We start from the raw sequence: 112,623 nt of genomic DNA on the forward strand, positions 1-112,623 counted from the left end.
ACAGCGAGCGTGATCGCAAAATCGCCGGAGATTACCCTCCAGCAGAAACACGTGCTGGTGGTGGAGGATTCCATCACTGCGCGCAGCCTGATCAAAGGCATCCTCGAACTGGCAGGCTACCGGGTCACGACCGCAGTGGACGGCGTGGACGGCTATACGCTGCTGCGCAACGGCGATTTCGACATCGTGGTGTCGGACGTGGAAATGCCGCGCATGGACGGATTCGATCTCACCGCGAAGATACGCGCTGACAAGAGGCTGACCGACCTGCCGGTGGTGCTGGTGACCGCGCTGGAATCGCGCGAAGACCGCGAGCGGGGCATCGATGTCGGTGCGGATGCCTATATCGTCAAACGCAGCTTCGAGCAGAGCAACCTGCTCGAAGTGATGGGACGGCTGGTTTAGGAGACATGACGATGCCCGGCCGACTCCACATACTCTACGGACAGGGGAAACGGCATGCCCGATAGCGCAAAAACAGCGTTGGCCCATCGTCCGCCCATACGCCTGCTGGTGGTCGAGGATTCGCCATCGGTGCGGGAATTCCTCGTTTATCTGTTCGCGTCGGATCAGGAAATCCAGGTCATCGCCACCGCCAGCAACGGCGAAGAGGCACTGGAGGCCGTCAAGACCAGAAAGCCGGACGTGATTACCATGGACCTGCACATGCCCAGGATGGACGGCTACGCGGCAACGCGCGCCATCATGGAAAACTATCCGACGCCTATCGTGGTGGTTACCGACAGCACGGCTTCGGATGACCGGTCCACTACCCTTTCCGCGCTGGAAGCGGGAGCGCTGGCAGTGATGAAACGGCCGACGGGCATCGGGCATCCCGACCATGCGGCAACGGCTCGCGAACTGATACAGACGGTGAAACTGATGTCCGAGATCAAGGTCGTCAAGCGCTGGGCGAAGCAAAAGACGCCTGCCGCACCGGCCCCGGATACGCTCCCGCCCGAACCGCCTCTCATGACGCCGGCTGCCCGCAAGCATTTCAGGCTCGTTGCCATCGGCTCCTCCACCGGCGGACCACTGGTTCTGCAGCAAATACTGTCGCACCTGCCCAAGGATTTCCCCATTCCCATCATCATCGTGCAACACATTGCGCAGGGATTCGCGGAGGGATTCGTGCAATGGCTGGCTGAATCCAGCAAGTTTGCGGTGGCGCTGGCCGTCAACGGCACCGTGATGATGCCGGCGCATGCCTATGTCGTGCCCAACGGATTCCAGGCCAATGTCGATACCTATGCCCGTGTCACGCTCAAAAAGGATGCGGCGGAAAACGGACACTGCCCCTCGGTTTCCACCCTGTTTCGCTCCGTGGCAAATGCCTACGGGGCCAGTGCCATCGGCATCCTGCTGACCGGCATGGGCAAGGATGGCGCGGCGGAACTTGGTTTGATGCGCGATCAGGGAGCGCTCACCATCGCCCAGGACAAGGAAAGCTCGGTGGTGCATGGCATGCCAGGCGCAGCCATTGCACTTGGGGCCGCCACGCAAGTGCTGGGGCCGGACAAGATCGTGTCGCTGCTGGCCGGCCTGGCGCAGCATTCATAGGGTTAGTCGAGGAGTATCCGATGCCGGAAAAACGCAAACAGACAACAACTCTCCAGGGCGCACGTATCCTGATCGCCGAAGATAGTCCGACGCAGGCGGAGCACCTCAAGTATCTCCTCGAGCGCAACAACTTCCAGGTAGCGGTGGCGTTCAATGGCAAACAGGCGCTTGAGCTGCTCGAAGCAATCGATCCGCAGCTCGTGATCAGCGACATTGTGATGCCGGAAATGAGCGGTTACGAACTCTGCCACGCCATCCGGCAGAACCCGCGCCACATCAATCTGCCCCTGATCCTGGTGACCTCGCTGGCCGATGTGCAGGACGTGCTGAAAGGTCTGGAATGCGGTGCCGACAATTTCATCCGCAAGCCCTATGACGAAAAATATCTGCTGGCGCGCATCGATTACCTGCTGATGAACCGCGCGATGCGCCAGAACCAGAAGATGCAGATGGGCATGGAGATTTACTTCTCGGGCCAGAAGCATTTCGTCAACGCCGAGCGGCAACAGATACTCGACCTCCTGATCTCGACCTTCGAGGAAGCCGTGCGTGTGAAGGAAGACCTGGAAGTGCGTCAGCAGGAGCTGATGCACGCGGCACTCTACGAACGCACCCACGGCGAAATATTGCGGCTATTCAATTCAACGCTGGACCGCGGCCGGATACTGAAAGGCATGCTCGAAATCCTCGGCAGCAATCATGGCTACCCGGTTTCCGCCGTGTATGGGTTCGACGAATGGCATGGCATCTACCGCCAGGAGGCGAGCCACAATACCAGCCCGGGCGCGCCGATGGAGCTCCGCTTCAGCGATGAAACGATACGCAGCGTGGCGCGCAACTCGCGGATTACCGTATTGCAGGACTACCGCGAGCACGCCGCTTTCACGGACGAGGACAGCGTCGCGCCGCACTTTACCCCCGCCTGCATCGCCCTGTGTCCCGCCATCCATCTCGACAAGTTGCTGGCCATCATCGTGGTTGTTTCCAACCATACGCTCGGCGACCGCGATCAGACCTTCCTCGAGCGTACCGCCGCCCAGCTCGGCGTGACCCTGCACAATGTGCAGCAGTACGACGATCTCAAGCTGCTTGCCGGGCAGTTGCGCTTGCGCAGCGAGGAAATCAGCAGACAAAACCTGCAACTGCTGGAAGCCAGCCGCATGAAATCGGAGTTTCTCGCCAATATGTCGCATGAACTGCGCACGCCTCTCAACGCCATCATCGGCTTCTCCGAGGTGATGCGCGACGGGCTGGTCGGCGACCTGACCGATCAGCAGAGGGAATACATCAACGACATCTTCGAAAGCGGCCAGCATTTGCTCTACCTGATCAACGATGTTCTCGATCTCTCCAAGATAGAGGCCGGGAAAATGGTGCTGGAGGGAGAGGAAACCAACGTTCAGCAACTGCTGCAGAATTGCCTTGCCATCATCCGCGAAAAGGCGATGGCGCATCGCATCCAGCTCACCACCGACGCGCCGGATACGCTGGGCACGGCCTGGCTGGACCCGCGCAAGGTCAAGCAGATCATCTACAACCTGCTGTCGAATGCCGTCAAATTCACCTCGGAAGGCGGCCGGGTTGCCCTATCGGCGCGCCGCCTATCGCGTGAGGATGTGCTTTCCCGCACCGAGTCGCGGCCGGAAATGCATACCGCCCTGGCAGGCGACGCGGCGGAATACCTGGAAATCTCCGTCACCGATACCGGCATCGGCATTTCCCATGCCGATATGTCGCGCCTGTTCCAGCCTTTCGTACAACTCGACAGCTCGCTCTCGCGCCGTTTCGACGGTACCGGGCTGGGGCTGGTCATGGTCAAGAAACTGGCCGATCTCCATGGCGGCTCGGTCTCGGTCGCCAGCGTGCAGGATCAGGGCAGCACCTTCACCGTCTGGCTCCCCTACCAGAGCGCCGCCGCCACGCAGCAGGCCGCCAGCGACGCGACAAGCATGAAGGCCGCAGGCAAGAGCAACGCCGCCCCGCTGGTGCTGATCGTGGAAGACGAATCCCGGGCGGCTGACCTGATCCGGCTGCAACTGGAAAAGGAAGGTTGCCGCACCGTGTGCGCGCCAACCGCCGAGATTGCGCTCGATAAGCTGCACGAAGGCTGCAACCCCGACCTCATTACCCTGGATATCCTGCTGCCCGGCATGGACGGCTGGGATTTTCTTGCCAAACTCAAGAGCGATCCCGCGCATGCGCATATTCCCGTCGTGATCATCTCAATCGTCGCGGACGGCAGCAAAGGGATGTCGCTCGGTGCGGCAACCATCATGCAGAAACCCATCACCGCGGACGAACTGGCATGCGCACTCACCGATCTGGGATTTGTCCAACCGGACGGTACGTCCACGGTGCTGGTCATCGACGACGACCCGAAATCGGTCGAAATCATTTCAACCTATCTGGAGAAGGCCGGCTATACGGTACTGCGTACCTATAGCGGAGCGGAAGGCTTGCAAGTGGCGCAATCGCATCAGCCCGACCTGATCATTCTGGATCTGATGATGCCGGAAATCGGCGGCTTTGACATTGTGGAGACCTTGAAATCCGCGCCTGAAACCGCCCGGATTCCCATCATCGTGCTGACCTCCAAATACCTTTCGGCGGAGGACCGCAAGATATTGAACGGGCACGTATTGCAGATCGTCAAGAAATCGCAGTTCAACCACGGAAACTTCATTGGCGAAGTGCACCGGGCACTTGGAAGAAAATGGCAAAAATCCTGATCATCGAGGACAACGTCCAGAACATGAAGCTCGCCGCTTTTCTGCTGAACAGCGCGGGGCATACGGTGATGCAGGCCAGTCATGCGCTGGGCGGCATTGCAATTGCGCAGCAACAGCACCCCGACCTGATCCTGATGGACATCCAGCTGCCGGACATGGACGGGCTGGCCGCGACCCGGATACTGAAAAGCGATCCGGCGACCCGCGACATCAAGATTTATGCGCTGACCGCCTTCGCGATGAAAGGCGACGAGGAAAAAATCTATGCAGCGGGCTGCGATGGCTATATCGCCAAGCCTATCCGTTACCAGTCCTTTCTGAGCACGGTGATATCCGCGATTTCGGGTAATCCTACAACCCAATAATTATATTTAGTGACCAAAATGAGCAATCTTGACGACATAGTTGCAACTGCCGAAAAGCTGGCAAGCGGCGATCTCCGGGCACGCACCGGGATCGAGGATGACGGCAGCGTCACCGGACGCCTGGCTGCCGCCATCGATAGCCTGGCGGACGGTTTCCTGGCTCATCGCCGCCACATCGAACAACTGACCCGGCAGCACCGGCGCAGCCTGCGCGCGCACCATATCCTGAGCGCAAGCAACCGCGCATTGCTGCGCTCGGCCGATGAGGCAAGCGAGTTGCAGGAGGTCACCCGGCTGATCGTGGAAGTCGGCAATTATCCATTCACCTGGATAGGCTACGCCGAGCACGATGAAAAACAGACCATACGGCCCATGGCGCACCACGGGATGCCGGGCAATCATTTATACGAGACAGAACTGACCTGGGCCGACAGGGACGGCGGCATGGGCGTTGCCGGTACCGCAATACGCAGCGGCAACCCGGTGCTCATCCGCGATGCGCCCAATGATCCTCGCATGGCGCCATGGCATGCCCATGCAAAAACATATGGACTGACCTCGGTGCTGGGGCTTCCGCTGTATTTCGGGAATCAGGTATCCGGCGTACTCGTGGTGTGGGCCGCGGAGCCCGACGCATTCGACAAAGAGGAAATCAAGCTTCTGATGGAAACGGTGGACGACCTGACCTTCTCCATCGAAACCATGCGTGCACGGGTGCATCAGCGCGAGGTTGAAGAAGCCTTCCGGCATGTCAGTCACCAGAAGGCACTGATACTGGAGTCGGCGGCCGAGGGCATCTACGTGGTCGATGCTCTTGGCGTCATCAATTTCGTCAACCCTGCCGCCAATACCATGCTGGGCTATGCGCCCAACGAGCTGCTCGGACGCAATGCCCACGACGCGGTGCATTATGCCTTGCCCAACGGCGATCCCTACCCGCGGGAGTCGTGCCCCATATCCGCTGCGACTGCCGTAGGGGCGACCGTGCAGCGCGTTCAGGACACATTCTGGCGCAAGGACGGCACAGCGGTGCAGGTCGAAGTCTCCAGCACGCCCATTTTCGAAGATGAAATACTCCACGGCGCGGTCATCATGGTGACCGACATCAGCGAGCGGGCTCGCTACATGGCGCAGCTCGAACGCAAGTCGAATTTCGACGACCTGACCGGGCTACCGAACCGTAACCTGCTGAACGACCGCCTGGCGCAAGCCATCGACCGCGCCCGTCAGGGAAAAAGCATGCTGGCGATTCTCGTCATCAATCTCAATCACTTCCGCAACATCATCGACAGCCTGGGCCACAGCACCGGCGACCTCGTGCTTCAGGCGGTCGGCAAAACCCTGCACGCGCTGGAAGGCGAAACGGACACCCTGGCAAGGACCGGCGGCGACGAATTCGTCTGGGTCATCGAAGTGGAACAGGAAGAGCAGGCCGCCGTGGCCGCTCGCGGTGCCCTCGAAGCATTGGCACAAGCGATGCTTATCGGCGAACGGGAAGTTTTTCTGACTGCCAGTATCGGCATCGGTATTTTCCCGCGTGATGGAGAAGACATCGACACGCTACTGAAAAATGCGACCACGGCCATGCATCGTGCAAAAAAAACGGAGGATCACCGCTTCAGCTTTTACGCGACCGAAATGAATGCCCGCTCGCTGGAACGCCTCGATCTCGAAAACGCATTGCGACGCGCATTGGAAAACGACGAGCTGATGCTCTACTACCAACCGCAACTCAGTCTGCACACCGGCGAAATCTATGGCGCTGAAGCCCTGTTGCGCTGGCAGCACCCCCAGCGCGGCATGGTATCGCCGGCCGAATTCATTCCCATCGCCGAAGCTTCCGGCATCATCGTGCCGCTCGGGGATTGGGTGCTGCGCACGGCATGCCGCCAGAACAAGGCATGGCAGAACGCCGGATTGCGCAACATTTGCGTCGCGGTCAACATGTCCGCGCGCCAACTCGACGCCCAGGATATTGCCGGCCTTGCCGCAAGCGTATTGCAGGAATCCGGACTGGACCCTGCCTATCTTGAGCTGGAGTTGACCGAAAGCATGATCATGTCCGATCCCGATGCTTTCATCGAGGCCACGCGCAAGCTGAAGGACATGGGCATATTCCTTTCCGTCGACGATTTCGGCACCGGGTATTCCTCGCTCAACTATCTCAAGCGCTTCTCCATCGACCGGCTGAAAATCGATCAGTCCTTCGTGCGCGACATCACCTACGACCCCAATGCCGCCGCAATCACGATGGCCATCATCGCGCTTGCCAAGAGCCTCAAGATGTTGACGATAGCCGAAGGCGTGGAAACCACCGCCCAGCTCAATTTCCTCAAAAACCGCGGATGCGACGAAATGCAGGGTTACTACTTCAGCCGCCCGATTCCCGCCAGGGAATTCGAATCGCTACTCGCCAAAGAGCACAAGCTGGTGTTTCCCGAGACTCACCATAAACCGCAGAACACAATATTGCTGGTAGATGACGAGCCTTCGATACTATCCGCACTCAAACGGCTGCTGCGGCGCGAAGGCTACACCATCCTCACCGCGGAAAGCGGCATGGAAGGCCTGAACCTGCTGGCTGGCAACGAAGTCGGCGTGGTCATTTCCGACGCGCGAATGACGCCGACCAACGGGCCGGATTTTCTCGCGAAAGTCCGCGAAATGTATCCCGATACGATACGCATCATTCTCTCTGGCTACACCGATCTTCAGGCGATCACCGAAGCCGTGAACAGGAGCGAAATCTATAAATTTCTCACCAAGCCCTGGGATGACGAACATCTTCTTCAAACAATACACACTGCATTTCGCCACCACGAAAACCAGCGGCAAAAAAGTAAGAACTGAGCACCAAGGGGATTGAGATGGAGAACTACATCGCCAGGATACTGATTGTTGACGACGATGCACGCAATGTCAGAGTGCTGGAGGCCATGCTGCACGCCGACGGACATGCCACACTCACCGCCGGCAACGGACTGCAGGCGTTGCAAATCGCAACCAGGGAAACTCCGGACATGATCTTGCTCGATGTGATGATGCCGGACATGAATGGCTTCGAAGTCGTGGAAAAACTCAAGGGGCACGCGGCTACTCGGAATATCCCCATCGTCATGATCACCGCGCTCGACGATCGCGAATCACGGCTGTATGCCCTTCAGGCCGGTGCGGACGAATTCATATCCAAACCTGTCGACCGCACCGAACTCTCGGCGCGGGTAAAAAGCATCCTTGCGCTGTATCAATACCATCGGCAAAAGGAAAGCGATACCGACAAGCAATAGGCCATCATTCATGTCTGAATTTGACGCGATCCAGGTCGCATTGCTTTTGAGTAATATCGCATCGGTCGTTCCCTACTGAAATAGGCTCTAAGCTATAATCCCGAGGGTCCGTTTCACAAGAATAGATAAGATGCGTTTGAACTCAACCGGGATAGCTGTTCTTGACTGCACATCCGTCTGCCGCAACAACCCACTTAAAACCTGCGCCACGCCTCGCCCGGTCGGGAAGTGCGCCGAATTTCCGGTAACTTAGCCATGCGCATCCTGCTTTCCAACGACGACGGTTACTTTGCTCCCGGCCTCGCCCTGCTGGCGAAAACCCTGGCGCCGCTCGCCGAAATCACCGTCGTGGCTCCAGAGCGCAACCGCAGCGGCGCCAGCAACTCCCTGACGCTGGACAGGCCGCTTTCCGTGCGCCGCGCCGCCAACGGTTTCTTTTTCGTCAACGGTACGCCCACCGACTGCGTGCACCTGGCCGTTACCGGCCTGCTCGACAACCTGCCTGACATGGTGATTTCCGGCATCAATGACGGCGCCAACATGGGCGACGACACCATTTACTCCGGCACCGTCGCTGCGGCAATGGAAGGCTACCTGCTCGGGCTCCCGTCGATTGCCGTATCGATGGCCAGGCACGCGCCGCAGCATTTCGACACTGCCGCGCGCGTGGTATTCGAGATGGTCAAGCGCTTCCAGGAAAACACCTTTCCACCGCCTGTATTGCTGAACATGAATGTTCCCGATATCCCATACGAGCAGCTCAAGGGCTTGAAAGTCGTGCGCCTGGGCAAGCGCCACAAGGCCGAGCCGGTGATCAAATGGGTCACCCCCCGCAACGAAACCGTCTACTGGGTCGGCGCCGCCGGTTCAGCGCAGGATGCCGGCGAAGGGACCGATTTCCATGCCGTCGAGCATGGCATGGTGGCCGTCACACCGCTGCAGATCGATCTCACGCAATACGCGCAACTCGATGCGCTCAATTCCTGGCTGGGCCTATGAGTTCCACCATGCACGGCATCGGCATGACCTCGCAGCGCACGCGCGACCGCATGGTCCAGCGCCTGCGGGAGCAAGGCATCAAGGACGAAGTGGTGCTGGGCGCGATGAACGCGATCCCGCGCCACATTTTTGTCGACGAGGCGCTGTCGATACGCGCCTATGAAGATGTTTCGCTGCCCATCGGCTACGGCCAGACTATTTCGCAACCCTACATCGTGGCGCGCATGACGGAAATCCTGCGCAGCGGAAACCCCTTGGGCCGCGTGCTGGAAATCGGCACCGGCTGCGGTTACCAGACCGCCGTGCTGTCTCGCGTGGCACAGGAAATCTATTCGGTCGAGCGCATCAGCCCGCTGCTGATGAAGGCCCGCAACAATCTGCGCGAACTGCGCACGCGCAACGTCAAGGTGAAGCACGCCGACGGCCATTACGGGCTGCCCGATCTGGCGCCGTTCGACGGCATCATGGTCACCGCAGGTGCGACGCACATTCCCAACGAGCTGTTGCAGCAGATGACCGTGGGCGGCCGCATGGTCATACCAGTCGGCACGCAAGAGCAAACGCTGGTGTTGGTCGAACGTCTGCCGGAGGAATTCCGCCAGACCAAGCTGGAAGCGGTCAAGTTCGTACCGCTCCTCGGAGGAACAAGTTGAAGCATTATTTCTGGATAGCTCTCCTGTTGCTGGCCGGCTGCGCAACAGACTATCAGGCTCCCGTGATCGAACGCGGCCCGACCGCTCCCAAGAAAACCGTCAAGCCTGCCCCGCCCGTCGCCAAGAAAACAGCTCCTGCCGAAAAGGACTGGCGTCCCGACAGCTACACCGTAAAAAAAGGCGATACACTCTATAGCATCGGGCTGGAATTTGGTTTCGACAACAAGGAAATCGCTCAGTGGAACAATATCCAGCCGCCTTACACGATTTATATCGGGCAACAGCTCCGGCTGAAGGATCCCAGGGCAACGGCAAGCGCACCCGCCGCGCCTGCCGATAGCGACGTTGCCGTTGCCACACCGCTCAAACTCGAACCTGCGCCTACCGCGAAGCCCCTCGACGGCAAACCCATTGATGTCGCACCGGTCCAGCCGGACGCGATTCCCCTGCTGACTGAACCCAAGGCGCTGAAAGAACCCTACAGCGCCAAGGCACTGACCGTCGAGCCCGCACAAAAACCCGCTGTAACCGCCATCAAGCCTGTTCCCCCAACGGACAAACCCGCAGCAACAGCCGAGAAACCCGCCGCGGCCGAAACGCCCAAACCGGCGGAACTAGCTACCGAGAAACCCGCCATGCCGGCCGACGATGAAGCGCTCGAATGGTCCTGGCCCGCCAAAGGCAAGATACTGGCCGGTTTTAATGACAGCGGCAGCTCGAAGGGCATGGACATCGCCGGGGATCAAGGTCAGCCTGTCCATGCCGCAGCACCGGGCAAGGTGGTATACAGCGGAACAGGCTTACGTGGTTATGGCAAACTGATCATCATCAAACACAACAAGACCTATCTCTCGGCCTATGCCCATAACAGCCAGTTGCTGGTCAAGGAAGGTCAATTGGTGACCAAGGGTCAGAAGATCGCCGAAATGGGCAATTCCGACACCGATCGCGTCAAGCTGCATTTCGAGATTCGCAAGCTGGGCAAGCCGGTAGATCCGGCAAAGTATCTACCGGAAAGTTCGGATTAATATCGTCACTCTGGAGGATGATCCAATGGCAAAACCGCTTCCTGGAAAGAAAGAAAAGGTCTCGACCGAAAAGCCGGAATCGCTGCTATCGGTCATCAAGGCCGGTGCGCAGTTTGTGTTGATGGTGTTCGGTATTGTCGGTCTCGCCATCCTCATCTTTTCGGGAGACGGCCTGCTGGCGACGATGGGCGGAAAACTGCTCGACCTGGACTCCAGGGCAATCGTAGGCATCGCACTGGCACTTGTGGCGTTTTACGTGGCGAAAATATGGTTCGAGAAAACGTTCGGCAAGAGTTCCGCGGCGGTTGCCGGAAGCCTTGCAATGTATTTGATGATGGCAGTCGGCGCTTTTTTCCTCTACAGGCTGCTCACCACCGGCTCCCTTACCGGCTGACGCCGGGAAAGGAGGGAGTGCGAAAGACGCACCCCCCGAACGCTCAGCCCTTTTGCTGACCGGCGTAGTATTCGTGCACAGTCGACATATCGTAATCGCGCGCCCACTTGATGATTTCCTCCAACGCCGGCGCACCCAGCTCGCCCACCTGCGCCAGCAGTCCCGCCTGTTCGCGCACGACCAGGATGCCGGGAATCTTTTCGACATTGAAGTATTCGGCGATTTCGTTGTCAGTTTCGGTATTCACCATGCCGAACACGATGTCCGGGTGATTTTCAGCCACTTGCTTGAACGTCTCGCTGAAGGTCAGGCAGGGGTCGCACCACGGCGCCCAGAAGTCGACGATGACGAGCTCGTTCTTTTCGATGGTTTCCTTGAAATTGGCTTTGGTGAGTTCGACGACGGCCATGATGCTAATCCCGGATATCAGTAGTTAAAAGAGCCATTCTATCAGATGATGGGCTTGTCCCATGCCCCTGCAAAAAACAGCTCGCCCAGCTCCCGACGCTTGCGCGGCGCAGTCTCGCGCTCACGCACTTCCGGGCTGAATGTGGCCGGATCGGCCGGGAAACCGACCGCGACCATCGCCATCGGAATGTAGCGCTCCGGCACGTTGAAAATGGCTCGCGCCTTGTCCGCATCGAACCCGCCCATCTGGTGCGCCATCATGCCCATGGCCTCGGCCTGTAGACAAAGATTCTCGGCCGCCGCGCCGGTGTCATGCTGCCCCCAGCGGTTCGGCTGGCCGTTGTGGTTGAACAAGGTATCGGCCGTGGTCAGCAGCAGCAGCGGCGCATCCTTGACCCAAACTTGATTGCCTGGCGCAAGACAATCGAAAGCTTGTTGCCATGCCGCCATATCCGTACTCTTGTTCCACACCAGAAAGCGCCACGGCTGATCCCCATAGCAGGAGGGTGCCCAGCGCGCAGCTTCGAGCAGCGTGATGACCTGGTCGTGATCCACCGGTTTGGCGGCATCGAAAGCGCGGCCGCTCCAGCGGGAGGCGAGCAGTTCGTGGATGGGCATGCGGGTGATGGCAGGTTTCTTCATGCAGATGTTTTCCTTTAGCAAATTCTTGTTGCATCGGTTTCGGTTTATTCTTGCGCCCCATCGTAGCGCAGGCGTCCCGCCTGCAACAACTCAAGCAGCATTACGGGCCGACCAAATCTTCCGGCCTATCGATATCGGTCAGGACTCCCCGATCCGTCGTGTCGATGCGATGCAGCAAACCGGCATCGCGTTTCAGCACGTCACGCGCGCCCGTATCGCCTTGCAGGGTGAGCAACGCATTCCGATAGCTCGCGGCAAAGCCCACCGGATGGCCACGCTGTTCATCGCAATACGGGGCAGCCAGAAGCGCACCCGATGCAACCGCATCGCGCACTGCAGCAATTGCGGTTGTCGGCATGCGGGGCATATCGGCAAGGCCAATCACCCAGCCATCGGCATCGCGATTATCCGCAACGCCGGCGGCAAGGCTGGCGGACATGCCGAGCCCCGAGTCCGGGCAAACGCGCCAATGAATGGCTGCGGCTTTTTCCAGCCCCAGCGCCTGCTCGACCTGCCGCCGAAGCTCGTCGCTGTCGGCACGGACAACCACCGTCAATTGCCGTGAAAACACGTCCAGCCAGGGCAACAGGCTGCGCGCAAGCAGCGGCATAACTCCATCCCCGGCCTTAATCGGGTGCAACAGCTTGTCCGACCCGAAGCGTCGCGAAGCACCCGCCGCAAGCACGATGCCCGCGATTGCCTTCACGCGTTTATGCCAGCGTCTCGGCGTCGAATGGCATCCGACGCAGCCGCTTGCCGGTCAATGCAAAAACCGCGTTGGCAACGGCTGGGGCAATCGGCGGCGTGCCCGGCTCGCCGATACCGGTCGGCGGTGCATCGCTCTGGACGATATGCACTTCCACTTGCGGCACTCGTGAGAGACGCAGGGCCGTGTAGTCGTGGAAATTTGACTGCACCACGCGCCCGTTTTCCAGCGTGATCGCGCCTTGCAGTGCTGCCGACAGCCCGTAAATCACGGCGCTTTCGACTTGCTGGCGCACGCCGTCCGGATTGACCACCATGCCGCAATCCACGGCGCAAGTAACCTTGTGTACGCGTATCTTGCCGTCTTCCAGCGATATCTCGGCTACTTCCGCGACATAGCTGTGGAAGGACTCGTGCACCGCCACGCCGAACGCATGCCCGGCAGGCAGTTTCCTGCCCCAGCCGGCCTTTTCCGCCGCCAGCTTGAGCACGCCGGCATGGCGCGGCGCTTTTTCCAGCAAGGCGAGACGGTATTGCACCGGATCCTGCGCTGCCATATGCGCCAGCTCATCCACCATCGTCTCTACCACGAATGCGGTATGCGAATGGCCTACCGAACGCCACCACTGCACCGGCACCGGATTTTTCGGGCTATGCAGATCGACCTGCAGATTCGGGATGGCGTATGGCAATGTGGCCGCGCCTTCGACAGAGGTCTGATCGATACCATCTTTCGTCATGAAATTCTCGAATGGCGTCCCTGCGACGATGGACTGCCCGACAATGGTATGTTGCCAGGCGACAGGCCTGCCGTCCTTGCCGATGCCGGCCTCGATGCGGTCTGCCCACATCGGGCGGTAATAGCCGCCGCGCATGTCGTCTTCACGCGTCCAGACGACCTTGATCGGCTTGCCGATCACCTTGGCGGTCTGCACCGCTTCGATCACGAAATCGGACATCGGGTTGGCGCGTCGGCCGAAGCCGCCGCCGAGATAGGTCGTATGGATTTCCACTTGCTCGGGCTTCAGTCCGGCGACTTTCGCGGCAGATGCATGATCCATCGTCTGCGACTGTGTGCCGGTCCAGATGCCGCAGTGATCAGGCTTGAGATCGACGACCACATTCAGCGGCTCCATCATTGCATGTGCCAGATAAGGCACTTCGTATTCGGCGCTGACGCTTTTGTGCACCTGTTTCAATGCCCCGGCAGGATCGCCGTCCTTGCGCGCGACAGCCCCGGGCTTTTTCGCCATTTCCAGATAGTCGGCGCGCATCTTGGGCGTGGAAAGCGCAGCGCCCGCCCCTTCATCCCATTCGATCTTGAGCAGCTCGCGCGCTGTTTTGGCCGGCCAGAAGCCGTTGGCCGCCACGGCAATGCCGGTGGGCACCTGGTACACACCCTCGACGCCCGGCACCTTGCGCGCTTCGTCGGCATTGAAACTCTTCACCTTGCCACCAAACACCGGACTGCGTGCAATCAGCACCATCAACATGCCTGGAATATAGACATCCAGCCCGAACTGCGCGCTGCCATTGACCTTTTCCGGCGTGTCGATGCGCTTCACCGGCTGGCCGATCAGCTTGAAATCCTTGGGGTCCTTTAGCGCAACGTTTTCCGGCAGCGGCAATTTTCCCGCAGCATCCGCCAGCTTGCCGTAGCTCAGCGATTTACCGCTCGCGGCATGAATCACCTGCCCGTTTTCAGCGCGGCACGCGCTTTCCGGCACGCCCCATTCCTGGGCTGCGGCGCGCACCAGCAGCACGCGGGCGCTGGCGCCGACGCGGCGCAACTGCTCCCAGGAAGACGACACGCTGGAACTGCCGCCGGTGATCTGCATGCCGAAACCGGTGTGATTGTATACCGCGCCTACCGGAGCCGATTCCACGCGGATGCGACTCCAGTCGGCTTCCAGCTCCTCTGCAATCAGCATTGGCAGCGAAGTGTAGACGCCCTGCCCCATTTCGGACTTGTTGACGACCACGGTAATGGTGTCATCCGGAGCAATGCGAATGAAGGCATTGGGCGGAAACACCTGTGCCGGGGCAGCATCGGCTGCAAAAGCGCGCCCGCCCTTTATCGGCAGATAAAAGCCGATCACCAGCCCGCCGACCAGCGCGGCAGAACCCTTGAGAAAATTGCGGCGATTGGGATTATGTTCGGCGACGGTTTTCATTTGGCTTCTCCCTGCAATTCGGCAGCCTTGTGGATCGCGGCGCGGATGCGGTTGTAGGTGCCGCAGCGGCACAGATTGCCTTCCATCGCGGCGGTAATCTGCGCGTCGTCGGGTTTGGGGTTCTGCTGCAGCAGCGCGGTTGCCGCCATGATCTGGCCGGACTGGCAGTAACCGCATTGCGGCACGTCCACTTCCTGCCAGGCTTGCTGTACCTTTTTCCCCAGCGCCTGTTCGGCCAGGCCTTCGATGGTGGTGACCTGCTTGCCGCTGGCCATCGAAACCGGCGTCACGCAGGAACGGATGGCCTGCCCGTCCAGATGCACGGTACAAGCGCCGCACTGGGCCATGCCGCAGCCGTATTTGGTGCCGGTGAGATGCAGATGGTCGCGCAGCACCCACAACAGTGGGGTACTGGGGTCGGCATCGACCTCCGCGGCTTTGCCGTTGATAGTGAGAGAAATCATGACAAGGTCTCCTGGGGTTGGGTCTGGCTGACGCAAATTGCGTCGGCCGGTTGCGGTTGATGGCGTACGGAAATCAGGTGCGCGAGGATCGCGACGGCGATCTCCGGCGGAGTACGGCTGCCGATGGCGAGGCCGACCGGCCCGTGCAGGCGGTCGATTTCATCCGGCGTCAGGTCAAAAAGTGCCAGCCGCTCGCGGCGCCGGGCATTACTGCTTTTGGAGCCAAGTGCGCCGACATAAAACGCCGGGGATTTCAGCGCTTCCAGCAATGCCATGTCGTCCAGCTTGGGGTCGTGGGTCAGCGCGATGATCGCGGTCCGGCTATCGGCCTGCAATGCAAGCACCGTATCGTCCGGCATATCGGATACCAGCGTGGTATCGGGAACGTCCCACACCTCGCGGAACTCCTCGCGCGGATCGCAGACGATGACCTGGTAATCCAGCGCCTGCGCCATGCGAGCGAGATAGGACGAGGTCTGCCCGGCGCCGATAATCAGCATGCGCCAGCGCGGGCCATGCACGGTCGTGAGCGTTTCGCCGTCGTAGGCCAGGGTATCGTCGCGCCCGGCATTATTCAGGGCGATATGCAGTGAAGCGAGATGCAGGGTGCGCGACACCAGCCGATGATTGCGAATGTGCGCCAGGATGTCGTTCACCCAGCCGGCCTCCAGCACCGGCTCGACCACCAGACGCATCGCTCCGCCGCAGGGCAGGCCGAAACGCCAGGCCTCTTCGCGCGTGACGCCGTAGACCACCATTTCCGCATGCCCGGCCGGCAATTGCCCGTTTTGCGCACGCAGGATGAGATCATCCTCGATGCAGCCGCCGGACACGGAGCCGACCGAAAGGCCGTCGCCGCGCACGGCCAGCATCGCACCGGGAGGGCGCGGGCTGGAGCCGAAGGTTTCCACCACCGTCACCAGCCACACTTTTTCGCCCGCCGCCTGCCATTCATGCAGGGCGTTCAGGACAGAAAGATCGACACTATCCAAGATGTCTCCCTTATTGAGGTTGTTTCGGAGCCTGGGAATGTTGCCGCAATGCGATCATTGCATTTCAGGCGATCGCCGGGTAATCGGTATAGCCCTTGTCCGTGCCGCCGTAGAACGTACTCGGGTCGGCCGGATTCAGCGGTGCATCGATGCGGAAGCGCTCCACCAGGTCCGGATTGGCAATGAAAGGCATGCCATAAGCGACGCAATCCGCGTGGCCCGAAGCAATGGCCGCATTGCCGCGTGCCTTGTCATAACCACCATTGGCGATGTAGTTGCCGCGATACGCGCGACGCAACTCGTCGAAATCGAACTCCTGCGGCGCTTCATCGGACAGGCCGACCTCGACCACGTGCAGATAAGCCAGCCCGAACGGGCCGAGCGCATCGGCCACATGATTGAATAGCGCCTGCGGATGGGAATCGCGGATGTCGTTGAACGGATTGATCGGCGAAATACGTACGCCGACGCGATCCGACCCCCACACCTTGCTCACCGCCGACACTACTTCCAGCAATAAACGCGTGCGGTTGGCAATGGAGCCGCCGTATTGATCAGTGCGCCTGTTGGTGCTGTCGCGCAGGAACTGGTCAAGCAAGTAGCCGTTTGCGCCGTGCACTTCAACACCGTCGAAACCTGCGGCCAGCGCATTCTCGGCAGCCTTGCGGAAATCGTCGATCAGTCCCGGAATTTCCTCGGTGGCCAAGGCGCGCGGCGTGACGAAATCCTGAAGTCCGGTATAGGTAAATGCCTGCCCTGCCGGCTTGATCGCGGATGGCGCAACCGGCAATGCGTTGCCCGGCAATAACGATGGATGCGAAATGCGCCCGACTTGCCACAGCTGCAGGAAAATCCTGCCGCCTTTGGCGTGCACGGCATCGACCACCTGTTTCCAGCCGCCCACCTGCGCATCGCTATGGATACCGGGTGTCGCCGGATAGCCGTGGCCCATTTCGGAAATCGGCGTTGCCTCGGTGATGATCAGCCCGGCCGAGGCGCGCTGCTCGTAGTACTTGACGTTAAGCGGTTGCGGCACATTGCCCTCGCCGGCGCGGTTGCGGGTCAGCGGGGCCATGACGATACGGTTGCGTAACTCGTTGCGGCCGAGCTTGATGGGGGTAAATAAATCGGTCATTTTCGAATCCTTTGATGAATTGGAATTACCAGGGTTTGTAATCAGGAGAATTCTTTACGCCTTCGATCAGCAGCGTGATTTCAATGTTGTCGCCGACAGGCGCGTTGGGCTTGAGCGGCCAGGTGAAGCCATAATCGGACGCCTGGATGGTGGTATGCGCTTCGATGCCGACACGGTTGCCGCCCCAGGGGTCCGGGCCAAAACCCAACACCCTGAACGGGAAGGAAATTTCCCTGGTCACACCATGCAGCGTGAACTGGCCGGTAAGCACGCCTTCGGTAAGGCTCCTGGCTTCGACCTTGGTGCTGACAAAGCGCATTTCCGAGAATTTCCCGGCGTCGAGATACTCTTCCTTCTTGATGTGATCGTCGCGCTTGGCGTGGTTGCTGCTCACGCTCAGCACGTTGATTTTGGCATCGACGCTGGATTTGGACAGATCGGCACGGTCGATGACGATCTTGCCCTTGATGTCGGTAAAAGTGCCCGAGGCTTTGGACACTACGTGGCGTATGCTCCAGTTGGCAAAACTGTGCGAATTGTCGATGCCGTACACCTCGGTGTCGGCCCAGGCAGCGGCCGTACCGAATGTAACGAATCCGACGGCCACGATCAGTTGTTTCAACAGTTTCTTATTCATTTCTTGTGGCTCCTTGGTTCCAATGAAACTTGGTTCAAAAATCAAGACTGGTTCAAAAACAAAATCGGGGTTGTCATTCAGAAATCGGCAGGCAAATCGAACAGCAGCACCTCGCCACCTCCCGATGCCGCAAGCAGCAATTCCTTTTCACCCAGCATGGCCGCGGCATCGCCGACGGAGAGCACTTCGCCGTTCATCGACACTTCACCGCGAACGACTTGCAGGTATTGCACCCGCTCCGGCTCGGGACGGAATTCGATGCGCTCGCCGTCGTCCAGGATCGCGGCATAGAGTGCGGCATCCTGATGTATCGTTAATGAATCGTCGCGCCCGTCGTGCGTGGCAATCGCTTTCCAGCGGCCGCGCTTTTCCTCGTCGGGAATGCGCTTCTGCTCATAGCCCGGCGTGATGCCGGCGCGTTCGGGCAATATCCAGATTTGCAGCAGATGCACCGGCTCGCTGCTCGAAGCATTGAATTCGCTGTGGCGTATGCCTGTACCCGCACTCATGCGCTGCACTTCGCCGGCGGTAATGACCGCGCCCGTACCGAGGCTGTCCTGGTGCTGCAAGGCTCCGCTCAGCACATAAGTGACGATTTCCATGTCGCGGTGCGGGTGCATGCCGAAACCGGAGCCAGGCGCGACGATGTCCTCGTTGATCACGCGCAGCACCGAAAAACCCATGTGCGCCGGATCGTAGTATTCGGCAAAAGAAAAGCTGTGCCAGGACTCCAGCCAGCCATGCTCGGCATGGCCGCGTTCCTCCGCCTTGCGTATCTGGATCATTGGAGCTCCTTGCGATGTGGCATCCGGCTCGATTTCCGGGCGGTTGCATGGCCCTGCCCTTCCGGCCAGAAAGCGTAGCTGTCCATGACCAGGATGTCGTATTCAATGCCGCTGTATACGACTTGCGGCGCAAATTGCTTTCCGCCTGCGCCCAAGGCCACGAAAAACGGCAGCAAGTGCTCTTCCGTCGGGTGTGCCTCGACCGCGCCGGGCGCTTTCGCGCGGTAATCCAGCAAGCTTTCAATATCGCCTGCCTCGATGCGCTGCCGCCACCATTGCTGGAACGCGGGCACGTAATCCAGCGAAACTGCGCCCCGCCTGGATCCCGCACCGAAATGCCCGAGGTTGTGCGTCAGATTGCCGGAAGCGACGATCAGCACGCCCGCATCGCGCAATGGCGCCAGGGATTGCCCCAACCGGTAATGATGCCGTGGGCCGAGACGGCTCTGCACGGACATCGCCACTACGGGAACCGAAGCGTCCGGGTACATCACGCGCAGCGGTATCCAGGCACCGTGATCCAGCCCGCGCTGCGGATCGAGCACGACGGAAAATCCGGCTTCCTCCAGCAAGGTGCGCGCTTCCATCGCCCAGCCCACCGCGCCGCACACCGGATAGCGGATCGTATACAGCTGTTGCGGAAATCCATAGAAATCATGAATGGTCTCGGGACGGCAGGCGGCGCTGAACGTAGGCAGTTCGGTATCCCAATGCGCGGAAATCACCAGCACCGCCTTGGGCCGCACAAGCTCACGCGCAAAACCGGCCAGCGCGGCCCCTGCCTCGCCGGGGTCCAGCGCAAAGGTCGGCGCGCCATGTGGCACGAACAGCGCAGGCAGCCGATTGCGATAATGATTTTCCGGATTCATGATCGGCAGTTTGACAATTTCTTAAACCGGGATAAATATGACATTCATAAATTATTTATCCCGACATTCGGGATAATTAGAATGTTAGGTGTGGCAATGGATAGACTACAGGCAATGCGCGTCTTCACAACCGTGGTTGAAACCGGCTCGTTCGCGCGCGCTGCCGAGCAACTGCATCTTTCGGCGACAGCGGCATCGCGCCATGTCGCGGAACTGGAGAAACATCTCGGTGCACAATTGCTGCAACGCTCGACGCGGCGGCTCAACCTGACCGAGATCGGCACCAATTATTACGACCGTTGCCGCTCCATCCTCGCCGACGTGGAAGAAGCAGAAGCCCAGGCCGCCACCTCCGAAAGCCAGCCGCGCGGCATGTTGCGCATCAGCCTGCCGACGAGCTTCGGCATCCAGTACATCGCGCCGGCCATTCCCGAATTCTGCAAACGCTATCCCGATCTGCACCTGGAACTGAGCTTTTCGGATCGCATCGTGGATCTGGTGGAAGAAGGCATCGACATGGCGGTGCGCATCACTGGCGACCTCAAGACCAACCTGGTCGCGCGCAAGCTGGCACCCGTACGCATGGTCTGTTGCGCTTCGCCCGCCTACCTCGAACGATACGGCACGCCTCGCCATCCGGACGACCTGCGCCAGCATAACTGCCTCACCTATAGCTATTCGCCCAATGTCTGGGAGTTCGCACGCGAGGGCCGCGAATACCATGTGCAGGTCAAGGGCCGCATCGGCACCAACAGCGGCGACATGAGCCGCCTCGCCGCTGTGAGCGGACTCGGCATCGACACCCTGCCCACCTTCCTGGTCTGCGACGAATTGCGCAACGGAAAACTGGTACCCATACTCGAGGAGTATCCCATTCCTCCGATCAACGTCTACGCCGTTTATCTGCCCGCCGCCCGGCGTGCGGCACGGATCAAGGCCATGGTGGAGCACTTGTGGGACATCCTGGGACAGGGGAATCCGCCGTGGGAAAATCAGGCAGTACCTGTGCTACAGAAGGTTGAAGGGCCGTGAGCGCATCGACACACGCCACCAAATCGCCCTGAAACCTGTTCCTCCTCCCCTTGCTGACTTACAATCGAACAACTTGATCAATACCGATAACCGCCATGTCACAAGAACATTTCCCGCAGGAACTCAACGTCATCAATCGCTTCACCGTCAAGGCCATGGTCTGGCTGAACGGCATCGCACACATCATCATCGGGCTGGCGCTGGCGATGTCGGTGCTGATGTTCACCTGGCTCTTCTGGCAGGACGTGCGGCAAGCGGCAAGCGCGCACAATCTGGTGCACGGCTTTCTGCATGCCTTGGGTACATTGATGCTGCTATGGATCATTTCGGCGCTGATCACCGCCGAAATCCGCTACCTGCGCGGCAGCAAACTGGAAGTGGAAACCTTTATCGAAGTCGCCATGGTCGTCATGGTGCGCAAGATCATCGTGCTGCCGGTGCAGGACGCCTCTCCGACGCTGGAGGATCTGCTGATGTGGGTGGGCGGCGCATTGATGCTGGCTATCACTTTCGGGATCGTCCGCTACTCCCAGAACATCGACAACGGGCGCGGCGATAGCCAATGATAATTCCGCCGCTCTTTCGCACCAGCGAGATACGCGCCATCGAGCAAGCGCATGGCACCGCCGGGCTGATGGAAAAAGCGGGCCTGGCCGTCGCTACGCTGGCGAAGGAGCTGCTGTCGGACGAGGCGTACTCCATCCTTATCATTGCCGGCCCCGGCAACAACGGCGGCGATGCACTCGTTGCGGCGCGTTATCTCAAATCGTGGTGGCTGCGCGTGGATGTGTTTTTTACCGGCGACCCGGAACGCATGCCGCCGGATGCCACTGCTGCCTACCGCGCCTGGCTCGATGCAGGCGGCGAGCTGCTTACCGCATTGCCTGAAAAAACCTACGACCTGGTGATTGACGGCCTGTTCGGCATTGGTCTTGCCAAAGTGCTGCATGGCCATTATGCCGAGCTCGTGCGCCAGATCAACGCCATGGATGCGCCTGTGCTCGCCATCGACGTGCCCAGCGGATTGTGCGCCAATACCGGGCGCGTGCTGGGCGAGGCGGTGATCGCCGATCATACGCTCACCTTCCTCGGGCTGAAGCCGGGTCTGTTCACGCTGGATGGGGTCGATTTTGCCGGAACCGTGCATTCCAGCGACCTCGGCGGCGATACCGGGGCGGTAGCGCATCCGCAGGGCTGGCTGTTGAACGAAATTCCTATCCTGCCGTCGCCGCGTCTGCGCAACAGCCACAAAGGCAACAATGGCAGCATCGGTGTGCTGGGCGGCGACACTACCATGGTCGGCGCGGCCTTGCTGGCCGCTCGCGCCGCACTGCTGATCGGCGCCGGGCGCGTGTATGCGGGCCTGCTGACAGAGGAAACTCCGGCCGTCGATCCGGTTCAGCCCGAACTGATGCTGCGCGACGGCAATTCCCTGCTCGATCTCAACCACCTGACGGCCCTCATCGCCGGGCCGGGCCTCGGCCGCTCGGCGCTTGCGGAAGGCGCATTGCACCGCGCATTGCGCTATCCCGCTCCTTTGGTTCTGGATGCCGATGCGCTCGTGCTGCTCGCGGCGAACGCCGAGTTGCGCCAGACGCTTGCCACGCGCGAGCATCCCACCCTGCTTACGCCGCACCCGGGCGAGGCTGCGGTTCTACTGGCATGCAGCGTAGCCGAAGTGCAAGCAGACCGCGTCGCGAGCGCACTCGATATCGCCGTAAAATACCGGGCGACAGTGTTGCTGAAAGGCGCAGGCACCGTCATTGCGATGCCTGACGGCCAGTGGTTTATCAACGCCAGCGGAAACCCCGGACTGGCTGCCGCCGGCATGGGCGACACGCTGGCCGGCATTATCGGCGGACTGGCGGCGCAAGGCATGGAGCTGGATCAGGCCGCCATGCTAGGCACCTATCTGCACGGAGCAGCGGCCGATACCCTGGTCGCCGAAGGCATAGGCCCGCTCGGCCTGACTGCAAGCGAAGTCGCCCTGGCAGCGCGCAAACTCATCAATCGCTGGATCACGCAAGAATACGAATGAACGACACCACGCAGCGCATCCTCACTGCCGCCAACCAGATCATTCTCGGCAAGGATCACCAGATTCGGCTGGCGCTGGCCTGCATCCTCGCGCGCGGCCATCTACTGATCGAGGATCTGCCCGGCATGGGCAAGACCACGCTGTCGCATGTGATGGCGCAAGTACTGGGGCTGGAATTCCGCCGCGTGCAATTTACCAGCGACCTGCTGCCGGCCGATATCCTCGGCGTATCGGTGTACGACCGCAATGAAGCCGCGTTCAAGTTTCACCCCGGCCCGGTCTTTACCAACGTGCTGCTGGCGGACGAGGTCAACCGCGCCACGCCCAAGACGCAAAGCGCGCTGCTCGAAGTGATGGAAGAACGCCAGGCCACCATCGATGGCGAAACCCGCACGCTGCCGGAACCATTTTTCGTGATTGCCACGCAGAATCCGGTGAATCACATCGGCACTTTTCCGCTACCCGAATCACAGCTCGACCGTTTCCTGATGCGCATCGAACTGGGCTATCCCGACATGCGCTCCGAGCGCAACCTCTTGATGAGCCGCGGCGGCCGCGAGCACTTCGGCGAGTTGCAATCCGTCATCGACGCTTCCATCCTGCTGAAATTGCAGGAGGCGGTGCACGGCATTCATGTCTCGGAGCCGCTGCTGGATTATCTGCAGGCGCTGCTCGATTACACCCGCAAATCTCCTCGTTATATCAACGGCCTCTCGCCGCGCGCCGGCCTGGCGCTCAAGCAGTGCGCCCAGGCCTGGGCCTTGATGGAGGGGCGCGATTATGCGATGCCGGAAGACATACAGGCTGTGCTTCCGGGCGTCGCCGGGCATCGGCTGCACTCCACCTCGCCCAACGATTCCAACAGAAACGCGGCTACGGATTTGTTGCAATCCGTTGCTGTTTCGTAAGCAAAAATTTCTTGACTTAAATAACCATATGACTAATTATTTAGTCATATGTTGCCCGATCGCATCCACACCATTCCCTACGAATGGAGCAGCACTTCCAAACTGTTCGTCGCGCTCGGCGATGAACAGCGGCAACGCCTTCTTCTGGCATTCGAGCCGAGAGAGCGCCTCAATATCACCCAGATCGTCTCAACCTCCGCGCTCAGCAGAACCGCCGTCAACCACCATCTCAAGGTACTGCGCGAGGCCGGCGTGCTCGATAGCGAAAAAGTCGGCAAGGAAGTCTACTTCTGGATCGCCAAGGACAATATCGTCGATGCGCTGCAACGTGTGCTCGCTTATGTAAAGGAAATGACTTGAAGGACTGAATCGCAAAATCAATCTCGTAGCGCAGGCGAGACGCCTACGCTACGGAAGGCTGCAAGAAATAAGAACGTTGACTGGTACTAAAAATCAAAAAGGGGTCACCATGCTTAAAAAGTCGCTGCGCTTGCTGTTTCGTTTGCTGTTCCGTGTCACCATCAATGGAGAAAACTACCCGCAAAAACCCGAGCGGTTGCTGGTCGTCGCCAATCACGAATCTTTTCTAGACGGATTGCTGCTCGGGCTCTTTCTGCCGTTCAAGGCAACCTTCGTCGTCCATACCGGCGTCCTGAAAACCTGGTATTTCCGTCTGATCCTCTCGCAAGTGCCGCATTTGGCAGTCGACCCCACCAGCCCGCTGGCAATGAAAAAGGTCATCAAGCTGCTGGAAGCCGGCGAGCCGGTAGTGATCTTCCCCGAAGGGCGCATCACGCTGACCGGCAGCCTGATGAAGGTCTACGACGGCCCCGGCTTCGTCGCCGCAAAAACCGGTGCCTGCATCCTGCCTGTCCGCCTCGACGGCCCCGCACGCTCCTATTTCAGCCGCCTTTCGGGCAACTACCCGCGCAGCCTGTTCCCCAAAGTCACGCTTTCCATCTTGCCGGTCACCGCGATTGCGATGCCGGATGCGCCCACCGCGAAACTGCGCCGCCGCATAGCGGGCGAAGCGATGCGCCGTCTGATGCAGGAAATGCTGTTCAAGTCGCAGCCGGTACAGACGCTGTTCAGCGCGCTGGTGGATGCGGTCAACATCCATGGCCGCAAAACGCGCCTGCTGGAAGACATGAAACAGGTGGAAGAAACCTACGGCGAACTGCTGACGCGCAGCCTGGCGCTGGGGCGCATGGTCGAGAAAATCTCCGCTCCCGGCGAGACCGTCGGGGTACTGATGCCCAATGTTTCCAATACGGTTTGCCTGGTTTTCGGCATGAGCGCAATGGGCCGCGTACCGGCGATGCTGAATTACACGGCCGGTACCGCCGGCATGCAGAACGCCTGCGTCGCCGCCAGGGTCAGCACCATCCTGACTTCGCGCCAGTTCCTGGAAGCGGCCAAACTCGGCCCGCAAGTCGCCGCGCTGCAAGGCGTGAAACTCATCTATCTGGAAGACCTGCGCGAACAATTCAGCCTGTGGGACAAACTCTGGCTGCTGGGCTATGCCCGTTGGTTCCCTACCCTGGTCGCCAGGCCCGCAACACCGGACGACCCCGCGGTGGTGCTATTCACCAGCGGCTCGGAAGGCAAGCCCAAGGGCGTGGTGCACAGCCATCGTGGCATACTTGCCAACATCGCGCAGATCCGCGCGGTCATCGATTTTAGCCCCTCCGACAAGTTCATGATCGCGTTACCGCTATTCCATGCCTTCGGCTTCACCTGCGGTGCCATCATGCCGCTGGTCACGGGGTCGAAAATGTTCCTCTATCCTTCGCCGCTGCACTACCGCATCATCCCGGAAATCATCTACGACCGCGGCTGTACCGTGCTGTTCGGCACCAGCACCTTCCTCAGCAACTACGCCCGCTTCGCCCACCCTTACGATTTCTACAAGCTGCGCTACGTCGTCGCCGGCGCGGAAAAGCTTAACGAAGAAGTGCGCAAGACCTGGATGGAGAAATTCGGCATCCGCATTCTCGAAGGCTACGGCGCGACCGAATGCGCCCCGGTACTGGCCGTCAACACACCCATGGCCTGCCGCAACGGCACCGTCGGCCCGCTGCTGCCCGGGCTGGAACCCAAACTGGAAGCCGTTCCCGGCATTGCCCAAGGCGGCCTGCTCAGCGTACGCGGCCCCAACGTCATGCTGGGGTATTACCTCTACGACAACCCCGGTGTACTCAAAGCGCCGGAAGGCGGCTGGTACAGCACCGGCGATATCGTCGACATCGACGCCGATGGCTTCGTGCGTATCCTCGGGCGGGTGAAACGTTTCGCCAAGGTGGCAGGCGAAATGGTGTCGCTCGAATCCGTCGAACAAATCGCCAACCGCGCCGCGCCCACCGGGCAGCATGCCGCCAGCACCCAGGCCGACTCGCAACGCGGCGAGAACATCCTGCTCTATACCACCGACGCCGCGCTGACCCGCGAAGCGCTGCAAACCGCCGCCCGTGATATTGGCAGCCCGGAGCTGGCCGTACCGCGCAAGATCGTGGTGGTGAAGGAACTGCCGCTGCTGGGTACGGGGAAGACGGATTATGTGAAGTTGAAACAGATGGCGGAAGAGGCCACATCATGAATCGCCGCCAATTCCTGAAAACCCTTCCCGTCCTCGGCATCGGTGCCGCTGGTGTAGCGGGCGCGAGCTACTGGCCGGAACAAGGCCTGATGAACCAATGCCTCAGTAACCTGCCGGAGTCCGCCACACGCCATCCGCTGATGCAAGCCGTTTGGAAGGGCATAGACCCGGCGCAGGTCTGGGATTGCCACACACATCTCGTCGGATCGGGCGATTCCGGCAGCGGCGCGTGGTTCAGCCCGGACATGGATAGCCTGTGGCATCCCCTATTGCGTCTTCAGAAGCTGTTCTACATGAACGCCGGTTGCGTGCATGAGGCGCCGGGCAAGATGGATGCCAGCTACATCGAGCGCCTGCATAACCTGCTCGACGGCATGCGTCCCGGCTGCAAGGCCATGCTGCTGGCATTCGACTGGCGGCACGATACCGACGGCAGGCCTGTTCCCGAGCATTCCATCTTTTATATCCCCAACGCCTACGCCGCCGAGATGGCGCGCCGCCATCCGACCTATTTCGAGTGGGTCGCGTCCATCCATCCTTACCGGCCGGATTGCGTGGAAGCGCTGGAGCAAGCCGTGAAAGACGGTGCCCGGGCCATCAAGTGGCTGCCTTCGGCGATGGGCATAGACCCGGCATCCAAGCGTTGCGACAGATTCTACGATGCGCTGGCCGCCAGCGGCCTGCCCATCATCAGCCATGCCGGCCGCGAACTGGCCGTGCAAGGCGGCGACCAGAACGACGGCAACCCGTTGAAACTGCGCCGTGCAATGGATCACGGCGTACGCGTAGTGATTGCACATTGCGCATCAGACGGCGACGATATTGATCTGGACCAAGGCAACAATGGCCCCCGGGTGAAAAGCTTCGAATTATTCGCACGCCTGATGGACGAGCCGCGCTATGCAAAACTGGCCTACGCCGATATCTCCGCGCTTACCCAATTCAATCGCGCCTGGGCGCTGAAAACCGTCTTGCGGCACGGTGAATGGCACAGCCGCTTGCTGAACGGTTCGGACTATCCGCTGCCCGGCGTCATGCCGCTGTTTTCGGCCGGTGACATGGCCGAGATGGGACTGCTCGATAAAACGGCCGTGCCATGGCTTAAGGAAATCCGGGCGCATAATCCGCTGTTGTTCGATTTTGCGCTCAAGCGCTTATTGAAGCTGGACGGACAGCCCTTTCCGGCCTCGGTGTTCGAAACCCGCAAATTCTTTGAAGTGGCAGAGCATGCAACTTGATCAGGGAGTAACAATGACCAATAACAATCTTCTCTCGCGCGGCATGATCGCCGTACTGATCGCGCAATTCCTTTCCGCGCTGGCGGACAATGCGCTGCTGTTCGCGGCCATCGCCATGTTGCATGTGCACGCCGCGCCCAGTTGGCAAACCCCGCTACTGCAAGCGGCATTCGTCATCGCATTCATCGCGATGGCGCCTTTCGTCGGGCCGGTTGCGGATTCGTTTTCCAAGGGGCGCGTCATGCTGGCTGCGAATGCGATGAAATTCGTTGGCGCCGGCGCAATGCTGCTGGGACTGCACCCGCTGATCGCCTACAACCTGGTCGGGCTCGGCGCGGCGGCCTATTCTCCGGCCAAGTACGGAATACTTTCCGAACTGGTCAGCCAGGACAAACTGGTCAAGGCCAACGGCATGATCGAAGGTTCCACCATCGTCGCCATCCTGCTGGGCGCCGTGCTGGGCGGCAAGCTTGCGGATACCTCGGTCACAACGGCACTGGCCGTGATATGCGCGTGCTACCTGCTGGCAGCCGGCGCCAACCTGCTGATCCCGCGCCTTCCGGCTGCGCATCCACTGAAACATTTTTCCCCGACTATCCTGATACGCGACTTCTGGAAGGCGGTGCGCATCCTGTTCCGCAACCGCGACGCACGCTTCTCGCTGCTCGGCACCAGCGTGTTCTGGGGTGCGGGTTCCACGTTGCGCCTGCTGCTGGTCGCCTGGGTGCCGGTGGCGCTCGGCATTGTCGATCTCAGCATGCCGGCCAACATGAGCGGAGCCGTGGCCATCGGCATCGCGTTCGGTGCAGCCGGCGCCGCGAGTTTCGTACGCCTGGGGAACGTCAATCGGGCCTTGCCGGCGGGAATACTGCTGGGGATGATCATTATTGCCTTCGCGCATGTCACCAGCCTGTACGCCGCCATCGTACTGCTCGTCCTGCTGGGTGCTTGCGGCGGCTTTTACGTGGTGCCGCTCAACGCGCTGCTGCAGGAGCGCGGGCATGAAACCGTCGGCGCCGGCCACGCCGTCGCGGTGCAGAATTTCGTTGAGAACCTCACAATGCTGGGGCTGGTGGGGCTGTATACCACAATGGACAAAGGCGGCATGCCGGTGGTGCAGTCCGCCAGCATTTTTGGCGGTGTGGTGCTGGCGGCCATCGGCGCCTTGGCAATCTATAGACTCAAAAGGAAATAAAACAGGCGCCTACATGCGAGTCGGATTACATAAGGATTTGTGATGGCATTCGTCACGTCACTGCTGACATCCGCCAACCCGCTGCCGCTGCTGGCGTGGACTACGGGTTATTTCCTGCTGATCTACTGTACGTTTGCCGGCCTGGCCTGGACATTGGCCAGGCTTGTCGGACGCCCATTGGAAACCAGGGCAGTCGATGATAGGCAGGTATGCACGGAAGTGCTTAACTCGTTGCGCTCTATCGTGCTGTTTGGTACCGGCATATTGGTGCCGTGGAGCATGATCCAGATCGGCCTGACCACCGTCGATGGCGAGGCAGGCATTGTCAGAATCATCGCGGAATGTCTTGTGCTGGTACTCTGGAACGACCTGCATTTTTATGCGATGCACCGGCTGCTGCACGAAAAGCTGAAAAAATCGCATGTGGCGCACCATCGATCCATCGCAGCCACGCCCTTCGCTTCATACAGCATGAGCGCGACGGAAGCCCTGCTGCTGGGAAGCGTGATGCCCCTCGCCATGCTGGTCCATGCGTTTTCGGTGGAGGCGCTGTTATTCCTGCCGGTGTGGTCTATCTTTATCAATACCTTGTCGCACTCCAACTGCGACTTGTTCCCCAGAGCGGACGAGCACTCCCTGCTCGGCTTCATCCGGCATCATCAGACGCACCATTCGCGCTATCACGGCAATTACGGTTTCTTTTTCGGCCGTCTCGACCGATGGCTTGGTACTTCGTCGCGCCCACAACACGAAAAAAGGATAATTCATGACTCCATTCAGTCGCGTGTATATCACCCATACAGCCGCGTTTCTGCCGGGTGATCCGGTCGATAACGATGGCATGGACCGGTTTATCGGCTCGATCAACAAAATGTCGGGCAGGATCAAGAACCGGATACTGGCGGAAAACGGCATCGTGTCGAGGCATTACGCCATCGATGAACAAGGGAAATCGCTCCATTCCGTGGCCTCGATGGGCGCACGAGTGGCAGAAGCACTGCTGGACAAAAGCAGTCATCCGGGTTTTCTGGCCGCGGCCACGACCGGCGGTGACGGCGCGGCACCTGGCCTGGCTAACCTGATTCAGGGCGAACTGCACCTGCCGCCGCTGGAAACCCTTTCGGTGTCCGGTATCTGCGCGGCTTCCATGGGAGCGCTCAACGCATCCGCGCAAGCGGTGGAGTCGGGATCGACCGCATCCGCCATTGCCCTCGCCAGCGAGTTTCCCTCGCGATTATTCAAAGCATCCCGGTTCCGGAATCGCGATGCCGACATCGATTTCGACGCACATTTCCTGCGTTGGATGCTTTCCGATGGCGCAGGCGGCGTTACCATCGAAAATCGCCCGGCCAAAACCGGCCTTTCCTTCAAGATCAAATGGATACACCAGAAATCGTTTTCCGGCGACATGCCCACCTGCATGCAGGTGGGACAATCCATCGGCAATGCCCTGCCGGGCTACCTGGACTATCCAACCCTGGCAGAAGCCGAAAAGGCCGGCGCATTCGACCTCCGGCAAAATATCCGCATGTTGCCCAACCTGTTCGACATGGGCCTGCATGAATATGCCCAACTGGTGAAGGATGGCCATATCGATCCGTCAAGCATAGCCTGGTTCCTGTGCCACTATTCCTCCGAACGCTTCAAGCCGCTGATGGCAAAACTGATGGAAGAGGCCGGCATCGCCATTCCTGCCGAAAGATGGTTCTCGAATCTGTCCAGCAAAGGCAACACCGGCTCTGCCTCCATTTTCATCATGCTGGATGAATTTTTCTGCACCAAGGCCCATTCCCTGAAAATCGGCGAGCAGATATTCGGCTTCGTGCCGGAATCCGGACGTTTCTCGGTAGCGTACTTCCTGCTGGAAGTGGTCGATGCCTCCGACTTACCTGCCGTTGCCAGTCCGACGATCCTGCCAGAACCGGAGAATCTGCCCGCCCCGCCCATCACGGACGAAGGCGAATCCGGCCAGATCGCCGACATGCTGCAAGGGCTGATGTCGGTATGGCACGAATACCGCTCCCAGATATTTCGTACGGACCTTGTCCGCGCCATCATGGCCGGCTCCGTCACAATGGAAGACTATCTCGCCTGGATGGAATGCTGGATTCCGCAGGTACGCGAAGGCAGTCTGTGGATGCGTCGCGCGGTTTCCAGCATGACTCCGCAATTCAGGGAATTGGCAACGCTGGTGCATACCCATGCGAGTGAGGAACAGCTGGATTGGCAGGTGCTATATCAAGATTACCTTAATGCCGGCGGAACACTTCCGGCAGAAAGACTGGGGCGCAATCCCGGCGGCGAAGCGCTCAATGCCTTCATGCACGCTTATGCCTCACGCCCCGACCCGGTCGGCCTGTTGGGCGGCATCTATATCATAGAAGGCTCGGGACAGCGCATCGTGCCCACCCTGCTGCCGAAACTGAAAGAGCATTTGGGCGTATCGTCTTCCGTGTTGAAATTCATCGAATACCACGGCGAGAACGACCAAGCTCATATGCTGCGCTGGCTCAACGCGGTAAAAATGGTGGCCGAGATCGAGCCGTCGGCCATCGCCGAAATTGTAAAGGTCGCTGAAACCGTCGCGGCGCTTTACCTGCAACAATGGAGATTCGCCATGCCGAATACCCGGAGCCATATCCCATGAAGCGTTTTTTTGTCAGCCTGATACTGCTTCTGTGTTCATGGCATTCGCTGGCTGCGCATACCGCGCCGGATACGCCTATGGATTTCGTGGAAGCCCAGATCAACGCCCACCCCGGGAAGAGCGGAGTTTATGCCTTGGAAACCGGCACCGAAGCGCTGATTGCCCGGGCCTGGCTGGCCGATCACGCCCAACACTCGATCGAAGTGCAGTATTTCATCTGGAGCACCGACAACATCGGCATCCTGGCTTCGGAAGCGCTGCTGCGCGCGGCGGATCGCGGCGTTCAGGTGCGCGTTATCGTGGACGACCTGCTGATCGACGCGCCTGACAAAACCCTGCTCGCGCTCGCCAAACACCCGAAGATCGATATTCGCATCTATAACCCCCAGCATTCCGTAGGCACGCCATTCCACAAGCGCCTGTTAAACGTCGCCACCGATTTTCGCGGCGTGAATCAGCGCATGCATGACAAGACATTCATCGTCGACGGCAAGATCGCCATCACCGGCGGTCGCAACATGGCCGCCGAATATTTCGACTACAACCATCGTTACAACTTCCGTGATCGCGATGCACTGCTGCTGGGTAACGTAGTCAAGAACATGCGCGCCAGTTTCGAGAATTTCTGGGGCAACCGCTTGAGCGCGCCTGTTGAGGAGTTATACGACGGCATCGGGTTAATGCAGCAGCATGTGAATGTCGATGACGCCGAAATCAAAATGATTTATCGCGAGCTGCACGATTATGCGAACTCGAAGGAAAATTTTGCGCCGGAGATCCACGCCGCCATCGAAACCACTCCCACCACTTTCGAGCGGCTGGCCCGGCAATTCGCCTGGGGCGAGGCGAGATTCATCAGCGACCTCCCAGGCAAGAACAATAATCGGCTGAAGTTGGGCGGCGGCGGGCAAACCACCTCGGCCCTGGCGCAACTGGTACAGAATGCTCGTCAGGACATCGTCATCCAGTCACCCTATCTGGTGATGTCCGACGGCGCCATCAGGCTTTTCCAACAAGCCATCGACCGCGGGGTACGCGTCCGCATCAATACCAACTCGCTGGCCTCCACGGACAACATCCAGGCGTTCAGCGGCTATCGCAACCAGCGCGACCGATTGCTCAACATGGGCCTGGAAATACACGAATACAAACCCGACCCCGCGATACGCAGCAAGCTGACGGAAGGCTCCCTGCTAAGAAAGGAAAAACCGCCGATATTCGCCATCCATGCCAAAACCATGGTGGTGGATTCGAGAACCGTTTTCATCGGCACCTTCAACTTTGATCCGCGCTCGGAAAACCTGAATACCGAAGTCGGCGTCATCGTCGAAAATGAGGCTTTGGCTCACGCCGTCGCATCGGCCATCGAGACCGACATGCTCCCCGCCAATAGCTGGAATGCGGCTGCGGACCCAGACCAACACGTTTCCTTGGCCAAACGAAGCAAAGTGCGGTTCTGGCAGATAATGCCGATCAAACCGTTGTTATGACATCGCCCTTCAAAAGGAACCGGCCTTTCATCATGGAAAACATCGACCCCAGAAAAGTCAGCCTCCCCCGCCCATGTGCTTTTCTTGAGGCTGCGCATGATCCGCAAGACCCCAACCCATGGCAGACCCTGTGGCTCGACCGCTCGGTGCCTATCCATCCCGACGTCAAGCAAGCCTGGCTGCGAGATTCCAACACAGCCTCGCGGCAATTTCTCCTGCCGTTCGTGCGCCCCTTGGCAAGGCTGACCATCGTATTGCTGCAACTCATCAAGACCATCATTCCGAACAGCCTCACCTCATCGCGCCTGCTGCACCGCCTGCTGGCATGGGCATTATCGGTATTCGCCACACCGGAAGCCAACTGGCTGATCCTTCGTCACTTCTGGATAGGCTCGGAAAACCTGGCCTTCCTCAATGCCAACATCAAGGGCGGCGGAGTTGAAATGAATCCGTTGAAACCGCAAGACCTGCCGGATCTGGTGGACGACCTGTTCATCAAGCATGACCTCAACCTCTTCAACTTCATTACTCGGCTCAATCTCAAGCTACGAGAACAAGGCATCGCCGATATCGCGCCCAATACCGAACTGGATTTCTCGATGATTTCCGACGACGGCCATTTCCCGATTGCGCCGCAGAATAATGGCTGGTTCAACAAGATCGACCTCCAGACCTGCATCGATATTTTCACCCCTGTCTATCAGTTGTTCCTGACAGACAGCGATTTCTGGCGATCTGTGCACTCCTTGCAGCTGGACGAAACCATCGGTTTGTACACGGCAAAAGTGCTGAAAAGATCCGAAGGTCTGATACTGATCAACAACAAACATCCGATGGTCGTTCCAGCCACATGGTCGGCTGGTTACAGACTGGTTCTGCATGGATTGTCGTCTGAGATGCTGCATGCGTTGCTGGTTGAAGAGAAACGGAAGAAAGTCTAAGCGATTGATTAGTCAGATATTCAATTAAAGAACCCTTGCTCGAACAAGCATAACCTCACCTTTGATAGGAAACGCTATCCTATAGAAAGCCCGCATTGCGCGGGCTTTTAAAACTTCAGGGAACGATTAGATTTCAGCCAGGGATGGTGAGCGATCGGTTCCACCAATTGGATGAGCTTTGTACTGTAACTGTACAGATGACCGTATCAGCATCTTCCTTTTGATCATCACTCATATCATTTTGTGAAACATCATCAATTTCATATTCGGAAACAACATCATTAGAACCGGACATATAGGGATCTCCTTAAGATTATGTAACCTTTGAGTTATAGCGAACGTAAACCTTCGCCAATGAGAACGGCCGTCGGTTAAGCACCGGTTTTCTTGGTATGGGCAGCGATGTAGCAGAAGACGTGCCAGAATAAAAAATATAATAAAAACAAACGGATGAGATTTATCCTACGGTGCCATCGGAAAGCAGATGTCCCCAATAAGAGACAGTGCGTTCGTGTTTGTTTGTATCTTGTTGATATTTTGTAGAAATGTTTGTCTCAAATTGGAGACAATAATTGCCGTAGCATTTTAGCAATGGCAAAAGGTCATGAACAACAGACGCAAAACCCGCTGGATTGAAACGGGTTTTGGACGAGACAAGTACATTGAAAATGTGGATGGAGTGTCGGACCAGCGCCGCGATGCCCTCCCGTACTTAGCTAACTTCCGCTGAGCTTAATCAACTCTTATTCAGCATGGCTGCAAGCTATCTAACCTACCGCCACTATGAGAATAGCAAGGATGGTCACGAGTGCCAGACTTATGACGAATCTGGTGTCATCGTTTTTCTGATGGTATTTCATTTTAAAGCCCCTCATAGAAAGAACGTCTACACAATTGGACATCCCTCTTTTCTGGGGTTCGACGACCATGCTCCAGATGAACATGAATTAGTCATGAGGAAATTCATGAGTTACCAACGCACGCCCGTCAATGGAAATGGAAATTCTTGGCGCTCAGTCAAAACGCACTACACATATTTGAATATGACATGAAAAAGGCCAGAAGCCCCGTTGTTACTGGAGTTTCCGGCCTTTATTGGACTACATTTTAGAGGTGGGGACTACCGAATAAATCCTTGCAAGCTAGTATTTACATGGATTTAAGAATTCTAGTTTTTTAATATACCCCCATAAATACCCCCAGCAGCTGGGCGCTGCCCCTCAATTTCTGCCGCCCTACTCCTAACTATGCATTTTCACCAACTTCAGATCGGACAGCGCCCCGAGGGTTGCACGTAACTCCAAACCGTTGTCATGCAATTGCCTTTCCACCTCGGCCACCATCTCATCAAACATACCGTCGGCAGACAACCTCACCTGGAACCTGTTCAGCGTACAGGCATCGGGTAATTTTCCGCCAGCGTCAAAACCGCAGAAAATCAAAAAGTCCAGCCGCACCCGCAAAGCACGCTCCAGCTTTGGATATGACAGTCCATGCCACCTGGAGAGCAGCAGCGCACGAAACATAGCGCGGTGATCGTAAGGCACGCGTCCACCCTTTCTAAAAAAATCACGCCAGTATTCAGCATGCATGGTGTTTTCTACCGATTGCCAGTCGACCAGTTCTGCAATCCGCAGGACTGGCTCAGGTGCCAACCTGGTCTTTGCGTTTTCAATAAACCGCTGCATAACTCCCCTTTCGACAAACTGAAATACTCATTTCACTATGCTATAGATCCACTACCTAGCCATGACGTGGGGCCGCGACTACCCTCAAGGGGAAACACCCCGGGAGGACCCGCCGGTTCACCTGGTTTGACATAGTGAAATGCCAAAAAAAGCGCAGATTTAATTCCTGCCCGCCCTACCCAACCGGCGCGATTGGCTGCGCCTTGGGATCAGTCCATTCAAAAAACAGTCGGGACAGGTCGGGACAGTCGGGACAGTCCGCCGCTATTGGCTTGCAGCCGTCCCGACTTTTTCGGGACGATTCGGGACAGTCGGGACAACTTGTTTCAAGCCGTCCTATGCCGTCCGATTGCCGTAAAGAAAACCGATGCATAACTTTGAGCGCATGGGACTGCATGAGACATGAGGGGCATACACTACAATCTGCCTAAGGGGCCTCTGTCTAAGCCCGGATGGTAGCGACAGCCTCCAGTGTTTCCGCATCTCGTTCAACGGTAACGTCCGCTACGCGGCAATGCAGTGACACAGCCTTAGCGTCCTGCTGCGCGCGCTCCTCTCGGGTTGCTGGCATTGATAGGTCCTCAACTTGGGTAGGGATAGGTGCACCTGCATGATCGTACTTAATGCTGCAGCCAAGTTGGCTTAGTCCATCCATCGCCCGCATTAACGCGTCAAATTCTGACGCAAAGTTTTTGTCGGAATTTACATCGGTAAGCCGGACAAACCTTGCCGCAGGACTCTCGTTAATGCGAGGATCGCCGGTGAACTCCACCCCCACTCGCTTCGCGATTTCAACGATGTCAGCCATGGTGCTCAGGGCATATTCATGCATCAGCTTGCGCTCAGGATGGGTCGCAATATTCTTGAGGAAATCCTCCATCGGTCCGACAAAGTCATCTGAGTTCATGGCTCTTTCGATGGTCTCTTGCACGTAGGTCAGGTACATGATTTGTTTACTCCTGTTCTGTAGTTTTAAAGTCGCGGCGTATCGCAAGGGATATTGCTAGCGCCACCCTTGACCCGGCCGCCAGCCCGTTGCCGTATCGAATAAGATACGTTCTGCCATTTTTATTACCCTTTCGCTGTCCCCAAGGCATTAACCATCTCCCTAGCGAACACGGCATTGAAGTCACGCTCGATCACGTTCGCGGCGATCTTTCGCAAGTTGATCGAATCGCGGTAGTTAGCATTCGAGACGAATATGAACACAGGGATGATTACCGACCTTCCGCTACGCTCAATCCTCCGCCATATGCCGGGAGAGAGATGGGCGCTCAGCCTATGTGTCTTGCCGGGGAGGACCACAAAATACCCCTGCAGTGACTGGCGCTTGCCGCGCCCAGATGCAACGCGCAGGCCAGTGCGGAGCGCGCCAAGTATTTCTTTGAGCTGGGCGCGGCTGGGGTTGCCAAATGCATCGAGCTTGAGTCCCGCGGCTGGAACCGCCTTCCAGCCAGCCGGCAGCACCCCCATTCCGCCGAGTAGCATTTCAAATGGTTTGCTGCCCCGTATGCCACCACCAAAATGTTCCTTGATGTACTGCGCTGGCGAAGCGCCACGGCTTGCCTGGTCGCGAATGCCGACGATAGTTTCGGGCTTGGCCTTCGTAGCCACAGTAGAAAATGGGCTGTTGGCGATGTACGGAGTAGGGCGCTCGAATACATCCCGAATATCAGATCCCAATTGGCTCTTTGCCTGCTTACCGATTACGGTCAGCGTTTTCGCCGCCGCGAATGGGATCTGCTTTTCTATAGCATTCAAGTGCTTCACCAACTTATCCAGGTTATGCGTGATCCTGATCATGGCTAACGCCGCCCACATCGAAGCGCTTCAACGGCGAGCACATTCATAACCTGTTTTGCGACGTCTCGATCCGCCTTGAATGGATAAGTACCCATGTTATTGGGGAAGGTAATATTGATCGGCTGCAGTGGCGCTCCTGGGCGAGCAGCCGTCAGGCTGGGGACGCTCATCCGGGAAACAATGCCGCCATTTGCGAAGCTGGGCAGACGCATGTTGTTGATGGCGTCGAGGAATCCAAGGCCGTACTTGCGCACTGATTTAGCCCGGATAACGTACTCCTGATTGGAGAGGCGTGCCAAGATGCTGTCCGAGGTGCCAGTGCCGGGACCGCGGATCAGACCACCGGCGGCGTATCTGCCTGTCGCACCACCCGAGTTCGGATCAAGATAGACCGCATTACCCTTGCTGTCGTATACACCTGTGAAGTTGGCAGCGTTGGCTGAATCCACCTTTTTAACGGTAACAGTAACCGTTTTGTCTTGGATCGCATCCATTGCCGCCTTGACCTCGGCCAGCGCCTGCTCGGCCTGATCGGTCGCCACGTTCACGGTGCGCGGCGCCTCCAGGCCTGTAAGCACGCTTTCTACGTCGGAGAGTGCCTTTACCTGGTCCTGTTGGCGTTGCTGCTCCGCTCCGGCAGCCTGCTCCAGGGCTTTGGCAAGGCTGAGTTTGGATTGCTTGGTTGCTTCGTCGGCACGCTGCGAAATCTCGGTCTTATATGCATCATTGTCGACGACATCGGTGAGCGTGCGGTATTGATCTGCCAACTGTTGCACAGCCTCGGCTTTGGCGCGGACGTCATCAACCGAACCACCCTCCGACGCCATCCGCTGCAAGCGCTGCCGCTCGATAGAGAGGTCACCTCTGAGGCTGATTTCCTTCTCTGCAATTTCCTGCTGCGAGGCTCCAGCCAGTGAATTCGGCGAGGCTCCGGCAAGCGACTGCGGACTTGATTGATTGACCCCAGAACGCAGCTTTTTTGCCTCGGCCAGGTAATTCTTTTCTGCCTGGATGCTGTCGTCCCATGCCTTGCGGATAGCGTCGCGCAGCTTCTCGTAGTCCTTGATGCGATCCTGGGTGAGTTTCTTTTGCTCGGCACCGTTAGCTGCGGACCGCTTCAATGCGTTGTCGATGATTTTCTGTGCGTCCTCGCCGCCCTTCAGGCTACTCGCGATTTCGAGCTCTCCGCTGTTCAGTCGCTTGGCATACTCCTGCAGCATTTCCTCGGCAGCCTTGGCATCGCTTTCAATTCCTTCGCGCAGGCCGGTAAAGGTGAAATTTGATATGGCCTCGATCACGCGCCCGACAGCACTTGCCATCTGTCCGAGACGAACGCCGGCCATTTGCGCCAGAAATACCATCGGCTTGAAAAAGTTCTCAATTAACGAAGTACCGGCCTGCGCCAGAGAAGCTACTGTCGGCGCAAGAACACCGCCAAGCGATTGCTTGAACTTGAGCGAAGCCTGCTCGGCTTGAGCCGTCTGTCCCTGAAACCCCGCCAGCGCCTTCTGCGAGTTGCCTAGCTGGGCCTGCGTTTCCTGCATGATGCCCTGATATTCGGCCTCAATCTTTTGTTGCTGAGTGAGGTTGCTTGCCGTAGTACCAAGGCTGGCCGCGTAGTCATCCCACATCTTGGCCACGTTCTTCGTAACGCCGGCATTGTCCACCAGCGTACTGTTTTCGTTCTTGAGGCCTTCTGTCGCAGACACAACCGCTTCGCCCAAGCCGAGATGCGCGGCGCGGTTGAATGAGGCACTGTCCTTCAAGCGCTCAAGAGTTGTAACCGCCTGGTCCAGGCTATAACCACGCGCCAGCAAATTCTGTAGGCCTTTGGCGGCTTCTGCAGTGGAGATCAGGCCATCAGCCGCAAGCTTCTCCGCCTCCTTCAGCGCATTGCCGATGCCGAAACCAGATGCATTCGCCACAGCCTCCAGCCCACGGAAGGCCGACTCGGCTTTGGCAAACTCCTGTACCGAAGATCGGGCGAAATTGATGATAGCCCCAGCGGTAACGAAAGCGGCCAGTTCGCGGCCAAGCTCGGAAATGACGCCCCGTGTTTGTGCAGCGCCATCGCGCATTTTCGAGGTGAAGTCAGGCAAGGGCTTTCCTGTCGCCTTCTGGGTTTTTTCGATATCGGTGCGTAGTTGGGTAACATCTTTCACCCCAAGTACTACAGCGGCAATTTTCAGTTTGGTTTCCATATCAAGCATGTCATGCTCCTTTAGCGTTCAGCGAATTGATTGCAGCCATGAACACGCCCCAGGGATAACCCCAGGCATTGGCATGGCCAGCATTGATCAAGCCGGCGACAGTACGTTCGAGATTGCGGCGGACATCTCCCGGCTGGCCAGGCCGATTTGCTCCAGACGCCGCCGAAACGCGAAAAAATCGGTGTTCACTTCCTGACAGGCTTTCCACACCTCGCGCAACTGTGCCGGAGTAAGCGTCCCAATCTGTTCGCGGGTAAGTGTGGTCAAGATTGACAGGTCAAGCATGGTCAGGTCATCGAATAGAAGCGTGCTCACAACATCCCACGCACCGGCCGGGACCTCCTTAACAAAGCCGAGCAGGATCGCCACCCGCCTGCCCAAGCCCGGGCGTTGCGGCCTAGGCTCGGTATATGCCTGCTCCAGGCGCACCAGCCAGAGGCGGATCTCCTCAACTGTCAACTCTCTGACTCCGTAGTTAATACCGGCTATTTCTCTCTCTAAATTCAGTCGTTCCATGATTGTTTCTCCGTTAAAAAAATTAAACCGCCGGCGGCCCATACTTTCGCTGGGAACCGTCGGCAAACTTCCCAACCCCTGTCTGAGAACTTCATCATTAGGCTGCTTCCCTGACAGGCTGGGGACTGTCGTGCAACTCTCCATCGCTCCACAGTTTTGGCGTGATGCGGAACACATGCATATGCCCCTCGCCGCCTGGCAGCCTTTCCTTGCGGGTGTACCCTTTGCCTTCGGTGCTCAGTGCCCCCAGGCGCACCAACAGCTTGCACACGGCGCGATAATCGAAGCCTTGGCACACCTCGCCCTTGAATGTTTCCGGGAAAACGAAATATTCCGTTTCCTTGGCCGTACGCTCCATGCCGTCCCTGTCCAGGCCATCCAGATAAATCTTGTTGCCGTTTTCGTCCTTGGCATCGCTATGCTTGCGGTAACCGGCCCGGTTGATTGTGCGGGGCGGGTGCTGACTGGTATCGCTGGCTGGACGCTCCCAATCGCTGAAACGCGCCTCCCCGTGCAGTTCGAAGAAGCGGCGTACCTGCGCCAGCATTTGCACCTCCTCAAGATTGCCCGCGCTGCCGCGTTGACCAAGCCAGGCCTTGAAGCAGATCGCAGCGGCGGCCATCGCCTCGCCCGGCTGCCAGCCGGTGATTTCCCATGAGGTAGCCAGCTCGCCGGAAGTACCCACCAGAGCGAAGCGCAGGGCGGCACGCTCCACCTGCCCGCCTGCTCCGTCTGGAACATGCTCCGTCTTGAATTCCCGCTGCCCCCGCTTGACCGCGTTGGCCGCCCAATCCGGCGGGCGTTGCACCAGTTTCTGCAGGAAGGCCAGCGCCGCCGTGCCGTGATACTTCGCCACAGCTTCCGTAATCGCCCGGGAAAACACCGCGCCGCCCGCGTACTGGTGCAGATCCTCGAACATGCCTAGCCCGGCGCCAGCATCGGCTGGAATATCCAGCAACCTTATTTCCATGCCGGCCTTGGTCTTGCGGTTGGCTTGCGCCATGTGCTCGGCCAGCCCGGCCTCGCCACTGGAAAGGAATAGCAGCCGCCAGCTCGCCGTATCGCGCATGGTGCCGGTACGGTTGGCCCTGGCCTTGCCGCTGCCGTTGGCCAACATATAGGCCACTTCGCCCGCCGCCTTGGGGTCAACCTGGCTTATTTCATCCAGCACCAGCAGGCAGTCGGAATGCTGGGCGGCCAATGCCTCCAAGCCGTTGTCGGTCGCTCGCCAGCGTTGCAGGTAGTCGAGTCCGCCCCACACTGAAGCCGCCACCCGCAGCGCCGTTGTCTTGCCGGTGGAACTGTCGCCGCGGTAGTGAAAGCCGCCTGATTCAAGGCCGGTGATTTCCAGCATGGGCGCCGCCAGAGCTGCCGACACTGCAAACACCAGCCGGGAGTTGCCGGCGCATGGCGTTGCAACATGCTGCTGCCAGTCTGCGAGCTTGCCTTTTTGCTTGAAGGTGCTGGGCGAACTGCTGGCGGACTGGAACAGGATTCTTTCGCCAGCCTCGCCGATGGTGCGCTCGGGCATCACGAACACGCCGCCATGCCAGCCGGTGCGTTCCACACAGCGAGCGCGTTGCTCAACCGGCGCGGTCTGAATGTATTGGGTGAGCAGATTGCGGGCCTTGGTCATGGTGGACATTTGCAGGCCCATGGACAGCAACACGCCGCGATATTCCGCGCCGTCGCCCTTGAGCAGCTCCATCGGCATGGCCCAGGCGTGGTGTGTTCCGTCCAGATCGTCGAACTCCAGCAGCCGCCCCCATGATTCGTTTTTCGCATCCCTGGTTACGGCGGTGATTTCCAGCTTCGAGCAGATCCACAGCGGCGGCGCTTCGGTACCACTTTCGTTCTTGCCGAAATACCACACGCCCGCATCGTTGCAATGAAAGCGCGTTTGCGGAGTTTCCGGCTCACTCGGCTGACCGACCGGCGAACTGCTGGCGCTGGCCGCCCGAGGAGTTGCCACTTGGGGATTTGTCAAAATACCGCCTTCGCCCTGCAGCAGCCGAATATGTTCGGCGGTCCAGCCATCGCTTACCGCATCGGCCGCATCCCACTTTTCTGGCGGTGGAGTGCCAGCGCTCAAGGTTGGCTGTCCAGCTTCGTCATATCCCGCTGTACGGGAAAAAACGGATAAATCCAACAGCCGCACCTGCTCCGCGCCAGCCTTTGCGAGCAGGTTGGCGACGGTCACCATGCACTCCAGGCCAGGCGAATCATTGTCAGGCCATAGCCAAACGATGCGGCCCGCCAGCGGCGCCCAATCGGTTTTAGCCGGGGCCTGCGCGCCATTTAGCATGGTGACGGCCGCAGCGTTAGGGAATAGCAGACCCGCAGCGTCGGTAGCCTTTTCGCCTTCGCATACAAGCACAATCGCGCCAGGCCGTGCCGCCAACTGGTCAAGGTGATACAGCGGGCGCGGTTCAGGTAGTCCCTGCCATCGCCATTCACGGCGGCGGCCGTCTGCAGTCTTGCACCAGGTCAGCGGGCAGAACTGCTTACGCTCGCCCTCGGTCTTCGGCTCGAATCGATACACCAGACAAAGCAGCCCGCCGTCCGCGTCCCGGTACTCCCAGCGCATGGAAGGCTTGCCGTGTGTTGGGTGTGCCTGGGGCGGTTGTGTTGCTGTCTTGGGTACGGGGCACAGCGCTTCCCACGTGGGTTTTTCAGACGTCTTGGATGCACTGGTATTGCCTAGCGCTTTTCGTGTGTTTGCAGCGCGTTCCTGAGGGTCAGATTTTTCAACTTTCAGCCCCAGGAAATCGGCCAGCAACGTGGCGGCCTCGCCTTGCTTCTTGCCCTCGATATAGGCCACCAGCGCGACCAGGTCGCCGCCCCTATCCTGAGCACCGCCGGCAAAGTCCGCCCATGCGCCGGTATTCAAGTTGATGGAAAATGAACCAGGCTTGCTATCGGATCGGGTCGGGTTCAGGGCAAGATACTCATGGCCTTGTCGCTTGCCACCCGGTAGCCAATGGCTAAGTATGCCTTCGATGTCAGCCAGCGCCGCAGCAGCGATTTGCTGAATGTTTTTCATCGTGCCGGCCGCCTTTTCGGAGTCGCACCAATTGGCGGAGTGCCGGCGCAGCGGCCACAAAAATAGCAAGCCTCCCGCTGGCGCATTCCGTTATGCAAATACAGCAGAACTCCGCTGGAAACTCGGGTACGCGCCTTGGTAAATCCTTTACCGCACATCGCGCAATGATTCTTCAATTCATAAGGGGATGTATGGAGTTTTCCCATATCAGCACCCCCCGAACAAATCGCCCTGGCTAGAGCTTTCACCCCGCCAGATATAAACCGCTACCCAATGCACGGCGCCGGTTTCATCGGCCTGGTATGTGCGCACGGTATCTACAGGCACTCCGCGTTTCCTGAGTTCGCACACCCGCATTCCCGGATGCATGATTCCCATTTGCCGGGCTTCGAGAGTGGTCAGCCTACCGTGATGTTTGAGGTACTCATGAATTCTCACCGCTTGCGGCAAGGAGTCTTTATCGGTATAGTTTTTGGACGTAGTTTTGCTATGGGCCGGGGCTTCCCCGGCCTTTTCTTTTGTCATGATCGCAGCCCCTCACGCCGCTTTGGGCGTATCGGAAACGCGGGGGCGATTGGCCAGATATTCGTCTAGCTCATGCTCATACCAGCCTGTCGAGTTTTCGCCCAGGCGCACACGCTTCGGGAAGCGACCCTCAGACTCAAGCCGGTAAATCGTAGATCGGGATAAAGAAGTTTTTGCTAGAACAGCAGGCAGTCGGAGAACTGTTTTTGATTGCATGATCGCTCCTATCAAATCCCGCCAAATAGCAGGCGGTACTGGGGAAGATCATGAATATTTGAAAATGAGATGTACGGAAATCACCGAATAGCTATCGGAAATTTCCGATAACTCTAGTCGTCATTTCCCGCCTTGGGGAGAAGTTGCACGCCTTCTTTCAACCACCCGCGTATGGTCTTATCAGTAACGCTAACGCTATTCTTTTCCATGGCTTTTACAATATCTGTCGGGGTGGTTGATCTTGCATCATCCGGTTGATATCCATAAACATCAACAGCCATACAGACAAGTGCCCGTAGAAGGTTATCAATCTTTCGAGGAGACTCCGTTTCCTGTGATTGCCCTGGATTGATGTCCTTCTCCAAGATAATCAAATCATCTTTGCTAACCTTCGGGCCACCACTCAATGCCCATGCGTGCCCTCGAAGTTCTGGATATTGATCCGCCCATGGCATTTTCATTTCTCGTGCAGGCAACAGAATCACATTCTCTAGGTGCTCGACTATCCCCGTAAGCAATTCGTATGCTTCAGAGTGATGCAGATACCATGGCTGAGAGGCATAAAAGCATTTTGATTGCACCTTGATACCATCCGCAGTATCGCAGCCATAAACATCGAAGCCATCATCGGCAATCTCCGTCGGGCCGCAACTAACCTTCCCGTGCCCAGTCGGCACCCAATGCGCCTTCCAGCCTTTGGCTAGAATTGCTGCTTTAAGATCACCTGCAATAATGGATTGCTCTACTACATCAACGCTAACTCCCATGTGTTCGGCAGCTTGCGATAACGTAAACCACTTTTGTTTCATCATGCACCCCTTCAAAGCGCTCACCTTCAAGAAGGTGCCACCCCAAGCGGTGAAGGTCTCCGCTTTTCGCCTGGACAGGCTAGGGGTAACATAATCATCAAACCGTTGCCGATGCTGCTTCCTTGCGCTGGCGGACTCTACGCTTTGCCGGCGCAGCGGGTTTTTCTTGCGACACCTCACGCATGCCAAGAATGCCACGCTCTACAAACGACAGCGTGCAGTGTCCGGCCACAATGAAATGATCTAGCACATTGACCTCCACCAGCGCCAAGGCCTCCTTGAGGGCGCAAGTCAGTAGCATATCCGCCCGGCTGGGTTCGGCCACGCCGCTTGGGTGGTTATGGGCAAATATCACGGCCGCGGCATTGTAGTGCAAAGCACGCTTTACCACTTCACGCGGATATACGCTGGTTTGGGTAAGGGTGCCGTGGAACGGGGTTTCCGCTTCTATCAGCCTGTTTTGAGCATCCAGATAAAGCACGGCGAACACCTCCCTTTCTTCATCCGCCAACAGCAAGCGCAGGTAATCCCGCACGGAAGACGTGCTGGCGAAGGCTTCTCCGTCCGGTTCGCGCAATCGGGTTTTAAGAATGGAGAGGGCACGATAGATCGCCCTATCCTCGCGGGTTTTGATGGGGGTGCTAGAATGCAAAGTAGCCATTGATGCAATACTCCTTTTCAGTGTTGCGTTGTGGTTAGGAGCGGGTTAGTGGTCTAAACACCTGCCCGCTCCGCTTTCCCCATGAACCGCATGAGGGACGGTCCTTAACCCTTCGCCGTAGCTTCCTTTCGCAAAACGTTCGGCTCCCACCCTTTTGCTTCTTTTACGGGAGCAATTCGGCCCCCTTCTACCGCTACCCTTGTCACAATTGGCCGGCTGCACGCATTAACAAAAAATGGCAAACCCATACGCCGGAGTTGCTCTGCTTGCAACTGGTAGCCGGATTTGCCGTTACGCCCCCGCTTGATCCCGGTCAAGATGCCAACTTCTTCCTCCGTCAGGAACATTTCGCGACGGTCCAATTTATGCTGCCATAGTTGGTGCACGCTGCACCTTGGGCTTGAAGGTCTTGCGGGCCTGCCACAGGTCATAAGAGGCCTGCTCCGCAAGCCATACATCCGCCCGCCCGCCATTCTCCACCCCCAGCCACTTCTCCAGGCGCAGCGCCATTTCCGGCGATACGGCTGCACGGCCATTCAGTACGCGAGAAAGCGCCGCACGGGTTACGCCCAGTTGCGCAGCCGCATCGGTAACCGTCAGCCCCAGGGCGGGCAACACATCTTCCCGCAAAGTCTCGCCGGGGTGCGGCGGATTATGCATTCTGCTCATATTCAAACTCCTTTCAGTGGTAGTCCTGATAATCCACCAGCACGGCATCGACGCCGTCAAAAGTGAAGGTCAATCGCCAATTGCCATTCACCCATACGGCGTAATTCCCGACCAGATCACCGCCCAATGGGTGCAGCTTCCAGCCCGGGATATTCATATCCGACGGATTGGCCGCCTCATCCAGGCGCCTTAATTGCCTGGCGAGCCTTGGAGCATGATGCGGCTGTATTCCCGCTTTGCTGCCGGTCTCGAAAAAGGCTTGCAGCCCCTTATGCTGGAATGTTTTTATCACGGCTCAATTGTATAGCGTTGCGTATCACTATTCAATAATTTCATTCATCCCCAGCAAGCCGGGAAGGTTGCGGCAGAAATAAAACGCGCGCGGCATTTTGCAAAGCCCATGCACGGCAGAATGCGGCTTGCAGCGGTATCGGATGCCGCAACAACAGCCGTCAATCACCCGCAAAGCCCCGCCAATCCTTGCACTGCGACATGCGATAGTTTTGCAGCGGTTTCCGGTTTTGCAATTGGACGGCATAGGACGGCTTGAAACAAGTTGTCCCGACTGTCCCGAATCGTCCCGAAAAAGTCGGGACGGCTGCAAGCCAATAACGGCGGGCTGTCCCGACTGTCCCGACCTGTCCCGACTGTTTTTTGAATGGACTGAGTGCAAACCGAGCCATTTACATCAGTCTGAAAAAGGCAGTGAACGTGGTGCACCACCTTAAAAAATAACCGGCGCGGGTCCTTCTGGAGTCTTGCCCTTGCGGGTAATCGCGACCCTGTTTGCTCTCCAGTTTCAAGGCCGCCCTAAGGGGGTTAAGTTGAAGAGCTATGCTCACTTTCAGGCGGCCTGCGTTTTGAGAGTCACCACTTCCGCCCCGGCCTTGAGCTTGTCCAGGTAATCAGCCCATAGCTGCATCATTTTCCGGCGTTCATCAAGGTGAGCGGTCCGGTTATAGGCGCGCCCATTTGGATCGCGTACTGCATGGGCCAGTTGGTGCTCGATAAAATCAGGCCTCACTCCCAACACCTCATCCAGGATGGTGCGAGCCATTGCTCGGAAGCCATGACCGGACATTTCATCCTTTCCGATATTCATCCTGCGCATGGCAGCCAGAATGGCGTTATCGCTCATGGGTCTGCCATTGGTGCGCGCCCCAGGAAACACATACCGGCCCGAACCTGTCAGGGCGTGAAGTTCGCGTAAAATTTCGACAGCCTGCCGGGATAGGGGTACAAGGTGCGGGGTTTGCGTTTTGGTCACGGTGTAGCGCCATTCGCCGGCATCAAGATCTATATCAGACCACGCCGCCTGCCGTAGCTCACCTGGTCGAACGAAAACCAATGGGGCAAGTCGCAAGGCGCACTTTGTGACGAATGAGCCGGTATAACTATCAAACGCTCGAAGCATAGGGGCGACCTTGGCAGGTTCGGTTACGGCGGCAAGGTGGGTTTCCCTTGCTGGCGGCAAAGCTCCTCGCAGATCGGCTGATATGTCTCTGGATGCTCTACCCGTTGCCACGGCATAGCGCAACACCTGCCCGCAGTTTTGCAAAGCCCGGTGTGCGGTTTCCAATGCGCCACGCGATTCAATCCGCCGGGCAGTTGCGAGAAGTTCAGGGGCAGTAAGATCGGCGATGGCTTTACTACCAATCCAAGGGAAAATATCACGCTCCAGGCGCCGAATGATTCTCGCGCCATGAGACTCCGTCCAGCTCGCCGCATTTTTTGCGTACCACTCGCGGGCGATTACTTCAAAACTATTAGCAGCCTTCTCAGCACCTGCAGCCTTCACTGCTTTCTTCGTTTCACCGGGGTCAACACCATTAGCCAGTAGTTTGCGGGCATCGTCGCGGCGCTGTCGGGCATCGGCTAGGGAAACGTCTGGATATACCCCCAGCGCAAGCAGCTTCTCTCTACCCCCAAAGCGATACTTTAACCGCCAATATTTCGAGCCATTGGAATGGACCAGCAGAAACAAGCCCTTTTCGTCAGCCAGCTTGCGAGGCTTGGTTTCGGGCTTGGCGTTTCTAACAGCGGTATCGGTCAAAGGCATTTGGGGGTATCTCCAAACGTACGCAGGTGATGTACCCCGCATTTATACCCCCACATACCCCCGGATGCAATAGGTTGCGGTTGGACTCCATGGGACAACAAACCAAACAAAAAGCCCGCATTGCGCGGGCTTTCTGGACTTCTTGAGACTTGGTGAAACAAGGTATTGGTGGAGGTGGGGGGAATTGAACCCCCGTCCGCAAGCCCTCTACAGACAGTTCTACATACTTAGCCTGGTTGTTTGATTTGACCTTGCAACCGCCAACCGGCAGGCTGAGGCAAGGCGAGTTACCTTGGATTTAATGATGTATCAAGTAACCCGATACAGCACGATCCTCTCTTAATGACGCTGCTGCAGGTTGCCCTGCCCGACCGAGAGGCCCTTCGGTGCAGCGTCCAGCCGGGATTAAGCGGCTAGAGCGTAAGTTTCGTCGTTTGCGACTATACTTTTTCCAGTTGTTTTACGAGGTGACTGGTCCTCGGTATGCCCTGCACTGCTTTGTAACCCACGTCGAAACCGGGTCACCCCCAGATTCGCTGTTAAAGACCGGAAGACGGTCAGATAAGTTCCACAGCAATCACAATTATACGCGCTATTTATTGGCCGCCCGCATAATCCTGCCTTTTTCGCGCTCCCAGTCACGCTCCTTTTCGGCCTCGCGCTTGTCGTATTGCTTCTTGCCCTTGGCCAGGCCGATCTCGACTTTTACCCGGCTACCGGTGTAATGCATATCGAGCGGCACCAGGGTATAACCGGCGCGCTCGACCTTGCCGATGAGTTTGGCGATTTCCTCGCTATGCAGCAACAGCTTGCGGGTACGTGTCGAATCGGGGCGGATATGCGTGGATGCAGCACCGAGCGGCGTGATGTGGCAGCCGATGAGATAAATCTCGCCGCGCTGGATAATGACGTAGGCCTCCTTGAGTTGCACGCGGCCGTCGCGGATGGCTTTGACTTCCCAGCCTTCGAGCACGATGCCGGCTTCATGTTTTTCTTCGATGAAGTAGTCGTGAAAGGCTTTTTTGTTCTGGGCGATGCTCATGGAATTTGTAATGGCTTAGAATCGCATCATTTTAACCTAATCGTTCCCTGCTCATGGCGCAAGTCGAAAAATCCGTACTGGTTCCACATTCAGCCACCCAGATGTATCAACTGGTCGACGCACCCGAACGCTACCCGGAGTTCCTTCCCTGGTGCGGCGGCGTGGATCTCAAACAGCGCGACGAGACCATCACGGTGGCGACCTTGCATATCGATTACCACGGCATCAAACAGAATTTCACTACGGAAAACACCAAGACCTTCCCAACCTTGATGGACATCAAGCTGGTGGACGGCCCTTTCCGCCACCTGGAAGGCGTCTGGCGCTTTATCCCCTTATCCGAGGACGCCTGCAAGATCGAATTCAAGCTACACTATGAATTCTCCAGCCACCTGCTGGAAAAGATCATCGCGCCGGTGTTCAGCCATATCGCCAATACCTTTGTCGATGCCTTTGTAGAACGTGCAGAAATCATTTACACATCCAAATGAATACCGAAATTCTTGTCGAAGTCGCTTACGCACTGCCAGAGCAGCAACTGATACTGGAGTTGATGGTGCCGGAAGGCACGACGGCGGAACAGGCCGTCCAACATAGCGGGATCACCGTAAAATTCCCCGAGATCGATCTCACCCAGAACAAACTGGGCATTTTCGGCAAACTGGTCAAGGGAGATACCGTGCTGCGTGAGCGTGATCGCGTCGAGATTTACCGTCCGTTGATCGCAGATCCGAAGGAGGTCCGTCGCCAACGTGCGGCGGAAGGCAAGGTCATGAAAAAAGGCGGAGGGGACGCCCCTTCCGCCGAGTAATCAACCGGACCGCGAGCATCTACTCGCAGTTTGCCGCGACGTCGCTCTTTGCGTTTTCAATCTCCGCGGCAATTTCCTTGTCGCCGTAGTATTCGCGTTCGCCTCGCTCATTGACGCGATAAATCCGGCCGCCCTGCTCGAATTGCGCCAATTTTGACCGAGCGGCCTTGCACGCCTGGTCCTTGGCTTTCATTTCGGCCTGCTGTTTTTCTTCCTGCTGCTTTTTGGCTTCCGCCTCCTTGGCAGCCTTTTCCTTCAGGTCTTCCGAAACCTTGTTCTTGGGGTCATTTGGATTGGCCGCTGCCGCCGGCTGCTTGCCGCCTTTTGCGGCTTCTTCAACCTTTTTTGGGTCCGTTCCCGCAGCCGGGGCCGGCTGCTCTGGCTGAGCGGATTTTTTGCCCGACAAGGTGGTATACGGAATATTGCTCAAAGGAGGAGTATCGGAATACTGCGTTTTACCGCTTTTATCTTTCCATTTATAGACTTCCGCAGAAACCGTCGCCGACATCAGCAAGGAGGTGCAAAAGAAGGCAATAAGCAGTTTTTTCATTTTAGTATTCCCCTTGAAGCGTAATGGCGAAACATTAACCTTTCGCTCAAAAGCTGACAACCCTGTACGGCAGATTTACCCATAAGCGCTCTACCTGTATAATCTCTTTTTGCCACAAGGGATAGTATATGCGTCTGCTTCAAAAAGCGCTTACTTTCGATGATGTGCTGCTGGTGCCCGCACACTCCAACATTCTGCCCCGCGAAGTAAGCCTCGCCACCCAGTTAACCCGTTCCATCCGCCTGAATATTCCGCTGGTTTCCGCTGCCATGGATACCGTGACCGAAGCGCCGCTGGCCATCGCGCTCGCGCAGGAAGGCGGAATCGGCATCATCCACAAGAACATGACAGCCGAAGCGCAAGCCGCGCAGGTCGCACGCGTGAAGCGTTTCGAATCCGGCGTGGTCAATGACCCGGTCACCATTCCGCCCACGATGACCGTGCGCGAAGTCATGGCCCTGACCCGCCAGTACCGGATTTCCGGCTTACCGGTTGTCGATGGCACCAAGGTGGTCGGCATCGTCACCAATCGCGATTTGCGCTTCGAAACCAATCTGGATCAGCCGGTCAGCAATATCATGACTCCGCGCGACCGCCTGGTTACCGTGCGCGAAGGTGCCCCCCGCGAAGAGGCCATGGCACTGCTGCACAAGCACCGCCTGGAGCGCGTGCTGGTCATCAATGACGCATGGGATCTCAAGGGCTTGATCACCGTCAAGGACATCCAGAAATCCAGCGAACACCCGCTGGCCTCAAAGGATGGCAAGGGCCGTCTGCGCGCAGGCGCGGCCGTGGGCGTGGGCGAAGGCACGGAAGAGCGCGTTGCATTGCTGGCCGAGGCTGGCGTGGATGTGGTGGTGGTGGATACCGCCCATGGCCACTCGCAAGGCGTGCTCGACCGCGTCAACTGGGTCAAGAAAAACTTCCCGCAAGTGCAGGTCATCGGCGGCAATATTGCTACCGCCGCAGCCGCCAAGGCACTGGTGGATTCCGGCGCAGATGCAGTCAAGGTCGGGATCGGCCCCGGCTCCATCTGTACCACCCGTATCGTGGCAGGGGTCGGCGTACCGCAGATCACCGCCATCAGCAATGTCGCCCAGGCACTTGAAGGCACTGGCGTGCCTTTTATCGCCGACGGCGGCATCCGCTACTCCGGCGACATCGCAAAATCCATTGCTGCGGGCGCCAACGTGGTCATGCTGGGCGGCCTGTTCGCCGGCACGGAAGAAGCGCCCGGTGAAATCGAACTGTTCCAGGGCCGTTCCTACAAGTCCTACCGCGGCATGGGTTCCGTCGGTGCGATGCAGAAGGGTTCCAGCGACCGTTACTTCCAGGATACCGAAGGCAATGCCGACAAACTGGTACCGGAAGGCATCGAAGGCCGCGTGCCCTACAAGGGCAGCGTCCTCGCCGTCATCCATCAGCTGATGGGCGGTTTGCGCGCTTCGATGGGTTATGTCGGTTGCGGCACCATCGACGACATGCGCAACAAGGCGGAATTCGTGGAAATCACCTCTGCCGGCATTCGTGAATCGCATGTACACGACGTGCAGATCACGAAAGAAGCGCCCAACTATCACATCGAGTAAAGCCAACCTCGGCAGGCGCAATCCGATTGTGCCTGCCGGCTGCATTCCACCTCTCACGGAACGAACCATGCATCAAAAAATCCTCATCCTCGACTTCGGCTCCCAATATACCCAACTGATCGCCCGGCGCGTGCGCGAGGCCAACGTTTATTGCGAACTGCACTCCTGGGACGTGGACGATGCATTTATCCGGGACTTCAATCCGGCCGGCATTATTCTTTCCGGCGGCCCGAACTCGGTGTATGAAACTGAAACGCCCAAGGCGCCGCAGGCCGTGTTCGAGCTGGGCGTCCCGGTTCTTGGCATCTGCTACGGCATGCAGACCATGGCGGCGCAACTGGGCGGCAAAGTAGAAAACGCCGCGCACCGCGAATTCGGTTATGCGGAAATCCGCGCGCGCGGCCATTCCGCGCTGTTCCGCGATATCGAAGATCGCAGCAACGATGAAGGCCACGGCCTGCTCGATGTGTGGATGAGCCATGGCGACAAGGTGACCGCGCTGCCGGAAGGCTTCAAGGTCATCGCCAGCAACGCCGCCACGCCTATCGCCGGCATGGCCGACGAAGAACGCAAGTTCTACGCAGTGCAATTCCACCCCGAAGTCACGCACACGCTGCAAGGCAAGGCTATCCTCAGCCGCTTTGTGCACGATATCTGCAATTGCGGCCATGACTGGAACATGCCGGATTACATCGAGGAAGCCATCGGCCGCATTCGCTCCGAAGTTGGCTCGGATCAGGTGATTCTCGGCCTCTCCGGCGGCGTGGATTCTTCCGTGGCTGCCGCGCTGATCCATCGTGCCATCGGCGACCAACTCACCTGCGTGTTCGTCGACAACGGCCTGTTGCGCCTGAACGAAGCCGAGCAGGTGATGGAAACCTTCGCCAGGAATCTAGGCGTCAAGGTGATCCATGTCGATGCCAGCGAGAAATTCCTTGGAGACCTGAAGGGTGTCACCGACCCCGAGGAAAAGCGCAAGATCATCGGCCGCGAATTCGTGCATGTGTTTCAGGAAGAGTCCGCCAAGCTACCGCAGGCCAAGTGGCTGGCGCAAGGCACCATCTATCCCGACGTAATCGAGTCTGCCAGCGCCAAGACCAAGAAAGCACACACGATCAAGAGCCACCACAACGTCGGCGGCCTGCCGGAAACCTTGCATCTGAAGCTGCTGGAGCCATTGCGCGAGCTGTTCAAGGACGAGGTGCGCGAACTGGGTGTGGCGCTCGGGCTGCCGCATGACATGGTCTATCGCCATCCCTTCCCCGGCCCTGGTCTGGGCGTACGCATCCTGGGCGAAGTGAAACGCGAGTTCGCCGAACTGCTGCGCCGCGCGGACCACATCTTCATCGAAGAGCTGCGCGCTTCGGGCTGGTATGAAAAAACCTCGCAGGCCTTCACCGTGTTCCTGCCGGTGAAATCGGTGGGCGTGATGGGCGATGGCCGCACCTATGAGTATGTCGTCGCGCTGCGCGCCGTGCAGACGCAGGACTTCATGACCGCGCATTGGGCAGAATTACCCTATACGCTGCTCGGCAAGGTCTCCAACCGCATCATCAATGAAGTGCGCGGCATCAATCGCGTGGTGTACGACATCTCCGGAAAGCCGCCCGCGACCATCGAGTGGGAATAATGTCTGCCGAAGAACTGGGCATCAGCGGGCTCAACCTGATCGGCGAAGGCAGTGGGTTCAAGGACACGCTGTTCGATATGCTGTCCGCGGCGCAGCTGCTCAACCGCTTCGAGGGACATGAAATCCGGCAACTGGCGGAATATGTTCATGCCTACGCAGTGGATGCCGGAGCGATGATTTTCCCGGAAGGCATGCAGGGCAACTGCATGGGCCTGCTGGTTGATGGGCGCATTGAGGTGCTGAAGAAAAACAGCGCGGGCGAGGCACAGCGTATCGCGATCATCACTGCCGGCAAGACTTTCGGCGAAATGTCGCTGATTGACGGGTTGCCGTATTCGGCCACCATTCGCGCCCTGGAGACCTGCACGGTAATTCTGCTCACACGCAACAATTTCACGCAGTGCATGCAACGTCATCCCGCGCTCGGCGTCAAACTACTGATGGAAATTGCTCGCCTGATCAGTCTGCGCCTGCGCCAGACCAGCGGGCAGTTGGTCGACGCATTGGGTGGCTGATGAAAATCCGGATACTCGGCTGTTCGGGCGGTGCATGCGCCGATCTGCGCACGACCGCCTTGCAAATAGATGACGATGTGCTGGTCGATTGCGGCACGGGTGTCGGCGACCTGACGCTGGAGGAAATGGCGGGAATTCGCGATGTTTTCCTGACGCACTCGCATCTGGACCATGTGCTTTTTCTGCCGCTGCTGTCCGATGCCGCGCTGGTCCTCAGAAACGGCCCGCTGACGGTACATGCCTTGCCGGAAACGATTGTCGCGCTGAAAACCCACATGCTCAATAATGTGCTGTGGCCGGATTATGGCAGCCTGCCCACGCCGGAAGATCCCTACATCCGCTTCCAGCCGATCATGCTGGGCGAGACGGTCGCAACCGGCAACCGGCGTATTACCGCCCTGCCCGCAAGCCATACCGTCCCGGCCGTGGGCTACCGGATCGACAGCGGCCGCGGAAGCTTTGTGTTCAGCGGCGACACGACTTTTTGCGAGGATTTCTGGGATGCGCTCAATGCCATCGGCAATCTGGAGTTCGTGATGATGGAAACTACGATGCGTGACATGGACCATGCCATCGCCGAGCGCTCGCGCCATACCACGCCCGCCTTGCTGGCGCAGGGGCTGGCATGCCTGCGACGCCCGGCAAAAGTATTGGTCACGCATATCGAGCCGGACAAGATCGATGCCGTGCGCTGTGAAATCCTTGATGTCGCCGGCCATCTGCAGCCGCATTTTCTCCAGCGCGGCGAGGTGTTCACGCTATGAACCGCGCCTTCGTCAAGGAAAACGACCTCGAATACGCCGATGTTCCAGAGCGTCCGCAGAGCGAGCACCCGAATTACGTGACGCCGACCGGCCTTGCCCAATTGCAGGATGAAGCGGCCCAGCTCGAAGAAGAACGCCTGCGCCTAAGCCCGCTGAAGGAAGATCCGATTGTCCGGCAGCAGATGGCAGTGATCGAGCGCGATCTGCGCTACGTCCAGGGCCGTCTGGAACGCGTAATACCGGTGAATCCGGCGGAGCAGCAACAGGATGTGATTTTGTTCGGCGCCATCGTCGAAGTCGAGGACGAAGAAGGTGCAACGCACGTATTCGAGATTGTCGGCGAAGACGAAGCCGACATTCACAACAACAAGGTGAGCTGGGTCTCGCCATTGGCGCGCGCATTGATTGGCCAGAAGGTTGGCGACAGCGTCATATGGAAGCGCCCCGCCGGCGACCTCGCGCTGGAAGTCACCGACATTCGCTATCACCATTCTTAAAGGGATTTTTACGCATGCAAGTCAAGGAAGCCATCGAGCAGCGGCGTGCCGTCAAGCATTACGACGCAACACACCGGATGCATGAGGGCGAAATCGAGCAATTGATGTCGCTCGCGCAGCTCTCACCGACCGCGTTCAATATCCAGAACTGGCGTTTCGTGCTGGTACGCGACCCACAATTGCGCCAGCAGATTCGCGCCGTGAGCTGGGATCAGGCGCAAGTGACAGACGCCTCACTGCTGGTCGTGCTGACTGCCGACCTCAGGTCATGGGAAAAGGAACCGGCGCGCTACTGGAAGAATGCGCCGCAACCGGTACAGGACTTTTTGGTACCGGTCATCGGTCAGTATTACGGCGGACGCGAGCAGGTGCAGCGCGACGAGGCGATGCGCTCCTGCGGCATGGCGGCAATGACGCTGATGCTGGCGGCGCAGGCCATGGGCTATGACTCCTGCCCGATGGACGGCTTCGATTTCGATGCCGTCGGCAAGCTGATCAATCTGCCGCAGGACCACGTCGTCGCGATGTTCGTCGCCATCGGCAAGGGCACCAAGGAAGCCTGGCCGCGCGGCGGCCAACTGGCGCCGGACGAAGTCGTCGTACAAGACCGTTTTTAATTACTGTTTAGGAATCTCCCCGTGCTCATCAGCAACAACATTACCATGCAGTTCGGCGCCAAGCCGTTGTTCGAGAACGTCTCGGTCAAGTTCGGCGACGGCAATCGCTACGGCCTCATCGGCGCCAACGGCTGCGGCAAATCCACCTACATGAAGATTCTGGCCGGCGTATTGGATCCTTCCGCCGGCAACGTCACACTGGACAACCACGAACGCATGGCCTTCCTGAAGCAGGACCAGTTCGCCTACGAAGACCAGCGCGTGCTGGACGTGGTGATGATGGGCCACGAGCAGATGTGGAACGCCAGCGTCGAAAAGAACGCGATCTACATGAATCCGGAGGCGACCGAGGACGACTACATGAAGGCCGCCGAACTGGAGTCGCTGTTTGCCGAGTACGACGGCTACACCGCCGAAGCACGCGCGGGCGAGTTGCTGTTGGGCGTGGGCATTCCCATCGAACAGCACAATGGCCCGATGAGCGCGGTGGCGCCGGGCTGGAAGCTGCGCGTGCTGCTGGCGCAGGCGCTGTTCGCCAACCCGGATATCCTGCTGCTGGACGAGCCGACCAACAACCTCGACATCAACACCATCCGCTGGCTGGAAGACGTGCTGAACAACCGCAACAGCACCATGATCATCATCTCGCATGACCGGCACTTTCTGAACCAGGTATGCACGCACACCTGCGACATGGACTACGGCAAGCTCACCGTGTACCCCGGCAATTACGACGACTACATGGAGGCTGCGCAGCAGGCGCGCGCGCAACAGGCCAAGGACAATGCCAAGGCCAAGCAACAGATCGCCGATTTGCAGGAGTTCGTGCGCCGCTTCTCGGCCAATGCTTCCAAGGCCAAGCAAGCCACCAGCCGCGCCAAGCAGATCGACAAGATCAAGATAGAGGAATTCAAGCCGTCGAGCCGCCAGTACCCCTTCATCCGCTTCGAATACGACGAAAAGGAAAAGCTGCACCGCCAGGCCGTGGAGATCGAAAAGCTGTCGCACGGCTATGACAAGCCTCTGTTCAACGACTTCAGCATGATCGTCGACGCCGGCGAGAAAATCGCCATCATCGGCGAAAACGGCATCGGCAAGACCACGCTGCTGCGCGCGATTGCAGGCGAACTGCAGCCCAATCACGGCAAGGTCAAATGGGCGGAAAAAGCCAGGATCGGCTATTTCGCGCAGGACCACGAATACGAATTCGAGAACGGCGACAACCTGTTCGAGTGGATGACCCAATACACCCAGGCCGGCGACGACGACCAGGCCGTGCGCAGCATGCTGGGCCGTTTACTGTTTTCGGGCGAGGACACCAGGAAATCGGTCAAGGTGCTCTCGGGCGGCGAGAAAGGCCGCATGCTCTACGGCAAGCTGATGCTGGGCCGCACCAACGTGCTGCTGATGGATGAGCCGACCAACCACATGGACATGGAATCTATCGAAGCGCTGAATACTGCGCTGGAAAAGTACAAGGGCACGCTGTTCTTCGTCAGCCATGACCGCGAATTCGTCAGCTCGCTGGCGACGCGCATTATTGAGATCAAGCCGGACGGCATCGTCGACTACACCGGCAACTACGAGGATTACCTCGCCAGCCAGGACGTGGATTAACACCCAAGCGTCATTGTTCAGGCATGACGGGCAATAGCAATTGCCCGTCATCTTCTGGCTCCGCTTTTGCCGATGACGAGGGGATATGGACGAACTGCCACTCCGAGTAATGGAGTTTATTCTCGAAGCCAATATCGGCCGTATCGAATCCGGTTCTTTTCAAAGGGGCCCGGGACGATAGGCTGTAAACACCCTGAATGCCACCCTCTTCCGACACTACCAACCCCCATTCGTCACTGCCCGTGACAGGATCGCGATACAGCTTTCGCAAGTGACGCTTGACGCCGGGGAAGCGGTTGTCCTGCAGCAAATCCTGCAGCCGCCGCGGATAGCGTTTGACCCCGTCGGGCATCTCCGCGTAATAACTTCCGATGGCCTGCCGTAGCTGCTTGCCGATAAACAGGAGTTCGCGTTCCTTTTCTCTCCGGATATTGGTTTCCCAGACTTGCGCTGCCAGGGCCATCGCGAGTCCCATGATCGCCACGACGAACAACAGCCCCAGATAAGTGAACCCTGCGCTTTCAGAGCGGCGGGCCAGGACTCGCTGGCTACCACTCGGCGTAATACGTGCCATCTTGCGCCTGACCTTCGGCACCGCTGTAAATATCGTAGATCATGCCTCGCTCCGGCTCCGGAGGTGGCGTGGCCATCCAGGTTTCCGGGCTTTCAGAAATCGGGTCTACCGGCACGGCATGCAGATAACGCTGGGTCACCAGGTCTTCCAGCAATTCGGGGTAGATTCCGCGGTCAGCGTGAAACTGCTCTATCGCATCGCGCATGGTTTTCAAATCCTGCCGCAACGCGGCTTCCTTCGCGCGTTCCAGGCCATCGAAATAGCGCGGCAGGGCGAAGGTCAGCAACAGCGCGATCATCGCCATGACGATCGCCAGCTCGATGAGGGTAAATCCCCGGCGCTTACCACTGATCGTAGGCAATGCCATTGAGGCCCTTCCGCTTGCTTGACGAGTACACATCGAATACGTCGCGGCCTTCCTTTGGGGCATCGGCGCTGCTTTCATAACTGCGCTTGCCCCATGTTTCGGCAGCGACTTCCGCCTGCCCGGCGAACATCGGATCTGGCGGCAAGCGTCGCAGGAAGTAGATCTTGCGCTTGCCGGGATCCCTGATGTCCTCCACTCCGGCCGACAATTCTTCCAGGCGCCTGGGATAGCCGCTTTCATCCGCCTGGCGAGCTATCCTGCCCTCATCCGCGGCTTTTTTGTAAGCATCGATCGCCTCGCGAATCTGGCGCAGCGAAAGGCGCAGCTCCTGCTCTTTTCCTCGCTGCAAAGAGAGCTCGATCATCGGCATCGCCGCCGCCGCGAGAACGCCGAGTATGGCTACGGTGATGACCAGCTCGATAAAAGTAAATCCGCGTTCCCGCTTCATGCGCTTATTGTCCGAGCGGATAGGTCAGGCTTTTCGGCAAGCCCACGCCGCCGTCGCTTTCATTGCTTTCTTTTTCCTGACCTGACGCGGCGGGCGCCGAATTCCCCGTCGGCGCGGCCGGTTGCGCCGGGGCTGCTGCGGGCGGACGGGTCAGGTAAGGCGCCAATATGGCGGGAATGGCCGCACCGCGTATCGAAGTCGGCACCCGTCCAAGGCTGCTTTCGGTGCCTATCACCACCTCGGCAGTGGCCGCGCTCTGCACTGGAAGATTGCGGATGACGTGGGGCGTAATCGACAGGATCACGTCGGTCTTGGTGCGATCCTTGGCCTTATTGGAAAACAGCCGCCCGAGCAATGGAATATCCCCCAGCCCCGGCAATTTGCTGATATCGCTGCGATCCTGGTCGTTGATCAGCCCGGCCAATATCTGGGTTTCGCCGTCATGCAGGCGCAATAGCGTACTGGCGTTGCGGGTGCCGATCTGGAAAACGCGCGAGCCGTTAATGGTGGTAAATGAAGGCCCGAGTGTTCCGACATCCAGGCCGATGCGTATCGCCACGTCGTCCTCGATATTCACGGAGGGCTCGACCTCCAGCTTCAGGCCGACATCCAAGTATTGCACGCTCTCGGAAATGGTGCCGGTGGAAGAGACGTTGGAGGTGATCACGGGAATGCGGTCGCCGATATGGATGCGCGCCTTCTCGCGGTTACGCACGCGTATGCTGGGATTGGCCAGCAGATTGGCGGCGCCGTTCGTATCCCTGAAATTAAGCGCGGGATTGGGCGTAACCCCGATCTCGCTGGATGAAAGGTTTTTGAGCGTATTCATCGTGAGCACTGCCTCATCGCCCGACAGCACCGAAAGCTGGTTCGGATATTTGATGCCCAGCTCCGTCGCCTTGTTGCGATTGATCTCCAGTATTTCCACGTCCAGCACCACTTCCGGATCGGCAATATCCTGCGCCAGCACCAGCTGCTCCGCCATGCGGATGACGTCCGGCGTATCGCGGATGACGACGAGATTGATTTTCTCGTCGGTGAAGATGTCCTTTACCTGCAGCATGGTCTTGAGCAGTACGGCGGTCTGCTTCACATCCGCATTCGCAAGGTAGAACGTGCGCATGACCAGCTCCTGATACTCCCGGGCCTTGAGCGGAGTATTGGGGTAGATCACCACCGTATCCTCGTTGATGACCTTCTTTTGCAGCTGGTTCGCCGACAGCAGCGAATCCAGGACATCCTGCAAAGGCGCGCTCTTGATGAAGACCGTGGTTTTCTGGTCGTTGCGAATGTCCTTGTCGAGGATAAAGTTGATGCCGGTGGTGCGCGAGAGCGCTTCGAATACCATCTTGAGATTGGCTTCGCGGAACTCCAGCGATATCGGCTTACTGCTCATGGTTTTCAGCACAGGCACCAGCGCCTTCTTGTCTTCGCGCTTTTTCAGGATGGCCGTGTAGATTTGCAGCGCATCGCGGTTTTTCGGGTTTTCCATCAGTACCTGACGCACGCGCTTCTCGGCGGCGAATTCGTCTCCCTTTTCGAGCAGCATGCGCGCCTCTTCCACCATCGCGGGATGCCGGCGAAAATTGGCGATACGATCAAGCTCGGTCAGCGCGCGCTTGTTCTGCGCATCCATACTCAGCACTTCATTCAGCAAGCGCTCGGCCTCGTCGAGATCGCCGGCAAGCGAAGCGCGCTCGGCGCTTTCCTGCAGTTCCTGCACCCTGGAAGCACGCTCCTTGAGATAAGCCATGCGGTCGGGTGTTTCCGGAGCTGCCTGCGGAATCGTGGAACCGGGCGGGACGCCTGCTTTGGGCGGCGGATTCTCCCAAGGCAAAGTGGTGCAACTTGCCAATCCCGCCAGCACCATAGCCATGGCCACCCTTTTATTCGTTATTCGCATTTTCGCCTTTCTCTTTCACCCTGAGCGTCGATTGCCTCACCATCTCTTGTATTGCCTGTACATTGATGGGCCCCGTTGCGGCTTTTGCCGTCTTGTTTTCCGCTGCCGCCTCGTCATCCCCATCAGAGTCAGCCACAGCGAGTTCCGGTGCGCTTTCGCCCAGCGGGACAATCTGCCGCGTATCCAGAGGCAAATAGATGATGCTCACGTTCTCGGGCGCGATATTCTCGACCCGGTATTGGCTTGCCAGCACATCCCCCACCTTGACCACGACAACTTTGTCGCCCTGATACAAAAAGGCATGCGGCACATCGCCCTCCATCATCTTGCCGAAATATTTATACGGCACGGGAGGCGCCTGCGGACGAGAAGGCCTGGCAGCTTGCGGCCTGGGCGGGACATACCAGGTCATCGTCTGGAAGGGATCGTTGGCAGCCTCCTCGTTCCAATGGCGCAAAGGCAGCGCGGATGGGGCCTGCGACTCCTCAACCGCTGCCACACTAGCCAGGGGAGCAGTCCGTACGGGGGCGCTTATCGCGAGATCATCCCCGGATTGACCCGAGCTTTCGAAAGTCAGGTATAGCGTCGCGAGCAGCGCTGCCCAGATCGCAATACGGCTGATCTGCGCGTTGTTCATCAGCGCTCCGAAAGAAAAAGCGTGAGCCGCAAATGCGCTTCGACGATATCGCTATCGACGTCGTCGCGTGTCAAACGGATATCCTCAAGCACGGCGAACGGCATGTCGTTCATCAGCCGCGCGGTAAATCGACGTACCGTGGCATAGTCGGCATACACGGGCAATTCGATCCGATACCGCCCATAAGGCTCATCGCGATTTCGGATATAGCGGTAATCCCCAACATCCAGAACCACATCGAGCTCCCTGGCCGTGGTGAACATCGCCGCGAGCCATTGAGGCAAGGTGCGATGCGAAGGAAGCGATGCGAATACGATGCCGTCGGCAGCGGGTTTTTTCGCTATCGCTGCCGGCTTGCGGGCGGCATGCGCCAGCATGGCATGCCGATTGAGCGCCATCGAGCGCTGCTCAAGCGCGGGAGAAATCGCAAGCGCATAATAAGCCGCGACAAACAGCAGCGCGGCTATTGGCGCAAGCCACCAGCCCGAAGCTTCCAGCAAGCGTGTCGCGTCCCACGCAATCCGTTTCATGGAGCCGCCTCCCACTGCAAGGTAATCGCAAACCTGACCGGCTTGCCCGGCGTATCCTCGGCAATCGTGTGATTGGTGAGATAGGCCTGCATGAATCCAGGCTGTGCCTTGAGCCGCTCGATATAATCCAGCACATCGGCATAACGTGCCGCCTCGCCCAGCAATAACGCCTCGCCGCGCGCCAGATTGGGCTGCATGGAAAGCAAAGCAACCTTGTCATCTGTAGCGATTTCCAGGCCATTCAGCAGCGTCTCCCACGGCGCGTTGAGCTGCTCCAGCATTTTGTTGCTGCCATCGCCCTTCATGGCGCTCAACACGACGGGGCTCACGCTTGAGATTGCGAGTACCGCCGAGTCCTGCTCCAGCCGTGCGGTATCGCGCACGATTTGCCGGTGATACATGATCGGCACGACGATGAGTATCACGGCCAAGACCAGCCAAGCACCATTCAGCCTGCGCCTTCCGGCCTGACTTTTATGGAAGTTCAATCGCAACGGGGATAAGGTGCGCGTCATGGCGAGACCTTCGAGGCAGCGTCTGTCAGTAGGCGAATCGTGAGTCCCGGCAATTCCTCATCACTGAAATGCACAAGTTCGGATGCGTGAAGGAAAACAGGCGCCGGGTTGGGATCGCCTTTTTTCGCCAGCTCGCGCGCAATAAAAGCGGCCAGGCTGCGTCGCCAGTCAGCCTCCAGCGGATGCGCAAGTATGCTGCGTATCACGCCATCCTGCGTATACCAGCAGGTACAGGTGCCTGCCTCTGCGACAAACAACCAGAAATCCCGGCCCAACATGCGTCCATGACGGTCGAACACATCCGCGCTGAAAGGCTCCACCGATAATAGCCGTCGCCCCTGCTTTTGCATCGCAGTTTCGATTCCGGCATACAGGCTCTCCTCCACCGCGGCGGCGATCATCGGCTGGCCGTAGCCTTGCCGGGAAAGCCTGATACGCCAGCCGCCTTGTTTTTCCCCAAAGATGGAAACACAGGTATGACGCGCATAAGCCTCCCATTCGGCAACGGTTTCGAGGGTCGCCTGGAAAGGAAGCAACAACACATGGGCGCATTGGCCCGACAGAGTCAGCCTTACGGGCGAGCGGGATGGGCCGAGGGTGCGGGCAAGCGTTTCCAGTCTTGCCTCTTCCGGAAGCTCAATCTCGGATGTTTCCTGCCCGCTGTTCCAGCCGCGACGGATGCGCGTATATCGCGCCAAATTCGGCGCGAGGTAAACATGGCAGGCTTCAAACGATGGCAGTAACACGATTGATTTCCTGCAATGTGGTTTCGCCGCGCCGTACCAGTTCCAGCGCGGATTCGCGCAGATAACGCGTACCCGCACGGCGTGCGGCTTCCTTGACGTGACGAATAGGCGCGCGCGACACGATCAATTCACGGATCTCGTCATCCAGCGTCAGTATTTCGCTCACTGCCTTGCGCCCCTTGTAGCCGGTGCCGCGGCAGGCGCCGCAACCGCGTCCCTGGGCAAATTGCATTCCAGCCACGTCTTCGAGAGAAAGATGCGATTCGGCCAGCAACTCCGCGGATGGCTCGTACGGCGCGGTGCACTGCGGGCAATTGAGGCGCACCAGCCGTTGCGCCAGCACCACGTTGAGCGCCGAGACGAAACTGTAGGGGTCGACCTCCATATTGAGAAAGCGGCCGATCACGTCGAACACGTTGTTGGCGTGCACCGTGGTGAATACCAGGTGCCCCGTCAGCGCCGATTGCACCGCAATCTGCGCGGTTTCAGGATCGCGGATTTCGCCCACCATGATCTTGTCCGGGTCGTGGCGCAGAATGGAACGCAGACCGCGCGCGAAGGTCAGGCCCTTCTTTTCATTAACGGGAATCTGCAGCACGCCGGATAACTGGTACTCGACCGGGTCTTCGATGGTGATGATCTTGTCCTGGCCGTTATTGACCTCGGAAATCGCGGCATACAGCGTCGTGGTCTTGCCGCTGCCAGTGGGGCCGGTGACCAGTATCATGCCGTAGGGCGCGTGAAATGCCTGCCGCATCTCGGCGATGGATTGCGCGTCAAAGCCAAGATAATCCAGCCGCAAGCCGCGCAGATGGTCGGTCAGTGCCTGCTTGTCCAATATGCGGATAACGGCATCCTCGCCGTGGATGCTTGGCATGATGGAAACGCGAAAATCAATGTCGCGCCCGCGCAGCCCAACCCGGAACCGGCCGTCCTGCGGCACGCGCCGCTCCGAGATATCCAGCTCCGACATGACCTTGATCCTGGAAATCATCTGGCTGGCCATGGCGGTTTCGCCGACACTGCCTATCTGCACCAGCACGCCGTCCAGACGGTACTTGATGGTCAGCCCTGCGGCAGTGGTTTCGAGATGAATATCGCTGGCTTCGGCCTTGAGGGCGTCATAAAGCGTCGAATGCACCAGTTTGACCACCGGGCTGGTGCTCTCGGTGATCGACACCAGCGAAAGCTCTTCGCCGCGCGCACCGCCGCCAATGGCTGCCCCCGACGGCAGCGCCGCATCGAGCGCCTTCAATCCTTCTTCGTAACGCGAGAGATAAACGGCAATATCGGCATGATGCGCAAGACACCATCGTGCAGCGCCCGGCGCCCGCCCCTGTGCCCAAATGGGCAGATTTTCCGAGAATGCATCCGCGAAAACGATGACGCAAGTCCCTTGCGCGTCGCGAAAGGCAAGGCATTCGCGCTGCGAGGCCTCGGAAAAACCGATGGTTTCGAAGTCGGGCACCAACTGGTAAAGCTCTTCCATCGTCAGCACGGGATAGCGCAGCGCGGCACCCAAAGCCGCCACGAACTCGTTTGCCGCCAGGCCGCTGACTTCTTCCAGCGCCTCAACCAGGCGATGGCCGTTCTGGCGCGAAAGATCGCGCGCTTGCGGCATCCTGGCCAGTACATCGATGACGCTGCTCATCCGACCGCTCCCGCCAGTTCGAAGATCGGCATATACATCAGCACCACCACCGCGCCGACCAACAAGCCGATCACCATCATCAGCGCCGGTTCGAACAGACGTGTAAACAAATCCACCGCACGCGCCAGTTCCTCTTCGTGAAAGGCCGCGGCGCTCTCCAGCATTTCGCTCATGCTGCCGGTTTGCTCCGCCACGCGCAGCAGTCGCATCGCCACCGGCGTCGTCAATCCATGTCGATGAAAAGCCTCGGAAAGCGGCAGGCCCTCCCGTATGGCATCCCGCGCGGCTTCCAGGCGGGAGCGCAAACCGGGTTCAAGCACGCCGGATGCCATCTCGAGCGCATGGACGGCGGGAATGCCCCCTCGCAACAACATGCCCAGCGTCCGGTACAGCCGCGCCAGAAAGAAAATCTGCAAAACCCGGCCGATCGCCGGAATCCTGCGCAAGCCAGCCAGCAGCCAGGCGCGGACACTCGCCTGACGCAGCCAGAACACCGCCGCGACCAAGCCGGCTCCGGCGTATGCGGCCATCTCGTAGCCATGCGTAGAAACGAAACGCCCCCATTGCAGCAGCATGCGGGAAGCAAACGACACCGCATCGCCGCGATCGGCGTAGATGGCGCTGAAGCGCGGCACAACGTAACCCAGCATGAAAAGCAGTACCAGGCCGCCAAATAGAATGATCATCGCCGGATAAACCGAAGCGCTGACGACCTTCTTGCGGATGGCATCGACTTGCCCCTGATACGCCAGATAACGTCCAAGCGCTTCGACGATTTCACCCGAGGTTTCGCTGGCGCGTACGGAAGCGGAAAACAGCGGGGGAAACGCTTCGGGAATGCGCTCCATGGCATCCGCCAAAGTACGGCCCTCGCGCAGAAGACCGGCCAGACGCTCCAGCACGACACCCATGCGGGATTTCTGCTCGCGCTCGGCCAGCGTATCCAGCGCATCGACCAGGGTAATACCCGCGGCCAGCAGCACCTTCAGTTCCTGACAGAACAACGAGAGCGGAAAGCTGGAACGGCCTTCGAATATTCTTGCGAAAAAATTGCGCTCGGTTTGAGCACTCAGCACCGAAAGCCCCTGCCCCGACGCGATCTGCCAGGCATCCTGAGCACTTGCCGCATCCAGCGTCAGCGCCAGCACGGCGCCATCCTTGTTCAGGGCTTTGACGTGATAGCGCATGGCTTATCCATTGCCGGCAGGCGCGGAATCGCGGGAGGAAATATCGGCGGCTTCGCCGGAACCTCCGGCCTTGCCGTCATTGCCGAAGGAGTAAAGATCGTACTCGGCGCCATTTGCGCCCGGGATACGATAAATATAGGCATTTCCCCAGGGATCTGGCGGAATGCCCTTGCTGAGATATGGTCCCGCCCAGCGCGTTTCGTTGGCGGGCTGCTCGTTCAAGGCCTTGAGGCCGAGTTCACTTGAAGGATAATGCCCGGTATCCAGCCGGTACATATCCAGCGCCTTTTCGAGCGCATTGATCTGCGCTCGCGCGGCCTTGATTTCGGATTTTCCTACCTGGGAAAAATAACGCGGCCCCACATAGCCCACCAGCAGGCCGATGATGACCATCACGACAAGCAACTCAAGAAGCGTAAACCCGGACTGACGATGCATATCGCAAACTCCAGACTTCGTTAGGGATGCCCTGACCGGTTCATTGTGGCAGAAAAAAGCCCCCGTGTTTAGCGGGGGCTTATATATTTTCTATAGCGTTAGCGAGCGCCAAAATCGGTCGGCCCGGAGTTATAGGCGCTGACCGTGGGGTCATTGACTCCGCATGCCGGCTGCTGAAACAAGGCCGCAGGGACGGCAACAAAGGCCAGGCCATCGTCATTCGGCTGATTGTTCAGTCCCAGCGCAATGCGCATGCGATAGGCGAATGCATGGTCACGGCAGGAAGTATCGCCGGAAGCACCGAGACCGCCGACCTTCACTCCGCTCGAACCATACAGAGGCACGCCGCCGCCGAACACGTTAACGCCGCCCAGCCGTTTGTTCCTCAAGAAATCGTCCGTCGTGCCATAGTTGGTCGGGCTACCGTCATAAGCCCTGGATGCATCGACTGGATTGCTGTGCTGCAGCCCATACAAGCTGCCGCCGGGATACACCGCCACCGAAATGGCCCCCGTGGAGATCGCCAGGCCATCGAGACTGAAGGCATTGGCCGTATTCGCCTTTTGCGCCGAAATCACGCGGCTTCCCAGCCACGCCTTGTTGCCGGAGGCCGCCCCGGTGTTGGCCGCGCCGCTATCGGTGGAATACACATGGCAGACCTTGCCCGTCTCATCCACCATCGTGGCCCACATCGGCAGTCCGAAACCGAAGCTATCGGTTTCAATCGCAGCGGTATTGGCCGCCGCCTCGAATTGTGCACGCGAAACATCACCGCAACCAGCCACCGCACCCTGTGAAAGCAGGGCAAGAACAGCAGCGCCTAAACCAATTGTCATTCTGTTCATGATCTTCCCCTTACTGAAAATTCGTTAGAATTCATCGACTACCCGCACCGCACGACACGCTGTGAAGCGAGTGGAAAATCTTAGAATATTCAATAAGGTAGCGCCATAACACAAAAAGACTAGTCTGATTGAGGTATATCGCCACTCCAAGAAAGGCTCATTTTTCTCATCAAGGTTGATTGGACTGCCGATAAAGCGCATCCCTGTCAAACAGCACCCCGCTTTTCGCCAGAACGATTGCCTCGGTTCTGGATGCCACATCGAGAATACGAAAAATGTCGGCCAGATGAATCCGTACGGTGTTTTCGCTAAGGGAAAGCGCCCTGCCGATTTCCTTGTTGGACTTGCCCAGGCAAAGTTGCGCCAATACTTCACGCTGACGGTGAGTCAGGTGTTTGGCCGACCTTTCCGGCTGCAAATCTTCCGGGTAAATAAAGCATTCGAGCCCGGCCAGGGCATTATTCAACCCCGCAAGCATTGCTTCGACAGCAGCCGATTTATGTATGAACCCACGCGCCCCTGAAAGGACGGCCTCACGTATCAACCCCAGGTCGTGCGAAGCGGAAATCAAAACAATTGCGGAGGAAGGAAAGGCCTGGCGTAACTTCAGCAAGCCTTGCAGGCCATCGGCATCGGAAATATAAAAATCCATCAGGAGCAGATGAATTCCATCCGGGTGGGTAACATAAGCAAGCGCGTCGCGAATGGTACGCGCCTGAAGAGTGACGAGAGGAAAGCCCAAGCGCTCAAGAAGAAGCGATAATCCCTCACGAAACAGGGCATGATCATCGATTAACAGGATGTTCACGGCTTCTACCAAGCATTGCGTTCACCTCTCCAATTCCGATTGTAATTATCGGATGGTAGAACTACAACGTTGGCGGAGAGGGAGGGATTCGAACCCTCGATAACGGAGACCGCTATACTGGATTTCGAGTCCAGCGCATTCGACCACTCTGCCACCTCTCCGCGGCGAGGGCGAATTCTAGCATAAGCCATCGCAATACGTCTCTGGACAAAGCCACCCAACTTCGGGAAACTTCGGCTATGCGTTCCTTGGCGATCTTATTCATTCTGTTTCTCCTGGGCGGCTGCCAGAAACCGCCAAAACCTCTGCCTTCGGTCAAGGAAAGTCGGGAACTGGTGGTAGTCACCCATAACGGCCCGGCGACTTATTACGTCAACGGCCAGAAGGAGTTCGCCGGTTTCGAATACGATCTGGCCAAACTGTTTGCACAGGATCTGAGCGCAGAACTAGGAGAGGAAGTCCGGCTGAAGATCGTGCTTGTCGAAAACGTGTCGCAGGTTATCCCCGCCCTGATCCAGGGCAAGGCGCATATCGCCGCGGCCAATCTCAGCATTACCCGTCCGCGCCAGCACCTAGTGCGATTCGGCCCGCCATATCAGATTGTGCAGCAGCAGGTGGTATACAACCGGGAGAAAGGCAGGACACCCCGCAAGATAAGTGATCTGTCCGGGGCCAATATTGCCATTCCTACCGGCACCAGCTATTCCGAGCGCCTGAATGAAGTGGCGGCCAATACACCGGCCCTGCATTGGGCCGAGGAGCAGCACGTGAATAGCGAGGAACTGCTTGAACGGGTCGCTGACGGCACGCTGGATTACACCATCGCCGATTCGCATCTGGTAGCGATGGTGCAGAATTATTATCCCAACCTGGGCGCCGGACTCAATTTCGGAAAAAAGGACGACCTGGCCTGGGCCTTCCGCAAAAGCGGGGACGAATGGCTTTATCAGCAAGCGCAAAAATTCTTTGCGCGCATCAAGAAGGACGGCACGCTGCGTATTCTTCTCGACCGTTATTACGGCCATTCCGAACGCGTCAACCCGATGGACGTGACCGGCTTTCTGATCAAGCTGCGCACGGTGCTGCCGAAGTATATCGATCTCTTCAAACAGGCCGAAGAGTTGACCGGGATCGACTGGCGATTGCTGGCGGCCATCAGCTATCAGGAGTCGCACTGGGACCCGTTTGCGACATCGCCGACCAATGTGCGCGGGATGATGATGCTTACCGAGGAAACGGCCGACCGCATGGGTGTTTCCAATCGGCTGGACCCAACGCAGAGCATCATGGCCGGCGCGCGCTACATGATCGTACTGAAGGAAACGATACCGGACCGTATCCCCGAACCTGATCGCACCTGGCTGGCGCTGGCCGCCTATAACATCGGCTATGCCCACCTTGAAGACGCGCGCGTTCTGGCGCAGCGCCTGAAATTAAACACCGACGCCTGGGCGGACGTGAAGAAAACCCTGCCGCTGCTCACCCGCGAAGAGTATTTCTCTACCGTGCAATACGGTTACGCACGCGGCGGAGCGCCGGTACATTTCGTCGAATCCATACGTACTTACTATCGCATCCTGGAAAAATACGCCCAGAAGCATGTCCCGATACTGCCCGGATTCGAGCTCATCAGCGCCACATCCTGGGGCGCCTCTCCCGTACACTAGAACTTGCAACCTATTTGATTGAGATTTTTTCATGCCACATGAAGTCAGCCTGATCACCACTATTGCCGCCGCCTTCGGCTTGGCCATGGCCATGGGATTCATCGCATCCAAACTCCGCATGCCCCCGCTGGTCGGCTATCTCGTGGCCGGCATCCTTATCGGCCCCGCCACGCCCGGTTTTGACGCAGACATGGAGCTTGCCAGCCAGTTGGCAGAAATCGGCGTGATGCTGCTGATGTTCGGCGTCGGTTTGCATTTTTCGCTGGACGACCTGCTTGCCGTCAAGCGCATCGCAGTTCCCGGCGCCATCGTACAAATCGCGGTGGCAACCGCACTGGGCATGGTGACGGCAACCTACTGGGGTTGGGATATCGGCGCGGCCCTGGTGTTCGGGTTATCGCTATCGGTTGCCAGCACGGTCGTCCTGCTGCGCGCATTGGAGGCGCGCGGCGTGCTGGATTCGATCAACGGCCGCATCGCCGTCGGGTGGTTGATCGTGGAAGACCTGGTCATGGTGCTGGTGCTGGTACTGCTGCCGGTGTTTGCGGGCTTTCTTGGAAGCTCTACGGAAGAACACGCATGGGATAACGAAGTCTGGGTAACCATCGGCATTACCCTGGTCAAGGTCACGACGTTTATCGCCCTGATGCTGATCGTCGGTCGCCGCCTTTTCCCGAAACTGTTGTGGCAAGTCGCGCGAACCGGATCGCGTGAGCTGTTTACGCTGTGCGTGATCGCCGCGGCGGTTGTCGTCGCTTACGGCTCGGCCTCGCTGTTCGGCGTTTCGTTTGCCCTCGGCGCTTTCTTTGCCGGCATGATGATGCGGGAGTCAGAGTTCAGCCACCGCGCCGCCGATGAGTCGCTGCCGCTGCGCGATGCATTCTCGGTATTGTTTTTCGTGTCGGTCGGCATGCTGTTCAACCCGCAGGTATTGCTCGACGACCCGATGAAGGTTCTGGTCGTGACTGCCATCATCATCTTCGGCAAAACGCTGGCGGCCATCGTGCTGGTGCTGGCGTTTCGATATCCGCTCAATACCGCGCTGACCGTCGGCGCCAGCCTCGCCCAGATCGGCGAATTCTCGTTCATCCTCGCCGGCATGGGCGTCAGTCTCGGATTGCTGGGAACCGAAGGTCAGACCCTGATCCTCGCCGGAGCATTGCTTTCGATCGCGCTCAACTCCCTTGCATTTGCTGCCATCGAACCGGCCCAGGTCTGGATACGCTCGCGCTCCGCGCTGGCGCGCCGCCTCGAACTAAGCGACGACCCGTTGGCGCAATTGCCGATGTCCACCGACCAGGCGCTGCTGACCGGACAGGTCGTACTCGTCGGTTATGGGCGCGTCGGAAAACGCATTGCGGAAAGCCTCAACGAGTGCGGCATACCGTATGTCGTCGCCGAGCAGAACCGGGGAATTGTCGAGGCTCTGCGCGCGCATGAAATCCCGGCCGTCTCGGGCGATGCGTCCGATCCCGCAGTGCTGATCCAGGCGCATATCGCGCGTGCTGGCATGCTAGTGATCGCCACGCCGGACACCTTTGCCGCTCGCAAAATGGTAGAAACCGCGAAGCTGCTGAACCCGAATGTCGAGGTAGTGGTTCGCACCCACAGCGACGAAGAGGCAGATCTTCTGACCAAAGAAAACATCGGCAAGGTATTCATGGGCGAACACGAACTGGCGCGCGGCATGACTGCCCATGTTCTCGGCCGCATGGGAATCGGAGAACCCCGAAAGAAACATTGATGCCCATCATGGAAGCGACCGGGGATGCAGCAACATAGAAGATCACACTAGCAACTGGCGGCATGGCAACAGGCCAAGTCCTATCGCGGCTCGGAGCATTTCGTGCGATGCGCTCCCGGAAAGCTCGATCAGATGAGTGAGCCTGATTCCCGGGAGGCACACGTCAGTGCATCAGGCGAGCTTTTCCAGCCCGCCCATATACGGCCGTAGAGCCGGCGGAACGGTCACGCTGCCATCCGCATTCTGGTAGTTCTCCAGCACCGCCACCAGTGTACGCCCGACCGCAAGACCGGAACCGTTCAGGGTATGCAGCAACTCCGGCTTGCCCTGGCCGCTGCGAAAGCGCGCCTGCATGCGACGCGCCTGGAAAGCCTCGCAATTCGAAATGGAAGAAATCTCGCGGTATGCGTTCTGCGCCGGCAGCCAGACTTCCAGATCATACGTTTTGGCCGCGCCGAAGCCCATGTCGCCGGTGCAGAGCGACACGACGCGATATGGCAGGCCCAGTCTCTGGAGGATGGTTTCCGCATGGCCGACCATTTCTTCCAAGGCTTCGTAGCTCTTTTCGGGGTGCACGATCTGCACCATTTCGACCTTGTCGAACTGATGCTGGCGGATCATGCCGCGCGTGTCGCGGCCGTAGGAACCGGCTTCGGAACGAAAGCACGGCGTGTGGCCGGTCAGTTTGATCGGCAAATCCTCAGCCGCCACGATTTCGTCACGTACAGTATTGGTAAGCGTGACTTCGGAGGTTGGGATCAGGTAAAGGGCCTCGCCCTCGCCTTCCTGCCCGCCTTTCTTCGCGGCAAACAGGTCGGCCTCGAACTTGGGCAGTTGGCCGGTGCCGCGCAGGGTCTCGGCATTGACGATGTAAGGCGTATAGCACTCGGTGTAGCCATGCTCGTTGGTCTGCACGTCCAGCATGAATTGCGCGAGGGCACGGTGCAGCTTCGCCATCGGGCCTTTCATGAAAGTAAAACGTGCACCGGTAAGCTTGGCGCCGGTGTCGAAATCCAGCCCCAGCGGGGCGCCGACATCGACGTGATCCTTGACCTCGAAATCGAAAACGCGCGGCGTGCCGACCTTGCGCACTTCGACGTTATCTTCTTCCGACCTGCCAACCGGCACGCTCTCGTGCGGCAGATTGGGCACGTTCTGCAGGAAATCCTGCATTTGCGCCTGGATCACGGCGAGCTTTTCCTCGGCGGCCTTCAGTTCATCGCCCAAGGTCGCGACTTCAGCGAGAATCGCCGAAGCGTCCTCGCCCTTGGACTTGGCGATGCCGATCTGCTTGGAAGTGGCATTGCGCTTGGCCTGCAGTTCCTGCGTGCGCGTCTGCACCGCCTTGCGCTCGGCTTCCAGCACGGTGAATGCGGCGATATCCAGGGAAAAACCGCGTGCGAGCAGACGAGCGGCGACGGATTCGAGATCGGTTCTGAGTAGTTGTATGTCGAGCAATTGAAACTCCGGGTTATTTTTTCGCTTTTCTGTCCAGCTCGCGCAGATGCGCCAACTTTTCGCCTATTTTACCTTCCAGCCCGCGCGGCGTGGGTTCGTAAAACTTCATCGCAGGCATATCGTCGGGAAAGTATTGCTCCCCGGCGGCATAGGCTTCGGGCTCGTCGTGCGCATAGCGGTATTCCTTGCCGTAATCCAGTTGCTTCATCAGCTTGGTCGGCGCGTTGCGCAAATGCAAAGGCACGCTGCGGGATTTATCCTGCGCCACAAAGGCCTTGGCCTTGTTGTAGGCCATGTAGGCCGCGTTGCTCTTGGGCGCAACGGCGAGATACAGCACCGCGTTCGAGAGCGCCAGTTCGCCCTCGGGAGTGCCGAGGCGTTCGTAGATTTCGCAGGCGGCCGAAGCAATTTCCGTCGCCCGCGGGTCGGCCAGACCGATATCTTCAACGGCCATGCGCACGATGCGCCGTCCGAGATAAAGCGGGTCCGCGCCGCCGTCCAGCATGCGCAAAAACCAGTACAGCGCGGCATCCGGGCTGGAACCGCGCACCGATTTGTGCAATGCGGAAATCTGGTCGTAGAACGCCTCGCCGCCTTTATCGAAACGGCGCAGCTTGGAAGAAAGCGTGCTGTTGAGGAATTCCTCGTCGATATCGTTGACGCTGCTGGCATGCGCTGCATTGAACAATTGCTCAAGAAAATTCAGCAAGCGCCGCGCATCGCCATCTGCATAAGCCAGCACTTGCTCGCGCACTTCCGGCATCACGGCGAGACCGCCGGATTCGATTTGCAGCGCGCGATCGAACAGCACGCCCAACTCCTGCTCGGAAAGCGCCTGCAGCACGAACACCTGCGCGCGGGAAAGCAGCGCACTGTTGACTTCGAACGACGGGTTTTCGGTGGTTGCGCCGATAAAAGTGAACAGGCCGCTTTCGACATAGGGCAAAAATGCGTCCTGTTGCGACTTGTTGAAGCGGTGCACTTCATCGACGAACAAAATGGTACGGCGACCGGATTGCTGCAGGATGTGCTGGGCGCGGTCCACCGCTTCGCGGATGTCCTTGACGCCGGACAGCACCGCCGAAAGCGGAATGAACTCGGCATCGGCGGTATTGGCGATCAGTCGCGCCAGCGTGGTCTTGCCGACACCCGGCGGCCCCCACAGTATCATCGACGGCAGCTTGCCGGAAGTGAACGCCAACCGCAGCGGCTTGCCTGCGCCGAGCAGATGGCTTTGCCCGACGACTTCGTCCAGCGACTTGGGCCGCAAGCGTTCCGCCAGCGGCGCTTGGGGTTCAGCGGGAGCGAACAGGTCGGTCATTACTCGCTCAGCACGTCTGCGCCTTGAGGCGGCACGAAACGGAAGCTTTTCTCGTTCAGCCGGGGATTGAGTTCCTGTTTGCTGAATTCGATCACGGTGATCTGACCGAAGCTGTCGCGCATTTCCATCTCTTGCAGCATATTGCCCTTGAAGCCCAGCATGACCTTGTCAAAGCCGCTTTCCTTTTCTTTCGGAATCGCCTCCACCCAGTTCAATTCGCCCTGCTTCCCGACACTTTTCAGTTCGAAAGTCTTGTCGATGTCCTTGCTGCCGGCGAGCAGTGCCGCCGGGCTGGAACCCAGCACCTTGTCCAGCGGGCGCACTGTCACCTGGTTGAGATCGGGGTCGAACAGCCACACTTTCTTGCCATCGCCGACGATCAGCTGCACATAAGGTTTGTCGTAATCCCAGCGGAACTTGCCCGGGCGCTGCAACTGCATGCTGCCAGTGACTTCCTGTACCTTGCGGCCGAGGTTATCGACTACGGTCTGCTGGAACCTGGCGCGCATGGAAGTGGCGTTCTGAAAGAAATTCTTCAGGGTTTGCACGTCGTCGGCATGCGCCAGCGCAGGGATAAGCAGGCAGAAAAACAAAACATTTTTCACCACGGAGAACACAGAGATCACGGAGAATTTCCTTAATACATAAAAGTAAACATGAGACAGCCACGGCGAACATTCGGCACGGAAACCCTCTCCGTGTTTTCCGTGGTAAAAGCCTTTAATCACCGGCAGGAGCAAGCACTTCGCGGTTACCGTTGGACTGCATCGCCGACACGATCCCGGCGCGTTCCATTTCCTCGATCAGCCGGGCGGCGCGGTTGTAGCCGATGCGCAGGTGGCGCTGCACCGCAGAAATTGATGCACGGCGCGACTTGAGCACGATGGCGACTGCCTGATCGTATAGAGGATCGGCCTCACCGCCTCCCTCGCCCGGCATGCCGCCTTCCATGCCTTCGCCCGTTTCGGATTCGCCGGTAAGGATGCCGTCGATGTAATCCGGTTCGCCCAGCGATTTGAGATATTCCACCACGCGATGCACTTCCTGGTCGCTGACGAAGGCGCCATGCACGCGCTGCGGATAGCCGGTGCCCGGCGGCTGGTACAGCATATCGCCCTGCCCCAGCAGCGCCTCGGCGCCCATCGCATCCAGAATCGTGCGCGAGTCGATCTTGCTGGAAACCTGGAACGCGACGCGCGTCGGGATATTGGCCTTGATCAGGCCGGTGATCACGTCTACCGACGGCCGCTGGGTCGCCAGTACCAGGTGGATACCGGAGGCGCGCGCTTTCTGTGCGAGACGCGCGATCAGCTCTTCGACTTTCTTGCCGACCACCATCATCATGTCGGCCAGTTCGTCGATCACTACCACGATCAGCGGCATTTCTTCCAGCGGTTCTGGATTGTCCGGGGTAATCGTAAACGGGTTGGTCAGCTTGTTGCCGGATTTCTCGGCATCGAGCACCTTCTGGTTGTAACCCGCGAGGTTGCGCACGCCGAGCGTGGACATCAGGCGGTAACGTTTTTCCATTTCAGCCACACACCAGTTAAGCGCGCTGGCGGCTTGACGCATATCGGTCACGACAGGCGCCAGCAGGTGTGGAATGCCTTCGTAAACTGACAATTCCAGCATCTTGGGGTCAACCAAAATTAGTCGCACCTTGCTCGCATCGGCCTTGTAGACCAGGCTCAGGATCATCGCATTGATCGCGACCGACTTGCCCGAGCCGGTGGTACCCGCGACCAGCACGTGCGGCATCTTGGCAAGATCGGCGACCACCGGCTTGCCGGAAATATCCTTGCCCATGGCGATGGCGAGCGGCGAAGCCATGTCCGCATATACCTGCGACCCGAGAATTTCCGTCAGGCACACCACCTGCCGCTTGGGGTTGGGGATTTCAATGGCCATGCAGCTCTTGCCGGGAATGGTTTCCACGACGCGGATGCTGACAACGGACAAAGCGCGCGCCAGGTCCTTGGCGAGGTTGGTGATCTGGCTGCCCTTTACGCCGGCGGCCGGTTCGAATTCATAGCGCGTGATCACCGGGCCGGGCAACGCGGAAGTCACCTTGACCTCGATATTGAAATCCATCAGCTTGCGCTCGATCAGGCGTGAGGTGAATTCAAGCGTCTCGGCGCTTTGCACTTCCACGGTACCTTTAGGCTCGTCCAGCAGATGGAGCGGCGGCAGCGGCGAATCAGGCATGGTCTGGAACAACGGCGTCTGGCGTTCCTTTTCCACGCGATCGCTCTTGGGGATTTCCAGTTGCGGAACTTCGATCTGCACCGGCGGGCGATCCTCAACGCGCTTGCGCTCGCTTTCGACATATTCTTCGCGCAATTGCTCGGCCACCTTGCCGGCTTTTTTATCCTGCCAATCCTGCCAGCTCTGGCGCAGGAAGTGATAGGTTCTTTCAAGCAGCCAACCGAATTTCTCGGTGATCTTGAGCCACGACCAGCCGGTAAAAAGACTGAAACCGGTTGCAAACGCGAGCAGCAGCACCATCGTCGAGCCCGCAAAACCAAGCACATGGCGCAGCAATCCGTCGAGCACGCTACCCAACATGCCACCTTGCGCCAGCGGCAGCATCAGGTGCATTTCAAGAAAGTGACCGGCCTCGAGCGCACTGGAAGCCAGCAGCATCAATACAAAACCGATGACATTGAACAGCAGGTAAGGCCGCTCGGCTTCAGCAATTTCGAGGCGTTTGTAGACCCACCACATCGCATAAAACGCCAGCACCGCCAGCCACCATGCGGAAAAACCGAACAGGTAGAGCAGGATATCGGCGAGCCATGCCCCCAACGAACCGCCTGCATTATGAATCGCGGCATCCTCGCTGGCGCTGTGCGACCAGCCCGGATCGTCGCGATGATAGGTAAACAGTATAGTGGCGAGGTAACTGCCCGCCACGACCAGCACCAGCCACCAGGCCTCGCGGATCAGGCCGGCGGTTTTCTCTGGAACCTCGCGCCGGGAAATGGCAGATGACGGTTTTTTTTGGAAAAACATGCTGTCTGGTGAACTCGATATCCGCGTAAAATTGGATTTTACCGGACTTTAACCTCAACGAAACCACCCAGATGACATTAACGGAATTACGCTACATCGTCGCCGTGGCAAGGGAACGGCACTTCGGCCGCGCCGCTCAGGCCTGCTTCGTCAGCCAACCCACATTGAGCGTCGGTATCAAGAAAATCGAAGAGGAGCTGGGTGTGATGATTTTCGAGCGCGGCTCGAACGAAATCACCCTGACGCACGTAGGCGAGGAAATCGTCGCACAAGCCGCGCGCACACTGGAAAACGCCGCCGCGATCAAGACCATCGCCCAGCAAAGCGGCGACCCGCTTTCGCATCCGTTGCGGCTGGGCGCAATCTATACCATCGGCCCCTATCTATTGCCGTCGATTTTGCCGATGCTACGCGAACGCGCGCCCAACATGCAACTGCTGATCCAGGAAAGCTACACCGCCAGCCTGCGCGAACAGCTCAAGCAAGGGAAGCTCGACGTGGCGATTCTGTCGCTGCCGTTCGAAGAGCCCGGCATGGTCATTCGCCCGCTATACGACGAGCCGTTTCAAGTCGCAGTTCCCTTGGATCATCACTGGCGCGACCGCGCGGCCATTCCGCCGGAAGAACTGGGTAACGAATCGGTACTGCTGCTCGGAGCCGGTAACTGCTTCCGCGACCAGGTGCTGCAGGTGTGCCCGGCACTGGCGCGCGGAACCTCGGCCAGCGGCATGCAACAAACGCTGGAAGGAAGTTCGCTGGAAACGATACGCTACATGGTCGCCTCTGGCGTGGGCATGACCATCCTGCCATGCACCGCGGCCAGCGTCAGCCGGGAAGACAACTCGATGTTGCGCTTTATTCCTTTTACGCAGCCCACCCCCAAGCGTCGCGTTGCGCTAGTATGGCGCAAAAGCTTCACCCGCCCGCAAGCGGTGGAAGTGCTGATCGAAGCCATCCGGCAAGCGAAAAACCCATGCTCGGAATGGATAGACAATTCATAGCATTTGACTATCAAAATAATTTAAACAATCAATTTGCACTATAAGATAGTGCGAGCTAAATTATTACCCAACGTCATCAATATTAAAAAGTGAGGTCACCATGAATCAGGAAATCGATATCGGTATTTCTCCCGAAGACCGCAAGGATATTGCCGACGGGCTTTCGCGCCTGCTGGCCGACACTTACACCGTCTATCTGCGCACGCACAATTTCCACTGGAACGTCACCGGGCCGATGTTCCAGACCTTGCACTTGATGTTCATGACCCAATATAACGAATTGTGGACGGCGACCGACCTGATTGCGGAACGCATACGCGCGCTCGGATTTCCGGCACCCGGCACGTATTCCGCATTCGGCAAGCTGACATCGATCAAGGAGGTCGATGGCGTGCCCAAGGCGCATGACATGATCCGCCTGCTGGTCGAAGGCAACGAAGCCGTTGCCCGCACCGCCCGCGCGATTTTCCCCATCGTGGAAAAAGCCAACGACCAGCCGACCGCCGACCTGCTGACGCAGCGCATGCAGGTGCATGAAAAGACTGCCTGGATGCTGCGCAGCCTGCTCGAAACTTAAGCTGGTAAAATTCGGTTATTCACCGCCGCAGCGTGAATATATCCGCTGCGGCGTCACTATTTTTGTAGATCATTCGTTTAGGAGTCGTTGAAGTCATGTCCACCAAGCACGCCCGCCTGCTCATTCTCGGCTCAGGCCCCGCCGGTTACTCCGCCGCGGTCTATGCCGCTCGCGCCAACCTGAAACCGGTTCTCGTCACTGGTATCGCCCAGGGCGGCCAACTCATGACGACCACCGAAGTCGACAACTGGCCGGCAGATGCCGACGGCGTGCAGGGCCCGGAATTGATGGAGCGCTTCCTGAAACATGCGGAACGCTTCAACACTGAAATGATTTTCGACCACATCCACACCGCCAAGCTGACCGAAAAACCGATCCGCCTGATCGGCGACAGCAGCGAATACACCTGCGACGCGCTGATCATCGCGACCGGCGCCTCCGCGCAATACCTGGGCCTGCCTTCGGAAGAAGCCTTCTCCGGCAAGGGCGTGTCCGCCTGCGCGACCTGCGACGGCTTTTTCTATCGCAATCAGGAAGTCGCGGTCATCGGTGGCGGCAACACTGCGGTTGAAGAAGCGCTGTACCTGGCCAATATCGCCAGCAAGGTGACGCTGGTGCACCGCCGCGACAAATTCAAGGCCGAGGCGATCCTGGTCGACAAGCTGATGGAGCGCGTCAAGGAAGGCAAGATCGAGCTGCAACTGCATCATGTACTGGATGAGGTGCTGGGCGACGACAGCGGCGTCACCGGCATGCGGATCAAGAACACCCAGACCAATGAGACCAAGGAAATCGCGCTGAAGGGGGTGTTCATCGCCATCGGCCACAAACCGAACACCGATATCTTCGCCGATCAGCTTGAAATGGAAGGCGGTTACATCGTGACCAAGGGTGGCCGTGAAGGCAACGCCACCGCCACCAGCGTTCCCGGCGTGTTCGCTGCCGGCGACGTGCAGGATCACATCTACCGCCAGGCTGTCACCAGTGCCGGCACCGGCTGCATGGCCGCGCTGGATGCGGAACGCTATCTGGACGGCCTGAACTAAGTCTTTCATCGCGCTACACAGAGCGCACCGGGAAATGCGAAAATAGCCGCATCTCCCTGTGCGCTTTTTTATCCCTACCGTGGCGAACGAACCTGAAGACGAAGATGATATCGAGCTTTTCCGCGAGGCGATCAAGGATGCACGCCCGCTGAAACAGCCGCCGCGCGTCCAGCATCCGACCAAAAAACCGCGCCCCGTTCCCCAGCAATTCATCCGCGACGAATACCAGGCACTTGCCGACTCGCTCTCCGATCACTACATCCCCGCCCACGAACTCGAAAGCGGCGAAGAACTGCTCTACCTGCGCGAGGGCCACTCCCCCGACCTCCTGCGCAAACTGCGCCGCGGTCATTGGGTGATCCAGGAACAACTCGACCTGCACGGCATGCGCGCCGATGAAGCGCGGCTTTATGTCGTGCAGTTTCTCGCAGAATGCCGGAAACGCGGGGCGCGCTGCGTGCGTATCATTCACGGCAAAGGGCTGGGTTCGAAGAACCGTGAACCGGTGCTGAAAAACAAATTGCGTAGCTGGTTGATGCAGCGGGATGAAGTGCTGGCCTATTGTCAGGCGCGAGACGTGGATGGGGGCGCAGGAGCGTTGGTGGTTTTGTTGAAGTCTGGCTAAACCCTTCCGGACATGAATAATCGCTCAGCGCGTCAAGTCTTCTCAAGCGGCTTCAATCGTCACCTGTAGCCTTCAGAGCAATCAATTACAAAGAAATCCATCGATGAATAACCTGGAAACATGGCGGCCCCGCTTGATGCAGCTTGCTGCCGCCAGCAACGCCGATGACGGCGCACACGATCTCAATCACCTCAATCGTGTCTGGCAGAACGCGCAGACCCTGCTTGAGGATCACCCGGAAGCCGATGCGCTGGTGGTAATGGCTGCCTGCTATCTGCATGACCTGGTGAACTTGCCCAAGAACGACCCGGAACGTCACCTCGCCTCGCGCCAGGCTGCCCAACTGGCTTGGCGCGAATTGGAAAAACTGGACTTTCCAGTGGAAAAACTGCCATCCCTTGCTCATGCCATCGAAGCACACAGCTTTTCGGCGGGGATCGCCCCTGAAACGATAGAAGCCCGGATAGTGCAGGATGCCGACCGGCTGGACGCCTTGGGCGCTGTGGGGCTCGCCCGGCTGTATTACACGGCAGGCCGCATGGGAAGTGCGCTGGCGCATCCGACCGACCCTTTGGCGGGCCATCGGACGATGGATGACAAGAAGTTCGCGCTCGACCATATTGAAGTAAAACTGGCAACGCTGCCCGCCACCATGACCACAAAAGCTGGCCAGAAAATGGGAGAAATTCGATTGGAATGGTTGCGATCATTCCGCGATACGTTTATTGCAGAATGGGGCAGTCCTGATGGATGCTAAGCTCCCAGTGCTACACCAAAAATAGTCGCAAAAGCGCTGCTCTCATAATTCCGAGGCCACCCGAACCGACATTTCTTTGAGAACACTACGTGGTTGCCCTGATTGAGCCAAGGGTAGGAATTTTCCTATAGTGAAAATCCGAGCCCGATAAAACAAAAACTCACGCTTCCAAATTTCAAAGAATAAATAATGATGGATGCCAATATCACTTTAATGCTTCGTGAGGCCACCACGGCAGAAGGGCAACTGCATTCTCCTCATTACCTCAAGACCGTCACGGAGCTCGGCGATGGCTCCAAGGTATATGCAATTCGCGACATCTGTTCCACCAAGGGGGTCAAACTCCTGCCTTCGGGCGCACAGGTCAACAGTTCCATCTATCAACGCCTCCTACATCACAAATTAGCACCCAAGCTGGATGACTGCCTGGAAACGGAAGAGGGTGTGAACAACCATACCCTGGTGGAAGAGGCAAACTCGCTTATTGATTCCGATGACAGCCTGTTACGCATGCGCAACGAAATGGCGGATGAAAACATGCTCTTCGACATTTTGACCAAGATTCCGCTCAAACCCGGCCTGGCCTTCAAACTGACCGTCATGCGCGCGAAGCGCGAGGAGCTGTTCAAGCGCAGTCTTTACGTCACGCTGGTTGCCATTTATATCGGCGTTCAGTCGCGCCTGAACGAACAGCAACTGGTAAAGCTGGCAACAGCGGCATTGCTGCATGACATCGGGCTGCTCCACGTCGAGCCCAAAATGCTGGAGCTTTCATACCGCATGACGAAGGAGGAGCGGCAGCATTTATACGCCCACCCCATTACTGCCTGGATGATATTGCAAGAAGAGCCTGAATACGCCAACGAAGTCGCCGAAGCAGTGCTGCACCATCACGAGCGACTCGATGGCAGCGGTTACCCTCAGGGCCTGGCGGGAGAGGTCATTAGTCAGTACGGACAGATCATTGCAATGGCCGAAGTTGTCGCCAGCCATTTCGGAAAAGATGACACGCATCATCAGCTGATGCGGCTGGAAACCATACTCAAACTTAATTCCAGACGATATGGGCGCAATCTTATCGGGCATCTCAAGGTGTTTTATGCCGGCAATGTCACGCATCCGCAGATCACCGAAGAAGATAAGCAACTGGTCAGGCAGAGCCTGAATGTGTTTGCCGACGTGCTGAAATCCTGGGAGTCCATGCGCGAGCGCTTTGCAGCAAACAATCTTGGCACCTTCATCAACGAGCGCATGCAGGCATTGAAAATCGAAGCTCTTGACGCCGGCTTGAACCCTTACGCACTCGAGAACAATTTGCAGAATGCGACAGATTCAGAGGCCTCCGCCGAGTTGAATATTCTTCTGGATGAAATCATCTGGCAAATCAAGGGTATTTTTCAGGAGAGCCGCCGCAGATGGCCCAAAATCGACCAAGGAACTTCATCTCTTGCTGCCGAAGATGTTCCGGCCTGGATATCCACCGTTGAAAATCGCATGAGCCAGGCTTACTAACGAAGCGCTCTCCCCCGAAATCTCTGTCACACTGCAAAAATTGAAGAGTAACGTTGCAGGGCACGCAATTTTTGCGCAATTGCCGCAGCCGTCGATTTTATGAAATCTTCGGCTAAGAGCCGGCTATCCACTTAAATCAATTAAGAAAATCTCCCCCGATTACCGCGCAAGGGCTCCTTTTATCCTCCTGGCGTGCGAATTGCTGTGCTTATGTTCCAGGCGATTAATAAGCGCCCCCATAAGAGCTTCAATAATTCATGACAAGATTTTTCTCCGCACAAAATCGCAGCATTGTTCTGACGGCGTTGTTCATTATGCTGACTGGCAACCTGTCGCTATTTCAGAGACTGCTCGAGCTTTATCCTCTCAGCCTGGGAAATGTACCCTTTCTCCTCTCGCTGACCGCCTTCTTCACGATCACAACCGTGATCTTTTTCCTGTTTATATGCCATGGCAGAGCGACGCGCTGGATTCTTGCCTTTTATCTGCTGGCCGCATCTCAAGCCGCTTATTACATGGATCAGTACGGAGTCATTATCGATACCGTAATGATCGACAATATCCTTCAGACCAACCTCCAGGAATTTGCGGGGTTGATAAGCGCCAGCCTTGTGCTCAGAACACTATTACTTGGGGTATTGCCCGCATGGCTCGTACTCAAATACAAGCCTGCGCTCCAGGATATTCGAACTGAATTGAAGTCCAAGGCCGCCTTGTTATTGCTATTGCTGGTTTCCCTCGTTGTCGTGATCGCTCCTTTTACTGCCGGCTACGCATCTTTCATCCGCGAACACAAAATGACGCGGTCATACGCCAATCCGGTTTATTTCACCTATTCCATTATTCAGTATGTGAATCAGATTCTTAAGCCCGAAGAAGCCATGACCTTGAAGAAAGTTGCCACGGATGCCGTCGAGGTCGGCTCAAGGAAAAAAAAGGAACTCATTATTCTGGTCGTCGGAGAAACAGCGAGAGCCGACCGCTTTTCGCTGAACGGATATGCCAGGGAAACCAACCCCGCACTCGAAAAACAGGGGGTCGTGAGCCTCACCCATGTATCTTCCTGCGGCACATCCACCGGAGAGTCTGTGCCCTGCATGTTTTCCATGATGAAACGGCATAACTTCGACCGGGAAAAAGCGCTCCATATCGAAAACGCGCTGGACGTGCTTTTTGAGCATGGCGTACAGGTGCTCTGGCGCGACAACAACTCCGACTCAAAGGGCGTTGCGGTGCGGATGCAATATGAAAACTTCAAGAATCCGACGCTGAATCCCATCTGCGACGAAGAATGCAGGGATATCGGGATGCTGAGTGGCCTGGATCAATACATCGCGTCCAGAAAGAACCGGGACATGCTGATCGTCCTGCACCAGATGGGCAACCACGGCCCGGAATATTACCGGCGATATCCCAAGGAGTTCGAACGGTTCAAGCCGGTGTGCATGACGGGTGAACTGAAGGATTGCACCAAGGAGGAAATCGATAATGCCTATGATAATGCCATCCTGTATACGGATTACTTTCTGTCCCAGGTGATCGATTTCCTCAAGAAATACGACGGGCAATACGAAACGGCAATGTTATACATGAGCGACCATGGTGAATCACTGGGCGAGCATGGAATCTATCTGCATGCCGCCCCCTACCTGCTGGCCCCCAAAGAGCAAACCCATATTCCTGCCATCGTGTGGATGGGCAAGCATTTCGATTTCAATCTAGATCAACTCAAACCCTATCGTGACTACTCGTTCAGTCACGACGATCTGTTCTGCACGCTACTTGTCGGATTCGAGATCGAATCGAAAATATGCGAGGGCAGGAAAAATGTCCTGTTTGAGAATCGCGATTTGAAAGCGGCAAGAAACGGTTGAAGATCAGTGGGCGATTTTGTGCTTCGGGTATTGCCCGATCACTTCATATCCGTTCGATCAAACAAACCGCTTCGGCAGCGATCCCCTCGCCGCGTCCGGTAAAACCCAGGCGTTCGGAGGTCGTTGCCTTGACGTTGACGCAATCGGCGTCAATAGCCAGATCTAACGCGATATTCGCGCACATGGCCGCGATATGCTTTGCCAGCCTGGGCGCTTCCGCGATCACGGTCGCATCGACATTGACCACGCGGTAGCCCTTCTCCTTGATCAAGGCCGCGACATGCCGCAATAACTCGCGCGAGTCGATGCCCTTGAAACGCGTGTCGGTATCGGGAAAATGCTTGCCGATGTCGCCCAGTGCCGCCGCGCCCAGCAGCGCGTCGCAGACGGCATGCAGCAATACGTCGGCATCTGAGTGACCTTTCAGGCCTTTTTCATGCGGGATATCGACCCCGCCGATAATGCATTTGCGCCCTTCCACCAGTTGGTGAACATCGAAGCCGTGGCCGATTCTGATCATGTGCTTGTTTCCGTGTTGTTCAGGAGGAGTTCGGCGATCACCAGATCCTCGGGGTAAGTGACCTTGAGATTGTGTCCGTCGCCCATCACCAGCCGAGGGGCGTGACCCAAAAATTCCACCGCCTGCGCTTCGTCGGTCGGTGTGTCGGTACCGATGGCTTGCAGTGCGTCGCGCAGCAAGCCGTAGCGGAACATCTGCGGCGTCTGCGCCCGCCACAACCCGGCACGAGGCTCGGTGTGATCGACACGGCCGTTCTTGCCTTCTCGCTTGAGCGTGTCCGCCACGGGAACAGCGAGCAAGCCGCCCACCGGATCGTCCAACAATTCGGCAAAAAGATTGTCCAACATTTCCTGCGAAAGGCAGGGGCGAGCCGCATCATGCACCAGCACCCAGTCTGCGGATTGCGACTGTCCGGCGATTGCGTTCAATCCATTCAGCACGGTTTCAGCACGGGTTGCGCCACCGCAGCGCAGGACTTCGACTTTATCGCCCAGGGCAGAGTAATCGTACTGAGCCCAACCGGTGTCGTCCGGACTCAGCACGACGAACACTCGAGTGACCGCAGGATGTACGCAGAATACGGAAAGTGTATGATGAATCATGGGCTTGCCGAGCAGTGGCAAATACTGTTTTGGCAGTTCCGCTCCCATGCGGCTGCCGCTGCCGGCTGCGGGAATCAGGGCATAGTTCTTGTGATTGGACATCGCAAAATCATAGCATGCCGGGTCTTGATTTCTGCCGGGTCACCACCATTTATTAGCCAGTTCTAATAAAGGAGCCATGCATGTCAGCTGTCCGTCCTGCCGCCGTGGCAGGCATGTTCTATCCCGACAACGCCAAAACGCTGGCGCAAGATCTTGACGGCCTGTTGGCCGATGCCAGGCCGCGCGTGTTCGGGCTGGTGCCCAAGGCGCTGATCGTGCCGCATGCCGGCTATATCTATTCCGGCCCGATTGCCGCTTCCGCTTATGCGCTGCTCGAGCCGCTGGCCGCGACCGTACGCCGGGTGATACTGCTCGGGCCTACACACCGCGTGGCCGTGCGCGGCTTGGCCTTGCCCGGCACCGATGCCTTTGCTTCGCCGCTGGGAATCGTGAACATCGATCAGGATGCGGTTCGCCAGATTGCACAATTGCCGCAGGTGACCATCAGCCCGCAAGCCCATGCGCTGGAGCACTCGCTCGAAGTGCATTTGCCGTTTCTGCAAACGGTGCTGTCCGATTTCACGCTGCTGCCGCTGGCAGTGGGGATGGCCAGCGCCGAAGAGGTCGCGGAAGTGCTGGAAGCCGTGTGGGGCGGACCGGAAACATTGATCGTGATCAGTTCCGACCTTTCGCATTACCTGCCTTACGATGCTGCTACGGTGACGGACAGCGCAACCGCGCAAACCATCCTGCGCCTGGAAGAAACCGTTACGCACCAGCAAGCCTGCGGCGGCACGCCGGTCAACGGCCTGATCGTGGCGGCGCGCCGCCATGGCATGACGCCGCACCTGCTCGATTTGCGCAATTCGGGCGATACCGCGGGGGATAAAAGCCGCGTGGTGGGCTACGGCGCGTTTGCATTTACCGAGGCCGGCCATGACTGAAACCGAACGCGGCTCCACCCTGCTCATGCTGGCGCGCGAGGCGATTGCCGGGCGTCTCGGGCTGACATCTGCGCCCCCAATGGAACATGAGCGCTGGCTACAGGAGGTAGGCGCGACATTCGTCACCCTGACCCAACGGCAACAATTGCGCGGCTGCATCGGCAGTTTGCTGGCGCATCGCCCGCTGCATGAGGATGTACGGGCCAATGCCGTGGCTGCCGGCTTCCGTGATCCGCGCTTTACGCCGCTGACCATCGCGGAATTCGAATCGACGCAGGTAGAAGTTTCCCTGCTTTCCCCGCAGGAGCCGATGGTATTTTCCGATGAGTTGGATGCGCTTTTGCAACTGCGCCCCGGCATAGACGGCATCGTGCTGGAATACGGCGCGTTGCGCGGCACCTTTCTGCCGCAGGTGTGGGAACAATTGCCGCTGGCGGAAGAGTTCATGGCCCACCTCAAGGTCAAGGCCGGGCTGCCGTCCACTTTCTGGGAAGAAGGCATCCGGCTGTCGCGTTACACCGTCACAAAATGGAAGGAATCCGATTTTACGGACATCGCTCAATGAACGACGCCATCGACATTCTCGAACGCACTCCCGCCCGCTACTGGCACTTGCTGGACGACGGCCGCATCCAGTGCGACCTGTGTCCGCGCGACTGCAAGCTGCATGAAGGCCAGCGCGGCGCATGCTTTGTGCGGGCACGCAGCGGCGATGAGATGGTGCTGACCACTTACGGCCGCTCCTCGGGCTTCTGTGTCGACCCGGTCGAAAAGAAACCGCTGAATCATTTCTATCCCGGCTCCAGCATCCTGTCGTTCGGCACCGCCGGCTGCAACCTCGCATGCAAGTTCTGCCAGAACTGGGATATCTCCAAATCGCGCGACTTCGACCGCCTGGCCGACCAGGCCACACCGGAAGCCATCGCCCGCGCGGCGCGAGAAAAAGGCTGCAAGAGCGTAGCTTTCACCTATAACGACCCGGTGATTTTCGCCGAATACGCGATGGACGTTGCCGATGCCTGCCATGATGCCGGCATACAGGCAGTAGCCGTCACGGCTGGTTATATGCACGATCAGCCGCGGCGCGATTTCTACGCCAAAATGGATGCGGCCAATGTGGATCTGAAAGCTTTCACCGAAGCGTTCTACTACAAGCTCACCGGCGCGCACTTGCAGCCGGTGCTGGACACATTGCGTTATCTCAAGCACGAAACCAGCGTGTGGTTCGAGATCACGACATTGCTGATTCCCGGCTGCAACGATTCCGACGCCGAGATCGGCGCGATGTGCGACTGGATTGCGAAAGAGCTCGGCACCGATGTGCCGCTGCACTTCACCGCCTTCCACCCGGATTACAAAATGACCGACCTGCCGCCGACACCGCCGGCAACCTTGACTCGTGCCCGCAACATCGGTCTGTCCGCAGGCTTGCAGTACGTCTACACCGGCAACGTACATGACACCGAGGGCGGCACGACCTTCTGCCCACATTGCCAAAGCCCGCTGATCGTGCGCGACTGGCATGATATCCGGCATTACGACCTGACCGAAGCCGGCGCTTGCTCGCACTGTGGCACGCCTGTCGCCGGGCGTTTCGCAAAATTCGAAAATCAGTTCGGCCGCCGCCGCATTCCGCTGAAAATCGCAAATTTCTGAATCATTGTGATATCAATTTAGAGCATACCCAATATGCTCCATGGGTAGGATATAGAAATTCAGAAGACCAATTAAGAAAAATGAGGATGGACTCGCAGACCGACATTACCGAGCGTCGCACGAAAGACGAAATGCTTAATTTGTCGCGCGTCGTCTTCGAGTCAGCGGAGGAAGGCATCATGGTGACCGACGCCGAACGCCGGATCGTCATGGTGAACCCGGCATTCACGTCGATTACCGGATACCTGCCCGACGAAGTCATCGGACGCGATTCGAACATGATGTCGTCCGGTCATCACGACCAGCTCTTTTATCAATCGCTTTGGGATGAAGTACGCCAACACGGAAGCTGGCACGGCGAAATCGCGAATCGCCACAAAAGCGGCCGGCATTATCTGGAATGGCTGTCGATACGCGCGGTTATCGACCCGCAAGGCCGAACGACCCATTATGTCGGCATTTTCAGCGATATTACCGAGCGCAAGGAGGGCGAGGAACGCATGCGCTACCTCGCCCATTACGACGCGCTCACCGGCCTGCCCAACCGCACCCTGCTGATGGATCGCCTGCAACAAGGCATGGCGCAAACGCGGCGCGACAATGGCCGGATGGCGGTGATGTTCCTCGATCTTGATCGCTTCAAGCCCGTGAATGACCAGCTCGGGCACGAAACCGGCGACCGCCTGCTGTGCGAAGTCGCCATGCGCCTGCAGAACTGCATGCGCGAAAGCGACACCGTGGGACGTATTGGTGGGGACGAATTCGTCATTCTGCTGCACGGCATCGAGCATTCCGATGCTGCCATCCTGGTTGCCCGCAAGATCATCAAGGCACTGGAACAGCCATTCGATCTCGGCAATCAAGCCATTAGCATCTCGGCCAGTATCGGCATTGCGCTATACCCCGACCACGACGGCGACGAATCCATGCTGATCAAGATGGCCGACATCGCGATGTATGAGGCCAAGAGCGAAAAGAGCGGGCACTTCCGGGTTTTCGACCTTGCCATGCTCGTCAGTCAGGCGCTTTAAATCCACAGACAGCCGGCTCTGTTTTTACATCGGGCTCAGTGCCTGCCGGTCAGCGGTACGAACCTGACCGGCAATACTTCCTGGCGTTGCACCTCACCGGCAGCATCCTTCTTGATCAGCAACAGCTCCTGCGCAGCGTAGCTCTCGCCTAACGGAATCACCATGCGTCCGCCCGGTTTCAGCTGGTCCAGCAGCGGCTGCGGCACATGGCTGGCCCCGGCGGCGACGATGATGCCGTCATATGGCGCATGTTCCGGCCAGCCGTGATATCCATCCCCCGGACGTACGTGCACCCGGTCATAACCTAAATTATGCAAGGTCTGTTCAGCCTGGATGGCGAGCGGCTCAACGATTTCGATGGAATATATTTCCGCGCCCATTTCGGCAAGCACTGCCGTCTGGTAGCCGCAACCGGCGCCAATTTCGAGCACGCGACTACCCGGTTTAAGTTTAAGCAACTCGGTCATGAAAGCGACGACATACGGCTGGGAGATCGTCTGGCCGTAGCCGATAGGCAAAGGGCGATTCTGGTAGGCAAAATCGCGCTCGATGTCGGGCACAAAGAGATGGCGCGGAACCCGCCCCAGCGCGTCGAGCACAGGCTGCGACAATCCCGGCATATCGGGGACCGGGTTGAGTTCTTCGGACATGGCCGCCACCGCGGCAACCATGTCGCGGCGAAGCCCGGAATAGTCGGACTCCGGAGTGTCGTCAGAACTCGTCCGCATCATGCAGGCTATTGAAAACCGGGCCTGCGGCGTGCCGGGATCAACGCCAGCGCAGCCAGTTGTTCATGCAGTTCGTGCATGGAGAACTTACTGTAATCCTTGGCGACCTCCTTGATCTCGAATCCGTTATTGCGGTGTAATTCGTCACGCAACATACCGAGCATGCGATTGTCGGCGGTCACCACTACTCGGGCAGCACCTTCGTTGCGTGCCAGTGCTGCGGTTTCGCCAGCCACGGACTGCACGAATCGTCGCTCGTACTCGGCCCGATGCTGATTGCGGTGATCGTCATAACGGTGCACGCCCCCTCCGGCCGCACCGCGATTGCTGCCGCTCCTGCTGTCGGACCACAGTTCCTTGCTGCTGGCCGTCTGCTCGGGATTCGTCAATGTTCCATGCTCCACCATGCGCGGGCTGGATTCGAATTCGGGTGTCTCGGCAGGACGCAAACTGAAGAAGCGTGCAAGAGAGCCATTGGCGACGACGATGATGATATTCAACATGGAAGTTCCTCCGCGAGGGGTTAGTGGATGAGTTGTTGGATGTCTGGATAGCTACTTTCCGTGGGGGTATTTGTATGGAGATATACGGGTAAAAAACGTTCCCGCATGTTTTAATGATAGGCCTCTTGCGTAATAATTCAAGATCAAAACGACCTTGGCCTGAACAATAAAATCCCTTTTTCAATCAAACATTAAAGAGGAGAAGCCATGATCTACACAGGAAGTTGCCACTGCGGAAAAATCGCCATTGAAGCCGAGGGGGATCTTGAGCAGGCGGTGCAATGCAATTGCTCCATCTGCAGCAAGAAAGGCTATCTCCTGTGGTTCGTGCCGCGCGCCAACTTGCGCCTGCTGACGCCGGAAAGCGACATCGCCACGTATACCTTCAACAAGCACAATATCCAGCATCATTTCTGCCCGACCTGCGGCTGCGCGCCTTTCAGCGAAGGCACCGGGCCGACGGGCGAGCCCATGGCCGCCATCAACGTGCGCTGCCTGGACGACCATGTCGATCTGTCCACGCTGAAAATCATTCCTTATGACGGACGGAGCAAATGAAATGAACGCTCACTCGCTGCTGCAACACACTTTTCTCCGCCTGCCGGATGGCGCGGCCCAGGATCTGAGCCAGTATGCCGACAAGGTCGTGCTGGTGGTCAACACCGCCAGCTATTGCGGACTGACGCCGCAATATGCCGGTTTGCAGAAGCTATACAGCGAACACAAGGATCGCGGGTTCGTCGTGCTCGGGTTTCCGTCCAACGAATTCGGCGCGCAGGAACCGGGCAGCGAGCAGCAGATCGCCGAATTCTGCAGCAGTTTTTATCATGTCGATTTTCCGATGTTCGGCAAGACGACCGTCACCGAAGGCCAGGCCAATCCTTTTCACAAAATGCTGGGAGAAGCGACCGGCGACTGGCCGAAATGGAATTTTCACAAATACCTGATAAACCGCAGCGGCAACGAGGTTGTGAGCTTTTCAAGCATGGTGGCGCCGGACGATCCGGCGTTGCTGGCAGCCATCGACCGCATGCTGGGATAGGCTTATCCCGGATTCCCGTCGAGGCGCGGCCTCACGTAGATGGGAAGATTGCGATAAGCCCAGATGCCGAAGCAGGCCAGCCAGACGACGGCAGCACAGAGATACAAATGACTGCGCGCGACGAATGCCATGTCCGGAACATCGGCAATCACGCGCAACACCAGCACCGACTGGAATGCCAGGAAAATCCCCCACGTCAGCCGGTCGGCCACCAGCGGACGACCCGAATGCCCCAGCGTCACCCGGCTGATCATCCCCAATACCATGGACGAGAAATAGCCGATGACCAGCGCGTGCAACGGCGCCTTGGCGAAAATGACATGGCCTGCCAGCAACGCCAGGCTTTGCACGCCGTAAAACAGCAGCGCCACGCCCAGCCAGGCGAAACCGATATGCAGCATCGCGAGCAAAGGCTGTGCAAAACTGGCACGCAAGCGCCATGCCCAGCTCATGTAAAGCGCGGCTACCGCTATGGCCAAGTCGGGCAGCCATAGCCAGGCGGCCAGCCCGGCAACTTCGAATATCATGTGCAGCAACGCGGCCGCGGGCATCAGCGTCAATGCCCAGCCGGGGCGCACAATGCGGTAATCCGGAATTACATTCGCGGAAAAAAATGGAATCATGCGATGGCTGATCGCAAAGAAGATCGGGAGCAGAAATAGCCACACGCCGCCGCTTTTCGTCAGCGCGACCGGCAAGGCAAACCCGCCGAGCTGGCCGGCAAACCAGCCCGCCGCCAGCAGCCAGCCGATTGCCAGCATGGTGCTGGTGATGCGCGGGTGGCGCTTGTCGGGGTGCTGCGCACGGAAATAGACGCGCAGCAAGCCCGCCAGCGAGACGCCCCATCCGGCCAGGAACAGCAACGCGGAGAATGCCAGCAGCCCTCCCCACACCAGTCCGGCATAAAACGCCAGCACGCCGGCAAACATCAGCAGGAATCCGGGAACGTAATAGCGCCGCCCCACCTCCTCGCCATTCAACCAGCGCGGATAGGTGGTCATCAGGAATCCGAAAATCAGGAAAGGGAAGAAACCATACAGCATCAGGAAAGCATGCGCGTCCGGTGGGGCCACGCTCCAGGCAATGGGAGGATAGAACCCGCCGTAACGTCCGGCGAGGTCGGCCAACCACCATGCCATTACCAGCACCGATTGCAGCACGCCCCCGAAAAAGAACATGCGGTGCGGCGCAGCGCTGAATGTCACCCAAGTTTTCTGCTTCATTGCGGCTTTCCTCCCGTAGGTACGGCTGCCTGCCGTTGCTGCGCATGCTCGACGGCGAATTCGTAAATATCGACCAGATCCTCGCGGCTGACATCGATCACGCCGTCCATCTTGCCGAGCGCCCAGCCGAAGTCGTCTTCCTTCAACTCCGGGTAAGGCCCGTGCGTGGTCTGAATGAACTGCTGGTGATGAGGGTGATGCGTGTGGCGCAAGGGATAACGCCGTCCAGGGATCAGGTTGTTGATCAGCAACGCCAGCATCAGGATGGTACCTGCATTGATTGCGACCACATAGCAGAACTGCCAGCCCAGTGCGTGGACGGCCGGCCCGCCGAGCGTGGCGAGCATCGCGGTACCGGCACTGGGCGGATGCACGCAGCGCAGCACATACATGCCGCTGATCGCCAGTGCGACGGCAAACGCCACGGCTACCGACGGCTCGGATATCCACTGCGCGCAAGCCACGCCGACAAGCGCCGCGAGCATGTGCCCGCCGAACATCGGCCAGGGCTGTGCCATCGGACTATGCGGCACGACAAAAACGAGACAGGTGGTGGCCCCCATCGATGCCACCACCAGGATGGTCAGCGAGGTGCTTGCCGAGACGAAATGTATTTCCGTTGTCAGCATGAACACGGCGACGAAGGCGCCCAGTACCGAAAATATTTTTTCGCGCGTCAGGGTCGATACGCCCCGCTCTCTTTGGAGCAAAAGGAGGATTTCTTTGAATTTCATGGGGGAAGGAGTTTTGCAGGGCAGCCATAAATTCCTTTTGGATTTTCATGGTCACCAATTAAGATGTAAAATTTATACATCTAAGATAACATAGTGACCCGGCCGGATCAAATCGAGCCATTATAATAAAGTTCATTCGACGAGGAAGCGCGCGTGGGCCAGCTCAACATCATCCAGTTATTGCCTAGATTCCATCTTTTCAGCGCGCTCGATAGCGAGCAGTTGACCTATGTAGCAAACGAGACCCAGCATCTCACCGTGCCTCGCGGCGGCATCGTCTTCAATCGCGGGGACACAGCACACAGCCTGTTCATGCTGATCTCGGGCCAGGTCAAGCTGGCCGTCAACTCGCCACAAGGCACCGAGAAAGTCATCGGCATCATCGGCCCCGGCGAAAGCTTCGGCGAAGCGATCATTTTTCTCGATCAGGCGTCTTTTCCGATCTACGCCCAGGCGACCACGGATTCGCAGTTGCTGCTGATCCCCAAGCAGGTCATTTTCAATTTGCTGGAACGCGACATGACGGTCTCGCGCAAAATGCTGGCCGGGCTTTCGGTACGCAACCGGCAGCTGGTGCAGGATATCGAATCGGTCGCGCTGCTGACCTCGACCCAGCGGCTGATCGGCTACCTGTTGCAGATCAGCGCGGGCTCCAACGTCACCAGTCGCGTTACCCTGCCCGCCAGCAAAACGATGATCGCATCGCTGCTGAACCTCACGCCGGAAACGCTTTCGCGCACCATGCTGAAACTGCAGCAGCAAGGGATGATCGAAGTGAACGGCAAGGAAATCACCATCATCGACCTTCCCGCACTGCGGGAATACGGCACCCTGGGTTGAGCACAAAGGGTTGATCGCAAAAAATCGGCGCGTCTTGACCTGCATCAAAGAAATAATCCTCGCCCGGCGGTAACTTTCGTCCTTACATTGCCGAAAGAGGCCGGAGGCCGCTCCGGGCAGGATGCCATGAAAATCGCACATAAAATCACCCCGCAGACCAACCTGGGGGAACTGATCGACCTTATCGAAGAAACGCATCACACGTTCACCCGTTCCGAACTCACTCGCATCAGCGGGCTGATGGAAGATCCGGAACTGGCGTCGTTGTCTCAACTCGATGCCCTGCGGCAATGCTTCCACGCACTGAAGGCCGACCTCGAATCGCATCTTCGCAAAGAAGAAGAAATCCTTTTCCCCTATATCGCATCACTGGATTCCGGGCTTGCCAACCTGCCGGCCTCCTGTTTCGGCAGTGTTGCCAACCCGATCCGCATGATGCGGATTGAACATATCACCATGATCAGCCTGCTGGAAACCCTGCGCGAGTTGACAAGTCAATACACACCGCTGGCGGACAGCGTCCCGCCAACCTTTCTGCTCTATGCCTCGCTCGCAGGAATCGACGCCGACCTCGTGGAACATATGTACTGGGAGGACCACGTGCTGTTTCCGCGGGCGTTGCAAGTGGAGAGCCGGATCACCCGTGAAAAGGATGCCGGCTAGCTCGCGCTAGCGCGTCATCTGCGCATACAGCAACGGCAATTCCCTGGGTAACTCCTCGGGCTCGCGGATCACCGCATAGCCGCCGACGCCGAACAGGTGCGGCAGATAGTCGTTGGCTTCGCGGTCTATGGTCACGCAGAACGGGCGCAGCCCCTGCTTGCGCGCTTCCACCAGCGCCATGCGCGTATCCTCGATGCCATGGCGCCCTTCGTAATGATCCAGATCGTTCGGCTTGCCGTCGGTCAATAACAACAACAGGCGCTGCTGGTTCTTCTGCCTGGCCATCAGGCTGCTTGCGTGACGGATCGCCGCGCCCATGCGGGTGTAATAGCCCGGCTTGATCGCCGCGATGCGGCCGCGCACCTCGCCGTTGTAGCGTTCGTCAAAACCCTTGAGATGATGGAAACGGATATGCCCGCGCCGCAGCGAAGAGAAGCCGTGCAATGCGAAACGGTCACCGGTCGCGGACAGCGCCTCTGAAAACAGGAAGAGGCTGTCGCGTATCACATCGATCACACGGGCCTGATCCGAGGCATAGGCATCGGTGGAAAGCGACAGGTCGGCCAACAGCAGGCAGGCCAGATCGCGCTGGCGGTTGACTTGGGCACGGTACAGGCCGCGCTGCACGACAGCACCGCCGGTGACGCGATCCGCCTCCTGCTGCACCCATTGGTCGAGGTCGATCTCGTCGCCGTCCTGTTGTGCACGCAGCCAGCTGCGTACCGGCATCAGCGCCTGGAACTGGCTGCGCAGACGGCGCGCGGTGCTGCGAAGGTGTTCGGGCAGTTCAACCGGCTCGGCCTGCCGTGCAACCATTTCCTGCAGACGGCAGTAGTCCGGCAGCAGTATCTGCTTCCTGTAATCCCATTCCGGCAGCGGGATACCCTCTCCCAGCATAATGTCGTCCTCGCCCGCCGAAGGCAAATCCAGATCGAAGCGCAGTTTCGCAGCGCTGGTCTTGCCGTCGCGCGCGACGGTCAGTTTGTCCATGTCCTCGGCGGCAAGCTTGGCGCTCTCGCTATCCTCATCGTCGTCCTGCGGGCGATTGACCTTGACGAATTCGCTCCACGAAAACAGGCTTTCGGCGCGGAACATCATCATGAATCCGTCCTTGCCGTCGGGCATGTCGGTGCGCTCGGCGAGGTGCTTGCGACGGCTGTTCGCGTCTTCCGTTTTTTCGGCAGACTCGTGCTCGGGCGCGCCGTCGCCGGCATCATTTTTAGCGGGCGCGCTGATTGGCGGTGCGGGGTGCGGCCACAGCGGCACCGGCTGGAACGGGCGGCGCGCCGTCGGCAGGGCTGCGACACTGCCGGGGTGCTGCAACGCCTGGCGAATGGCATGCTCCTGCGCAGCCTCGTCCGCCGGCAATTGCCCAGGCGCGAAACGGAGTGGCAGCAAGGCATCAACCAGCCGCTGATACCGTGCTTGCAGGCCGGGAAAGCGCTCCAGCGTTTCCAGCGTCGCCTGCTGATTGCGCACGATCCACGGCAGATCGTCATCGTTGCCCGCAGCGGACAAGGCCACCAGCCATAAATACAAATCGCGGTTGAGGCTGCGCTCGGGGAAAAGATCGATTTGCTCCGGCAGGCGCAGGGTTTCCCGGTCACGCCAGGCCAGTTCGATGCGTTCGCCGCTGCCGGCGATGCGCTCCATCCAGCGTCGGCGCGCGCCATGCCGTACTGCGGGCGCGGCAGACAGATTAAGTCCGGGATCGCCGCCCAATGCGCGGAACAGGATGCCGGCGCTCTTGCGGATTTCGTCCAACCGCACCGCCGCTTCCGCGTGCCGCTGGCTGGCGGCGCGGGTGACCAGTTTGTGCCATAGTCCACCGACGACTTCTTCCATCTCAGGCCTCCATCAGGGGAATGATGCGACGAGCCGGCGCATTTCGGCGCACCTGCTCGCGATCCGATTTATCGAGTGCCGGAATGCCGCTTTGCCATTGCAGCGGCACGCCGTGCGGTCCGTCCGCCTGCGCATCGCGGCAAGCGCTGATGCAGCTCGCGCACTGCGTGCAGGAAAACATGTGGCGCTTGATCGTGCGCGGCTTGAGGCGCATCGGGCAGGCGTTGTCGCAGGCACTGGTGCAATCCTGACAGGCGCTGGAAAGATTGCGGTCGAAACTCACGACCAGCGCCTTGCGGTTGGCCATCCAGGCCAGGCTCTGGAACAACCCTGCCGCACAGCCGAAGCGACAGAAGAGATGCCGCGCCAGGGTGAATTCGATGAGGAACAGGCCTGTGCCGACGCCAATGAAAAGCGCCTGGTTGCGCGTCAGCGTGCCGTGCCACAGATTATTGTAGATTTCCATGGGCGGCAGCAGGTAGGTCAGCAGCACGGTCGCCCAGATAAACGCAAACGCCAATGCCAGCGGAAGCAGCACGACCCACCAGCCCGGATGGCGCGGGATAGCCTCGGCGCCCTTGTCCTGCATGGGCAGGACGTCCTTGTCCCACACGCTGTGTTTGCCGATGGCGCGACGCGTCAGCCGGTTCAGGGTTTCCACCACGGAAAAATGCGGGCATAGCCAGCCGCAGTACAGACGTCCGTATTTGAATGAAACCCAAATGACGCCGCCGACAATGCCGGCAATCGGCAAAAAGCCGCGCAGCACGATATTGCCACCCGCCTCCAGCGGCATGATCTCGCCGGCAATCAGCGCGTCGAGCCCCAGCGTCCAGTCCATGCCGAAGAAGATGAAATGGCCGAGGTCAAGATCGAGCCGGAACAGATCGAATACCGGCGCCAGCACGAACAACACGAAGAAGCCGCCCTGCACGAGGCGACGCCGCACTTGCAGCGTGCCGCCTGCCAGGACAAACTCATCTGCCGAAGGTGGCATCGATCACTTCCTGCAACGCGATGGCGGTGTCTGCGTCGTCGGTCAGCGTTTCCACCAATGCGGCGCGGCAGGCCACCAGCGGGTCGCAACCGTCGCGTATCAGCGTGGCGGCATAGACCAGCAGGCGCGTGCTGGCGACTTCTTCCAGATCGTGGTCGCGCAGCGCGCGGAAAGCGTTGGCAATGGAAACCAGCCGTTTCGCCACCATCATATCCACGCCGCTTTCGCCGACCAGAATGGCTTCTTCCTGGGCCGCATCGGGAAAACCGAACGTCAGCGACACAAAACGCTGCCGCGTCGAGGGCTTCATGCCCTTGAGAAAATTCTGGTAGCCCGGGTTATACGACACCACCAGCATGAAGCCGGGGGCCGCCTGTATCGTTTCGCCGGTGCGGTCGATGGGCAGGATGCGCCGGTCGTCCGCCAGCGGGTGCAGCACCACGGTGGTGTCCTTGCGCGCCTCGACCACTTCATCCAGATAGCAGATGCCGCCCTCGCGCACCGCGCGGGTCAACGGGCCATCGGTCCAGAGGGTCCGTCCGTCGCCGATCAGATGGCGTCCGACAAGGTCGGCCGCAGTGAGATCGTCATGGCAGGCCACGGTATAGAGCGGCAAGCCGAGCCGGGCGGCCATGTGCGTGACGAAACGCGTCTTGCCGCAACCGGTCGGGCCCTTGATCAGAAGCGGCAGGCGATTGCGCCAGGCACGCTCGAACAGGTCGACCTCACTGCCCTGCTGCTTGTAGAACGGGATCGCGTCCGCCAGCTGCTTGACCTCTTTCAGTGCACTCAATGCGTTCATTGTTTTCTCCCGAATCACGCCCAACGGTAGGCCAACGCGATCAGGCCGCCGACGAGCAGAAAATAAGCCAGTATCACGGCGCGCCAACCGAAGGCGACGTGCCGCAGGCCCATGAAATAGTTGGCCACGATCTGGCCCTTGACCAGCGCGATCAGCAGCAGTCCCAGCATCGCGCCGCTGCCTGCCATGCCGGCCTCGCCAATGGCGAAAGTAGTCAGCGTCAACACCATCAGGAGCAGCCAGATGACGGAGGAAAACCGGTTGGAAGATGCGTAAGTATTCATATGAGCCTCAGCGAATCACGTAAACCAGCGGAAAAAGGATGATCCAGAGCAGATCGACCATGTGCCAGAACGATGCGCCGGTTTCGACGCCGACATGGTCCTGGCGGCTATAGCCGCCGCGCCAGGCCTTGGCGATCACGAAAGCCAGGATGATCATGCCCATCAGCACATGCATGAAATGAAAAAACGTCAGCGCCAGGTAGAACATGTAAAAACTGTTGGTGCTGAGCGTGATGCCGGCGGCAAACTTGTCGTGGAACTCCATGGCCTTGATGCCGACGAACACACCTCCAAGCATGAGAGCGGCACCCAGCCACCAGGCGCAGTCCTTCGAAAGGCCATGCTTGATCGCGGTAACTGCGCGCATGACGAAATAGCTGCTGGTGATCAGCACCAGCGTGTTGATGGCTCCGGCCGTGCGATTCAGCGTCTCCTGCGACGCGTTGAAAAGCTCGACATCGCCGGCGCGCGTAAAGGCGTAAGCGACGAACAGCACGCCGAACGCCAGCATTTCAGCCAGGATGAAGATCCAGATCGCGAAGTCGCCGGGCAACCCTTCTTCGCGCGGAGCGCGGGCCTCTCGGGCCAGGCCTGCGGCAGGATCGATAACGAGTACTTGCGTGTTCATGTGGATCACCCTCCAGCCGATGAAAAATTCGGTATTGCCTTATTGCCATCTGGACAGCGAATGCCGCCCTGATCTGTGAAAAAAAAGGGAGAGGTATGGCTGTGCCTCTCCCCCAGGGGACTACTGTTAAGCGGCGGCCTTGGCCCCGCCCTTGACGAAGAAGCTGCTGATGTAGATCACGAGACCGATCAGGAACACGACCCCGGTGCCTTCACGCAGCCAGTAGAAGATGGAAACCTGGTCCTGCACCGCCATGAAGCCCATCGGCGTCGGGGAGATGCGTTGCAGCCAGATCTGCACGATGCCCGCGCCCGTCAGCAGCAGCGTGATCACCAGCATCGAGATGCTCATCAGCCAGAACGCGAGTTTTTCCATGTTCTGCGCCTTTTCCGAATTGGCGGCACGGCCGCGCAGGATAGGCATCGCATAGGAGATCATCGTCAGCACTACCGCCACGTAGGCACCGTAGAACGCCAGGTGTCCGTGCGCCGCGGTGAGTTGCGTGCCATGGGTGTAGTAGTTGACCGGAGCCAGCGTGTGCAGGAAACCCCAGACGCCCGCGCCGAGGAAGGCCAGCACGCCAGTGCCCAGTGCCCACAGCACCGCAGCCTTGTTGGGATGCTCGCGGCGACGGCGGCTCACCATGTTGAAGGCGAATACGGTCATCATGAAGAACGGAATCGGCTCCAGCGCGGAGAAGATCGAACCCCACCATTGCCAGTATTCCGGCGCGCCGATCCAGTAGTAGTGGTGGCCGGTACCGATGATGCCGGTGATCAGCGTCATGGTGATGATCACGTACAGCCATTTCTCGATCACTTCGCGGTCCACGCCGGTGACCTTGATCAGCACGAAAGCCAGGATCGCACCGAGGATCAGTTCCCACACGCCTTCCACCCAGAGGTGAACCACCCACCACCAGTAATACTTGTCCTTCACCAGGTTGACCGGGTTATAGAACGAGAACAGGAAGAACACCGCGAGCCCCAGCAGGCCGAGCGTCAGCACCAGGCTGATGGAAGTCTTGCGGCCCTTGAGCAATGTCATGGTGATGTTGAACAGGAAGGATAGCGCCACGATCACGATGCCGATCTTGGTGATCAGCGGCTGCTCGAGGAACTCGCGTCCCATGGTCGCCAGGATATTGTTGCCTGTCATTTCGGCGAGCGTGGAGTACGGCACCAGCAGGTAGCCGAGTACCGTCAGCGCACCGGCGACGAGGAACACCCAGAAGGTGATGATCGCCAACTTGGGGCTGAACAGCTCGGTTTCGGTTTCCTCCGGCACCAGAAAGTACGAGGCGCCCATGAAGCCGAACAGCAGCCACACGATCAAGAGGTTGGTGTGCACCATGCGTGCCACGTTGAAAGGAATGGCCGGGAACAGAAAGTCCCCGATCACGTATTGCAGACCCATGATCAGCCCGAACAGAATCTGCCCGACGAAGAGTCCGATGGCGGCGATGAAATAAGGCTTCGCCACTGCCTGGGATTGGTATTGCATGTTGTTGATCTCCTGAATTTTAGGGGCGGATCAGCCTTCGATATTGGGCGGCCACTTGGCGGTATTGATTTCCGAGGTGTACTTCAGGAAATTGACCAGGTCGTCCAATTCTTCGTCTGTCAGGTGAAAGTTCGGCATCTGGCGGCGTCCCGGCGCTCCGGTCGGCTGCGATTTGATCCAGATCTTGATGAACTCGGGTCCGCGACGCTTGTACACATTGCCGAGTTCGGGAGCGAAATACGCGCCCTCGCCCAGCAGCGTATGGCAGCCGATGCAGTTATTGGTCTCCCAGAGCTTCTTGCCGCGTTCGACCGACGGCGTGATGTTCTGGCTGTTGTCCCGCTTCGGCAGCGTGTGGGTGGTATCCACCGTCAGCGCGACGAACAACAGAAAGAAAAAAACCGACCCTCCATAAAAGATATTGCGCGCCATCGATTTGGTGAATGTCGTACTCATTACTTCCTCCCAGTTGTGTTGTTGACTTCTGTGGCGAAGTCTAGGGTTTAGCGGTCCGGCTAACCTTGACGCACATCAACCCGGGGTCGGTTTTCTGCTGTCGGGGTGCCCAAAAAGCACCGGGGCCTGCCGTGCATTTAAAGGTACATATTAAATGCACCTTTAATTTATCACAGCGTTTGCGGATAATCAATATAAAAAATACATCTTTTAAAAGACCGCTGGAAAAAGGCGAGCAGGAAGGGGGTGGGATGAGGATGAGGTAGAGCTGGAAGGTCGGCTAGTGGCTGGTGCCGGACGAACGGTTGATCTTGTTGTAGACGTTGTATTTGCCGGAAGGCTTGTTCATGGGCAGGCGCTTGACCTCGCGCAGCGTGGCAGCGTCGTACACCACCAGCGCGCCGTCGTTTTCCCACACGCTCACCAGCGCATGGCGGCCATCGCGGGTAAATTCGACGTGCGCCGCGGTCTTGCCCGGCGCAGGCGTCAGCGTCGCGGCAATTTCCAGCGTGTTTTTATCGATCAATTGCAGCGTATCGTTGGCCGCGCCATTAAATACGTCGGTCCAGGCGTAAGGCGTGTTTTCGTGGCTGCGCATGAAAAAACCGGGGCCGGGGGTGCGGATTTCCTTCACCACGCGCCAATCCTGCATGTCGATCACCGTCACCAGCCCATCCTTGAGGTTGGGCGTCGCGAGCACATCCCTGCCCTGCCATTGCCAGGTGATGCCGGAGCCTAAGTGCGGCATGCCCGGCAGCGGCAAATCGGCCGTCTTGCGGCGCGCGTCAAGATTGATCACCTGCCCCTTGCCTTCGCGCGAGGCGCCGATCAGGTAGGTGTAGCCCTGGTCGAAGAAGAAATCGTCGAGCACCGTGTCCAGCGGCGTGCGGCGCGGATTGAGCTTGCCGGGGATGGCGATGGCTTCACCCATCCTGAAGTCGTGGACCAGCCCGGGATGGATGGGCGGCGCGGCATCGTTGTAGCTCACCTCCCATAACTCCGGCACGTCCTTCAACGCCACAATGAAGCTCTTGCGCGGCGCGGCATCGTACACCGCCGATACCCGGGAGCCGCGGCCGGCCATATCGGTGACCGGAATGGTCTTGACCAGAGTCAGATCGGCCGCATTCAGCACCACCACGGTATTGGGCAGGTAATTCGCCGCCATCACGTAGCGTCCGTCGCTGGAGACCGCGATATTGCGGGTATTGATGCCGACGCGCACCTCGGCGGTGTATTCCAGGTTCCAGATATCGAAACGCGATACCCAGCCGTCGCGCGAAGCAAAATAGACATAGCGCCCATCCGGCGAAAACTTCGGCCCGCCGTGCAATGCAAAGCGCGTCGCAAAACGCTTGATCGGCTCGAAAGTGTCGCCGTTGAGCAAGGTGGCGTGGTGGTCGCCGGTCTCGACGACAATGAAAAGATTGAGCAGATCCGCGTCAAATGCGGGCTTGTCCGGCAGTGTTCCCGGTGCATGGTATTCGTTGCGCGAAGCGCGAATGTCCGTGTCGTTCCAGCTCGGCGACTGCGCCAGCGGCGTATAGAGATAATCCACCAACGCCTTCAGCTCGTCCGGGGCGATCAACTCGCCAAACGCCGGCATGCGTGTCGCGATACGGCCCTGGGCAACGGTTGCGATGGCGTCGGTTTTTTTCAGCCGCGCGAGACTCTCCGGCAACAGGGCTGGCCCGCTGCCGCCCAATCGGTCGGCACCGTGACAGGACGCGCAGTGTTGCTGAAAAAGCTGCGGCGCATCGGCCGCCGCGACCGTGGCCCATGACAGCAATACCAGAACAAAAAACAGAAGTCGCATCATGCCGAGTGCAGCTTGACGTAAGGGGTGAGCTTGACGCGCTCGGCAGGTGATTCGAAGCCGATCTCGGTGTCGCTCAGATAGCATGCAGGGTCTTCCTGCCACGGGTCGCCGGTGAGTTGCAATGCACGTACACGGGTGTTGCCGCCGCAGATGTCGAAGTAGGCGCAGCCACCGCAGCGGCCCTTGATCCGGCGCGGCTGTGCCTTGAGCCCGGCCATCAGCGGGTCGGAGGTATCCTGCCAGATTTCGGAAAACGGCCGATTGCGCACATTGCCGAGCGGGTAATGCCACCAGAAAGTGTCCGGATGCACTTCGCCGAGGTTGTCGATGTTTGCGACGTTGACGCCGCTGCTGTTGCCGCCCCAGTTGGCGAGCTTCGCGTGGATGTGGTCTTCGAGATGCGGGAAATGCCGGCGCACCCAGAACAGCAGGTAAACGCCGTCCGCATCGTTGTTGCCGGTGACGAATTCCCGGCCTTGCCCATCCATGACGGATTGCCAAGCGGCGGCGAACAGCAGGTCCATCGCGCGGCGCGTGGTTTCCTGCATGGCGTCATGGGCGCGGTTTTTGTTGCCGCGCCCGGCGTAATTCAGGTGCGACAGGTAAAACTTGTCTATGCCTTCATCGGCAGTCAGTTGCAGCAGTTCCGGCAGATCGTGCGCGTTGTCCTGCGTCAGCGTGAAACGCACGCCGGCCTTGATGCCTGCTTCGCGGCACAGGCGTATGCCATGCAGCGATTCGCGGAACGCGCCGGCCTTGCGTCGGAAAGTGTCGTGCGTGGCCTCGATGCCGTCCAGGCTGACGCCGACGTAGTCGAAGCCGACGTCTGCAAGCTGGCCGATATTGTCCTCGGTGATCAGCGTGCCGTTGGACGACAGCCCGACATAGAAGCCCATCTGCTTGGCGCGGCGGCCGATGTCGAAGATATCCGGCCGCATCAGCGGCTCGCCGCCGGAGAGGATCAGCACCGGCACGCGAAAGGCCTTGAGATCGTCCATGACCTTGAACACTTCCGACGTGGAGAGCTCCCCGGCGAAATCCTTGTCCGCCGAGATCGAGTAGCAGTGCTTGCAGGTGAGATTGCAGCGCCGCACCAGGTTCCAGATCACCACCGGTCCGGGTGGACTGCGCCTCGGGCCCGGCGGCGTCGGGCGGGCGATTTCCTGCATGAACTGGGAGATACGGAACATGACGGCCTGCTTTCTTTTTCTCTATCGGGCTAGATTCTCAATCCGGTCTTTTTCAGGATGCGCGTGCTGTAAAGAATGGTGTGCGCGCGGCAGTAGGGATGCAGCATCTCGGCTATTCGCGCAGCCTTGGCCTCCACTTCGGTGCGGTCGTGACCGTGCACCATCGCGAACAGGTTGTAGCGCCAGTCCGGCAGACGGCGCGGGCGGCGATAGCAGTGCGTGACGAAATCCAGCGTGCCTATCATCGCGCCCAGTTCGTCGGCGCGGTCGTTAAGCACGTCCCACACCGTCATGCCGTTGGCCTGATAGCCCAGCGCGTAATGGTTGGGTACCGCGCCGATGCGGCGGATGATGCCGCGTTTCTGCATCGCCTGGAGCCGATGGATGACGACCTCCGGCGGCACGCCGATGCGCTCGGCGACCGCGTGATAAGGCTGCGGCACCAGCGGCAGGCCACCCTGGGTAGCTTCGACGATGGCGCGGTCTATCACGTCGATATTGAAGACGCTCATGCCACAAACCTCGCGCCCACGAAATACTCGCGTTCTTTCGGCACATTGATGACGCGATTGCCGGTTGCCGCCTCGATTTTTGCAATGGCCGAGGCAATCCCGTCCGGCGTCTCGGTTGCCAGCACGAACCACATGTTGAGCGAATGCTGGCGCTGGTAGTTGTGGGCGACCTCCGGCATCGCATTGACGATAGCCGCAACGCGCTCGAAATCGGCCTCCGGCACGCGCATCGCCGCCAGGCTGAAGGCTCCGCCCATGCGCTCGATCTGGTACATCGGGCCGAAGCGGGTCAGGATCTTGTCGTCCAGCAGATGCTTCAGCCGAGCGAGCAGTTCATCCTCGCCGATGCCGAGCTGCTCCGCCGCCGCCTGATAGGGGCGTTCGCAGATCGGGAATCCGCCCTGCAGGCTGTTGATGATGGCACGATCAGTGGCGTCCATGGCTTTCCCGGGTGACGTAATGCGCGCCGTACTGCTTGAAGCGGCGGCCGTTGAACAGGATGCGCGAGGGGAAATCCTCCAACCCGCTGTTGCGGGCAAGCGTTGCCACCTGGGCTTCCACCACGTCGCGCCGCGTGCCGTGCACCATACAATAAAAGTTGTACGGCCATTCCGGCAGCTGGCGCGCGCGGCGATAACACAGCGTCACGCCGGGCTGCTGCGCGGCGATTTTGCCGATCGCGCTCGCCGCGTCGTCCGGCACGTCCCACACCGCCATCGCATTCTCGCGATAGCCCAGTTCGTGATGCCGCACCACCACGCCGAATCGTTTGATGACTCCCTGCTCGCGCCAGCGGGCAAGTTGCTCGAGCACCATGTCCTCCTTCATGCGAACGCGCGCGCCCACTTCGGCAAACGGCTCCGGCCGCAAGGGGATGCCGGACTGCAGCGCGGCGACGATGGCTGTCTGCGCCCCGGTCAAATGCACGCGGGTGCTGCTGCCTTGCGTGCAATACCGCCGTTTCTCGCCTGTCAGGTCGAACCCGAGATCGATATGAAAACGTTCAAGCAAGGGCAGCGTCAGCATCGGACAGGCGGCGCGCCCGGCAATGTCGGACAGAACGGCGTCTAGCCGCCCGGCATCGGGCGCCGTCACGACGAACCACAAGTTGTATTGATGCTCTCGCTGGTAATTGTGATTGATCTCCGGCAGCAGGCTGATCCATTGCGCCAGCGTTTCCAGGCGCGCCTCCGGTACAGCCAGGGCCGCCAACGTGCTGACGCCGATGCAGCCGGGGCTGAACACCGGCCCGACACGGCTCACCGCGCCTTCAGCGCTGAGGTGTGCAAGACGCGCGATGACCTCGTCCTCGGTAATGCGCAAATGTTCACCGATCTTGCGAAACGGCCGATGCACCAGCGGGAAGCGGTGCTGGAAATCATTCAGCAGCCGCATTTCGATGTCGCTATAACTGTTCATCAGAATCCTGTCCTGCCGGCGCGATGGGTAAAGAAAATGCCGCTCGGCGCCGCCGCAGGCAATTCGGCCAGTTTTTCCAGGCGCGCGGTGTCGTACACCGTGACCTTGCCGTCGTCGCGCGACGATACCCAGACGGCTTCGCCACGCGGCGTGAATTCGAGATGCAGCACTGCCTGCCCCGGCTCCAGCGTGCGCACGAGCCGGCCGGATTCGGTATCGATCACCTGCACGTGCTGGTTGTCGGGAAAGGCAAAACTGACCCACACCTGTCGCCCATCGGGGCGGGCGATGGCGAATACCGGCTGGCCTGCGACGGGAATGCGGGCCGTTTCCTGCCAGCTTTGCGTATCAACCACCAATATCTCGTGACGGCCGATGGCCGGCAGATAGGCCCGAGTACCTGCCACCGCCCAGCCGCGCAAGTGCGGCATCTTGTACAGCGGCAGTTTCTGTTCGCCGCGGCCGTAACCATCGAGTATGCGCCGCACGCCTTTTTCCGGGTGCCACAGGTCTAGCAGCGCCAAGCCGTCTTCGCCGAACAGCCCGGCGATATAGTGGCGGCCATCCGGCGTAATCAGGCCGTCATAGGGTTGCTTGCCGGCAGGGAATTTTGTGATGGCCAGGTGTGCGGGATCTGCCAGATCGGCTACCCAGATTTCGCCGGCATCAAACAGGCTGAACACAAAACGGTTGCCCGGCGCATCCGCCAGGCCGACCACCTTGGATAACCGGCCATCGCCGTAAACTGCCGGGATATCGGCGACCGGTGCCAGCGTGACGGCATCGAACACCTTGACGCCGCCCGGCGCGTAATTCTGTGCCGCGACGAAGCGCCCGTCCTGCGAGATCGCGCCGCCTATGCTGTTACCGGCCTGCATCACGCGCCGGTCGATGCGGCGCAGCAGCAGATCGACCTTGGTCAGTCCACCGTCGCGCCCGAACACATAGGCATAGCGGCCGTCGCGCGCAAACACTACCGAGGCATGCGAGAGGTCACCCAGCCCATTCACGCGGCCCAGGCTGGCGCGTGCCGTGGTATCCACCACCTGCACCCGGCCGGCATCGCGCTCGATCACGACGCCGAGATCGCCGGTACCGCGCGGCGGCACTGTGCTACAGCCTGCAATCAACAGGCTCGCCAGTAACAGCAGTCCGCTAGCGCGCATTCGGGAATCCCTTCACCAATTGTTCGACGATCCAGTCCGCCTCTTCCGCGCTAAGAAAATCCGACCACGGCGGCATGGCACCCCCTGCCCGGCCATGCAATATGGTTTCGCGTAGGCCTTCCGGCGCCTTGTCGCGCAGGCTATCGGGACTGAGCGCAGGGCCGAGGCCGCCTTTCAGCCTGCCGCCGTGGCAGGAACCGCAATCGTTGCGTACCAGCCGTACCAGTTCCATCCTGCGTTCCGGAGACATGCCTTCTCCCGCCCAGCCGACCGCGCTGCTCACGAGCGCGCCCAGGCCGAGCAGCAAGGCGGGGGCTTTGCCCCGCACCATGCCTTTTGCATTCGTCGTGTCTGCAATATTCATCGGATAAGAAAAAAAGGGCCGCCGCCCAGCTTCGCGACGATGTGGACTCCGTCGCAAAGAGGGTGCGGGCGGCGACCTACAGGGAGAGGATCCACTTCACGACCGTCTTGAACTCGTCGTCGGAGAGCTTGCCCGCATTGGGCGGCATCGGCATCGCTCCCCAGGCGCCGCTGCCGCCGTCCTTGACTTTCTTGACCAGCGCGGCTTCCATGTCCTTGCCCTTGTACTTGGCGGAAACGTCCTTGAACGACGGGCCGAGGATCTTCTTGTCCGTGCTGTGGCAGGCGACACATCCGGCCTTTTGCAGCAGCGGGGCGGCATCCGCCGCATGCACTGCGGGTGCGGCCAGGAAGAAAGTGCCGGACAGTAGCGTGGCGAGTAGTGTTTTCATGCGGGTATCTCCTTTAGTAAACATCGTGCTGGGTGTTGTAAACGTTGAACTTGCCGGTCGGGGTGATCAGGCGAGGATCCTTGATCACGGCCTTGAGCTTGCGGGTCTTGTCATCCACGACCACGATTGCGGATTCCTTGTCCTTGGCGCTCCACACCGAGAACCACACTTCGTCGCCGGCCTTGTTGTACTCCGGCTGCACGATGCGCTTGGCGCCTTCGCCGAGGCCTGCCCATTCGCCGATCGGCAGCATCTCGAAGCCCTTGTCGAGGTTGTTGATGTCGTACACCGCAATCGACTGGCTCACCTTGGCGTCCGGGTTCAGCGGGGTATCGACCCACAGGTTTTTCGATTTGGGGTGCGTCTTGATGAATAGCGAGCCGCCGCCCTGCCCCTTCAGCGTACGGACAACCTTCCATGCCTTGTCATTGTGCTTGGCCGGGTCAGTGCCGATCAGCGAGATGCTGTCGTCACCGAGATGGCCCGTGGCCCATACCTGACCGTTTTGCGGATCGACGAAGTTGGCGCCGCGTCCGGGGTGCGGCGTCTTGCCCACATCCACCATGCCGGCGAGCTTGCCTTCCTTGGTATCGACTACCGCCACCTTGTCCGAGGCATTCGCCGCCACCAGGAAATAGCGCCCGGTGGAGTCGAAACCGCCGTCATGCAGGAAGCGTGCGGCGTCGATGGTGGAGGTCTTGAGATTCTTCAGGTCGCTATAGTTGACCAGCATGATCTTGCCGGTTTCCTTCGCGTTCACCAGGAACTCCGGGTGGTAATGCGAACCTACAATGGAGGCGACGCGCGGTTCTGGGTGATATTCTTCCGGCGCCACCGTCATGCCGCGGGTGGAGACGATTTTCTGCGGCTTCAGCGTGTCGCCGTCCATGATCACGAACTGCGGCGGCCAGTAGGTACCAGCGATGGCGTACTTGTCTTCGTAACCCTTGAACTTGGAGGTTTCAACCGAGCGCGCTTCCAAGCCGACCTTGATCTCGGCGACGGTGTCTGGCTTGGCCATCCACAGATCCACGAGATTGATGCGGGCGTCGCGGCCGATCACGTACAGATAGCGGCCCGAAGCCGACATGCGTGAAATATGCACCGCGTAACCGGTCTTGAGTACGCTGACGATCTTCTTGCTGTCGCCGTCGATCAGCGCTATCTCGCCTGCGTCGCGCAATGTCACCGAGAACAGGTTTTCGAGGTTGAGGTTGTTTTCCTTCTTTGTCGGCCGTTGCTCCGGCGGCACGATCACCTTCCAGTTGGCCTCCATTTCCTTGATGCCGTATTCGGGCGGGGTCGGCGGCTCCTGCTGGATATAACGTGCCATCAGATCGACCTGCTCGTCGGTCAACTCGCCGGAAGTGCCCCAGTTGGGCATGCCCGCAGGCGAGCCGTACTTGATGAATACCTTCAGATAATCGGTGCCGTTTGCCAGCGTCTTGTCCGGCGTCAACGGCTTGCCGGTCGCGCCCTTGCGCAATACGCCATGGCAGCCCGCGCAGCGCTGGAAGTAGATGTCCTTGCCCAGCTGGAATTCCCTGGCCGTCATCGGCGGCGCTTTCGGGTTGATATTCTGGTGCATTTCCTCGCCGGCCAGCGGCGATCCGCCCGCCTGATACTTCACATCGGTGTCGTCGTGCTTCCTGTCGTCCGCGTAAGCGGCGCCGACTGCCAGCACCAGCGCCGATATCGCCAGCCTGCCCGGCCATTTCCTGTTGCGCATCTTCATCCTTTCTCCCCTCGTTTCTTGTTGATCGAGTGCTGCTCTTGAATGCAGGATCAGGATGGATGAATTCAAATGCGGATTCCTTGACGCACATCAAGTTTCCCTTATTCCGCATCGGGTAAATTGCGTTCATGCGCATTCAGCCCCCATTCATCGGCAACAGCAGGCACCCAGGCCATTCCAGAGGAGAAGTCTTTCTTGCTGGTGCGGGGCCGGGCGACCCCGATTTGCTGACGTTGCGGGCATTGCGCCTGATGCAGGAGGCCGACGTCGTGGTTTACGACGCACTGGTGTCGGAAGCGATCATGGCGCTGGTGCATCGCAATGCGGAGCGCATCTACGTCGGAAAAAAACAGGGGAATCATGCACTGCCGCAGGAGGCCATCAATGCGCTGCTGATCGACCTCGCGCGGCAAGGCAGGAAGGTTTTACGGCTGAAAGGCGGTGACCCCTTCATTTTCGGGCGGGGCGGCGAAGAAATCGAAGCGCTGGCCGCCCATGGCATTCCTTTTCAGGTCATTCCGGGCATTTCCGCCGCCAACGGCGTTTCCTGTTATGCCGGCATTCCGCTCACCCATCGCAACCATGCACAGTCGGTGCTGTATGCCACCGGGCATTTATGCGATGGATCGCTGGACCTGGACTGGATAGCGCTGACGCGCCCGCACCAGACTGTAGTGATTTACATGGGATTGAGCGCTTTACCGCTCATTTGCGAAAAACTGGTCGAACACGGCCTGCCGCCCGCGCACCCCATCGCTGTGGTGCAGCAGGGAACGACGCCGTATCACCGGGTCGTCAGCGGCGTCTTGTCAAATATTACCGAGCAGGCAGCAGCAGCGGCATTGCGCTCGCCCAGCCTGATCATCATTGGCGAGGTCGTGCAACTGCACCATGATCTGGCCTGGTTCCGCCATGAATCCCCTGCCGACATGGCGATTACAGCAGTCGGATAACGAACACCTGCGTGTCTTCCGCATGATCCAGCAATAGCGTACTCACCCGCTGCTGCCAAAGCTGGCGGAACTCCACCGTTTCCGCAGCGCTGGCATTGCCGTTGCGGCATTTGGGCAATAACTCCCAGATGCGCGGCGCAGCCGGAACCGGCTGCATGTTGACGGCCGCTGCAACGGCCTGGCCGGTATCGAGGCGGGTGAAACGGATTTCGGGGGCGATGTCGGCGGCAAAAAACAGTTTGTCGCGCCGGTCGAAAGCGCCGCCGATGCCTTTGAAACCGCCGTCGGCCGCCGCGCCGGTCAAGAGGCCGACCACGTTGGCGATCACGCCTGTGACGCCATCGTCGGCCTCCTTGCTGAATTCCACGCGGATATTGCCGCGCTCCGGCAGGCTTTCCGGATAAAGCGCCCGCAATGCACGGTGCGTCATCCAGTAGGCCGAAGCAACCGTCGGGCAGGAATGTCCGGCGAGTTTCACCGCATCAAGATAGCGATATTCGAGAATGCCATCTTCGACGGCGCCGAGAAATTCGGCCAGCGGGTCATAAAGCCGGATGGCGGCAACATCGTCGAAAAAGGCGGGATAGCGCATGGCGCTCAGGCTGCCGCCGGCGTGCGCGGATACAGCAAGATTTGCGATAGTGGCTGCTCGCGCTGCAGGAGGTCGGCCAGGGTATATTTTTCAAGTACGGCAAACAACGCGGTTTGCGCTTCCCGCAGGATGCTGATGAGGCTGCAAGCCGACTGGATACAGCAGGAGCCCTGCCCTTCAAGGCACGCCAGCAGGCTGGTATCGCCCTCTGTCATGCGGATGAGTTCACCCAGGTTGATTTCATGCGGCTCGCGCGCCAGACGCATGCCGCCGCCCTTGCCGCGCACTGTTTCAATGAAACCGCGTTGCGCCAGCTGGTGCACCACCTTCATCAGATGGTTCTCTGAGATGCCGTACGCTTTCGCAATGTCGGAAATCGTTACCAGTCCATCGCGCCGCAAGCCCAGATAAATCAGGACGCGCATGGTGTAGTCGGAGAATGTGGTCAGATGCA

Annotated in this window: 116 protein-coding genes, 1 tRNA gene, 1 other RNA gene and 1 pseudogene (2 of these 119 running past the window's edge); 49 read left to right on the top strand and 70 right to left on the bottom strand. The window is 58.7% G+C overall.

Features of this window, described 5'->3' with window-relative positions; all coding sequences use genetic code 11:
* From A7976_RS02675 to A7976_RS02720, 10 genes are all read left to right on the top strand, one after another.
* Positions 1-405, top strand: the end of a protein-coding gene (locus A7976_RS02675) for a response regulator (protein WP_067106452.1). The gene continues 1,794 nt to the left of window position 1, outside the view; the window shows 405 of its 2,199 coding nt (coding positions 1,795-2,199); its start codon lies beyond the left edge, outside the window; the stop codon is at positions 403-405.
* Positions 406-459: 54 nt separating this feature from the next.
* The gene (gene cheB / locus A7976_RS02680; RefSeq protein WP_067106454.1) at positions 460-1,560 is read left to right on the top strand and encodes a chemotaxis-specific protein-glutamate methyltransferase CheB; all 1,101 of its coding nucleotides are present in this window, start codon (positions 460-462) and stop codon (positions 1,558-1,560) included.
* Positions 1,561-1,580: 20 nt separating this feature from the next.
* Complete coding sequence (locus tag A7976_RS02685) at positions 1,581-4,289, top strand: response regulator (protein ID WP_067106456.1); 2,709 nt, start codon at positions 1,581-1,583, stop codon at positions 4,287-4,289.
* Positions 4,274-4,654 carry a response regulator gene (locus A7976_RS02690; RefSeq protein ID WP_067106457.1) on the top strand — a complete coding sequence of 127 codons (381 nt, stop codon included), beginning with the start codon at positions 4,274-4,276 and terminating at the stop codon, positions 4,652-4,654. Before A7976_RS02685 ends, A7976_RS02690 begins: the two co-directional genes overlap by 16 nt.
* 18 nt (positions 4,655-4,672) lie before the next feature.
* A complete protein-coding gene (locus tag A7976_RS02695; protein ID WP_067106462.1) occupies positions 4,673-7,504 on the top strand; it encodes an EAL domain-containing protein in 2,832 nt (943 codons plus the stop codon).
* 17 nt (positions 7,505-7,521) lie between these two features.
* Entirely contained in the window at positions 7,522-7,941 is a 420-nt protein-coding gene (locus tag A7976_RS02700) for a response regulator (protein ID WP_067106477.1), read from the top strand.
* A gap of 255 nt (positions 7,942-8,196) precedes the next feature.
* On the top strand, positions 8,197-8,940 hold the full coding sequence (gene surE / locus A7976_RS02705) for a 5'/3'-nucleotidase SurE (RefSeq protein ID WP_067106479.1): 744 nt from the start codon (positions 8,197-8,199) through the stop codon (positions 8,938-8,940).
* Positions 8,937-9,593 (top strand): protein-L-isoaspartate(D-aspartate) O-methyltransferase, encoded by a 657-nt coding sequence (locus A7976_RS02710; protein ID WP_067106481.1) that lies wholly within the window; start codon positions 8,937-8,939, stop codon positions 9,591-9,593. The genes surE and A7976_RS02710 overlap by 4 nt, the downstream gene beginning before the upstream one ends.
* Positions 9,590-10,621, top strand: a complete 1,032-nt coding sequence (locus A7976_RS02715; protein ID WP_067106483.1) for a peptidoglycan DD-metalloendopeptidase family protein — start codon at positions 9,590-9,592, stop codon at positions 10,619-10,621. Before A7976_RS02710 ends, A7976_RS02715 begins: the two co-directional genes overlap by 4 nt.
* A 25-nt stretch (positions 10,622-10,646) precedes the next feature.
* Positions 10,647-11,015, top strand: coding sequence for a hypothetical protein (locus tag A7976_RS02720; RefSeq protein WP_067106485.1), 369 nt, complete (start codon positions 10,647-10,649; stop codon positions 11,013-11,015).
* 43 nt (positions 11,016-11,058) lie between these two features.
* Here the strand turns inward: A7976_RS02720 and A7976_RS02725 are convergent, their stop codons facing one another.
* The 10 genes from A7976_RS02725 to A7976_RS02770 form a co-directional block, all read right to left on the bottom strand.
* A complete protein-coding gene (locus A7976_RS02725; protein ID WP_067106487.1) occupies positions 11,059-11,424 on the bottom strand; it encodes a co-chaperone YbbN in 366 nt (121 codons plus the stop codon).
* A 41-nt stretch (positions 11,425-11,465) separates the two neighbouring features.
* Positions 11,466-12,065 carry a nitroreductase family protein gene (locus A7976_RS02730; protein ID WP_067106489.1) on the bottom strand — a complete coding sequence of 200 codons (600 nt, stop codon included), beginning with the start codon at positions 12,063-12,065 and terminating at the stop codon, positions 11,466-11,468.
* A 100-nt stretch (positions 12,066-12,165) separates the two neighbouring features.
* A complete protein-coding gene (locus A7976_RS02735) occupies positions 12,166-12,771 on the bottom strand; it encodes an NTP transferase domain-containing protein (RefSeq protein ID WP_067106495.1) in 606 nt (201 codons plus the stop codon).
* A gap of 4 nt (positions 12,772-12,775) precedes the next feature.
* A complete protein-coding gene (locus tag A7976_RS02740) occupies positions 12,776-14,944 on the bottom strand; it encodes a xanthine dehydrogenase family protein molybdopterin-binding subunit (RefSeq protein ID WP_067106499.1) in 2,169 nt (722 codons plus the stop codon).
* Positions 14,941-15,408, bottom strand: a complete 468-nt coding sequence (locus A7976_RS02745) for a (2Fe-2S)-binding protein (RefSeq protein ID WP_067106500.1) — start codon at positions 15,406-15,408, stop codon at positions 14,941-14,943. Before A7976_RS02745 ends, A7976_RS02740 begins: the two co-directional genes overlap by 4 nt.
* Positions 15,405-16,400: an XdhC family protein gene (locus tag A7976_RS02750; RefSeq protein WP_067106501.1), complete on the bottom strand. Its 996-nt coding sequence runs from the start codon at positions 16,398-16,400 to the stop codon at positions 15,405-15,407. Before A7976_RS02750 ends, A7976_RS02745 begins: the two co-directional genes overlap by 4 nt.
* A gap of 64 nt (positions 16,401-16,464) precedes the next feature.
* Complete coding sequence (locus tag A7976_RS02755) at positions 16,465-17,535, bottom strand: alkene reductase (protein WP_067106502.1); 1,071 nt, start codon at positions 17,533-17,535, stop codon at positions 16,465-16,467.
* Positions 17,536-17,560: 25 nt separating this feature from the next.
* On the bottom strand, positions 17,561-18,172 hold the full coding sequence (locus tag A7976_RS02760; protein WP_082877942.1) for a YceI family protein: 612 nt from the start codon (positions 18,170-18,172) through the stop codon (positions 17,561-17,563).
* Between the two features lie 77 nt (positions 18,173-18,249).
* Entirely contained in the window at positions 18,250-18,957 is a 708-nt protein-coding gene (locus A7976_RS02765) for a pirin family protein (RefSeq protein ID WP_067106504.1), read from the bottom strand.
* Complete coding sequence (locus A7976_RS02770) at positions 18,954-19,826, bottom strand: class III extradiol ring-cleavage dioxygenase (RefSeq protein WP_067106506.1); 873 nt, start codon at positions 19,824-19,826, stop codon at positions 18,954-18,956. The genes A7976_RS02765 and A7976_RS02770 overlap by 4 nt, the downstream gene beginning before the upstream one ends.
* A 96-nt stretch (positions 19,827-19,922) precedes the next feature.
* Between A7976_RS02770 and A7976_RS15045 the strand changes: the two genes are divergently transcribed.
* From A7976_RS15045 to A7976_RS02830, 12 genes are all read left to right on the top strand, one after another.
* Positions 19,923-20,858, top strand: coding sequence for a LysR family transcriptional regulator (locus A7976_RS15045; protein WP_067106507.1), 936 nt, complete (start codon positions 19,923-19,925; stop codon positions 20,856-20,858).
* Positions 20,859-20,953: 95 nt separating this feature from the next.
* Positions 20,954-21,424, top strand: a complete 471-nt coding sequence (locus tag A7976_RS02780) for a phosphate-starvation-inducible PsiE family protein (RefSeq protein ID WP_067106509.1) — start codon at positions 20,954-20,956, stop codon at positions 21,422-21,424.
* Positions 21,421-22,896 (top strand): bifunctional ADP-dependent NAD(P)H-hydrate dehydratase/NAD(P)H-hydrate epimerase, encoded by a 1,476-nt coding sequence (locus A7976_RS02785; RefSeq protein WP_067106510.1) that lies wholly within the window; start codon positions 21,421-21,423, stop codon positions 22,894-22,896. Before A7976_RS02780 ends, A7976_RS02785 begins: the two co-directional genes overlap by 4 nt.
* Complete coding sequence (locus tag A7976_RS02790) at positions 22,893-23,804, top strand: MoxR family ATPase (RefSeq protein ID WP_067106511.1); 912 nt, start codon at positions 22,893-22,895, stop codon at positions 23,802-23,804. Before A7976_RS02785 ends, A7976_RS02790 begins: the two co-directional genes overlap by 4 nt.
* Before the next feature lie 48 nt (positions 23,805-23,852).
* Positions 23,853-24,164, top strand: a complete 312-nt coding sequence (locus A7976_RS02795) for a helix-turn-helix transcriptional regulator (protein ID WP_067106513.1) — start codon at positions 23,853-23,855, stop codon at positions 24,162-24,164.
* 109 nt (positions 24,165-24,273) lie between these two features.
* Positions 24,274-26,400: a bifunctional acyl-ACP--phospholipid O-acyltransferase/long-chain-fatty-acid--ACP ligase gene (aas, locus tag A7976_RS02800; RefSeq protein WP_067106515.1), complete on the top strand. Its 2,127-nt coding sequence runs from the start codon at positions 24,274-24,276 to the stop codon at positions 26,398-26,400.
* Positions 26,397-27,638, top strand: a complete 1,242-nt coding sequence (locus A7976_RS02805; RefSeq protein WP_067106516.1) for an amidohydrolase family protein — start codon at positions 26,397-26,399, stop codon at positions 27,636-27,638. Before aas ends, A7976_RS02805 begins: the two co-directional genes overlap by 4 nt.
* A 13-nt stretch (positions 27,639-27,651) precedes the next feature.
* Positions 27,652-28,833, top strand: a complete 1,182-nt coding sequence (gene lplT, locus A7976_RS02810; protein WP_082877943.1) for a lysophospholipid transporter LplT — start codon at positions 27,652-27,654, stop codon at positions 28,831-28,833.
* Between the two features lie 42 nt (positions 28,834-28,875).
* Positions 28,876-29,655 carry a sterol desaturase family protein gene (locus tag A7976_RS02815; RefSeq protein ID WP_067106521.1) on the top strand — a complete coding sequence of 260 codons (780 nt, stop codon included), beginning with the start codon at positions 28,876-28,878 and terminating at the stop codon, positions 29,653-29,655.
* Positions 29,600-31,480, top strand: coding sequence for a StlD/DarB family beta-ketosynthase (locus tag A7976_RS02820; RefSeq protein ID WP_067106524.1), 1,881 nt, complete (start codon positions 29,600-29,602; stop codon positions 31,478-31,480). The genes A7976_RS02815 and A7976_RS02820 overlap by 56 nt, the downstream gene beginning before the upstream one ends.
* Positions 31,477-32,970 (top strand): phosphatidylserine/phosphatidylglycerophosphate/cardiolipin synthase family protein, encoded by a 1,494-nt coding sequence (locus tag A7976_RS02825; RefSeq protein ID WP_067106526.1) that lies wholly within the window; start codon positions 31,477-31,479, stop codon positions 32,968-32,970. Before A7976_RS02820 ends, A7976_RS02825 begins: the two co-directional genes overlap by 4 nt.
* A gap of 32 nt (positions 32,971-33,002) precedes the next feature.
* Entirely contained in the window at positions 33,003-33,911 is a 909-nt protein-coding gene (locus A7976_RS02830) for a hypothetical protein (protein WP_067106528.1), read from the top strand.
* Between the two features lie 133 nt (positions 33,912-34,044).
* On the opposite strand, the gene A7976_RS15130 is transcribed toward A7976_RS02830, so the two are convergent.
* The 17 genes and pseudogenes from A7976_RS15130 to smpB all read right to left on the bottom strand — a co-directional run bounded on the left by A7976_RS15130 (position 34,045) and on the right by smpB (position 49,152).
* Positions 34,045-34,206: a hypothetical protein gene (locus A7976_RS15130; RefSeq protein ID WP_165601712.1), complete on the bottom strand. Its 162-nt coding sequence runs from the start codon at positions 34,204-34,206 to the stop codon at positions 34,045-34,047.
* Positions 34,207-35,152: 946 nt separating this feature from the next.
* Entirely contained in the window at positions 35,153-35,599 is a 447-nt protein-coding gene (locus tag A7976_RS02835; RefSeq protein WP_067106532.1) for a transposase, read from the bottom strand.
* A 442-nt stretch (positions 35,600-36,041) separates the two neighbouring features.
* Complete coding sequence (locus A7976_RS02840; RefSeq protein WP_067106535.1) at positions 36,042-36,545, bottom strand: hypothetical protein; 504 nt, start codon at positions 36,543-36,545, stop codon at positions 36,042-36,044.
* A 125-nt stretch (positions 36,546-36,670) separates the two neighbouring features.
* Positions 36,671-37,402, bottom strand: coding sequence for a hypothetical protein (locus A7976_RS02845; RefSeq protein WP_131800988.1), 732 nt, complete (start codon positions 37,400-37,402; stop codon positions 36,671-36,673).
* Positions 37,403-37,404: 2 nt separating this feature from the next.
* On the bottom strand, positions 37,405-39,612 hold the full coding sequence (locus A7976_RS02850; RefSeq protein ID WP_067106541.1) for a hypothetical protein: 2,208 nt from the start codon (positions 39,610-39,612) through the stop codon (positions 37,405-37,407).
* A gap of 87 nt (positions 39,613-39,699) precedes the next feature.
* A complete protein-coding gene (locus tag A7976_RS02855; protein ID WP_067106543.1) occupies positions 39,700-40,128 on the bottom strand; it encodes a hypothetical protein in 429 nt (142 codons plus the stop codon).
* A gap of 97 nt (positions 40,129-40,225) precedes the next feature.
* Positions 40,226-43,171: a DUF927 domain-containing protein gene (locus A7976_RS02860; RefSeq protein ID WP_067107361.1), complete on the bottom strand. Its 2,946-nt coding sequence runs from the start codon at positions 43,169-43,171 to the stop codon at positions 40,226-40,228.
* A 207-nt stretch (positions 43,172-43,378) separates the two neighbouring features.
* Entirely contained in the window at positions 43,379-43,696 is a 318-nt protein-coding gene (locus A7976_RS02865) for a helix-turn-helix domain-containing protein (protein ID WP_067106546.1), read from the bottom strand.
* 12 nt (positions 43,697-43,708) lie between these two features.
* Positions 43,709-43,912, bottom strand: a complete 204-nt coding sequence (locus A7976_RS14690) for an AlpA family transcriptional regulator (RefSeq protein ID WP_082877944.1) — start codon at positions 43,910-43,912, stop codon at positions 43,709-43,711.
* A gap of 113 nt (positions 43,913-44,025) precedes the next feature.
* Positions 44,026-44,724, bottom strand: coding sequence for a hypothetical protein (locus A7976_RS02870; RefSeq protein WP_067106549.1), 699 nt, complete (start codon positions 44,722-44,724; stop codon positions 44,026-44,028).
* Between the two features lie 184 nt (positions 44,725-44,908).
* A pseudogene (locus A7976_RS15325) lies at positions 44,909-45,262 on the bottom strand (JAB domain-containing protein); the annotation flags it as partial.
* Positions 45,263-45,486: 224 nt separating this feature from the next.
* On the bottom strand, positions 45,487-45,855 hold the full coding sequence (locus tag A7976_RS15465; RefSeq protein ID WP_371440598.1) for a DUF4224 domain-containing protein: 369 nt from the start codon (positions 45,853-45,855) through the stop codon (positions 45,487-45,489).
* Entirely contained in the window at positions 45,746-46,051 is a 306-nt protein-coding gene (locus tag A7976_RS02885) for a HigA family addiction module antitoxin (protein WP_067106551.1), read from the bottom strand. Before A7976_RS02885 ends, A7976_RS15465 begins: the two co-directional genes overlap by 110 nt.
* Positions 46,052-46,064: 13 nt before the next feature.
* Entirely contained in the window at positions 46,065-46,343 is a 279-nt protein-coding gene (locus A7976_RS02890; RefSeq protein WP_067106554.1) for a type II toxin-antitoxin system RelE/ParE family toxin, read from the bottom strand.
* A 552-nt stretch (positions 46,344-46,895) separates the two neighbouring features.
* Entirely contained in the window at positions 46,896-48,110 is a 1,215-nt protein-coding gene (locus tag A7976_RS02895; protein ID WP_067106557.1) for an integrase arm-type DNA-binding domain-containing protein, read from the bottom strand.
* A gap of 166 nt (positions 48,111-48,276) precedes the next feature.
* Positions 48,277-48,639: a transfer-messenger RNA gene (gene ssrA, locus A7976_RS02900) on the bottom strand.
* Positions 48,640-48,702: 63 nt separating this feature from the next.
* Positions 48,703-49,152: an SsrA-binding protein SmpB gene (smpB, locus tag A7976_RS02905; RefSeq protein WP_067106573.1), complete on the bottom strand. Its 450-nt coding sequence runs from the start codon at positions 49,150-49,152 to the stop codon at positions 48,703-48,705.
* Between the two features lie 53 nt (positions 49,153-49,205).
* Between smpB and A7976_RS02910 the strand changes: the two genes are divergently transcribed.
* Together A7976_RS02910 and A7976_RS02915 are read left to right on the top strand one after the other, a co-directional pair.
* A complete protein-coding gene (locus A7976_RS02910) occupies positions 49,206-49,643 on the top strand; it encodes a type II toxin-antitoxin system RatA family toxin (RefSeq protein ID WP_067106575.1) in 438 nt (145 codons plus the stop codon).
* On the top strand, positions 49,640-49,963 hold the full coding sequence (locus tag A7976_RS02915) for an RnfH family protein (RefSeq protein WP_067106578.1): 324 nt from the start codon (positions 49,640-49,642) through the stop codon (positions 49,961-49,963). The genes A7976_RS02910 and A7976_RS02915 overlap by 4 nt, the downstream gene beginning before the upstream one ends.
* A gap of 19 nt (positions 49,964-49,982) precedes the next feature.
* On the opposite strand, the gene A7976_RS02920 is transcribed toward A7976_RS02915, so the two are convergent.
* On the bottom strand, positions 49,983-50,513 hold the full coding sequence (locus tag A7976_RS02920) for a DUF4124 domain-containing protein (RefSeq protein ID WP_067106581.1): 531 nt from the start codon (positions 50,511-50,513) through the stop codon (positions 49,983-49,985).
* Between the two features lie 128 nt (positions 50,514-50,641).
* Here A7976_RS02920 and guaB point away from each other — a divergent pair, with 128 nt between their 5' ends.
* The 7 genes from guaB to A7976_RS02955 all read left to right on the top strand — a co-directional run bounded on the left by guaB (position 50,642) and on the right by A7976_RS02955 (position 57,742).
* Positions 50,642-52,102 carry an IMP dehydrogenase gene (guaB, locus tag A7976_RS02925; RefSeq protein WP_067106583.1) on the top strand — a complete coding sequence of 487 codons (1,461 nt, stop codon included), beginning with the start codon at positions 50,642-50,644 and terminating at the stop codon, positions 52,100-52,102.
* 67 nt (positions 52,103-52,169) lie between these two features.
* Positions 52,170-53,732 carry a glutamine-hydrolyzing GMP synthase gene (gene guaA / locus A7976_RS02930; RefSeq protein WP_067106585.1) on the top strand — a complete coding sequence of 521 codons (1,563 nt, stop codon included), beginning with the start codon at positions 52,170-52,172 and terminating at the stop codon, positions 53,730-53,732.
* Positions 53,732-54,247, top strand: a complete 516-nt coding sequence (locus A7976_RS02935) for a cyclic nucleotide-binding domain-containing protein (RefSeq protein ID WP_067106586.1) — start codon at positions 53,732-53,734, stop codon at positions 54,245-54,247. The genes guaA and A7976_RS02935 overlap by 1 nt, the downstream gene beginning before the upstream one ends.
* A complete protein-coding gene (locus A7976_RS02940) occupies positions 54,247-55,011 on the top strand; it encodes a 3',5'-cyclic-nucleotide phosphodiesterase (RefSeq protein WP_067106588.1) in 765 nt (254 codons plus the stop codon). Before A7976_RS02935 ends, A7976_RS02940 begins: the two co-directional genes overlap by 1 nt.
* A complete protein-coding gene (locus A7976_RS02945) occupies positions 55,008-55,508 on the top strand; it encodes a GreA/GreB family elongation factor (protein WP_067106590.1) in 501 nt (166 codons plus the stop codon). Before A7976_RS02940 ends, A7976_RS02945 begins: the two co-directional genes overlap by 4 nt.
* Before the next feature lie 14 nt (positions 55,509-55,522).
* On the top strand, positions 55,523-56,125 hold the full coding sequence (locus tag A7976_RS02950) for a nitroreductase family protein (protein WP_067106592.1): 603 nt from the start codon (positions 55,523-55,525) through the stop codon (positions 56,123-56,125).
* A 21-nt stretch (positions 56,126-56,146) separates the two neighbouring features.
* Positions 56,147-57,742, top strand: coding sequence for an ABC-F family ATPase (locus tag A7976_RS02955; RefSeq protein ID WP_067106594.1), 1,596 nt, complete (start codon positions 56,147-56,149; stop codon positions 57,740-57,742).
* A gap of 10 nt (positions 57,743-57,752) precedes the next feature.
* Here the strand turns inward: A7976_RS02955 and A7976_RS02960 are convergent, their stop codons facing one another.
* From A7976_RS02960 to A7976_RS03025, 14 genes are all read right to left on the bottom strand, one after another.
* On the bottom strand, positions 57,753-58,316 hold the full coding sequence (locus tag A7976_RS02960; protein WP_067106608.1) for a type II secretion system protein: 564 nt from the start codon (positions 58,314-58,316) through the stop codon (positions 57,753-57,755).
* Positions 58,291-58,683 carry a type II secretion system protein gene (locus A7976_RS02965; RefSeq protein ID WP_067106610.1) on the bottom strand — a complete coding sequence of 131 codons (393 nt, stop codon included), beginning with the start codon at positions 58,681-58,683 and terminating at the stop codon, positions 58,291-58,293. The genes A7976_RS02960 and A7976_RS02965 overlap by 26 nt, the downstream gene beginning before the upstream one ends.
* Complete coding sequence (locus A7976_RS02970) at positions 58,658-59,131, bottom strand: type II secretion system protein (RefSeq protein ID WP_067106612.1); 474 nt, start codon at positions 59,129-59,131, stop codon at positions 58,658-58,660. Before A7976_RS02970 ends, A7976_RS02965 begins: the two co-directional genes overlap by 26 nt.
* A gap of 4 nt (positions 59,132-59,135) precedes the next feature.
* Positions 59,136-61,007 (bottom strand): secretin and TonB N-terminal domain-containing protein, encoded by a 1,872-nt coding sequence (locus tag A7976_RS02975; RefSeq protein WP_067106614.1) that lies wholly within the window; start codon positions 61,005-61,007, stop codon positions 59,136-59,138.
* Between the two features lie 10 nt (positions 61,008-61,017).
* On the bottom strand, positions 61,018-61,671 hold the full coding sequence (locus A7976_RS02980) for a hypothetical protein (RefSeq protein WP_067106616.1): 654 nt from the start codon (positions 61,669-61,671) through the stop codon (positions 61,018-61,020).
* Positions 61,671-62,201 carry a hypothetical protein gene (locus tag A7976_RS02985; protein ID WP_067106625.1) on the bottom strand — a complete coding sequence of 177 codons (531 nt, stop codon included), beginning with the start codon at positions 62,199-62,201 and terminating at the stop codon, positions 61,671-61,673. Before A7976_RS02985 ends, A7976_RS02980 begins: the two co-directional genes overlap by 1 nt.
* Positions 62,198-62,716 (bottom strand): PilN domain-containing protein, encoded by a 519-nt coding sequence (locus A7976_RS02990; RefSeq protein WP_131800989.1) that lies wholly within the window; start codon positions 62,714-62,716, stop codon positions 62,198-62,200. Before A7976_RS02990 ends, A7976_RS02985 begins: the two co-directional genes overlap by 4 nt.
* A complete protein-coding gene (locus tag A7976_RS02995; protein ID WP_067106629.1) occupies positions 62,713-63,462 on the bottom strand; it encodes a hypothetical protein in 750 nt (249 codons plus the stop codon). The genes A7976_RS02990 and A7976_RS02995 overlap by 4 nt, the downstream gene beginning before the upstream one ends.
* Positions 63,443-65,113, bottom strand: a complete 1,671-nt coding sequence (locus tag A7976_RS03000) for a GspE/PulE family protein (protein WP_067106630.1) — start codon at positions 65,111-65,113, stop codon at positions 63,443-63,445. The genes A7976_RS02995 and A7976_RS03000 overlap by 20 nt, the downstream gene beginning before the upstream one ends.
* Entirely contained in the window at positions 65,110-66,300 is a 1,191-nt protein-coding gene (locus A7976_RS03005) for a type II secretion system F family protein (RefSeq protein ID WP_067106632.1), read from the bottom strand. Before A7976_RS03005 ends, A7976_RS03000 begins: the two co-directional genes overlap by 4 nt.
* Before the next feature lie 3 nt (positions 66,301-66,303).
* Complete coding sequence (gspG, locus tag A7976_RS03010; protein WP_067106640.1) at positions 66,304-66,738, bottom strand: type II secretion system major pseudopilin GspG; 435 nt, start codon at positions 66,736-66,738, stop codon at positions 66,304-66,306.
* Between the two features lie 98 nt (positions 66,739-66,836).
* Positions 66,837-67,583: a heme-binding protein gene (locus A7976_RS03015; RefSeq protein WP_067106642.1), complete on the bottom strand. Its 747-nt coding sequence runs from the start codon at positions 67,581-67,583 to the stop codon at positions 66,837-66,839.
* A 169-nt stretch (positions 67,584-67,752) separates the two neighbouring features.
* Entirely contained in the window at positions 67,753-68,403 is a 651-nt protein-coding gene (locus A7976_RS03020; RefSeq protein WP_082877948.1) for a response regulator transcription factor, read from the bottom strand.
* Between the two features lie 58 nt (positions 68,404-68,461).
* Positions 68,462-68,552: transfer RNA gene (locus A7976_RS03025), tRNA-Ser, on the bottom strand.
* Positions 68,553-68,630: 78 nt separating this feature from the next.
* Here A7976_RS03025 and mltF point away from each other — a divergent pair.
* Together mltF and ybaL are read left to right on the top strand one after the other, a co-directional pair.
* On the top strand, positions 68,631-70,058 hold the full coding sequence (gene mltF / locus A7976_RS03030; protein WP_067106645.1) for a membrane-bound lytic murein transglycosylase MltF: 1,428 nt from the start codon (positions 68,631-68,633) through the stop codon (positions 70,056-70,058).
* Positions 70,059-70,089: 31 nt separating this feature from the next.
* Positions 70,090-71,802 (top strand): YbaL family putative K(+) efflux transporter, encoded by a 1,713-nt coding sequence (gene ybaL, locus A7976_RS03035; RefSeq protein WP_067106648.1) that lies wholly within the window; start codon positions 70,090-70,092, stop codon positions 71,800-71,802.
* Positions 71,803-71,973: 171 nt separating this feature from the next.
* Here the strand turns inward: ybaL and serS are convergent, their stop codons facing one another.
* The 4 genes from serS to A7976_RS15425 form a co-directional block, all read right to left on the bottom strand.
* Positions 71,974-73,260 (bottom strand): serine--tRNA ligase, encoded by a 1,287-nt coding sequence (gene serS / locus A7976_RS03040; RefSeq protein ID WP_067106651.1) that lies wholly within the window; start codon positions 73,258-73,260, stop codon positions 71,974-71,976.
* 13 nt (positions 73,261-73,273) lie between these two features.
* On the bottom strand, positions 73,274-74,581 hold the full coding sequence (locus tag A7976_RS03045) for a replication-associated recombination protein A (protein WP_067106654.1): 1,308 nt from the start codon (positions 74,579-74,581) through the stop codon (positions 73,274-73,276).
* Positions 74,581-75,198: an outer membrane lipoprotein chaperone LolA gene (lolA, locus tag A7976_RS03050; protein WP_067107371.1), complete on the bottom strand. Its 618-nt coding sequence runs from the start codon at positions 75,196-75,198 to the stop codon at positions 74,581-74,583. The genes A7976_RS03045 and lolA overlap by 1 nt, the downstream gene beginning before the upstream one ends.
* Before the next feature lie 103 nt (positions 75,199-75,301).
* A complete protein-coding gene (locus tag A7976_RS15425; protein ID WP_067106657.1) occupies positions 75,302-77,593 on the bottom strand; it encodes a DNA translocase FtsK in 2,292 nt (763 codons plus the stop codon).
* A 71-nt stretch (positions 77,594-77,664) separates the two neighbouring features.
* Between A7976_RS15425 and A7976_RS03060 the strand changes: the two genes are divergently transcribed.
* The 7 genes from A7976_RS03060 (at position 77,665) to A7976_RS03090 (ending at position 84,985) form a co-directional block, all read left to right on the top strand.
* A complete protein-coding gene (locus tag A7976_RS03060; RefSeq protein ID WP_067106660.1) occupies positions 77,665-78,594 on the top strand; it encodes a hydrogen peroxide-inducible genes activator in 930 nt (309 codons plus the stop codon).
* A 100-nt stretch (positions 78,595-78,694) separates the two neighbouring features.
* On the top strand, positions 78,695-79,171 hold the full coding sequence (locus A7976_RS03065; RefSeq protein WP_067106663.1) for a Dps family protein: 477 nt from the start codon (positions 78,695-78,697) through the stop codon (positions 79,169-79,171).
* A gap of 95 nt (positions 79,172-79,266) precedes the next feature.
* Entirely contained in the window at positions 79,267-80,217 is a 951-nt protein-coding gene (trxB, locus tag A7976_RS03070; protein ID WP_067106666.1) for a thioredoxin-disulfide reductase, read from the top strand.
* A gap of 58 nt (positions 80,218-80,275) precedes the next feature.
* On the top strand, positions 80,276-80,842 hold the full coding sequence (locus tag A7976_RS03075) for a Smr/MutS family protein (RefSeq protein ID WP_240483773.1): 567 nt from the start codon (positions 80,276-80,278) through the stop codon (positions 80,840-80,842).
* A 103-nt stretch (positions 80,843-80,945) separates the two neighbouring features.
* The gene (locus A7976_RS03080; protein ID WP_067106669.1) at positions 80,946-81,599 is read left to right on the top strand and encodes an HD domain-containing protein; all 654 of its coding nucleotides are present in this window, start codon (positions 80,946-80,948) and stop codon (positions 81,597-81,599) included.
* A 189-nt stretch (positions 81,600-81,788) separates the two neighbouring features.
* Positions 81,789-83,111, top strand: coding sequence for an HD-GYP domain-containing protein (locus A7976_RS03085; RefSeq protein ID WP_067106672.1), 1,323 nt, complete (start codon positions 81,789-81,791; stop codon positions 83,109-83,111).
* Positions 83,112-83,368: 257 nt separating this feature from the next.
* A complete protein-coding gene (locus A7976_RS03090) occupies positions 83,369-84,985 on the top strand; it encodes a phosphoethanolamine transferase (protein ID WP_067106674.1) in 1,617 nt (538 codons plus the stop codon).
* Between the two features lie 43 nt (positions 84,986-85,028).
* On the opposite strand, the gene ispF is transcribed toward A7976_RS03090, so the two are convergent.
* Both ispF and ispD read right to left on the bottom strand, forming a co-directional pair.
* On the bottom strand, positions 85,029-85,505 hold the full coding sequence (gene ispF, locus A7976_RS03095) for a 2-C-methyl-D-erythritol 2,4-cyclodiphosphate synthase (protein WP_067106678.1): 477 nt from the start codon (positions 85,503-85,505) through the stop codon (positions 85,029-85,031).
* Positions 85,502-86,209: a 2-C-methyl-D-erythritol 4-phosphate cytidylyltransferase gene (gene ispD, locus A7976_RS03100; protein WP_067106681.1), complete on the bottom strand. Its 708-nt coding sequence runs from the start codon at positions 86,207-86,209 to the stop codon at positions 85,502-85,504. Before ispD ends, ispF begins: the two co-directional genes overlap by 4 nt.
* Before the next feature lie 80 nt (positions 86,210-86,289).
* Here ispD and amrB point away from each other — a divergent pair, with 80 nt between their 5' ends.
* The 4 genes from amrB (at position 86,290) to A7976_RS03120 (ending at position 89,780) form a co-directional block, all read left to right on the top strand.
* A complete protein-coding gene (gene amrB / locus A7976_RS03105) occupies positions 86,290-87,093 on the top strand; it encodes an AmmeMemoRadiSam system protein B (protein ID WP_067106684.1) in 804 nt (267 codons plus the stop codon).
* Positions 87,086-87,658 carry an AmmeMemoRadiSam system protein A gene (gene amrA / locus A7976_RS03110; RefSeq protein ID WP_067106687.1) on the top strand — a complete coding sequence of 191 codons (573 nt, stop codon included), beginning with the start codon at positions 87,086-87,088 and terminating at the stop codon, positions 87,656-87,658. The genes amrB and amrA overlap by 8 nt, the downstream gene beginning before the upstream one ends.
* Complete coding sequence (gene amrS, locus A7976_RS03115) at positions 87,655-88,749, top strand: AmmeMemoRadiSam system radical SAM enzyme (protein ID WP_067106689.1); 1,095 nt, start codon at positions 87,655-87,657, stop codon at positions 88,747-88,749. Before amrA ends, amrS begins: the two co-directional genes overlap by 4 nt.
* Positions 88,750-88,835: 86 nt before the next feature.
* The gene (locus A7976_RS03120) at positions 88,836-89,780 is read left to right on the top strand and encodes a diguanylate cyclase domain-containing protein (RefSeq protein ID WP_067106691.1); all 945 of its coding nucleotides are present in this window, start codon (positions 88,836-88,838) and stop codon (positions 89,778-89,780) included.
* Positions 89,781-89,815: 35 nt separating this feature from the next.
* On the opposite strand, the gene A7976_RS03125 is transcribed toward A7976_RS03120, so the two are convergent.
* Positions 89,816-90,511 (bottom strand): protein-L-isoaspartate(D-aspartate) O-methyltransferase, encoded by a 696-nt coding sequence (locus A7976_RS03125; protein ID WP_088178364.1) that lies wholly within the window; start codon positions 90,509-90,511, stop codon positions 89,816-89,818.
* 5 nt (positions 90,512-90,516) lie between these two features.
* Positions 90,517-91,011: a host attachment protein gene (locus tag A7976_RS03130; RefSeq protein ID WP_067106704.1), complete on the bottom strand. Its 495-nt coding sequence runs from the start codon at positions 91,009-91,011 to the stop codon at positions 90,517-90,519.
* Between the two features lie 207 nt (positions 91,012-91,218).
* Here A7976_RS03130 and A7976_RS03135 point away from each other — a divergent pair, with 207 nt between their 5' ends.
* Both A7976_RS03135 and A7976_RS03140 read left to right on the top strand, forming a co-directional pair.
* The gene (locus tag A7976_RS03135) at positions 91,219-91,569 is read left to right on the top strand and encodes a GFA family protein (RefSeq protein ID WP_067106707.1); all 351 of its coding nucleotides are present in this window, start codon (positions 91,219-91,221) and stop codon (positions 91,567-91,569) included.
* A gap of 1 nt (position 91,570) precedes the next feature.
* Positions 91,571-92,053, top strand: coding sequence for a glutathione peroxidase (locus A7976_RS03140; protein ID WP_205633430.1), 483 nt, complete (start codon positions 91,571-91,573; stop codon positions 92,051-92,053).
* 2 nt (positions 92,054-92,055) lie between these two features.
* On the opposite strand, the gene A7976_RS03145 is transcribed toward A7976_RS03140, so the two are convergent.
* Together A7976_RS03145 and A7976_RS03150 are read right to left on the bottom strand one after the other, a co-directional pair.
* Positions 92,056-93,276 carry an NnrS family protein gene (locus A7976_RS03145; protein WP_067106713.1) on the bottom strand — a complete coding sequence of 407 codons (1,221 nt, stop codon included), beginning with the start codon at positions 93,274-93,276 and terminating at the stop codon, positions 92,056-92,058.
* A complete protein-coding gene (locus A7976_RS03150) occupies positions 93,273-93,986 on the bottom strand; it encodes an HPP family protein (protein ID WP_165601713.1) in 714 nt (237 codons plus the stop codon). The genes A7976_RS03145 and A7976_RS03150 overlap by 4 nt, the downstream gene beginning before the upstream one ends.
* Positions 93,987-94,163: 177 nt before the next feature.
* Between A7976_RS03150 and A7976_RS03155 the strand changes: the two genes are divergently transcribed.
* Together A7976_RS03155 and A7976_RS03160 are read left to right on the top strand one after the other, a co-directional pair.
* Positions 94,164-94,850: a Crp/Fnr family transcriptional regulator gene (locus A7976_RS03155; protein ID WP_067106717.1), complete on the top strand. Its 687-nt coding sequence runs from the start codon at positions 94,164-94,166 to the stop codon at positions 94,848-94,850.
* A 126-nt stretch (positions 94,851-94,976) separates the two neighbouring features.
* The gene (locus tag A7976_RS03160; RefSeq protein WP_067106719.1) at positions 94,977-95,513 is read left to right on the top strand and encodes a hemerythrin domain-containing protein; all 537 of its coding nucleotides are present in this window, start codon (positions 94,977-94,979) and stop codon (positions 95,511-95,513) included.
* A 6-nt stretch (positions 95,514-95,519) separates the two neighbouring features.
* Here A7976_RS03160 and A7976_RS03165 read toward each other — a convergent pair whose 3' ends face one another.
* The 16 genes from A7976_RS03165 to A7976_RS03240 form a co-directional block, all read right to left on the bottom strand.
* The gene (locus tag A7976_RS03165; protein ID WP_067106722.1) at positions 95,520-97,358 is read right to left on the bottom strand and encodes a nitric oxide reductase activation protein NorD; all 1,839 of its coding nucleotides are present in this window, start codon (positions 97,356-97,358) and stop codon (positions 95,520-95,522) included.
* 1 nt (position 97,359) lies between these two features.
* Positions 97,360-98,355 carry a 4Fe-4S binding protein gene (locus tag A7976_RS03170; protein ID WP_067106724.1) on the bottom strand — a complete coding sequence of 332 codons (996 nt, stop codon included), beginning with the start codon at positions 98,353-98,355 and terminating at the stop codon, positions 97,360-97,362.
* On the bottom strand, positions 98,336-99,157 hold the full coding sequence (locus tag A7976_RS03175; RefSeq protein WP_067106725.1) for a CbbQ/NirQ/NorQ/GpvN family protein: 822 nt from the start codon (positions 99,155-99,157) through the stop codon (positions 98,336-98,338). The genes A7976_RS03170 and A7976_RS03175 overlap by 20 nt, the downstream gene beginning before the upstream one ends.
* Before the next feature lie 14 nt (positions 99,158-99,171).
* Complete coding sequence (locus tag A7976_RS03180; protein ID WP_067106728.1) at positions 99,172-99,441, bottom strand: cytochrome C oxidase subunit IV family protein; 270 nt, start codon at positions 99,439-99,441, stop codon at positions 99,172-99,174.
* Positions 99,442-99,448: 7 nt separating this feature from the next.
* Positions 99,449-100,069, bottom strand: coding sequence for a cytochrome c oxidase subunit 3 family protein (locus A7976_RS03185; RefSeq protein WP_067106730.1), 621 nt, complete (start codon positions 100,067-100,069; stop codon positions 99,449-99,451).
* Positions 100,070-100,195: 126 nt separating this feature from the next.
* Positions 100,196-101,572, bottom strand: a complete 1,377-nt coding sequence (locus A7976_RS03190; protein ID WP_067106733.1) for a cbb3-type cytochrome c oxidase subunit I — start codon at positions 101,570-101,572, stop codon at positions 100,196-100,198.
* 30 nt (positions 101,573-101,602) lie between these two features.
* Complete coding sequence (locus A7976_RS03195) at positions 101,603-102,028, bottom strand: cytochrome c (RefSeq protein ID WP_067106744.1); 426 nt, start codon at positions 102,026-102,028, stop codon at positions 101,603-101,605.
* Positions 102,029-102,308: 280 nt separating this feature from the next.
* On the bottom strand, positions 102,309-103,847 hold the full coding sequence (locus tag A7976_RS03200; protein ID WP_067106746.1) for a cytochrome D1 domain-containing protein: 1,539 nt from the start codon (positions 103,845-103,847) through the stop codon (positions 102,309-102,311).
* On the bottom strand, positions 103,844-105,037 hold the full coding sequence (gene nirJ / locus A7976_RS03205; protein WP_067106748.1) for a heme d1 biosynthesis radical SAM protein NirJ: 1,194 nt from the start codon (positions 105,035-105,037) through the stop codon (positions 103,844-103,846). The genes A7976_RS03200 and nirJ overlap by 4 nt, the downstream gene beginning before the upstream one ends.
* Positions 105,038-105,066: 29 nt before the next feature.
* The gene (locus tag A7976_RS03210; protein ID WP_067106750.1) at positions 105,067-105,549 is read right to left on the bottom strand and encodes an Lrp/AsnC family transcriptional regulator; all 483 of its coding nucleotides are present in this window, start codon (positions 105,547-105,549) and stop codon (positions 105,067-105,069) included.
* Positions 105,546-105,989 carry an Lrp/AsnC family transcriptional regulator gene (locus A7976_RS03215; RefSeq protein WP_067106752.1) on the bottom strand — a complete coding sequence of 148 codons (444 nt, stop codon included), beginning with the start codon at positions 105,987-105,989 and terminating at the stop codon, positions 105,546-105,548. Before A7976_RS03215 ends, A7976_RS03210 begins: the two co-directional genes overlap by 4 nt.
* Positions 105,976-106,968, bottom strand: a complete 993-nt coding sequence (locus A7976_RS03220; protein ID WP_067106755.1) for an Lrp/AsnC family transcriptional regulator — start codon at positions 106,966-106,968, stop codon at positions 105,976-105,978. Before A7976_RS03220 ends, A7976_RS03215 begins: the two co-directional genes overlap by 14 nt.
* Entirely contained in the window at positions 106,968-108,134 is a 1,167-nt protein-coding gene (locus tag A7976_RS03225; RefSeq protein ID WP_067106758.1) for a cytochrome D1 domain-containing protein, read from the bottom strand. Before A7976_RS03225 ends, A7976_RS03220 begins: the two co-directional genes overlap by 1 nt.
* A complete protein-coding gene (locus A7976_RS03230) occupies positions 108,124-108,465 on the bottom strand; it encodes a cytochrome c (protein WP_067106761.1) in 342 nt (113 codons plus the stop codon). Before A7976_RS03230 ends, A7976_RS03225 begins: the two co-directional genes overlap by 11 nt.
* A 109-nt stretch (positions 108,466-108,574) precedes the next feature.
* Positions 108,575-108,889: a c-type cytochrome gene (locus A7976_RS03235; RefSeq protein WP_067106764.1), complete on the bottom strand. Its 315-nt coding sequence runs from the start codon at positions 108,887-108,889 to the stop codon at positions 108,575-108,577.
* A gap of 13 nt (positions 108,890-108,902) precedes the next feature.
* Positions 108,903-110,618: a nitrite reductase gene (locus A7976_RS03240; RefSeq protein ID WP_305791271.1), complete on the bottom strand. Its 1,716-nt coding sequence runs from the start codon at positions 110,616-110,618 to the stop codon at positions 108,903-108,905.
* Between the two features lie 134 nt (positions 110,619-110,752).
* Between A7976_RS03240 and cobA the strand changes: the two genes are divergently transcribed.
* Positions 110,753-111,577 (top strand): uroporphyrinogen-III C-methyltransferase, encoded by an 825-nt coding sequence (gene cobA, locus A7976_RS03245; protein WP_067106769.1) that lies wholly within the window; start codon positions 110,753-110,755, stop codon positions 111,575-111,577.
* Here cobA and A7976_RS03250 read toward each other — a convergent pair.
* Entirely contained in the window at positions 111,561-112,169 is a 609-nt protein-coding gene (locus tag A7976_RS03250) for an FmdE family protein (protein WP_067106772.1), read from the bottom strand. The genes cobA and A7976_RS03250 overlap by 17 nt on opposite strands.
* A 5-nt stretch (positions 112,170-112,174) precedes the next feature.
* Positions 112,175-112,623: the 3' portion of an Rrf2 family transcriptional regulator gene (locus A7976_RS03255; protein WP_067106775.1), read on the bottom strand. The gene runs 1 nt beyond the window's last position; 449 of the gene's 450 nt are visible here — the last part of the coding sequence; only part of the start codon is in view: it crosses the right edge, with 2 bases visible at positions 112,622-112,623; its stop codon occupies positions 112,175-112,177.

The sequence above is a fragment of the Methylobacillus sp. MM3 genome (assembly GCF_001645185.1).
Lineage (GTDB): Bacteria > Pseudomonadota > Gammaproteobacteria > Burkholderiales > Methylophilaceae > MM2.

What these genes read in the sequence shown, in the direction of transcription:
- cheB (WP_067106454.1), top strand. Translation starts at nt 460, where the DNA reads ATGCCCGATAGCGCAAAAACAGCGTTGGCCCATCGTCCGCCCATACGC.
- A7976_RS02685 (WP_067106456.1), top strand. Translation starts at nt 1,581, where the DNA reads ATGCCGGAAAAACGCAAACAGACAACAACTCTCCAGGGCGCACGTATC.
- A7976_RS02690 (WP_067106457.1), top strand. Translation starts at nt 4,274, where the DNA reads ATGGCAAAAATCCTGATCATCGAGGACAACGTCCAGAACATGAAGCTC.
- A7976_RS02695 (WP_067106462.1), top strand. Translation starts at nt 4,673, where the DNA reads ATGAGCAATCTTGACGACATAGTTGCAACTGCCGAAAAGCTGGCAAGC.
- A7976_RS02700 (WP_067106477.1), top strand. Translation starts at nt 7,522, where the DNA reads ATGGAGAACTACATCGCCAGGATACTGATTGTTGACGACGATGCACGC.
- surE (WP_067106479.1), top strand. Translation starts at nt 8,197, where the DNA reads ATGCGCATCCTGCTTTCCAACGACGACGGTTACTTTGCTCCCGGCCTC.
- A7976_RS02710 (WP_067106481.1), top strand. Translation starts at nt 8,937, where the DNA reads ATGAGTTCCACCATGCACGGCATCGGCATGACCTCGCAGCGCACGCGC.
- A7976_RS02720 (WP_067106485.1), top strand. Translation starts at nt 10,647, where the DNA reads ATGGCAAAACCGCTTCCTGGAAAGAAAGAAAAGGTCTCGACCGAAAAG.
- A7976_RS02725 (WP_067106487.1), bottom strand. Translation starts at nt 11,424, where the DNA reads ATGGCCGTCGTCGAACTCACCAAAGCCAATTTCAAGGAAACCATCGAA.
- A7976_RS02730 (WP_067106489.1), bottom strand. Translation starts at nt 12,065, where the DNA reads ATGAAGAAACCTGCCATCACCCGCATGCCCATCCACGAACTGCTCGCC.
- A7976_RS02740 (WP_067106499.1), bottom strand. Translation starts at nt 14,944, where the DNA reads ATGAAAACCGTCGCCGAACATAATCCCAATCGCCGCAATTTTCTCAAG.
- A7976_RS02745 (WP_067106500.1), bottom strand. Translation starts at nt 15,408, where the DNA reads ATGATTTCTCTCACTATCAACGGCAAAGCCGCGGAGGTCGATGCCGAC.
- A7976_RS02755 (WP_067106502.1), bottom strand. Translation starts at nt 17,535, where the DNA reads ATGACCGATTTATTTACCCCCATCAAGCTCGGCCGCAACGAGTTACGC.
- A7976_RS02760 (WP_082877942.1), bottom strand. Translation starts at nt 18,172, where the DNA reads ATGAATAAGAAACTGTTGAAACAACTGATCGTGGCCGTCGGATTCGTT.
- A7976_RS02765 (WP_067106504.1), bottom strand. Translation starts at nt 18,957, where the DNA reads ATGATCCAGATACGCAAGGCGGAGGAACGCGGCCATGCCGAGCATGGC.
- A7976_RS02770 (WP_067106506.1), bottom strand. Translation starts at nt 19,826, where the DNA reads ATGAATCCGGAAAATCATTATCGCAATCGGCTGCCTGCGCTGTTCGTG.
- A7976_RS15045 (WP_067106507.1), top strand. Translation starts at nt 19,923, where the DNA reads ATGGATAGACTACAGGCAATGCGCGTCTTCACAACCGTGGTTGAAACC.
- A7976_RS02780 (WP_067106509.1), top strand. Translation starts at nt 20,954, where the DNA reads ATGTCACAAGAACATTTCCCGCAGGAACTCAACGTCATCAATCGCTTC.
- A7976_RS02785 (WP_067106510.1), top strand. Translation starts at nt 21,421, where the DNA reads ATGATAATTCCGCCGCTCTTTCGCACCAGCGAGATACGCGCCATCGAG.
- A7976_RS02790 (WP_067106511.1), top strand. Translation starts at nt 22,893, where the DNA reads ATGAACGACACCACGCAGCGCATCCTCACTGCCGCCAACCAGATCATT.
- A7976_RS02795 (WP_067106513.1), top strand. Translation starts at nt 23,853, where the DNA reads ATGTTGCCCGATCGCATCCACACCATTCCCTACGAATGGAGCAGCACT.
- aas (WP_067106515.1), top strand. Translation starts at nt 24,274, where the DNA reads ATGCTTAAAAAGTCGCTGCGCTTGCTGTTTCGTTTGCTGTTCCGTGTC.
- A7976_RS02805 (WP_067106516.1), top strand. Translation starts at nt 26,397, where the DNA reads ATGAATCGCCGCCAATTCCTGAAAACCCTTCCCGTCCTCGGCATCGGT.
- lplT (WP_082877943.1), top strand. Translation starts at nt 27,652, where the DNA reads ATGACCAATAACAATCTTCTCTCGCGCGGCATGATCGCCGTACTGATC.
- A7976_RS02815 (WP_067106521.1), top strand. Translation starts at nt 28,876, where the DNA reads ATGGCATTCGTCACGTCACTGCTGACATCCGCCAACCCGCTGCCGCTG.
- A7976_RS02820 (WP_067106524.1), top strand. Translation starts at nt 29,600, where the DNA reads ATGACTCCATTCAGTCGCGTGTATATCACCCATACAGCCGCGTTTCTG.
- A7976_RS02825 (WP_067106526.1), top strand. Translation starts at nt 31,477, where the DNA reads ATGAAGCGTTTTTTTGTCAGCCTGATACTGCTTCTGTGTTCATGGCAT.
- A7976_RS02830 (WP_067106528.1), top strand. Translation starts at nt 33,003, where the DNA reads ATGGAAAACATCGACCCCAGAAAAGTCAGCCTCCCCCGCCCATGTGCT.
- A7976_RS15130 (WP_165601712.1), bottom strand. Translation starts at nt 34,206, where the DNA reads ATGTCCGGTTCTAATGATGTTGTTTCCGAATATGAAATTGATGATGTT.
- A7976_RS02835 (WP_067106532.1), bottom strand. Translation starts at nt 35,599, where the DNA reads ATGCAGCGGTTTATTGAAAACGCAAAGACCAGGTTGGCACCTGAGCCA.
- A7976_RS02840 (WP_067106535.1), bottom strand. Translation starts at nt 36,545, where the DNA reads ATGTACCTGACCTACGTGCAAGAGACCATCGAAAGAGCCATGAACTCA.
- A7976_RS02845 (WP_131800988.1), bottom strand. Translation starts at nt 37,402, where the DNA reads ATGATCAGGATCACGCATAACCTGGATAAGTTGGTGAAGCACTTGAAT.
- A7976_RS02850 (WP_067106541.1), bottom strand. Translation starts at nt 39,612, where the DNA reads ATGCTTGATATGGAAACCAAACTGAAAATTGCCGCTGTAGTACTTGGG.
- A7976_RS02855 (WP_067106543.1), bottom strand. Translation starts at nt 40,128, where the DNA reads ATGGAACGACTGAATTTAGAGAGAGAAATAGCCGGTATTAACTACGGA.
- A7976_RS02860 (WP_067107361.1), bottom strand. Translation starts at nt 43,171, where the DNA reads ATGAAAAACATTCAGCAAATCGCTGCTGCGGCGCTGGCTGACATCGAA.
- A7976_RS02865 (WP_067106546.1), bottom strand. Translation starts at nt 43,696, where the DNA reads ATGACAAAAGAAAAGGCCGGGGAAGCCCCGGCCCATAGCAAAACTACG.
- A7976_RS14690 (WP_082877944.1), bottom strand. Translation starts at nt 43,912, where the DNA reads ATGCAATCAAAAACAGTTCTCCGACTGCCTGCTGTTCTAGCAAAAACT.
- A7976_RS02870 (WP_067106549.1), bottom strand. Translation starts at nt 44,724, where the DNA reads ATGATGAAACAAAAGTGGTTTACGTTATCGCAAGCTGCCGAACACATG.
- A7976_RS15465 (WP_371440598.1), bottom strand. Translation starts at nt 45,855, where the DNA reads ATGGCGGGCGGGCGGATGTATGGCTTGCGGAGCAGGCCTCTTATGACC.
- A7976_RS02885 (WP_067106551.1), bottom strand. Translation starts at nt 46,051, where the DNA reads ATGAGCAGAATGCATAATCCGCCGCACCCCGGCGAGACTTTGCGGGAA.
- A7976_RS02895 (WP_067106557.1), bottom strand. Translation starts at nt 48,110, where the DNA reads ATGCCTTTGACCGATACCGCTGTTAGAAACGCCAAGCCCGAAACCAAG.
- smpB (WP_067106573.1), bottom strand. Translation starts at nt 49,152, where the DNA reads ATGAGCATCGCCCAGAACAAAAAAGCCTTTCACGACTACTTCATCGAA.
- A7976_RS02910 (WP_067106575.1), top strand. Translation starts at nt 49,206, where the DNA reads ATGGCGCAAGTCGAAAAATCCGTACTGGTTCCACATTCAGCCACCCAG.
- A7976_RS02915 (WP_067106578.1), top strand. Translation starts at nt 49,640, where the DNA reads ATGAATACCGAAATTCTTGTCGAAGTCGCTTACGCACTGCCAGAGCAG.
- A7976_RS02920 (WP_067106581.1), bottom strand. Translation starts at nt 50,513, where the DNA reads ATGAAAAAACTGCTTATTGCCTTCTTTTGCACCTCCTTGCTGATGTCG.
- guaB (WP_067106583.1), top strand. Translation starts at nt 50,642, where the DNA reads ATGCGTCTGCTTCAAAAAGCGCTTACTTTCGATGATGTGCTGCTGGTG.
- guaA (WP_067106585.1), top strand. Translation starts at nt 52,170, where the DNA reads ATGCATCAAAAAATCCTCATCCTCGACTTCGGCTCCCAATATACCCAA.
- A7976_RS02935 (WP_067106586.1), top strand. Translation starts at nt 53,732, where the DNA reads ATGTCTGCCGAAGAACTGGGCATCAGCGGGCTCAACCTGATCGGCGAA.
- A7976_RS02940 (WP_067106588.1), top strand. Translation starts at nt 54,247, where the DNA reads ATGAAAATCCGGATACTCGGCTGTTCGGGCGGTGCATGCGCCGATCTG.
- A7976_RS02945 (WP_067106590.1), top strand. Translation starts at nt 55,008, where the DNA reads ATGAACCGCGCCTTCGTCAAGGAAAACGACCTCGAATACGCCGATGTT.
- A7976_RS02950 (WP_067106592.1), top strand. Translation starts at nt 55,523, where the DNA reads ATGCAAGTCAAGGAAGCCATCGAGCAGCGGCGTGCCGTCAAGCATTAC.
- A7976_RS02960 (WP_067106608.1), bottom strand. Translation starts at nt 58,316, where the DNA reads ATGGCACGTATTACGCCGAGTGGTAGCCAGCGAGTCCTGGCCCGCCGC.
- A7976_RS02965 (WP_067106610.1), bottom strand. Translation starts at nt 58,683, where the DNA reads ATGGCATTGCCTACGATCAGTGGTAAGCGCCGGGGATTTACCCTCATC.
- A7976_RS02970 (WP_067106612.1), bottom strand. Translation starts at nt 59,131, where the DNA reads ATGAAGCGGGAACGCGGATTTACTTTTATCGAGCTGGTCATCACCGTA.
- A7976_RS02975 (WP_067106614.1), bottom strand. Translation starts at nt 61,007, where the DNA reads ATGGCTATGGTGCTGGCGGGATTGGCAAGTTGCACCACTTTGCCTTGG.
- A7976_RS02980 (WP_067106616.1), bottom strand. Translation starts at nt 61,671, where the DNA reads ATGAACAACGCGCAGATCAGCCGTATTGCGATCTGGGCAGCGCTGCTC.
- A7976_RS02985 (WP_067106625.1), bottom strand. Translation starts at nt 62,201, where the DNA reads ATGAAACGGATTGCGTGGGACGCGACACGCTTGCTGGAAGCTTCGGGC.
- A7976_RS02990 (WP_131800989.1), bottom strand. Translation starts at nt 62,716, where the DNA reads ATGACGCGCACCTTATCCCCGTTGCGATTGAACTTCCATAAAAGTCAG.
- A7976_RS03000 (WP_067106630.1), bottom strand. Translation starts at nt 65,113, where the DNA reads ATGAGCAGCGTCATCGATGTACTGGCCAGGATGCCGCAAGCGCGCGAT.
- A7976_RS03005 (WP_067106632.1), bottom strand. Translation starts at nt 66,300, where the DNA reads ATGCGCTATCACGTCAAAGCCCTGAACAAGGATGGCGCCGTGCTGGCG.
- gspG (WP_067106640.1), bottom strand. Translation starts at nt 66,738, where the DNA reads ATGCATCGTCAGTCCGGGTTTACGCTTCTTGAGTTGCTTGTCGTGATG.
- A7976_RS03015 (WP_067106642.1), bottom strand. Translation starts at nt 67,583, where the DNA reads ATGAACAGAATGACAATTGGTTTAGGCGCTGCTGTTCTTGCCCTGCTT.
- mltF (WP_067106645.1), top strand. Translation starts at nt 68,631, where the DNA reads ATGCGTTCCTTGGCGATCTTATTCATTCTGTTTCTCCTGGGCGGCTGC.
- ybaL (WP_067106648.1), top strand. Translation starts at nt 70,090, where the DNA reads ATGCCACATGAAGTCAGCCTGATCACCACTATTGCCGCCGCCTTCGGC.
- A7976_RS03045 (WP_067106654.1), bottom strand. Translation starts at nt 74,581, where the DNA reads ATGACCGACCTGTTCGCTCCCGCTGAACCCCAAGCGCCGCTGGCGGAA.
- A7976_RS15425 (WP_067106657.1), bottom strand. Translation starts at nt 77,593, where the DNA reads ATGTTTTTCCAAAAAAAACCGTCATCTGCCATTTCCCGGCGCGAGGTT.
- A7976_RS03060 (WP_067106660.1), top strand. Translation starts at nt 77,665, where the DNA reads ATGACATTAACGGAATTACGCTACATCGTCGCCGTGGCAAGGGAACGG.
- A7976_RS03065 (WP_067106663.1), top strand. Translation starts at nt 78,695, where the DNA reads ATGAATCAGGAAATCGATATCGGTATTTCTCCCGAAGACCGCAAGGAT.
- trxB (WP_067106666.1), top strand. Translation starts at nt 79,267, where the DNA reads ATGTCCACCAAGCACGCCCGCCTGCTCATTCTCGGCTCAGGCCCCGCC.
- A7976_RS03080 (WP_067106669.1), top strand. Translation starts at nt 80,946, where the DNA reads ATGAATAACCTGGAAACATGGCGGCCCCGCTTGATGCAGCTTGCTGCC.
- A7976_RS03085 (WP_067106672.1), top strand. Translation starts at nt 81,789, where the DNA reads ATGATGGATGCCAATATCACTTTAATGCTTCGTGAGGCCACCACGGCA.
- A7976_RS03090 (WP_067106674.1), top strand. Translation starts at nt 83,369, where the DNA reads ATGACAAGATTTTTCTCCGCACAAAATCGCAGCATTGTTCTGACGGCG.
- ispF (WP_067106678.1), bottom strand. Translation starts at nt 85,505, where the DNA reads ATGATCAGAATCGGCCACGGCTTCGATGTTCACCAACTGGTGGAAGGG.
- ispD (WP_067106681.1), bottom strand. Translation starts at nt 86,209, where the DNA reads ATGTCCAATCACAAGAACTATGCCCTGATTCCCGCAGCCGGCAGCGGC.
- amrB (WP_067106684.1), top strand. Translation starts at nt 86,290, where the DNA reads ATGTCAGCTGTCCGTCCTGCCGCCGTGGCAGGCATGTTCTATCCCGAC.
- amrA (WP_067106687.1), top strand. Translation starts at nt 87,086, where the DNA reads ATGACTGAAACCGAACGCGGCTCCACCCTGCTCATGCTGGCGCGCGAG.
- amrS (WP_067106689.1), top strand. Translation starts at nt 87,655, where the DNA reads ATGAACGACGCCATCGACATTCTCGAACGCACTCCCGCCCGCTACTGG.
- A7976_RS03120 (WP_067106691.1), top strand. Translation starts at nt 88,836, where the DNA reads ATGGACTCGCAGACCGACATTACCGAGCGTCGCACGAAAGACGAAATG.
- A7976_RS03125 (WP_088178364.1), bottom strand. Translation starts at nt 90,511, where the DNA reads ATGATGCGGACGAGTTCTGACGACACTCCGGAGTCCGACTATTCCGGG.
- A7976_RS03130 (WP_067106704.1), bottom strand. Translation starts at nt 91,011, where the DNA reads ATGTTGAATATCATCATCGTCGTCGCCAATGGCTCTCTTGCACGCTTC.
- A7976_RS03135 (WP_067106707.1), top strand. Translation starts at nt 91,219, where the DNA reads ATGATCTACACAGGAAGTTGCCACTGCGGAAAAATCGCCATTGAAGCC.
- A7976_RS03140 (WP_205633430.1), top strand. Translation starts at nt 91,571, where the DNA reads ATGAACGCTCACTCGCTGCTGCAACACACTTTTCTCCGCCTGCCGGAT.
- A7976_RS03145 (WP_067106713.1), bottom strand. Translation starts at nt 93,276, where the DNA reads ATGAAGCAGAAAACTTGGGTGACATTCAGCGCTGCGCCGCACCGCATG.
- A7976_RS03160 (WP_067106719.1), top strand. Translation starts at nt 94,977, where the DNA reads ATGAAAATCGCACATAAAATCACCCCGCAGACCAACCTGGGGGAACTG.
- A7976_RS03165 (WP_067106722.1), bottom strand. Translation starts at nt 97,358, where the DNA reads ATGGAAGAAGTCGTCGGTGGACTATGGCACAAACTGGTCACCCGCGCC.
- A7976_RS03170 (WP_067106724.1), bottom strand. Translation starts at nt 98,355, where the DNA reads ATGCCACCTTCGGCAGATGAGTTTGTCCTGGCAGGCGGCACGCTGCAA.
- A7976_RS03175 (WP_067106725.1), bottom strand. Translation starts at nt 99,157, where the DNA reads ATGAACGCATTGAGTGCACTGAAAGAGGTCAAGCAGCTGGCGGACGCG.
- A7976_RS03180 (WP_067106728.1), bottom strand. Translation starts at nt 99,441, where the DNA reads ATGAATACTTACGCATCTTCCAACCGGTTTTCCTCCGTCATCTGGCTG.
- A7976_RS03185 (WP_067106730.1), bottom strand. Translation starts at nt 100,069, where the DNA reads ATGAACACGCAAGTACTCGTTATCGATCCTGCCGCAGGCCTGGCCCGA.
- A7976_RS03190 (WP_067106733.1), bottom strand. Translation starts at nt 101,572, where the DNA reads ATGCAATACCAATCCCAGGCAGTGGCGAAGCCTTATTTCATCGCCGCC.
- A7976_RS03195 (WP_067106744.1), bottom strand. Translation starts at nt 102,028, where the DNA reads ATGAGTACGACATTCACCAAATCGATGGCGCGCAATATCTTTTATGGA.
- A7976_RS03200 (WP_067106746.1), bottom strand. Translation starts at nt 103,847, where the DNA reads ATGATGCGACTTCTGTTTTTTGTTCTGGTATTGCTGTCATGGGCCACG.
- nirJ (WP_067106748.1), bottom strand. Translation starts at nt 105,037, where the DNA reads ATGTTCCGTATCTCCCAGTTCATGCAGGAAATCGCCCGCCCGACGCCG.
- A7976_RS03210 (WP_067106750.1), bottom strand. Translation starts at nt 105,549, where the DNA reads ATGAGCGTCTTCAATATCGACGTGATAGACCGCGCCATCGTCGAAGCT.
- A7976_RS03215 (WP_067106752.1), bottom strand. Translation starts at nt 105,989, where the DNA reads ATGGACGCCACTGATCGTGCCATCATCAACAGCCTGCAGGGCGGATTC.
- A7976_RS03220 (WP_067106755.1), bottom strand. Translation starts at nt 106,968, where the DNA reads ATGAACAGTTATAGCGACATCGAAATGCGGCTGCTGAATGATTTCCAG.
- A7976_RS03225 (WP_067106758.1), bottom strand. Translation starts at nt 108,134, where the DNA reads ATGCGCGCTAGCGGACTGCTGTTACTGGCGAGCCTGTTGATTGCAGGC.
- A7976_RS03230 (WP_067106761.1), bottom strand. Translation starts at nt 108,465, where the DNA reads ATGGTGCGGGGCAAAGCCCCCGCCTTGCTGCTCGGCCTGGGCGCGCTC.
- A7976_RS03235 (WP_067106764.1), bottom strand. Translation starts at nt 108,889, where the DNA reads ATGAAAACACTACTCGCCACGCTACTGTCCGGCACTTTCTTCCTGGCC.
- A7976_RS03240 (WP_305791271.1), bottom strand. Translation starts at nt 110,618, where the DNA reads ATGCGCAACAGGAAATGGCCGGGCAGGCTGGCGATATCGGCGCTGGTG.
- cobA (WP_067106769.1), top strand. Translation starts at nt 110,753, where the DNA reads ATGCGCATTCAGCCCCCATTCATCGGCAACAGCAGGCACCCAGGCCAT.
- A7976_RS03250 (WP_067106772.1), bottom strand. Translation starts at nt 112,169, where the DNA reads ATGCGCTATCCCGCCTTTTTCGACGATGTTGCCGCCATCCGGCTTTAT.